Genomic DNA, 115343 nt, shown 5'->3' on the forward strand with positions numbered 1-115343 from the left:
TGGTGACGGTCACGGTTTCCAGCTGCGAGGTGTTGGCCGCCGGTTTGCCGGCGGGAGTTGGCGGCGAGGTTTCAGTGTCAGCGGCGTAGCTGTGAGTCCAGCTGGCACTCCCCGCCAGCAACAGGGCCAGAGGCAGGCGTTTGAGCCGTCGTGGCGTTAAGGGTGACGCAAGGTTCAACGGACTCATGGCGCGGCTCCTGGTCAAAAAACACACAGACATCTTCAGTGCTGCATATTCTTTTCAGTTATTTATTTATGGATTTACAAATATTTACTGCATAAGAGATTGCCTTTATAAGGAGTCGACCTAATGCATATCCAATGCATTTCCCGGATATTTTTTATGTGAAAAATGCATATCGACTTGCGCCAACTTCGACACTTCATCGCCCTCGCCGAACAACGCAGCTTCGTCGCCGGCGCGCAGGCGGTGAACCTGTCGCAGTCGGCGTTCAGCCGCAGCATTCAGGCGCTGGAGCACAGCGTCGGCTGTCAGTTGGTCGATCGCGGGCGCAAGGAATTACCGCCGACCAAGCAGGGTCAGGTGTTGCTCGAACATGCGCGGCGACTGGTCAGTGGCGCGCAGCAGATGGCCAACGAGATCAGTCAGTTCAATGGGCTGGAGGCGGGCGAATTGCGCTTCGGTTGCGGCCCGGCGCCGGCAGCCGGATTGATCCCGCGCGCGATCGGCGCGTTCATCGGGCGCTACCCGAAAGCGCGGGTGCAATTTCAGGTCGATGACTGGCAGAGCCTGAGCAAACGCCTGCTCAGCGAAGAGTTCGAATTCTTCGTCGCCGACACTCGCCACTTCGAAGCCGATCCGGATTACCTGACGTACCGTTTGCGGCCGCGCAAATGGCATTTCTGCTGCCGTGCCGGGCATCCGTTAGCGGCATTCGAACGGGTTTCGGCTGAGCAATTGATGAGTTATCCACTGGCGGTGAGTATTCGTCCGCCGAACCTGCGCAAGGTCATCGTCGACCTCAGCGGCCGCCCGGATTTCACCCCGAATGTCGAATGCGAAAACAGCTCAAGCCTGCTCGGCGTGGTGCTGCGCTCGGATGCCATCGGCATTGTTGGCGCGTATTCCGATGCGTTGCATCAGGCCAAGGGTGAGCTGGTGTGTTTGCGGATCGACGGCCTGGCGGATGATCTGGAGGAACTGTATACGCGCTACGGGATTGTCAGTCGTGCGGGGTATCGGTTGTCGCCGTTGGCCGAGGCGATGATTGAGCAGATCAAGGCGATTGATGCGGTGGATGAGGAGGTTTGTTCACTCGAAAATTTTGCCGTCTGACAGCACACCTTCGCGAGCAGGCTCGCTCCCACAGAGTTAGCGTCGATCACAAATTCTGCGCTCACCACAATCCACTGTGGGAGCGAGCCTGCTCGCGAAGAGGCCGTTACAGGCGCCAATGCAATCCCTGCATAAAACCCATTCCCCAAATGCACTTGCCGAACACCCCCGCCGAAAGCGAAAACCCTCGCCTGTCTCTCTGACCGGTGAACCCCATGTCCAACCCGCAAAACCCCGTGCGCAACGTGCTGTACATCATGTGCGATCAACTGCGCCGCGATTACCTGTCCTGCTACGGCCATCCGCATCTGCACACGCCGAACATCGATCGCCTGGCCGCCGCTGGCGTGCGCTTCAGCCGCGCCTACACCCAGGGCACCATTTGCGGGCCGTCGCGGATGTCGGCCTACACCGGGCGCTACGTCAGCAGCCATCAGGTCGCATGGAACGCCGTGCCGTTGCCACTGGAAGAACTGACCATCGGTGATTATCTGCGCCCGCATGGCATTCGCACTGCGCTGGTCGGCAAGACGCACGCCACGGCCAATATCGATGCCCTGCAGCGTCTGGCGATCAACCCGGACAGCGCGCAGGCCGAAGTGCTCAATGAGGTCGGTTTCGAGCCGTACTTTCGCCACGACGGGATCTTCCCCGATGACCCGCTGTTCGACGACAAACGCGAATCCGCGCCCTACACCCATTACCTGCGCGAGCACGGTTTCGACGGGCGCAACCCCTGGCACGAGTGGGCCAACGCTGCCGAAGGCGAGAACGGAGAAATCCTCAGCGGCTGGCACATGCGTCATGCGCATTTGCCAGCGCGAATTCCCGAGCAGTTCTCAGAGACTGTCTACACTACAAATCGAGCCATCGACTTCATCACCGAGCAAGGTGAGAAATCCTGGTGTTTACACCTCTCCTACATCAAACCGCACTGGCCCTATATCGTACCGGCGCCATACCACGCTTTGTACAGTACGAAATCGATTCTCGAAGCGGTCCGCGCGACGCCCTCCGAAGCCAGCGAACACCCCGTATACACGGCGTTTCGCCAGCATGAGGAAAGCCTCAACTTCTCCCGTGATTCAGTACGATTGAATGTAATCCCCACCTACATGGGTCTGATCAAGCAAGTGGATGACCAACTCGGGCGGCTATTCGATTTTCTGCAGAGCAACGGTCGTTGGGATGACACCTTGATCGTGTTCACCAGCGATCACGGCGACTTTCTCGGCGACCATTGGCTGGGTGAGAAGGAGTTTCTGCTGGAGCAAGCGGTGGGCGTGCCATTGATCGTGCGCGACCCGCGCGCGGCGGCGGACATCACCCGCGGTACGGTGGATGAGCGATTGGCGGAAACCATTGATGCCTTGCCGTCTTTTCTCCAGGCACTGGGCCTGCCGGGCGCCGAGCATCGGCTGGAAGGACGCTCGCTGATCCCGCTGTTGCACGGCGAAAATCCCGAGTGGCGCCGCTACGCCATCAGCGAATACGACTACGCCTTCCAGGCCCCGGCACGCGAGCGACTTGGCCAACCGATCGACCGTTGCCGCATGACCATGGTGCGCAGCGAGCGCTGGAAATACCTGGCGTACGACGGCTTCCGGCCGCAGTTGTTTGATCTGCTGAATGATCCGCAGGAGTTGCGCGATTTGGGTGACGACCCGGCGTACGCGCCGGTGCGCGAGGAGCACGCGGGGTACCTGTTTGAATGGGTGCGCGGGTTGAAGCGGCGGACCACGATCAGTCATCAGGAGATCGATTTGCGCGGGCAGCGGTTTCGCTATGGCGAGCCGGAGACCGAGAAGGTCGTTCAGATTGGCGTTTGGTGATCAAAAGCTTCGCGAGCAGGCTCGCTCCCACAGGGCCATATGTTGTTCACATCCACTGTGTTCAACACATTTCCACTGTGGGAGCGAGCCTGCTCGCGAAAGGGCCCGATCAAACGCCGCCGATATCAAGCCCTTTGATGGTCTGACTACGTTGCCCCGAAGCCCCAACCGGCACTTCACCCTTGAGCGTCACTCGCCGCACGATGCGATCCTGAGTGCCGTAATCATCAATCGCATAATGCTGAGTCGACCGGTTGTCCCAGATCGCCACATCACCGGCCTTCCAGCGCCAGCGCACGGTGTTTTCCTGACGAATCACATGGCTCTGCAACAAGCCGAACAGGTGCGCCGAATCGGCTTGCGAATAACCCTTGATGCGCTTGACGAAGTGCCCCAGCAGCAAGCTCTTCTCGCCGCTGATCGGATGCACACGCACCACTGGGTGCTCGGTCTCGTAGACGGTCGAGGTGAAGACCTTGCGATAGCGCTCCAACTTCTCCGCCGACACGTCCGGCTTGGCCCCGGCGTAGTCGTATTCATTGCTGTGCACGGCGACCAGTTTGTCCGCCAGCTCGCGCAGCTCGGTCGGCAGTTCGTTGTACGCGGTCGCGGTGTTGGCCCACAGCGTGTCGCCACCGAAGGCCGGGGCCACCACCGAGCGCAGGATCGAGGCTTTCGGGTAGGCGTCGACGAAGGTCACGTCGGTGTGCCAGGAGTTGGCGCGCTGGCCCTCGGCGCCGTCCAGTTCCAGCAGATAACGGGTGCCCTCACGCACCGGCACGGTCGGATGCGCCACGGGCTCGCCGAGCAGATGGGCGAAGGCTTCCTGGCGCTGATCGTCGAGCTGGGTCTGCTCACGGAAGAACACCACCTTGTACTGGATCAGCGCCTGCTGAATGGCTTCGACCGTGGCGGCGTCCAGCTCTCCGGACAGGTGCACGCCCCGAATCTCGGCGCCGATACGGCCGGCCACCGGATGGATTTCCAGCGCGTGGACAGCGGGTTTTACAGCGAGTGCGGCATTGCTCATGGGTAGACCCTCATCGACTGCTTGCGGTTGGGCGACAGCGAAACATGGCTCTATCTATATTCCATTTACATCTAATAGATATTCACATGCTTCGTTGACGGAATAAGAGCTTGCATTTAAAACCTCAAGCAACCCTCGTCGCAAATGCCTTCGAGCTATTTTTAGGATGCCGGGAAAGCATATGGATCTTCGCCAGTTGCGCTACTTCATCGCCCTCAACGAACACCGCAGTTTTGTCCGTGCTGCGGACGCGATGGGCATCACTCAACCGGCGTTCAGCCGCAGCATTCAAGGGCTGGAGCAAGAGTTCGGCTGCGTGCTGGTGGATCGCGGCAACAAGGATCTGCGCCCGACACCCGAAGGCCAGGTGGTGCTGCAACACGCCCTGACCCTGGTGCAGGGCGCGGCGTTGCTCAGCGCTGAAGTGACGCAAATGACCAAGCTTGATGCCGGGGAGCTGCACTTTGGTTGCGGCCCGGCGCCAGCGGTGAAACTGGTCCCGGATGCGGTGGCGCAATTCATCAACGCGCACCCGAAAGTACGCACCTGTTTTCAGGTGGATAACTGGGAAAAGCTCAGCCGCGCGCTGAGCCGCGAAGAGATCGAATTCTTCATCGCCGACATCCGCCATTTCGAGGCCGATCCAAACTTCCAGACCCAAGCCCTGACGCCCAAACGCGGGGTGTTTTTCTGCCGGCCCGGGCACCCGCTGCTGGCCAAGGAAAGCCTGTCGACCAACGACATGTTCGACTACCCGCTGGCGACCACGCTGATCCCGCCAGGGATTCGCAAACTGCTGGCGAACCTCAGCGGCCGGATCGATTTTTCGCCGACCATCGAGACCGAGCATTTCCCGGCGCTGGTGAAAGTGGTGCTGCAATCCAATGCGATTGGCGTCGGCACGGAGGAGGCGTTCGTTGAAGACATTGCCCAAGGTTCACTGGCGCTGCTGCACTGGCGCAACCTGCCGCAGAATCTGGAGAGCATGAATGCGCGCTGCGGGATTGTCAGTCGTACCGGGTTTCGCCTGTCGCCCGCAGCAAGAGCGATGATCGAGACGTTGGTGGCGGTGGATAAACAGGAAGTCAGCGTCGCGGTTTGAAGATCAAAGGATCGCAGCCTCTCTTACAGAGAACGCATGCCCCTGTAGGAGCTGCCGAAGGCTGCGATCTTGTGATTTTAAAGCTTGGCCGCCGCCAACTCAGGCACCACCCAATCACTGACTTTGAACGGCTTGCGAATCAGCTTCTGCTGCGCCGCCAGATCCACCGAGTCCTGCAATTTGCCGAGGAACACCGGGTCCAGCGTCGACGGGAACACTTCGCTGAGTTTCTGATCCTGCAGGTCCTGGGTCAGGATCAGCGGTGGATAACTCGCCAGCCCCGACACCAGTTGCACGTAGGCATCCTTGTTGTTGTCCTGGGTCAGCCAATCCACCGCCTGCTGCTGCGCCTTGAGCAGCTTCGCCACGACCTGCGGGTGCTCGTCGACAAACTTGCCGGTGCCCACCAGCACTGACTGCACACTGCCGGCGCCACCCAGATCCTTGGTGTTCAGCGGCAATTCCGCCAGCCCCTTGGCTTGCAGGGCCGTCAGCCCGGAACTGCCCCACGATGCGTCGATCTGTTTAGCCGCCAATGCCGCCACCGCCGCATTGAAGTCGAGGTTGATCACCTTCAGATCCTTTTCGCTCAGGCCCTGACTGGCCAGCGCCGCATCAAACGACAACTGCGTGGCGGTGCCACGGAAGATCGCCACGCGCTTGCCCTTGAGATCCTGCAAAGTCTTGATCCCCGAACCCGGGACTACGCCCAGATATTGCTTCACGCCACGCGCGCTGGCGCTGAGCAAACGTGTGTCGAGGCCATTGGACTTGCCGATGATCGCCGCCAGGTCGCCCAGATACGCCAGATCGACTTGACCGTTGGCAAACGCCTCGTTGATCACCGGCCCGGCGCCTTTGAAGAAGCTCCATTGAATCTTGATGCCCTGATCGGCGAAGGCTTTTTCGAAGATCTGCCGATCACGCAGCACATCCACCACACCGCCGCCGCTGTGCTGGGTGCCGGCGCTCAGGTCAGGCACGGCGATCCTGATTTCCTTGAGCTCATCGGCCTGTGCGGTAAACGCTAGCAGGCCCGCCAGTGCCGGGATGGCAAACAGACTGAAAACTCGTTTGAAGGGAAGGTTCATGGATGTAGCTCCTTGATCACGACGGGCGTTGAGGAGCCGAAAGTAGGCCGAAGCGTGACCTTCGCTTAAATACTATAAATGCACATTTTTATAGCCATTAACGCTAAGCAAGCAATAGCGCGGGCTGCAGCGGCGTATGCATTAACAGCATCGAAAATATTCTTCGAATGCATTGGATGCGCATCGGGCTGCAGGCCTTAAATGGCGCTGCTTATCTCCAAATTCAATATTTTTTATATCGCTTATAACAATTGGTTTATAGCTAATACCACGAGAGATCGCAGCCTTCGGCAGCTCCTACAGGGGCGAATTCACGGACGCGTCCCCCTGTAGGAGCTGCCGAAGGCTGCGATCTTTTGATCTTGCTCCCGATCCAACCCGACAACGGAGGTCACCCATGGCCCGTGATTCCCTGCTCAGCCTGCCGCTGCCGGCGCCGCCCCTGAAACGTCATCGGGCGTGGCCAAGCCTCAACCAACGCCTGTTGCCCTGGCTGCTGCCAGTCAGCCTGTTCGCTCTGTGGTGGCTGGCCGCGCGCAATCAATGGATGAGCGAGCAGATCTTGCCGGCGCCATCGCTGGTGTGGAACAGCGCCGTCGAGCTGTCCCAGGGCGAGCTGTGGAGTCATTTGTGGATCAGCCTGCAACGCCTGCTCTGGGGCTTGCTGGCCGGTATCTGCGCGGGTGCGGTGCTGGGTGCCGCACTGGGTTTCAGCCGGCGTCTCGAACGGTTGGTGTTTCCGACCTTCGCCGGTCTGGCACAGGTGCCGACGCTGGCATGGATTCCGTTGTTCATGGTGTTTTTCGGCATCGGCGAAGTGTTGAAACTGGTGGTGCTGATCAAGGCCATCGTGGTGCCGGTGACCCTGCACACCTTGGTCGGCGTTCGTGATGCACAACCGAAACTGCGCGAAGCCGCCGCCGTGTTGCGCCTGCCGTCGTACTTGCTGATCCGGCGTCTGGTGCTGCCCGCCGCACTGCCAGCGTTCATGGCCGGCGTACGCCTGGCCCTGGCCGCTGGCTGGACGTCCTTGCTGGCGGTGGAGCTGCTGGCGTCCAGCGAAGGCATCGGTTACCTGATGGTCTGGGCACGGCAACTGTTCATGCTCGACATCGTGTTCGTGTGCATCGTGGTCATCGGTGTGCTCGGTGTCGCGATGGATCGCGGCATCGGTTTTCTCGACCGCAAACTGGTGCACTGGCCGCACCCGGCGACTGCGGAAATCCGCCGTGGCCCGCGCTATGAAGGCTGGCAGCGGCTGCAACCGTGGCTGTTGCCGCTGAGCCTGATCGGTTTGTGGCAAGTGGCGAGCGATCAGCAGTGGGTCGATGCGAACATTCTGGTCAGCCCGTTCGCGGTGCTGGAAACAACAAAAAACGGCTTGCTCGACGGCACGCTGATCAGCGGCATGGCGTTGAGTCTCGGTCGTACCCTTGGCGGCTTGCTGCTGGGCGGCGGGCTCGGTTTCGCCCTCGGCTTGCTGCTGGGGCTTTCACGCACCAGCGAACGACTGCTCGGCCCGACCCTCGCCGCCATCCGCCAAATCGCGATTTTCGCCTGGGTGCCGCTGCTCACCGCGTGGTTCGGTTTGGGTGAATTGGCGAAGTGGGTGTTCGTTGCCCTCGCCGCGTTCTTTCCGTTGTTCATCGCCACTCAGCGCAGTGTCGCCAACCTCTCGCCACAACTCAACGAGGCCGCGCAGGTGCTGCGTCTGAGCCTCGGCCAGCGCCTGCGCTGCCTGGTACTGCCGGGCGCGGCGCCGGGGATTTTTGCCGGGCTCAGGCTGAGCCTGATCTACGCCTGGCTCGGCACCATCGGCGCCGAATACTTCATGCCGTCCAACGGCGGCATCGGCAGCCAGATGATCGGCGCCCAACAACTGCTGCGCATGGACCTGATCATGGCCGGGATGCTCCTGGTCGGCCTCACCGGCGCCCTGCTCAACCTCATCGGCCAACGCCTGGAAATTCGCGCCACTCGCTGGAGACACGCATGAACGCACCGATTGTCAGCTTCACCCACGTAGGCAAATCCTTCGACGTCGACGGTTTCGAACTGGAGGCGATTCGTGAATTCAACCTCGACATCGCCGAGGGCGAATTCGTCGCCATCGTCGGTTCCAGCGGTTGCGGCAAATCCACCTTGCTGCGTTTGCTGGTGGGTCTGGATACGCAGTTTCGCGGACAGATCACCGTCGATGGCAAAGCCGTCAGCGGCATCGGCGGCGAGCGTGGCATCGTGTTTCAGGAGCATCGGCTGTTCCCGTGGCTGACGGTGGCCGACAACATCGGTCTCGGTCTGGTCAACGAACCACTGAGCACCGCCGAAAAGCAGCAGCGCATCAACGATTTCATCGAGCTGGTCGGCCTGCGCGATTTTACCCGGGCCTATCCGCACCAGCTCTCCGGCGGCATGGCGCAGCGCGTGGCGATTGCTCGCGGACTGGTCGCCAGCCCACGGATTCTGCTGCTCGACGAACCCTTCGGCGCACTCGATGCGCTGACCCGCCAGCAGATGCAGGACGAACTGTTGGCGATCCGCGACCGGGCAAAAATCACCACAATCCTCGTCACCCACGACGTCGAAGAAGCGATCTTCCTCGCCGACCGTGTGGTGGTGATGGAGCCGCGTCCGGGACGGATCAAGCAGGTGGTCGACATCGCCCTGCCGCACCCGCGTCAGCGCAGCAGTTTCGACTTCCATCAGTTGCGTGAGGAGCTGCTGCACGAACTGACCAGTGACGACCATTACCAACCGAGCCTGCCGGTCCAGATCCGCGATCTGCCGCTGTCGTTCATTGCCTGCTGAGAGGAGCTGTATCGATGCCGCAACGCCCCAACTTTCTGGTGATTCTGGCCGACGATCTCGGCTTCTCCGATATCGGCGCTTTCGGCGGCGAAATCGCCACGCCGAACCTTGATGCGCTGGCCAATAACGGCCTGCGCCTGACCGATTTCCACACCGCGCCAACCTGCTCGCCAACCCGCTCGATGCTGCTGACCGGCACCGACCACCACATCGCCGGCATCGGCACCATGGCCGAAGCGCTGACCCCGGAGTTGATCGGAAAACCGGGTTACGAGGGCTATCTCAACGACCGCGTCGTCGCCCTGCCGGAGCTGCTGCGCGAGGCCGGTTATCAGACGTTGATGAGCGGCAAATGGCACCTCGGCCTGACCGCTGAACTGGCGCCGCAGGCCCGCGGTTTCGAGCGTTCGTTCTCGCTGCTGCCGGGTGCGGCCAACCACTATGGTTTCGAGCCGATCTACGATGAACACACCCCTGGCCTGCTGAAATCGACCCCGGCGCTGTACATCGAAGACGACACCTTTATCGATGAGCTGCCCAAGGATTTCTACTCGTCGGATGCCTTCGGCGACAAGCTGCTGCAGTACCTCAAGGAGCGCGACCAGAGCCGGCCATTCTTCGCTTACCTGCCCTTCTCCGCACCGCACTGGCCGTTGCAGGCACCGGCCGACATCGTCGAAAAATACCGTGGTCGCTACGACGCCGGTCCCGAAGTCTTGCGTCTGGAGCGCCTGGAAAAACTCAAGGCGCTGGGCCTGATCGAGCCGGATGTCGAGCCGCATCCACTGATTCAACTGAATGCGCAATGGGCTGCGCTGAGCGCTGAGCAACGGCAGATTTCCGCGCGGGCCATGGAGGTCTACGCGGCCATGGTCGAGCGCATGGACTGGAACATCGGCCGGGTGGTCGATTACCTGCGCCAGCAGGGCCAACTCGATAACACCTTCATCCTGTTCATGTCCGACAACGGTGCCGAGGGCGCACTGCTGGAGGCGTTTCCCAAGTTCGGCCCGGAACTGCTGACCTACCTCAATCAGCATTACGACAACAGCCTCGACAACATCGGCCGCGCCAATTCCTACGTCTGGTACGGGCCGAGCTGGGCGCAGGTGGCGACCGCACCGTCACGGCTGTTCAAAGCCTTCACCACCGAAGGCGGGATTCGCGTACCGGCGCTGCTGCACTATCCGCAACTGCCGATCAAAGGGCAGATCAGCCACGGCTTTGGCACGGTGATGGACATCACTCCGACGATTCTCGATCTGGCCGGCGTGCGCCATCCGGGCAAGCAATGGCACGGCAAACCGGTGGCGCCGCTGCGCGGTAAATCATGGCTGGGCTTTTTGTCTGGCGAGACGGCGCAGGTGCATGACGAGCACACCGTCACCGGCTGGGAATTGTTTGGCCGCCGGGCAATTCGCCAAGGGTCGTGGAAAGCGGTGTGGATCCCCGGGCCGGTGGGGCCGGCGACCTGGCAGCTGTATGACTTGAGCAGTGATCCGGGGGAGATTCATGATCTGGCGTCGAGTCAGCCGGACAAGCTCAACACCTTGATCGGGCATTGGCAGAAATATGTGGAGGAGACCGGGGTGATTCTCAGTGCTTCGCCGTTTCAGCCGGATTGAGGTTGCCTGATAGATCGCTTTCGCGAGCAGGCTCGCTCCCACAATCTGGATTTGCGAATACGATCCAATGTGGGAGCGAGCCTGCTCGCGAATAGGCCCTCAAACTCAGCCATCAAGCCCGGGCAGCACGCACCTCTTCCTGCACCACCTCATCCCTGCGAACAAACCGGTTAGCCCGCCCAAACGTGCCGAAATCATTGAACCGCACGCCCATCTCACGCATCACCCTATGCGCCACCGGTACGGTCATCTGCCGGATGTAAAACGGTTCCTTCACCACAAAATGGTGAATCCCGTGGCTGCTGCCGAAGTTGAAGCAGAACGCCTGCAACGGCCACAACCACCACGGGTTCAACACCTGGCATTGCTGCAGCACGTTGCCCGCCTCGATGTCGCCGTAGTAATGCATGTTCGAGCTGATGAAGTGCAGGCAAAAGGTGCGAAGCACGTTCGGACCGATGATCACCACTGCCGCGATATCGATCACCTGCATCACCGACAGCGTGGTCGCCGACCATTCAATCGGCGAACCCATGAGGTAGGCGATGCCATTCGCCGCATGGAAGCCGAGAAACACGTACCACGCGCCCCAATGCACCAGCGCCAGCGGCGCGTAAACCTTCAGTGTACGTTTGATGATGTTGATTTTGTGCGCCCAAGTCCTGGCCCGCAGCATGCGGATGAACGCCGACATGACGTTGTCGCCGACCATCAGCAGCCGCGCAAAACCCCACGGTTCGCCGTTGGTGATTGCGCGCTCTTCCATATCGGTTTCGGTACCGGAAACCTTGTGGTGATTGAGGTGCAGATGGCGACGGATCCACGGATTGATCGTACTCGGCCGCGCCAGCCACACCAGGCCCATCATCAGGTTGTGCGGCACGCGCTGCTTGCGGAAATACATGCTGTGGATCAGGTCGTGCTCCAGCTCGTGGGTCAGGGAGGCGAAAAACGCGTTGAGCAACAGGCATATCCACCACGCCATGTGGCCAGTGATGTACAGCGCCGCCGAGCCGATCATCCCGGCCAGGGCGAAGGCCAGAATGCCGGCACCGAGGGCGTCCTGATGCTGCAGGATCGGGTAACGCTCGCGCAGTTCGACGCCCTTGGCCAGCACCACTTCGCGAATATGCGCTGATCGCTGGGCAGCATTGTGTCGCTGGGGACTTGCAGAAGTACGGTCCATGCTTCCATCCTCTGTTTATTGATGCTCGCATCCTGCCTTGCGAACGTTTTATCGATGGTAGCCGTGAACGCCAACCTGTTGACCGGAAGCGCCAATCAGCATGAAGGAACCGACCTCGCTCGCCAGCTGGACCCGTGCCTTGCGCAAGCAACTCGATGCGCTGGGGCTGGACAGTCTCGGCCTGTGCCAACAGGCCGGACTCGATCCGCAGTTGATGGATGACCCGAACGCGCGTTATCCGTTGTCCGGCACCACGCGCCTGTGGCAACTGGCGGTGCAGTTCAGCGGGGATCCGGCGATCGGTCTGCGAGTGTCGCGGTTCGTCAGCCCGACCACGTTCCATGCGCTCGGTTATGCGCTGGTGGCCAGCGGCAGCCTGCGTGAGGTGTTCGAGCGCATCGTGCGTTATCACCCGGTGGTCAGCGATGCGCTGGAACTGGAGCTGAGCCGCAGCGACGACCGTTATCTGTTTCGTCTGAAAATTCCGTCAGGCAATCCGGCGCCGGCCTTCGAAGCCATCGACGCGTTTGCCGCGATCTACGTGCGCACCTGCCGCAATCGCCTCGGTCGCGATTACGCGCCGCTGGCGGTGTACCTGCGCCGACCGGAACCCTCCGATGCACATCAGTGGCACAAAGTGTTCCGCGCTCCGGTGCATTTCTCCTGCGCCGAAGATCGCCTGGAGTTCGCCCTCGCCGACTTCGACAGCCACCTCGACGACGCCAACCCGGAACTGGCCGAACACAACGAAGCGGTGCTCAAGCGCACCCTGGCCCAGCTCCAACCGCTGACCTGGGAGCGCAAGGTGCGCGACGCCATCGAAGAACAACTGCCCGAAGGCGAACCCAGCGCCGAACGCATCGCCCAGGCCTTGCACCTGAGCCTGCGCAGCCTGCAACGGCATCTGGCGGACGAGGGCTGTCGCTTCGACACGCTGCTCAACGAAAGCCGCGAAAACCTCGCGCTGCTGCACCTGCGCGATCCGCAGTGCTCGTTGAGTGAAGTCAGTTACCTGCTGGGGTTTGCCGACACCAGCAGCTTCAGCCGCGCGTTCAAGCGCTGGACGGGAATGACGCCGGGGCAGTTTCGCGACGGGTTGCGCTGACTGATCCCAGGGTTGGGTCGTCAGTTCCGACGTCTTCGCGAGCAGGCTCGCTCCCACATTTGGAATGCGTTTCACATGTGGGAGCGAGCCTGCTCGCGAAGGCGTCCTTCAATTCACCACAAAACCCAGCCCAAATACCGTGCCCTCCGCATCACTGCTCACCCGCACCCGCCCGCCATGCAACTGCATGATCGACTGCACAATCGCCAGCCCCAGCCCACCCGAATCTCCAGGCTGCGCCCGTGAAGGGTCGACGCGATAGAAGCGGTCGAACAGTTTGCCCAGATGTTCTGGCGCAATCACCGGGCCGTGGTTGTGTACCTGTAACCAACACACACCCGCCTCATCACGGCAGCGCAGGCTGATCAGCGTGCCTTCATCGGCGTGGCGCACCGCGTTGGCCAACAAATTACCCAGGGCGCGTTGCAGCAGTTGCTGGTCGGCCAACAGTTCGCCGTGCAGCTGGTTTTCCAGGCGCAACTGGCGATCATCGGCCAGGGCTTCGAAGTAATCGCACAGCTCGCTGCCGAGGCTGTGCAGATCCAGTGTTTGCAAGTCGAGTGCGCGCTCCGCCTGTTCGGCGCGGGCGAGGAACATCAGGTTTTCGGCCATGCGCTTGAGGCGTTCGAATTCTTCCATGTTCGAGGCCAGCAGCTCCTGATACTCCGCCGTGCTGCGCGGATGGTTCAGCGCCTGACCGTTGCTGGCGAGCAAGGTGTGCAACGGCGTGCGGATCTCATGGGCCAGATCGGCCGAAAACTGCGACAGCCGCTGCACACTGTCGTCCAGCCGCGCGAGCATGCCGTTGAGCGCCTGCACCGGTTCGAGCAGTTCGGCGGGGGTGCCGCTGGCGGGCAGACGCTGATCGAGGCTGCGCAGATCGATGCCGCGCACCGCAGCGCTTAACTGGCGCAACGGTTGCAGGCCACGGCGCAGCAGCACCAGCCCCAGCGCGAACGCCAGCAACGCACCGAGCCCGACGGCCAGGTACAGGCGCAAGCGATAACTGGCGAGCATCTGTTCCCGTTCAGTGAGCACCTTGCCGGCGATCACCGTCAGCGGCTCGCCGTTCGGGCCTTGGGCGTCACCGGACAACAGCGCCAGCTCGGCGCCGTCCGGCGCCTGCCAGGTCAGCACATCGCGACGCTGCGGTGTTTGCTCGCGCGCGATTGCGCTCAACGTCGGCAGCTCGCGCTGGCGCGGGTTGATCGCGATCACGTTCGAGCCATCGGCGCGCCGCACCAGCAACAGGCTGTCGAGGTTACCGAGCATGTTCTGATAGAGACGTGGGCGCGCCTGTAAAGCGCCGAGGCTGTCGCTGTCGGCGAGCAAGGCGCGCACTTGCTCCAGGCGGCCAAGCAACGCCAGATCATCCCGATAGGCGATCTCAGAGGCGAGCGAGCGGTAGAGAAACACGCCAATCGCACTCAACACCAACGCGCAGACCACGGCGAACGCCAGCGCCAGACGCCAGGCGATCGACCTAGACCGCATCGTCGGGCGCCTCCAGCTGATAGCCGACGCCACGCACGGTGTGGATCAGTTTCGGCATGTACGGGTCATCGACTTTCGCCCGCAGGCGGCGCACCGCGACTTCGACCATGTTGGTGTCGCTGTCGAAATTGAGGTTCCACACCTGCGAGGCGATCAGCGTGCGTGACAACACTTCGCCCTGACGGCTGGCGAGCAGTTGCAGCAGGGCGAATTCCTTGTTGGTCAGGGCAATGCGCTGGCCGCCGCGACTGACTCGACGCCGCAGCACGTCGATTTCCAGATCGGCGATGCTGTAGGACTCGGCCTCCCGCAATGGCCCACGCCGCAGCAGCGTACGCACCCGCGCGAGCAATTCGGCGAAGGCGAAAGGCTTGAGCAGATAGTCGTCGGCGCCGAGTTCGAGGCCGCGTACGCGGTCTTCGATGGCATCCTTGGCGGTCAGGAAGAGCACCGGGGTGGCGCCGCGCTGGCGGATCAGTTGCAGCAGTTGCCAGCCATTGAGGCCCGGCAGCATCACATCGAGGATGATCAGGTCGTAGGCCTGCTGCTCGATGAAATAGCGCCCATCGAGACCATTGAGCGCCACGTCCACGGCAAAACCCGACTCGCCCAGGCCCTTGGCCAGGAAATTCGCGGTTTTGGCTTCATCTTCTACGACCAGCAAACGCATGGCACACCTCGATTGATCAGGCACACAGGCTAGGCGCCTTCGGCCCGATTGCCCATTACAAACTTGTAATCCGACTGACGGGGTTCTGACGAAGACCGGCGATTAAGGTGACGACCTTAGCTTTTGGAGCCTGTCCATGACCGTCAAATACCTTGCAGCCAGCCTCGCCCTCGGCCTCAGCGCCAGCGTTTTCGCCGCCCCTGAACTGCCGCGTCACGCTGACCTCGACCTGAACACCGCACGCCTGCTGGCCGACACAGCACTGAGTCATTGCACCGCGACGGTATCGGTGCTCGACCGTGGCGGCAACGTGCTGGTGACCCTGCGCGGCGACGGCATCGGCCCGCACAACACCGCGGCCAGCCAGCGCAAGGCCTACACCGCGCTGTCGACGAAAACCCCGACCCGGCTGTTCGCCGAGCGCGCCCGCAGCAACCCGGAAACCGCCAATCTCAACACTCTCGATGAGCTGCTGTTGCTCGGCGGCGGGATCCCGTTGTTCGCCGGCAATGAGTTGGTCGGCGCCATGGGCGTGGCCGGCTCCGGCGGCGGCGAGCAGGACGAAAACTGTGCGATCAAGGCCGCCGAAAACGCCGGCCTGACCTTCACCCGTTCCCAATAAGGAGACTGACCATGACTACCCTGCGCATGACCTTCGCCGCACTCGGCCTGAGCACCCTATCCAGCCTTGCGTTGGCCACCGGCAATCCACTGAGCGTGCACGTGCTCAACCTGGAAAACGGCCTGCCCTCGCCGGGCGTCAATGTGACGCTGGAAAAACATGTTGGCCAGAACTGGCAACCGCTGGCTCAGGGCACCACCAACGAACAGGGACGCATCGCCGAACTGTTTCCGGCCAAACAGCCTTTCGAAGCGGGCGAATACCGGGTGGTGTTCAAGACCGGCGAGTATTTCGAAAAGAACAAGCGCGAGACGTTTTTCCCGGAGATCCCGGTGATATTCCAGGTGAAGCAGACTGACCAGCACTACCACATCCCGCTGCTGCTCAGCCCCTACGGTTTCTCGACCTATCGCGGCTCCTGAATCAACACAGATCAAAAAATGTGGGAGCGAGCCTGCTCGCGAAGGCGTAGGTTCAGTCAACATCACCGTTGAATGACCCACCGCTTTCGCGAGCAGGCTCGCTCCCACAGGGGATCTCAGGTGCCCGTCAAATTGTGGCCAGCGCGCGCAAACGCTCGGCATCGAGAATCTCGATCTCGCCATACCTCAGCCCGATTATCCCCTGCCCCTGCAGATCCTTGAGGATCTGGTTGGTGGTCTGGCGTGAGAGCGACAGCATCGACGCCAACTGCTCTTGCGGCAGTTGCAGGACCCGGCGTGGCGCATCGATTTCACCGTAGCCTTCAGCGATCATCAACAAGCGATGGGCCAGACGTGCCGGAGCCGGCAGCAGGCTCAATTGTTCGAGATTGATGAAGGTCAGACGCAGTTTGTGGCTCATCAGCAATGCCAGATGGCGCCAGTACACCGGTTGTTCATCGAGGATTTTCAGCAGTGTGGCCTGCGGGATATTCAGCAGCGTGCACGGCCCGACCGCATACGCATCGTGAGTGCGCGGCTGGCCATCGAACAGGCAGATTTCGCCGAACCAGTGCGGCGCCTCCACCAGGCTCAGCAACGCCTCCTTGCCCTGCTCGCTCACCGCGCCGATGCGGATCGCGCCATCGAGCACCGCGTACAAGCCGCAGGGCGGATCACCGCGCTGGAACAAGCGTTGCCCCGCCGCCAGCCGCCGCTCCCGGGCCGCCGTCAGCAGACTATCCTGAAAGGATGTCGGCAGATGACTGAACCATTGCCCGGTCAGCAGCCGTGAACGCTTATCCATGAACACTCCCAATTGTCGCCTGCCTGACAGAGCGAACACCGAACCCGAGGCATGCTGCACGCACCCTACAGGAGGAACAACAATGAAAAGCCTCGTCGACCATCTCAGTCAATACGCCGCCTACCACCGCGACCCGCGCAACATCGCCAGCCACTTTATCGGCATTCCGCTGATCGTGGTGGCGGTGGCGGTGTTGTTGTCGCGACCAGAATGGTCACTGGGCGGCTTGTGGATCTCTCCGGCGGTGCTCTTGGCGCTGGCCTCGGCATGGTTTTATCTGCGCCTGGAAGTGAAACTCGGCGTGTTGATGACGGTGCTGATGGGCCTGTCGGTCTGGGCCGGACATGCATTGGCGCAGCAGAGCACGATGGTCTGGCTCAGCAGCGGGCTGGCGATGTTTGTGATTGGCTGGGTGATCCAGTTTGTCGGGCACCACTACGAGGGGCGCAAACCGGCGTTTGTCGATGATGTCAGCGGGTTGATTGTCGGGCCGCTGTTTGTCGTGGCCGAAGTGGCGTTCCTGCTGGGAATGCGCCATGAGTTGAAAGCGCAGATCGAGGCGCGGGCGGGGGTGGTGCGGGTCAATCCGAATCGCGCAGCTGTGTAGACCGCTTTCGCGAGCAGGCTCGCTCCCACATCTGGAATGTATTTCCCTGTGGGAGCGAGCCTGCTCGCGAAGCATTTGATCTTAAAGATTGGCGACTTTCTGCCAGACCTTCGGCTTGAAGAACAGGGTTTCACCCTTGGCCAGTCCGATCAGGCTGTCGTGATCCTTCACCACTTCAGCCTCGATCAGGTCCGTCTGCCCTTCCACCTTCAGCGTCACCCGCGTGGTCGCGCCCAGCGGCCGGATATCGCGTACCTCGGCGGCGTGGTGATCTTCCAGCTCATGTTTGGACAACGACACTTCGTGCGGCCGGAACAGCACATGGTTGTCGTCGCTGAGCAGCAAGCGGTTGGAGTCGCCGAGGAAGTGATAAACGAAGTCGCTGGCCGGGTTTTCGTAGACGTCACCCGGTGAGCCGATCTGTTCGATCACGCCTTTGTTCATCACCACGATGCGATCGGCGACTTCCATCGCTTCTTCCTGGTCGTGGGTCACAAATACCGAAGTCAGGTTGATGTCTTCGTGCAGGCGCGCCAGCCAGCGACGCAGCTCTTTGCGCACCTTGGCGTCGAGGGCGCCGAACGGTTCGTCGAGCAGCAGCACTTTCGGTTCCACCGCCAACGCGCGCGCCAAAGCGATACGCTGACGCTGGCCGCCGGACAGTTGCTCCGGGTAGCGATCGGCCAACCAGTCCAGCTGTACCATGTTCAGCAGTTCGTGGACCTTGGTCGCGATCTGGCTTTCGCTCGGGCGCTGGTTTTTCGCTTTCATGCGCAGGCCGAACGCGACGTTGTCGAACACCGTCATGTGCCGGAACAGCGCGTAGTGCTGGAACACGAAACCGACGTTGCGATCACGCACGTCGTGGCCGGAGACGTCTTCGCCGTGAAAGACGATGTTGCCCTGATCCGGGGTTTCCAGACCGGCGATGATCCGCAGCAGCGTGGTCTTGCCGCAGCCGGACGGGCCGAGCAGCGCCACCAGTTCACCGCTCTGAATGTCCAGGCTGATGTTGTCCAGCGCCTTGAACGCATTGAAATTCTTGCTGACGTTACGCACTTCGATCGACATGAATTATTCCTCCGCGGCGCTGGCGCGCAGGCGGTTGATACGGTTTTCGCTCCACTGCTTGAGCAGCAGGATGAAGAGCGCCAGGATCAGCAACAGGCTCGCCACGGCGAACGCGGCTACGTGGTTGTATTCGTTGTAGAGGATCTCGACGTGCAGCGGCAAGGTGTTGGTCACCCCGCGAATGTGCCCGGAAACCACCGACACCGCACCGAACTCACCCATGGCGCGCGCAGTACACAGCACCACGCCATAGATCAGGCCCCATTTGATGTTGGGGACGGTGACGTGCCAGAACATCTGCCAACCATTGGCGCCAAGCAGCCGCGCGGCCTCCTCTTCCTGCGTGCCCTGCTCCTGCATCAGCGGAATCAGCTCACGGGCCACAAACGGCACGGTGACGAAGATCGTCGCCAGCACGATGCCCGGCAGGGCGAAGACGATCTGGATGTCGTGATCCTGCAGCCACGGCCCGAACAGGCCCTGAGCGCCGAACATCAGCACGTAGACCAGACCGGCGATCACCGGCGACACCGAGAACGGCAGGTCGATCAGCGTCACCAGCATGCTCTTGCCACGGAACGAATACTTGCTCACGCACCACGCGGCACTGACCCCGAACACCAGGTTCAGCGGCACCGAAATCAGCACGGCGATCACCGTGAGTTTCAGCGCCGACAAAGCGTCCGGTTCAAAGATCGCGGTGAAGAATGCGCCGAGGCCGTTCTTCAAACCCTGCGACACCACGATGAACAGCGGCAATACCAGAAACAGGAAAAAGATCAGCCAGCCAAGGCCGATCAGGATTCTGCGCGAAGTGGCACTGCCACGCCGCGCAGCGTTGGCCGAGGACGCGGCCGCAATAGACGATTGGGACATGGTTCGCGCCTCCTTATGGGGTTTCGATGCGCCGCTGCAACAGGTTGATCAGCAGCAACAGGACGAAGGAAACCACCAGCATCAGCACGCCGATGGACGTGGCGCCGGTGTAATCGTACTGGTCGAGTTTGACCATGATCAGCAGCGGCAGGATCTCGGTTTTCATCGGCATGTTGCCGGCGATGAAAATCACCGAACCGTATTCGCCGACACCCCGGGCGAAGGCCAGGGCAAAGCCGGTCAGCCAGGCGGGCAACAGCGCTGGCAGGAGGATATGGCGGAACACCTGCAACGGTTTCGCGCCAAGGCAAGCGGCGGCTTCTTCGACTTCACGGGGAATGTCAGCCAGCACCGGTTGCACCGTGCGCACCACGAACGGCAGCGTGACGAAAGTCAGCGCCAGGGTAATACCCAACGGGGTGTAGGCGATCTTGAACCCGAGGTCGGCGGCGAACTGTCCGACCAGACCGGTCGGGGTGTACAGCGCGGTCAGGGCGATACCGGCCACCGCCGTCGGCAGGGCGAACGGCAGGTCGATCATCGCGTCGATGACCTTGCGCCCCGGGAAGGTGTAGCGCACCAGCACCCAGGCCAGCAGCGTGCCGATGATGCCGTTGATGATCGCGGCACACAGCGCGGTGCCGAAGCTCAGCTTCAGAGCAGCCAGCACGCGCGGTGCGGAGATGATCGTCCAGAACTGATCCCAGGTGAGTTGGGCGGCGTGGACGAACATCGCCGCCAGCGGGATAAGCACAATCAGGCTGAGGTACACCAAGGTGTAACCCAGCGTCAGCCCGAAGCCGGGTATGACGGGGGAGATACGACGCGACATAAAAGTCCTTGGTTAAAAACGCATCAATGTGGGAGCGAGCCTGCTCGCGAAGAGGGAGTATCAGTCAACATCCTTGTCGCCTGAAATACCGCCTTCGCGAGCAGGCTCGCTCCCACATGTCATGTGCCCAAACATCAGGCTGGTTAAGGTTGAGATTACTGCGCCTGATAGATCTGGTCGAACACGCCACCGTCGTTGAAGAACTTCGGTTGTGCGGATTTCCAGCCGCCGAAGTCCTTGTCGATGGTCACCAGTTCCAGTTTCGGGAACTGCTGGGCGTACTTCGCCGCCACGTCCTTGTCGCGTGGACGGTAGAAGTTCTTCGCGGCGATCTCCTGACCGGCCGGGCTGTACAGGTGCTTCAAGTAAGCTTCGGCGATCTGCTCGTTGCCCTTTTTCTCGGCGTTCTTGTCGACCACCGCCACCGGTGGCTCAGCCAGAATCGACAGCGACGGCACGACGATGTCGAACTTGTCAGCGCCGCCGTCTTCTTTCAACGCCAGGAACGCTTCGTTTTCCCAGGCCAGCAACACGTCACCCTGACCGTTGTTGACGAAGGTGATGGTCGAGCCACGAGCGCCGGTGTCCAGCACAGGCACGTGCTTGAACAGAGTCTGCACGTACTCTTTGGCTTTTTCTTCGCTGCCGCCGTTGGCTTTCAGGCCATAGGCCCACGCGGCGAGGAAGTTCCAGCGCGCACCGCCGGAGGTTTTCGGGTTCGGGGTGATCACCGAAACGTCATTCTTGACCAAGTCGCCCCAGTCCTTGATGCCTTTCGGGTTGCCCTTGCGCACCAGGAACACGATGGTCGAGGTATACGGAGTGCTCGCCTCGGGCAGACGCTTCTGCCAGTCGGCCGGCAGGGTCTTGCCGAGCTTGGCGATTTCGTCGATGTCGCCGGCCAGTGCCAGGGTCACCACGTCGGCGCGCAAACCGTCGATCACCGCACGGCCCTGCTTGCCAGATCCGCCATGGGATTGCTGGATTTTCACGGTGTCGCCGGCGTGATCTTTCTGCCAGAACTTGATGAATTCGGCGTTGTAGTCCTGGTACAGCTCGCGCGTCGGGTCGTACGACACATTGAGCAATTCGTAATCCTTGGCAACTGCAGAACCGGCAAACACGGCGCTGGCCAGGGCGGCCAAAGCGTAACGGCGAATCGACGACATGGTGAAAGCTCCTGGAATTCTTGGTGGTGGCTTTTTCTTATGTATTTCGGAAATCGGGGTGCCGGTTCAAAGGTCGCAGCCTGCGGCAGCTCCTACACACTGCCCCCTGTAGGAGCTGCCGCAGGCTGCGATCTTTTGATCTTCAAATCAGCTCGGTTTGTTACCCGGCTGCTGCAGACGGAACTTCTCTTTGCGTTCGATCTGCACGACTTGGGCGTTGTGCACAGTGATCTCCACCGCGCCAAACCGCAGATCGCGCAGGGCGCTCTGGATTTCCCGCAAGATGGTGCTTTCGTCCTGACCGTCAACGCTGCGAAGGGATGCGCTCATGGTGCTGCTCCTTTGAATGGGATATGCCTGGCAGTGGGCGGCACTGCGTTCGGCGTGGGAGCAATATAAGAGAGGCGCAGATATTCTTAAAAAGACTATTTAAGAATGTTTATATAACTAGAAAACATTATCTGACGGACCAAGGGTTTGCGCGGTGTTCACTGAGTTTGAAGCCTGTATGAAACCCTGTGGCGAGGGGATTCATCCCCGATGGACTGCGTAGCAGTCCCTGTTTTTCAGGGCCGCTGCGCGACCCATCGGGGATAAATCCCCTCGCCACAGGTTTGGTGTCAGCCGAGCAGGACTGTTAACCGATAACAGGGGCTTTGGCCCAATCAATCTCCCCCGCCGGCACTGGCCGCCCAAACCAGTAGCCCTGTCCCAGGTCACAGGCCTGCTCCAGCAGAAACGCCGCCTGCTCGGCCTGCTCGATCCCCTCGGCGTGCACCTGCATGCCCATGCTCCGGGCCAGCGCGATGATCACCCGGACGATCGCGGCGTCGTCCTCGTCCCAGGGCAACCCGGCGACAAAACCCTGATCGATCTTGAGCTTCTGCACCGGCAGGCGCTTGAGCCGCAACAGTGATGAGTAGCCGGTACCGAAATCGTCAATGGCCAGGCGAATCCCCAGTTCACGCAAATGATGCATCTGCTCCAGCGCCACTTCCGGATCATCCATCACCGCGCTCTCGGTGACTTCCAGTTCCAGAAAGGCCGGATCCAGACCGGTCTCGTGCAGCACCTGCGCCACCTGCTGATACAGCTCACGCCGGGCGAACAACCGCGACGACACGTTCACCGCGACGAATGACAGCACGACCCCGGCCTGCTGCCATTGGCACATCTGCGAACACGCCTGGCGCATCACCCAGGCGTCGATTTCAGCAATCATCCCGGTGCGCTCGGCAATCGGAATGAATTCCGCCGGCGACACCAGCCCGCGCTGCGGATGCTGCCAACGCACCAGCGCTTCGACACCAATCAGGCGACTGCTGCGCAAATCGTGAACCGGCTGGTAGTAGACCCGCAGTTCCTGTTGTTCCAGCGCGCGGCGCAGCTCGAAAGCGATCTCGACCCGTTGCTGCGCATGGGCGGTCAGTTCTTCGGTGTACAACGCGTAACCATTGCGGCCGCTGCTCTTGGCCTTGAACAGCGCGGCGTCGGCATTGCGCAACAACTGATCGGCACTCAACGCGTCGCTGGGGAACAGGCTGATGCCGATGCTGGCGTTGATGAACAGCTCATGCCGGTCGATGCTAAACGGCTCCTTCAACGCATCGAGAATGCGCTGGGCCAGCGCCGCGGCTTGAACCAGTTGCGGACAACTCTCCGCCAGTACCGCGAATTCGTCACCACCTAGCCGCGCCAGGGTAATCCCGGGGCCGAACAGTTCCTGCAGGCGTGCCGCCACGGCTTTGAGCAGGCGATCACCGACATTATGGCCGAGGCTGTCGTTGATCATCTTGAAGTGGTCCAGATCGATCATCAGCAAGGCGCAGCCGCGCTTGTGGATCTGCGCCGACGCCAGCGCCTGCTCGGCGCGGTCGCTGAACAACAGGCGATTGGGCAAGTCGGTCAGCGGGTCGTGGTGGGCGAGGTGCTTGAGTTCGTGTTCAGAGTCCTTGATCGCACTGATGTCGGAAAACACCGCCACGTAGTGACTGAGGCGGCCCTGATCATCGTGAATCACGCGGATGGTCTGCCACTGCGGGTAAATCTCGCCGCTCTTGCGCCGGTTCCAGATCTCCCCGCTCCATTCGCCCTCGCTCTCCAGCGTGGCGAACATCGCCTGATAGAAGCCCGGCGGATGGTGACCGGACTTGAACAGGCTCGGCTGATGGCCGAGAACTTCCTCGTACTGATAGCCAGTGATTTCCATGAACGCACGGTTGACGTGCACGATCAGGCCCTCGCGGTTGGTCACCAGCACGCCCTCGCGGGTGCAGTCGAATACCGCAGCGGCCTGGCGCAGGCGTTCACGGTCGGCCTGCCGCTCGCGTAACCGCGCACCGATACCGAGAAATTCGCACAATCTGGCCCGTGCCAGGAAAATCAGGCCCGCGCTGATGGCAGCCCAGACGTAACCGTTGATCAGTTGCCATCGCTGCAGATCGACAGACTCATCAAAGAAACTGTTCAATAAGTAACCAGTGCCCTGCAGCCAGACAACAGCAAGCAACAGGTAAAGCAGCGCTGCACGCAGGGCATCGCGGTAAGTGGCAGGCATTCGGCTGTCCATGTCCCTACAAAAAAGGTTGGAATTATAGGTCAAGAAACATCCAGCGACTCTTATCTGAAAGGGCGACTGGTTTTATCTGTGTGCTTGGTGATAATGCAACGGCTGTTTTTATCTTTATCGAGGGCCCTATAGCCTATGTGGTACGAAGGTTTTCTTGGCTTGTCGGCCTGGTCACTGGTCGCGGTCACCCTGCTGATGACCCACGTGACAATTGTCGCCGTCACGGTCTATCTGCACCGTTACTCGGCCCATCGCTCGCTTGAGCTGAATGCCGGCCTGAAACACTTTTTCCGCTTCTGGCTGTGGCTGACCACGGCGCAGAACACCCGCGAGTGGACTGCCATCCACCGCAAACACCACGCCAAGTGCGAAACCGAAGATGACCCGCACAGCCCGGTGATCAAGGGTCTGTCCACCGTGCTGCGCAAAGGCGCCGAGCTGTATCGCGCCGAAGCCGAGAATCCGGAGACCCTGCGCATCTACGGCAAGAACTGCCCGGAAGACTGGATCGAGCGCAATCTCTACAGCCGCTATCCGCTGCTGGGTGTGGCGATCATGGGCGTCCTCGATCTGCTGCTGTTCGGCACCATCGGCATCACCATCTGGGCGATCCAGATGATGTGGATCCCGGTCTGGGCTGCCGGCGTGGTCAACGGTCTGGGCCATGCCATCGGCTACCGCAACTTCGAATGCCGCGACGCGGCGACCAATCTGGTGCCGTGGGGCATCCTGATCGGTGGTGAAGAACTGCACAACAACCATCACACCTACCCCAACTCGGCCAAGCTGTCGGTGAAGAAGTGGGAATTCGACCTCGGCTGGGCGTGGATCAAAGTCTTCAGCTTCTTCAGACTGGCCAAGGTCCAGCGTGTGGCGCCGATTGCCCACCGCGTCGAAGGCAAGGGCCATCTGGACATGGACACCGCCATGGCGATCCTCAACAACCGCTTCCAGATCATGGCCCAATACCGCAAATTGGTGATCGGCCCACTGGTCAAGCAGGAGCTGGACAAGGTCGATCATTCGGTACGCCATCAATTCCATCGGGCCAAACGCCTGCTGTCGCGGGAAACCAGCCTGCTGGAAGACCGTCATCACTTGCGCATCCAGAACATGCTCGAGCACAGCCAGGCGCTGAAGGTCATTTACGAAAAACGCCTGGCCCTGCAGCAGATCTGGGTCAAGACCAGCGCCAATGGCCACGACATGCTCGCCGCCATCAAGGAATGGGTGCACGAGGCCGAGGCCAGCGGCATCCAGTCCCTGCGTGAATTCGCCGACCAGCTGAAAACCTACTCGCTGCGCCCCGCCACAGCCTGACCGCCGAGAATGAATCCCCTGTGGTGAGGGGATTCATCCCCGATCGGTAGCGCAGCTACCGCAAATTTGTCGACGCGTTCTCATTGCTGAAACGCGTCATCTCTACCGCCCGGCGGGAGCAAGCTCCCTCGCCACAAAAGCGCGGAACTTAGCACCGAAAGCCCTATCTCAAAGACACTTCGCCATCCCGGCGGGCTGTACTGTGGCCGTTGTCGAAATCGCGGCACGCCCTTTGAGAAATGTGCCGATGGTCAACAACAATCAACAAGACTCATCCCTTGCGCAGTGGCCCGAAGCCGCGCAAACCCTGATGGCGCTGATGCACGCCCAAGGCGAAGTCGCCCGGCTGAGCGAGCGCGAACAACTGTTCAGTTCATTGCTGGTGAGCGTCAACGCGGTGCTCTGGGCGTTCAATTGGGAAACCCGTCAGGTGCTCTATGTCAGCCCTGCCTACGAGCGGATTTTCGGTCGTTCCGCAGGACTGTTGCTGGCTGACTACAACCAATGGCGCGACAGCATCTACCCCGACGACCTCGACTATGCCGAGCACAGCCTGGCCGAAGTGCTGCACAAAGGCGCGGTGGAAGACCGCGAATACCGGATAATCGCCGCCGACGGCCAGGTTCGCTGGCTCAGCGACAAGTGCTTCATCAACCGTCAGGACGAGCCCGGGCAACCGGTGATCATCGTCGGCATCGCCGAAGACATCACCGACAAAAAGCGCATGGAAACCGAACTGCATCGGCTGGCCACCACCGACGTACTGACCCAAAGCAGCAACCGTCGCCACTTCTTCGAATGCGCCAACCGCGAGTTCGACGACGCGCGCCTGCACGGTTCGCCACTGGCCTTCCTGCTGCTGGACATTGATGACTTCAAGCAGATCAACGACAGCCACGGCCACCCGGAAGGCGACAACGTGCTGCAACGCATCGCCGAATGCGGGCGCACCTCGTTACGTCGGGGCGATCTATTCGGGCGGATTGGCGGAGAAGAATTCGCGGCCGTGTTCCCCGGTTGTGCACCGGACATGGCGATGCAAGTGGCCGAGCGGCTGCAGCAGGAGATTCAGCGGATGGTCTTCAATATCGACGGCCAGACCTTCGGCATCACCGTCAGCCAGGGACTGACCAGCCTCAGGGACGATGACGAAAGCCTCGACAGCTTGTTCGCCCGGGCGGACGCGGCGATGTACGAGGCCAAACGGCAGGGCAAGAACCGGATCATTTCTGCCTGACCGCAAATTTCAGTCATCCGCAGATCCAGTGTGGGAGCATGCTTGCTCGCTCCCACAGGGTTTTGTGAAAAGTCAGGTTATTTACGCATCCGCATCAATTCCGGCAGCCCGATCTTCAGCAGCCGCGCCGTGCGACTCTTTGCCAGTTCCTCAACGCCCTCATGCTCGGTCAGGCGGGCCATTTGCGCCGCCATGTTCATCACCAGCGCCTCACGGGAATAAACCCCGCCTCCGAGCTGGTAGACCGACGCAATCAACTCGCGCAGCTCCAGCGGCAGGCGCCAGCGCGTGCGCAACGCCGAACCGTAAGCCGCGCCGAATTCCGCCAGCGCGTCACCGACTTCCTCCCATTCATCCAGCTCACCACCAGCCTGCTTCCACTCCTGTAAACAGCGCAACAACGCCAGATCGCCAAGGCGATGCAGCATGCCGGCGCAATAGCAGCGTTCCTGATCCAGGTCGAGCAGGCGCGCCAGGGTGCGGGCGTATTCGGCGGTGTGCAGCGACAGCCCCCAATAGCGCTCGGCGTAATCCGCCAGGCACGGGTCACTGAGTCTGGCGCTGCGCTTGAGCGCCAGGCCGAGAATCAGGTTCATGCTCTGCCCGGTGCCGAGGCGATGCAGCGCCTGCCCCAGAGTCTGTACCGCCGCGCCATGATGCTGCGCCGCGCTGTTGGCGGCGGCGATCAGCACGGCGGTAATCTGCGGATCGGTACGGATCTCTTCTTCCAGCAGTTTCAGGTCGAGGCCGTTGGGGTTGAGGCTGCGTTTGACCGCCACCTGCACATCGGTCATCAACGGCGCGCCATCGGCCTGCTCGCGGCGCCGCTCGAGGAACACCGACAAGGTCATGCCCGGCGCCAGCGTCGGCACCTCGCAGAACACCTCTTCACCCGCGTTCAGCAGCAAACCCTGCAGCCGCTCGGTCAGACTTTCCATGTTCAGCGGTTTGGTCAGATAGGCCGTCGGGGCCAACGGGATGGCTTCGCGCACGCTGGCGCTGTCGTTGCGACTGCTCATCAGAATGAACGGCAGCGGCGGATTGCGTTTGCGCTGGCGCACGCTGCGCAGCACGCTCAAGCCATCGATACCGGGCAACTCCCAATCGACAATGGCCAGGTCATAGGGCACGTCGGTGAGTAACGACAGCGCTTGCTGGCCGTCGGCACACAAGTCCAGCCGCGCATCGCAGCGCACGTTGAGCAACACTTGTTTAAGCAGGTCACGAGACCACGGATCGGCCTCGGCAATCAGCACTCGGGGTACGGCGGGTAAATCAACGGCGGTCATGCGCGCTCTCCCTTGCAATGCCTGAACCTTAGCCAATGCTGGCCCTTCGATACAGCGCAAAAGGGTTTCCGAGGCATAAAAAAACCCGCCGAAGCGGGTTTTTTCTCGATCCGATCACACAGTGCCCGGATTTACAGCTCCGAGAAGCACTCTTCGATGATCGCCAGGCCTTTGTCCAGTTGCTCGTCCGGCGAGGTCAGCGGTACGAGAACGCGCAGCACGTTGCCGTAGGTGCCGCAAGACAGCAGGATCAGACCCTTGTCACGTGCCTTGGCCACCACCGATGCCACTGCGGCAGCGTTCGGCTTGTGGCTGTCGCCGTTTTCGAACAGCTCGATCGCGATCATCGCGCCCAGCGCACGCACTTCGCCGATCACTGCCGGGTATTTGGCCTGGATGGCCTTCAGGCCGGTGACCAGACGCTCGCCGACAGCCTTGCAGCGGTCCAGCAGGTGTTCTTCTTCGAACACTTCCATCACGGCCAGGGCCGCAGCGCAAGCGATCGGGCTACCAGCGTAGGTGCCGCCCAGGCCGCCTGGAGCGATGGCGTCCATGTATTCGGCCTTGCCGCAGACACCGGCCAGCGGGAAGCCGCCAGCGATGGATTTGGCGAAAGTGGTCAGGTCGGCCGCAACGCCCATCTGTTCCATGGCGAAGAAGGTGCCGGTACGGCCAGCGCCGGTCTGCACTTCGTCAGCGATCAGCAGGATGCCGTGCTGATCGCACAGGGCACGCAGACGCTTCATGAACTCTTTCGGCGCGACGTAGAAACCACCTTCACCCTGCACCGGCTCGATGATGATCGCGGCGATGTCTTTCGGCTCGGCGTCGTTCTTGAAGATGCGTTCGATGGACGCGATCGAGTCGTCGATGCTCACACCGTGCAGTTCGTTCGGGTACAGCGCGCGGAAGATACCGCCTGGCATCAGGCCCATGCCGGCCGAGTACGGCACAACCTTACCGGTCAGGCCCAGGGTCATCATGGTGCGACCGTGGTAGGCGCCGGTGAAGGCGATCACGCCGGCACGGCCAGTGGCGGCACGGGCGATCTTCACGGCGTTTTCCACGGCTTCGGAACCGGTGGTCACCAGCAGGGTTTTCTTGGCGAAATCACCAGGCACCTTGGCGTTGATCTTTTCGCACAGCTCAACGTACGGCTCATAGGCCAGCACCTGGAAGCAGGTGTGGGTCAGCTTGTTCAGCTGTTCGGTCACGGCGGCGATGATTTTCGGGTGCACGTGGCCGGTGTTCAGTACCGCGATACCGCCGGCGAAGTCGATGAACTCACGACCTTCAACGTCAGTCACGGTAGCGTTCTTCGCCGATTCGGCGAAGATCGGGTGAATCTGGCCAACACCACGTGGAACAGCTGCGGTACGACGGGCCATCAGTTCAGCGTTAGTCTTGCTCATTACAGTCCTCATTCACCGCTCATCGGGCGGCGTGGTTCAAGGATTAAGCGGGAGGAATCGGCGGTGGCAGCATGCGATGATCGACTGCCACGGCGTTCCCGGCCGCAGAGAAAATTCCGGTTTGAAACGACGCAAAGGGACAGCGCTCTCGTGCCCTTTGCGTTTGCAGCGATCCCTTTCCCGGCTTAGATGCCCAGGCAGAGGTATTTGATTTCCAGGTAATCCTCGATGCCGTACTTGGAGCCTTCACGGCCCAGGCCCGACGCCTTGATGCCGCCGAACGGCGCGACTTCGTTGGAGATCAACCCGGTGTTGACGCCGACCATGCCGTATTCCAGAGCTTCCGCCACACGGAACACGCGGCCCAGGTCGCGGGCGTAGAAGTAGGAGGCCAGACCGAACTCGGTGTCGTTCGACATCGCGATCACTTCGGCTTCGTCTTTGAAGCGGAACAGCGGCGCCAGCGGGCCGAAGGTTTCTTCCTTGGCCACAGCCGCGTCTTTCGGCACGTTGGTCAGGATGGTCGGCTCGAAGAAGTTGCCTTCCATCGGCTTGCCACCGGCCAGCACGGTGGCGCCTTTGGCCACGGCGTCAGCAATGTGCTCTTGCACCTTGGCCACGGCTTTTTCGTCGATCAGTGGACCCGTGGTGGTGCCCTCTTCCAGACCGTTGCCGATCTTCAGCTTGGCCACCGCGACTTTCAACTTCTCGGCGAACGCGTCGTAGACCGAATCCTGAATGTACAGGCGGTTGGCGCAGACGCAGGTCTGGCCGTTGTTGCGGTATTTGGAGATGATCGCGCCTTCGACGGCCTTATCCAGGTCTGCGTCGTCGAACACGATGAACGGCGCGTTGCCGCCCAGTTCCAGCGAGACTTTCTTGATGTCCTTGGCGCATTCCGACATCAGCTGACGGCCGATTTCGGTCGAACCGGTAAAGGACAGCTTGCGCACGATCGGGTTGCTGGTCAGCTCGCTGCCGATGTCGCCGGCGCTGCCGGAGACCACGCTGAACACGCCTTTAGGGATGCCGGCGCGCTGCGCCAGTTCAGCCAGGGCGAACGCGGAGAATGGAGTTTGCGAAGCCGGCTTGAGCACCATGGTGCAACCGGCGGCCAGCGCTGGGCCGGCCTTACGGGTGATCATCGCCGCCGGGAAATTCCACGGGGTGATCGCGGCGGTCACGCCAATTGGTTGCTTGATCACGATCAGGCGCTTGTCCGGCTGGTGGCCCGGAATCACATCACCGTAAATGCGCTTGGCTTCTTCGGCGAACCACTCGATGAACGACGCGGCGTAAACGATTTCGCCCTTGGCTTCGGCCAGCGGCTTGCCCTGTTCGAGAGTCATCAGGCGCGCGAGGTCGTCCTGGTTCTCGATCATCAGTTCGAACCAGCGACGCAGCTTGCCGGCACGCTCTTTGGCGGTCAGTGCACGCCAGGCCGGCAGCGCCTTGTCAGCGGCTTCGATGGCACGGCGGGTTTCGGCGGCGCCCATCTTCGGCACGGTGCCGAGAATTTCGCCGGTGGCCGGGTTGTTGACCTTGATCGTCTGACCGTTGTCCGCATCGACCCAAGCGCCATCAATGAAGGCTTGCTGGCGGAACAACTGGGTGTCTTTAAGCTGCATGTCGGCTTTCCTTAACAGCACCGCGGCCTGCGCGGAGCAAAATTATGATTGTAGAAAGGCGCCTCGCAAGGCTGCCGTCAGGGAAATCATTCACCGGGTGAGGCGCAGTGATCGTGCGTTATTCACAGCACCTGCGCTTCCTCACCCCGTCAACGAGCGTTTGAAATCTCAAACGGATCGTAGGAGCAAAGGGGTTAAAGGACAATAGGTCGTTCGAAAAAAAGAACAAAAACCCTGCGTTTGCTGGATTTTTCAGATCAACGCGCAAAAAGCCTTCCATGACCGACATCGATCATGGAGGCTTTTGCGACCGTCATTTCAACCTTTCGGCGTTTTGCTGGCCGGGTCCTGCAGAATCTTCTCGCTGGCCGCCGCACTGGCCGTGGTATCGACGCTGTATATCTGCATCACGCCTTGGTTGGTCGCCGCCTGAGACAACGTATTTTGCTGTTGCTGAGCGCTGACGGCATTTTCGAACAGGATGCCGGTGGAGTGCGCCATTGTTTGATAAATGCTGCCCATTGCCATGGCCGGCGCTTCAGCTAAAACCTTTACGCTGGTTTGAGTGACTGCGTCGGTGATCTGGTCATTTACAGTTGCCATTGCCTGACTCCTTTCGCTGCACGATGAGTGTTGCAAATGTTGTTCATACAGCTGGCTTGCGCTCAGCCAGACTGCCACTGAACCGGGCGATACTCTGGTTGATTCGCTCAAGGGCCTGATCGACGTTTTCCGCATCCAATACCCCGCTCGCCGCCGCCACCGCAGCAGCGCCACCGACCAGCAAATGCGTGTGCAGGGCACCCAACGCGCTTTCGTTCGCGGCAGCGAGATCGTCTTTGACAATGTTCTCGGTCATCTGCCGCAGCAGCACACCCTGCGAGGCCAGCGCCAGTTTGGTCACCCCATCGAAATAACTCGCCGCTGACTGCGCCACCAGGCCGCTGGCCTGACGGACCAGGATTTCCGACCCCAGCGCTGCCAGCGCGGGGGCTTGAGCTGCCAACTGGCTATTCAGGAAATTCACCGACTCGACCAGTTGCGCATTCAATGCCTCGCTGCCGATGCCATCGGCGGCCTGTTTGAGCAAATGCTCGTTCAGCGCTTCCAGCAGCGACGCGGTGGTAGTCGCGGGATCTGCCGTCGGTGGCTCCTGCCCCGCCGTTTGTGCCTGTTCGTCTGCCATCATGACCGCCCTCCAACCGCCAGAATCTGCTGCACCGCAGCCGCCACAGTGGCATTACCGATAATGTTCAGCGCCTGCTGCTGACTGACCGCGTTCTGCAGTGCCAGACTGACTGCGTGGCTGGTGACCTGGGTGAGTGTGGCGATGGCCGTCGCTGGCGCAGAGCCAACAACCTGAACATTCGATTGCGTGACTGAATCGGTGATTTGTGGATTGACGGTAGCCATGCATTTCTCCTGAAGGGATAGCGATCAAAGTACCCGCCGCAGGAAAACGATAGATCAGCCCTGCCAAAGCGCCAAAAGATCGTTTTTCAGGACGTTACCGCCTTGAGGAATGCTGCTTTGCGTGGACACGGACGCTGACACAAGCGCCAAAACCCGGCATGGACGCCCCGAGCCGACCTAGGTATGATGTCGCCCGCTGCACCAGTAGCTCAGCTGGATAGAGTACTGCCCTCCGAAGGCAGGGGTCGTGGGTTCGAATCCCGCCTGGTGCGCCATGAATTGAAACGAGAAAGCCCCGGACCGTGATGGTCCGGGGCTTTTTTGTGGGCGCGGTGTTTGATGCAACGACGGTCACTCCGTCGTCCAGTCAAACTCATCGTAATCGTCGTCCTCCACTTCTTCCCCAACCTCCTCAAAAAACTCGTCCTCTTCCACGACGTCTTCTTCCGACTGGTTCAGCAGAAACTCCTTGCGTGCCTCGGTAATCGCGCGCCGCATCTCCTCGCCCTTCTGCGGGCAGTTGAGGAGTTGGGCGATGCGGTCGATTTTTGCTGCCACTTTGTTCTCCAGCGCTTCAGCCATGGCTCGATAGTGCGCGTTTTTGCCGGGCAATGCCAAATGGCTGGGTGAACAAGCGGTCAGTTCTGGCGGATGCGCTCAAGTCGCAGGTCGAGGTTCACCCCGGGGTAGCGTTTGTGCAGATTGTTGTACAGCGCATCCGCGGCTTGCGACTGGCCGGCCTCGCGCAGGCGCAGGACTTCGCGCAGTTGCTCATCCAGGCCGTTGGCCGGGGCGGCGGCGCGTTTGCTGAGTCTGGCTTCGTCGGCGCTGATCGCGTCGCTTTGCATCGGCTCGGCCATTTCCATCATCGGTGCGGGTGCGGGTATGGCCGCAGCGGGCGGAGAGGCCAGTGCCTGCGCTTCGGGCGCTTGCTTGCGCGCCAATGGCGCGGCCGGTTTGGTGGCCGGGGTGAAGTCGAATTGCGCTGGCGGCTCGGGCACACGTTGCACCAGCGACAGCATCAGTGCCACACCGACCAGGCTGGCGAAGGCGACCTGCCAGCGCGGTTTCTGGCAGACGTGCCACCAGCGTTGCCACAGGCTTGGCTTGGGCGCCGGAGCTGCGCGGCGCGAAGCGGCGAGAATCAGCGCATCGAGCTGTTCTGACGGCTCGCCGGTGTGTTGCTCGCGATAATGTTTGAGCAGTTGCTCTTCCGGCGTCTGGCGGGCGTCAGTCATGTCAGTACCTCCTCGGCCAGCAGCCGACGCAGTTTTTGCTGGGCGTAGCGCAAGCGGCTCTTGACGGTTTCCAGCGATGTTTCGGTGAGGCTGGCGATTTGCGCCAGGTCGAGGTCACCGTGGGCGCGCAGCAGAAACACTTCGCGCTGCTCGGCGGGCAGGGTTTGCAGGGCGCTTTCCAGGCGCTGGCTGTCGCGGCTGAGCTTCAGCAGTTGCTCGGGATCGTGGGTCTCGTCACCGACCGCGTGCAGCTGTTCGTCGTAACTGTCGTGCAGCGGCTGATATGCGCCGTGTTTACGCCAGTGATCAATCAGCCGATTGCGCGCAATCTGGAACAGCCACGTACGAAACGTCGCCCGTCCTTGTGGCTGACTGGTGCTGCGGATCAGGCTCAGCCAAGTGTCCTGAAACACCTCGTCAGCCAGTTCCGGTTTGCCGCTCAACCCGAGCAGAAAGCGATACAGACTTTGCCGATGACGGCCGTACAAAATCTCGAACGCCGCGCCGTCGCCTTCGCGATAACGCGCCAGCAGCGTTTCATCGCTGCTGGCGGCCGGGCTGTCTGGTGAAGCAAACAGCTGACTGATGAAGCCTTTCAGACGACTCACTATTCAATCCGTCGCTCAGTGGGCAGCGTATTCGATGCGGTTGAGCTGCGCAGGCTTTGCGCCAGTTCCACCAGTTGTACGAACTCGTTGCGCAGACCGAAACGGTCATCGCCACGAGCGCCACGGGCCAGTGCCTCGGTGTCTTTCAGGCTGAAGTCGCCGGTGTAGCGAGCGTCCTTGAGCTGCTGGGAGAACGCTGCCACTGCCGCCGCGAAACGCAGATCCTCACTGGCCGGTGCGAGCTGATTGGCAATCGGCCGCTCGATCAGCAGACTTTTCCCACCTTCGGGCTGTTGATAACGCACACGCAGCATCGCCAATTCTCCATCCTTCGCAGCAACCACCTTCTCCGATTTACCGTAGCGCAGCGGTTCCAGCCAGCCCTTCTCACCTGTCGGAACAATTTCATACAGCGCGGTGACCGTGTGTCCTGCGCCGACTTCACCGGCATCGACCTTGTCGTTGCTGAAATCCTCACGCTTAAGCGCACGGTTTTCGTAGCCGAGCAGGCGATATTCACTGACCTGTGCCGGATTGAATTCCACCTGCAATTTGACGTTTTTCGCCACCACCGCCAGGGTCGAACCGAGTTGATCCACCAACACCTTGCGCGCCTCGCGCAGGTTATCGATATAGGCGTAGTTGCCGTCGCCAGCGTCGGCCAACTGTTCCATCAAGTGTTCATTGTAGTTATCCACACCGAAACCCAGGGTGGTCAGGGAAATCCCGGTCTTGCGTTTATCCACAGCCTTTTGCTTGAGGCTGTCGAAGTCGCTGATGCCGACGTTGAAGTCACCGTCAGTGGCCAGCAGGATGCGGTTGATGCCTTTGGGGAGGAACGCCTGCTGCGCCATTTGATAGGCCAGTTCGATGCCCGACGCACCTGCAGTTGAGCCGCCAGCGGTCAATTGCTCGATGGCTGTGCGAATTTTGGCTTTTTCCCGGCCAGACGTTGGCTCCAGCACCACCCGGGATTCGCCGGCATACACCACCAGCGACACCCGATCCTGCTCGCGCAACTGATCAACCAACAGTTTCAGCGTGCTTTTGACCAGCGGCAGGCCTTCGCGGCGATCCATCGAACCGGACACGTCCACCAGAAACACCAGATTGGCCGGGGCCAGTTCCGCCACGGCCCGGTCGGAGGCCTTGATGCCGATCCGCAGCAGGCGCGTGTGCTGATTCCACGGGGTGGCGGCCAGTTCGGTGGTCACGCCGAAGGGCGAGCCATCGCTGGGCAGCGCATCGTTGTAGGGAAAGTAATTGACCATCTCTTCCAGCCGCACGGCGCCTTCCGGAGGCAGGCGTCCCTGATTGAGCAGACGCCGGACGTTAGCGTAGGCGCCGGTATCGACGTCGGCGCTGAAGGTCGAGACCGGAGATTCGGCCACGCTATGGATCGGATTATCGGCCAGCGCCTGATATTGCTCGCGCTGCTCGTCGCGATAGCCTTGTGGATAACTTTCCGGGGCCGGCATCGCCGCGAAACTCGCCATTGGCGCCGGTCGCGCACTGCGCTTGGCCATGGCGCCATCGACGCTGAGCGCTTCATGCTGAATCGACGCCTGTGGCTGGGCCGGCGCCGGGACAACAGCCGATTCGGGATTGGAAGACACGCCGCAACCGGCGACGGTCAACAACACACCGACAGCAACGGGTCGCAGAAAAGGCAGGGAGCGGGACATGGGGGCTGACCTCGGGATGAAAGTGATCCATTCATCCACTGAGACGGGCAGCCCCTTCAGATCGGGTTAAACCCCGCCAAAAAATTTTTTTTAGCGGTGATAACGCCGCACCACGCTGCTGTTACGCAGTACGTGGCCTTTGATCTTGTCCATCAGCTCGGCGCGGGTCAGGCCGGCGGGCAAGGCGTCCGGGGCCAGGTCCAGGGCGTAGATCTGAATGATGTAGTGGTGGGCGCTGTCGCCAACCGGTGGGCATGGCCCGATGTAATGGGTCGTGCCTTTGCTGTTGGTGCCGCCTACGCCTTCGAGACTGGATTTGGCGCCGACGCCAGCAGGGATCTGCCGGGTAGTGGCCTTGATGCCGTAGTGAATCCAATGATCGACGCCAGCCCCTTTCTGGCCGTCCGGGTCGTGCATGACGATCGCATAGCTCTGGGTGCCGGCAGGCCCGGCGTTCCAGGCCAGTGCCGGGGACTGGTTCTTGCCACCGCAACCGGCCGCATCGCTCGCAGCGGCCGAGGTGAACAGGCGATTGTCCGAGACACCGGGGATGTCGAGGGTAAAGCGCTCGGCCGCCTGCGCCGGAAACTGCACGCAAAGGGCGACGGCAACGGCCGCCAGCCAAGGGTTGAGAGAGGTCAATCGGGTCATTCCGGGAGCACCTTGTGCAGTTGGGCCTTCGTCGGCCTGCAAACTATAGCTGTACCGTTCGTACCTTGGCAGTGGCAATTGGCTGAACCTCGCACGGCGGCGCAAACTCGTAAGAGAAATGCCTGCCAGGAGCACGAACATGAGCCTGCACCGTGTCGCCCGTTTCGCCGATGTCCCCGAAGACCGTGGCCTGCAAGTCGAAATCGGCGAGCGCAAGATTGTCCTGCTCCACGCCAATGGCCAACTGCGCGCGTTTCAGGGCGAATGCCCACACGCCGGCGCGCCATTGGCTGACGGCGCGTTGTGCAACGGACGCCTGATCTGCCCGTGGCACAAAGCCGCGTTTCGTGTCGAAGACGGTGCGCTGTGCGAGCCGCCGGCCCTCGACAGCCTCAAGCGTTATCCGCTGGAGCTACGCGGCGATGAGGTCTGGGTCGATGACCAACCGCTGCCGGATGGGCACACGCCGCCGGCCGACGATCCGCGCACCTTCGTGATAGTCGGCGCAGGTGCAGCGGGCACGGCGTGTGCGGCGGCACTGCGGGAGAAAGGTTTCGGTGGCCGGATCATCATGCTCGACCGCGAAGCGGAGGCCGGTTACGACCGCACGGTGCTGAGCAAATTCGTCCTCGCCGGCGAGATGTCGGCGCAGGAAACCCCGCCGCTGCGCGATGAAGGCTTTTATAAAGAGCAACGCATCGAACGCCGACAAGGCGAAATCACTGCCCTCGACGCCTCAGCGAAAACCCTGCATTTGCACGATGGCCAATCCCTGCGCTACGACGCCGCGGTGCTCGCCACCGGCGGCGAGCCCAATCCGCTGCAACTGCCCGGCGCTGATCTGCCGCAAGTGTTCGTCCTGCGTTCGAAAGCCCAGGCCGAACAGATCATGCGCACCGCCAAACCCGAACAGCGGGCGCTGATCATCGGCGACAGCTTTATCGCCCTGGAATGCGCCTCGGCCCTGCGCCAGCTCGGGCTCGACGTGACGGTCAGCGCCCGCCACGCCATTCCGTTTGCCGCACAATTCGGCACAGCCGTGGGTGAAGCGATCCGTGCGCTGCATGAACAACACGGGGTGAAATTCATCACCGATCACGAAGTCCGGGAAATCATTGGCGACGGCAAAGTCGAAGCGGTGCTGTTGGACAACGGTTTGCGCGTCTCGGCGGATCTGGTGCTGGCCGGGGTCGGCGTGCATCCGGCCACCGAGGCTTTTGCGTCGCTGCCGAGGGAGAAAGACCAGTCACTGCGAGTCGACGCCGGCCTGCGTGTTTGCGACGGGCTGTGGGCGATTGGCGATATCGCCACGTTCCCCCTGAGCGGCCAGCCGCAACGCATCGAGCACTGGCGCCTGGCCCAGCAGCATGCGCGCATTGCTGCCGCCAACATGTTGGGCGCCGATGAGCATTATCTGGATGTGCCGTTTTTCTGGACCTGGCACTTCGGCAGGAACTACGACTACCTTGGCCACGCCAGCCAGTGGGATGAAATCGAGTTCAGGGGCGAACCCGAGCATCCGCCGTTCATCGGCCTGTTCGGCCACAACGGCGTGGTGGTCGCCGCGGTGGCCTGCGAGGAAGAACGGGCCATGGCGATGCTCGCGGAGCGGATGAAACAACCACTGGCGATGGAAGAAGCTTGGGAGCTGATTCGCTGCTGAATGCTGAACGCTGAACGCTGAACAATGTAGGAGCTGCCGAAGGCTGCGATCTTTTGATCTTGATTTTAAAGATCAAAAGATCGCAGCCTTCGGCAGCTCCTACAGGGGGGGCATCTTTCAGGTGGGGCGATTTACCGGGTCGCGATTATCGTCATCCTCGGCGTGCAGAAAGATCACCCGCGGATGCTCCAGCGGCGCCAGCGGTGGCGGCAGCTCCGCAGGCTCCAGCGGCCGAAAGTTCAGCACCACATGGCTGATGTCACCTTCCTGATCGTTGTGGATGGTCATCACTCCCGGTGTGCGCAGTTTCTGCAAGCGCTCATCGCACAGCCGGAAGCTCTTGCTCAGCCCTTCATCATCGACCACCGGCGCCGGCAATCGACGCTGGGCGAAGCTTCGGCTTTTGCGCTGTTGATAACGCGCCCAACCAATCAGGATCACCGCGTTGACCAGCGCCACCCACAGGTAGATCTGCAACGTACCCAGGGCCTCGAATGCAGAGTTGTCGATGCGTGGCCCACCGGCGTGGGTTTCGATCAGCGGCCACAGCCCGCGTATCAGCAGGAACAGCAGGCCGACCCAGGCCAGCACGGTGAGAATCACGTCGATCACGACCAGGAACGGTCGCTGGCGGGTCCGGATGATTTTCATTTGATGACCTCCTCTTCGTCGTCGCCGACCGGTTTGATGCCCCGATCAGGACTGACCCAGCGCGCACGCTTCTGATGTTGGCCAAACAAGACCTTGGGGAAGCTGACCAAGGTGGTGAGCAGACTGACCAGCCAGAAAGCGATCGGGTACCAGACCACCCAGAACATGGTGCGGCCCAGACCCGGCTCATAGCGCCGGTCGATAATGATGCTGACGGCAAACTGCACCAGACAGACGAAAGCCAGCAGCAATCCAGTGAACGCCGGGGGCATCAGGTGATGCACGGCAATCGACTCCGGCATGACGACGAACTTGCCAACGGCCCAGAAAATTACCGACAGCAGAAAGGTGAAGGCCCAACCGGTCGAGAGGCAATACTCGAACAGCAGCGGCCACAGATAACGATGGCGGTACTGCCAGATGCCGCGGATGTTCTTGAACAACACCTCGGCACCGCCCTGAGCCCAGCGCAGGCGCTGCTTCCACAGACCACGCAGGGTTTCCGGCATCAGGATCCAGCACAGCGCGCGCGGCTCGTAAAAGATGCTCCAGTGATCGAGTTGCAGCTTCCAGCTGATATCGATGTCTTCGGTGATCATGTCCGGGCTCCAGTAGCCGACCCGATTCAACGCGGTACGGCGGAACGCGACGATCACCCCGGACACGGTAAAGATCCGCCCGAACACCCGCTGCGTGCGCTTGATCAAGCCGATGATCGACGAGAACTCACCGACCTGTACCCGCCCGACCAGGGTCGAACGTGTGCGAATCCGTGGGTTGCCGGTCACCGCGCCAAGCCGCGCATTGTCGAGCATCGGCGCCACCAGATAGGCCGCAGTGTTCGGCGCCAGCAGCGCGTCGCCGTCGATGCACACCAGATACTCGCTGCGCGCAGCAATGGCGCCCATGCGCAGGGCCACGGCCTTGCCCTGGTTTTCCGCCAGATGCAGCACGCGCAGGCGTGGGTCTTCCTGAGCGAGCCGGTCGAGCACTTCGGCGGTATTGTCCTTGGAGCCGTCGTTGATCGCGATGACTTCGATGTTCGGATAGTGCTGGGCCAGCGCCGCGTGAATCGTGTCGGCAGCGTTTTCGCCTTCGTTGTAGCAAGGGATCAGGATCGAGATCAGCGGCTCGCCTTCCAGTGGCGGCGGCAGGGTGTCGTCCTTCCACGGCCAGTGGCGTTCCCAGTGCAGCCAGAAATACAGGCCGCCAGCGATCCACAGGCCGGACATGAACAACGGGTAGAAGAACACGAAGTCCATCAGGAACTGCCCGGTGACCAGGAAGATCAACCCCAGCGGCACGCCGAGGACGAGCGCCAGAACAAGCAGGGCTAACAGTCTATCCAGCATGTCATGGGTTCCATTTGTTGGAGAGCGCAGGCCTTACGGTTTTCAGGTCCGGCAGGTTGTCGAGGAAGTTGTCCGGGTAGTAACCGAAACTGGTCGCCCCCTGACGCTTGAGCCGGCCCATCCAGTCCGCCAGTTGCGCACCGTCGATGTCGGCCTGATCCTTTTTCGTCCAGTCGCGGGCCTGCAGTTCGAAGACTGTGCGATCCAGTGCACCAGGGCGCTGTTTGATCTTCGCCACCAGCTCTTCAAGCCACGGGCCGGATTGCGCCTGGGTCTGTTTTTCCATCAGCGGCATGGCCATCGGCGCCGTCCAGTCGTAGGTCACGAGGAAGTCGTCGAGGTTCTGCGCAAACCAGGCTTCGCTCTCAGGATTGAGTACCGGCTCGGCGAAGATGTTGCGTGCGGTCAGCACTTGCGGGCCACGGATCGCACGCACCTTGGCGGTCAGCTCATTGGTGAAATCGATCAGGTATTTACTCTTGAAGCGCGTCCAGCGCTGCATCGCCGCCGGATCATCTCGAAGCGCAGCAATTGACCCGGGCAAGCCGTGCGCGGCATAAGCTTTCAGAGCCTCGGGGCTGGCGTCTTCGAAGTCCGAAAGCACCGCGTCGTCGTGGTACAGAATGCCGTCGACCGAGGTCAGGCGCGCCACGTCTTCGTAGATTTCACCGATGATCCGCCGTACTTGCGGATCGAACGGCGACAGGCGCTGATATTGGCCCGGATCGACCGAGGTGGTGCCGGTCTTCGGATCCCAGCGCGTGACACGCGCCAGCTTCGAGTCGAGGCCAAAACTCAGCACTGGCATCCAGGCGAAGACTTTCACGTGCGCCCGAGTGCGCAGTTGCCAGGCAACGCGGTCGAAGATGTCGGCGCGCACCGGCAGGTGACGGTTGGGGAAGTACAGCGAGTGCACCAGTCCGTCGCCCTTCGGATCGGCGAAAGCCTGCAGGAACACGGTGTTGGCACCCATGTCGGCCATGCGCTGGATCAGCTTGCCGAGGTTGATTTCCTGCTGCGCCGGGTCCGGGTCGTAAACGTTGTCCAGATCGACGTGCACCACACGCATGGCGAAATCCGATTGCACGCCGACGATGCTGTTGGCGAAATGCTCGCCGTCAGGATCCGAGGCCACCAGAAAGCGCGGGCTGCTCATCAGGTTGTCGAGGGCATCGAGACCGTCGTCCAGGGTCAGGGCCATTTCGTAGCCCTGCTCGCCGACCACGGCCAGCGAAGTGCCGTCCGCCGTGCCGTACGGCCAGACCCAGATGCGCGGTTTCTTGCCGGTGACCTTGCGGATTTTTTCCGAGATGGTCGCCACGTCATTGCTGATTCGAGCACGGAACTGCTCTTCGGACTCATAGCGCTTGGTGAGCGGATCGTAGCGTCGTGTGGCCGCCGCCGGCTGCATGTTGCCTTGCGGGTTGGCGAGGATGCCTTTGTGGCTGGCGTCGGTGTGCGCGGCGATTTCCACCAGCCCTGACTGCGAGATTTCCCGCACCTGATCCCAGGTCAGAAAGTCCGAACGTGCGCGGGGTGCACCGGCAAAATCCACTGGTTGATTGAGCGGCGTGTCGATCCACACGCCGACCGGCGCCAGCAGAGCGTGCCAGTTGTAGGCGCGCAGCACCGGCAGCACGCGGGTGTAGAAGCTTGAATAACCATCGTCGAAGCTGAGCAGGATCGCTTTGGCCGGCAGTTCCGGGCCGCCCTTGCGCGCCGCCATGATCTGATCGACGGTGACCGGTTGGTAGCCGTTCTCCCGCAGCCACGCGAGCTGCTCGATCATGCGCTCGGTGCGCACCGCCACCACCGCCTGATCGGGGTCGCGGTCTTCGACATCGTGATAGGCAATGCCCAGCACATGGTTTTTCGGCCAGGGTTTTTCATTGGCCGCTACGGGACGTTGCGACGGCGGCGCGAAGGCCGGGGCTTGCTGGGCGCAGGCGCTGATCAGCAGCACTCCCAGCAGAAGGATGAAACGCGTCATCAAAGGCATCTTCAAACTCTTCTAGAAGCGGAAAGTGAGGTCGACGAGCAGACGCAGATCGGTCTCCCGATCACCGTCGTAGGGCCGGTTGATCACACTGAACAAGCCGCCCACCTCGAACACGTCGTTCCAGGCATAACGCTGGCCGTAGCCGAGCATCGCCATGCCGCCAGTGCCGTGATCACGCTGGCTGTACGTACCCGCCCCGGCCTGAAACTGCTGGCTCCACGAGGTTTCGTAACGGTGGTAGAGCACATGGTTGACGTTGACCGTGGGCATCACGCTGAAGTCCGACTTCGGGTTGAAGTACGGCACATCCTCGGACTTGGAGTTGTGGCTGGTGCCGACTTCCAGACCGGCATCGACCTGCACGTTCGGCGCGCTGTAGACGCCCTCGCGCCCGGTGAGCAAGGCTTCGACGCGGTTGTTGCCGTCGCTGAAGTGCGACGGGCTGACCGACAGCCGCCACTCGCGACTTTCGTTGGCGCGCCAGCGAATGAACGCGTTGCCGCCGTTGGCCTTGATGTCGCTGTTGAGCGCCCGTAACGGCGTCTCGGCCGACAGATAGGCAAAGCTGCCGCCGTACTGCCAGTGATCGTTGATGTCGCGGGCAATCGCGATGCGCGCGCCCTGTTTGGCGCCGTAACCGTAATCGTGGTTGGAGACCTCGGCCTCCAGACTCATGTCGCGGGTGCGACGTTCCAGGCCCACGCGCTGGAAGCGGTCGGTGCCCGTGCCTTCGGCGAAATCGCCGGTGGCATAACCGGCGCCGACGAACACCCGCCAGTCTTCATCGATCGGCGGGCTGTACAGCGTGCTCTGGATGCCGAAATCGCGGCTGCCACTGACCGCGCCCGCACCACTGCCGCCGCCTCCGTTGGCCTTGCCGCCATAGGCTTCGACGCGCAGTTCGGACATGTCGTGCACTTCGCGCTCGCGGGCTGCACGCTGCACCTGACGGTTGTCGGGGAAACGCTCGACCACGTCATCGGTCAGCGCATCCATTTGCCGCCATTCCTGCAGGGTCATCGCGGTACGCGCCTGAGCCAGCTCCAGGCCCATGTCGCGGGGGGCCATGCTCTCGGTTTCCTTGAGCTGATTTTCCGCGCGGCGTGGCCATTGCCGGGCCAGGTACAGATCGGCCTGCGCCAGGCGCAGGCCGATGTTGCCCGGAGCCTGATCGACCAGTGTCTGCAGACGTTCCTCGCCGTGCGGCAGGTCGGAGCCGTAGGTGCCGGCCTGCGCCGCGAGTTGCTGGGCGTCCATCCACTCATCATTGGGGTTGCCGATCGGCAAGCCCTTGAGTTCGACGCGCGGTTTCTGGGTCTTGGCCAGATCCTCGGCGAGTTTGCGCGCTTCATCGGCGCGGTCGCTTTCCAGCAACGAGTAGTACAACGCGGTGGTGTCTTCGAGGCGATCACCGACATCGGCGTCCGGGGCCGACAGCACCTGGCGATACAGGTCGGTAGAGACTTCCGGCTGGCGCTGATCCAGATACGACGCGGCAACCCAGCGCAGGGCGTAAGTCGGAATCTTCACGCCTTCGGCTTGCAGCTTTTGATATTCGCTGATCACTTCGGCGGTGCGCGCCCGGGCCTTGAGTGCGCCCATGCGATCGATACGCCAGCGAATCACGTCATCATGGGCGCTGGCATCCGGGGTCCAGGTGGCGAGCAGTTTGTCGTAATCGGCCAGCGCGCGGTCGGCGATCACGTAGCGTTCTTTTTCACTGCGGGTGGCGAGTTCGGCCAGACGCACGCGTTCGGCGGCCAGATCACCTTCGAGTCGACGCAAAGTGACCGGGTCGATCACCCCCGGACGTTGATTGGCCAGACGCAGCGCCGGTTCCGGCAGCCGCGCCTTTTGCAGGGCGACCACGTATTCGCGGGCGACTTCCGGCTTGCTGCCGGCACGGATAAACGCTTGATCGTATTCAAACAACGCGTCGTACTGCTTGCCGGCGCGGGTCAGGGCATAGCCCAGGGCGAGGCGACGCGAGGGGTCGTCGGGTTTGGCGGCGACCAGCGCCTTGGCGCGGGTCACGGCTTCGTCGGGTTTGCCCGCGTCAGCCTGAGTCAGGGCCAGCCCCAATTGCAGGTCAGCGTTGTCCGGCTCCAGCGCCAGCGCCTTGTTGTAGACCTGAGTCGCCTGATCCCAACGCTTGAGGTTGCGATAGGCCCGAGCGGTGGCGGTCAGTGCCTGCACCGGCAGCATCCGGTCACGGCCCTGGGTTTCATAGACCTGCACCACTTCGGCATCGAGGCCGGCCCAACTGGCGATCTGCAGGTGATCGCTGATCTGGCCAGTGGTCGACTGCCCCGGCGGCACCTGGCGCAGCACATTCAGCGCGGGCGTGGTCTGGCCGGCACGGGCATCACGCACCATCTGATCATAGGGCGTATCGGCAAACGCCAGTGCCGGCCAGAGCAACTGGCTGCACAGCGCAACGCGAAACAACGGGCGTAAACCACGATGTAAAACAGGCACATCAATACGCGGCATTCGTCAGCATCCTTACATGGCCAGCCGGGTCGCAATGCCCCCCTTGCCCATTCGTAACGGAGGCTGAGCCAATAAAGACCCAGCCAAGCTTAGTCAGGCAGTCTTGCATGCAAGCGTAGTCGAATATTCAGAACACAATAATTGTTCAGAATCGTGCCGCCGGTTCAGTTCAAAACCCGAACGCCAGACAGCAAAACGCCCGGCGTCCGCGAATCCGGAGGCCGGGCGTTGCTATTTAGAGCGCAGGATTACTGCACTTGCGTGACGCCAGCGAACTTGCTCATCAGGAAGCCGACGAACTGCTCGACGGTCATTTTCTGGCCGTTGAATTCCACCTGGTTGGCGGCGTAATGCAGCTTGGTCACGACATTGGTGCCGTCGACGGTCGCCAATTGCGAACCCACCGCCATGCCGGAGAACATGTCGGCACCGGCGCTGGCCTGGTCGACGATGGCTTTGGCGTCAGTCTGACCGTCGAGCTGCGCCTGCACGCTGAGCAGATCAATCAGCATCGGCTTGGACACCTGAATATTCAGGTCCAGCAGCGCGATCAATTGCTTGCCCAGTTGATCCGGCGGCAGGTCCATCGACTGCGGCTTGGTCAGGTCGATCACCAGACTGGCGCGACTTTCACCGTTGGCGGTTTTCAGCGACAGGTTTTCCAGCGCGATCTGTGGGCTGGCGGCCAGCAGTTTTTGCAGGTCAGCCTTGACCTGTGCCGACTCGGCTTCGGTCAGGTTCAGTTCCGGTGCCGGCAGACCGGCCTCGGCAGCGGCCGCCGCTTCCTTCTCGTACGGCTGCAATTTGGTCTGGTAGATCTGCATCAGCGACATCGTCGACGGGATGTCGAGGTTCTTCAGGCTCATGGCCATGTTGGCCGAACCGATTTTCTTGTCGTTGAGGGTGACTTCACCGACCTTGTAGTCAGCGCGGCCCGAGGCATTGCTGCCGCTCTCTTCGGTGAGGTTCTTCATTTCGAAGTTCTTCACGCCGAGTACCGACTGCTTGGGACCGAAGGTGGTTTTGCTGTTGGTCAGCTCCAGGGTGTTTTCCCCGGTGTAGTAGCCGTAGCTGCTCTTGGTAAGGTTGCTGGCCAGGGTCAGACCGTTGAGTTCGACCTGCACCGGTGCCTGATCCTGCGCCACGGTGACCAGTTTCAGGCTGTCCATGTAGCCGTCAGCCTTGACTTTCTGCGCCTGGGCACTGGCGGAGATGTTCATGGTCAGGCCGGAGAATTTCAGGCTCGACTGCTCGTCCAGCGCGGTTTCCAGCGGCAGCAATTCAAGGCTGCTGGTGGTGGATTCGTCGTAGCCGATGTTGGTCACGCCTTTGAGCGGCGCGGCGCCCTTGGTGGCGGCGAACCATTTTTCGGTGGCCGGGCTCTTTTCCAGCTCGTAATTGCTGGTCGCCATGACCGGCAGCCACTTCAGCGACACCAGGCGCGAGAACGGCAGCGGGCCGTGCTCGATGTGGTCGACAAACAGCAGCTCGACCGGCTGGTCGCCGAACATCTCGCCTTCGCCCTTGAGGCGGTAGTGCGCGGTGCTGGTGAAGGTGTGGCGCTCCAGCGACACCAGCTCCAGCGACGCGCTGCCATTGGAGCCGGCCATCGCGGTCTGCAGCTCTTTGTTGGCGTTGCTGACGGCGTTGTTCAACACGCCTTCAATCTTGGTCCCGGTGTACCAGGCCCCGCCGGCGCTGATCGCACCGATGGCAACAACAATCCCGAGAAGCACGCCTGCTGATTTATTCATGAATGACCTGATCAATGTCCGTGGCTGAAAGTGTGGTCGTCTTCCCTGAACCCGTGACCGGGTCGCGGCTCGACTCCGCTGAAATTAGCGGTGGAGATTAGCACTGGCAGCGCAAGGCGGCCCAATGTTTAAAGGTTAAAGAGTGTCTATGGGGAGTGTGGACAGCTGACAGGCGGGGAGAGTTTCGGCGTTTTTCCGGTCGTCTTCGCGAGCAGGCTCGCTCCCACAAGGGTAACGCTGCACCTGTGGGAGCGAGCCTGCTCGCGAAGAGGCCAGTGAAATGAATGCAGATCAGGAATACTGAACCTCGATCTCATCGAGCTGATGATCAAAGCTTTTGAGCCGCGCCGTCCAGGTATACACCAGCACTTCAAAGTCGCGATCAATCACCGCCCCGCCCGGCCCGTCGGCCCGGGGATCGCAGAAATCCAGCTGATAGCGCTCACGGGCCATGGCCGTGGCGACATCCGACAGCTCACGGGCGTTGTTGAGCCAGTGCCAGCCTTCATCGGCAATCTGTTTGTCGAGCTCCAGACACTGCTTTTTCAGGGCTTCGAGGCTTTTTTCCAGCGGGGTGCCGGTGAGTTCGCCCATGACTTCGGCGAAGGTGCGTCCCGGTTGCCAGTAGCTGCCCCAGAAGTAGCGATCGAACACGGTTTCGACCCGGCGCAGGGCGACTTTGGTGTCCCAGATCAGCACCAGGGTCTTGCCCTGTTCCAACTGGCGTTTCTTGACCCGCTGCACCTGGACCGAGGCCCACGCCACGACGACGATGGCCATCACCGCGATCAACGCCGTGGCACTGTCGAGGAACACCATGGCCTTGTCGATCTGATGGGCCAGCATGATGCCGTAGAAATAGGTGGCCGACAGCAGCACCAGCGCTACCAGGGCGCACCAGAAGCCGAGAGCGTAAGGGTTTTTCATTATTGGTTTCCCCTAGACCAGCGCTAGCAATGTGCGCTGAAAGGGTGCGTTGCACGGGGCACCCTTTCAACACTTCAAAGCATAGCAACGGCTTCAGGGTTTGCTGGTGCTTGAGGCTTGCGTTCGTCCGCTTTCCCAACCACCACCGAGGGCGAGGAACAAATCGATCTGGCTCATGGCAACCTGGGTGTTGGCGGCGGCCAGTTGTGCGGTGACATCGGTGTAGGTGCGGGTCGCCTGCAGGTCGGCGAGGAACGACTCGCGCCCGGCCTGGAAAAAGCGATGGGTCTGGTCCGCTGCCAGTTTCGCCGACTGCTCGGCATCGGCCAGGGCGTCGCGGCGTTGCAGCAGTGCGCTGTACTGGGCCAGACCGGTCTGGGTTTCGCGGATGGCGTTGAGCACCACGCCGTCGAAATGCGCCAGTGCGGCCTGGGTGTTGGCCTCGGCTTCACGGATCCGCGCACGGGCACCGTTGGTCGGCACCTTCCAGCTCAACGACGGGCCGAAGCCCCAGCGGTTGGTCGACGGATCGCCCAAGTCGTCAATAAGACCGACGGTGCCGATGGTCGCGCCGATGCTGATGTCCGGATACAGCTCGCCCGTGGCGACGCCGATGCCCGCTGTCGAGGCCGCCAAGCGACGTTCCGCCTGACGGATATCGGGACGACGCTTGAGCAGCGCCGCACCGTCGCCCACCGGCACCAGTTGGGCAATTTTCGGCAGTTCGGCACAAGTGGCGGTACCGGCCGGCAATTGCTCGACCGGTTTGGCCAGCAGCATCGACAGGCGGAACAACCCGGCCTGACGCGCTGCCTCATAGCGCGGCAGGTCGGCGCGCAACGACTTGAATTGGGTTTGCGATCGGGTGACCTGGGTTTCATCACCACGCCCGGCATCGCGCAGGCGCTGGATCAGCGTGGTGCTCTGCGATTGCAGGTCGAGGGAATGCTGGGCAATTTCCCGCTCTTCGTTGGCCGCGCACACCTGGGTGTAGGCGCGAACCACGTCGGCCACCAAAGTGATGCGTGCGGTGTCAGCCGCTGCTTGCGTCGCATCGGCGTTAGCCTTCGCGCCTTCGATACCGCGTTGCAGGGTGCCCCACAGATCGAACTGATAAGACGCGCTGATGCCAATATCGCCGACGTTGTCGACCGGGACTTTTTCCGGCAGCAAGAACGCCTGCCCGGATTCCTGCAAACGCTGCGCGCCCATCTTCACGCCTGCACTCCAGCCACCCGCCGCTTCGGCTTCATCGACTTGCGCGCGAGCCCGTTGAAGATTCGCCGCCGCTACGCGCAAATCAGTGTTTGACGCCATGGCTTGCTGCACCAGTTGATCCAGTCGCGGATCCTTATACAGCCGCCACCAGTCCGCCGGCACCGGCGCCGACACCACTGGTTTGCCGTCCACCGCCAGTTCGCCCTGAAAATCCTTGCGCTGCACCGCCGCGTCAGCGGGCAGCTGATAGTCCGGCCCGACCATCTGACAGGCCGAGAGCATCAGGCCCAACCCGGCGATCATCAGGGCCCTGTTCATTGCGCGGGCTCCTGCGTTTTGTCGTCGATGATCGACACGGTCGCGGTCCGCCCGGCGATCATGCGGAAGTCTTCCGGCACCTCGTCAAAGGCGATGCGCACCGGAATCCGCTGCGCCAGCCGCACCCAGCTGAACGCCGGGTTGACGTTGGGCAGCAGGTTGTTGCCGCTGGTGCGGTCGCGGTCTTCGATACCGGCGACAATGCTTTCAACATGCCCGCGCAGCCTGGCCTTGTCGCCGATCACACGGATATCCACCGACTGGCCGACATGAATGCCATCGAGTTTGGTTTCTTCGAAGTAGCCGTCGATATGGAAAGAGTTGCTGTCGACCACCGACAACACCGGACGCCCGGCGGTGACGAATTCCTGCACACGCGGCGCACGGTCGTTGACGTAACCGTCCACCGGGCTGCGGATCACCGAGCGATCCAGATTGAGCTGCGCGCTGTCCACCGTCACCAGCGCTTCGGCCAGCGCCGATTGTGCGCGGGCAACTTTCGACTGGCTTTCTTCCAGTTGTTCGGCCGGCACCAGATTGCCCAGACCACGGTTACGCTTGGCTTCACGCTGCGCCTGGGCCAGGGTTTCTTCGCGATCGGCGACCGCCGCTTTAGCCTGACGCAGGGCCAGTTTGAAGCGGTCCTGGTCGATGCTGAACAGCACCTGGCCGCGTTTGATCAACTGGTTGTCCTTGACCTCGACCTGCTGGATCAGCCCGGACACGTCCGGGGCGATCTGAATAATGTCAGCGCGAATGTGGCCGTCACGGGTCCACGGCGCAAACATGTAATACATCACCATGCGCCAGACGAGGACGACGGCGAAAGTCACGATCAGCAGGGTCAGGACCACGCGACCGATAGTCAGAAACGGTTTTTTCATGTCATCAGGTATCGACTGAGTGAGTCCACGCCGTACAGCATCACGGCGTAGAGGGCCACGTTGAACAATGCCCGGTGCCAGACCAGACGGTAAAAGTGCAGGCGCGTGAGCACGCCATGCACCAGCACAAACAACACATAGGTGATGCCCATCAACACCAGCAGGGTCGGCAGGAAAATGCCGCTGATATCCAGATCACCAATCATAGGGGCGCTCCATCGGGCAGCGGTTCTTCGGCATCGCCCGTGCTGACAAATTCCACGCCGGGCAACAGCGCCAGACGCAAACCGCTCAGGGCATGCAACAGGTTTAGCCGTGTTTCTTCGTCGCCGTGGCCTTTGAGGGCGCGGCGGGCGCGATCCATGGTCATCAATAAAGGACTCGGTGCCGGCAAGCGTTCGCCGGCCTTGAGGCAAGCGCGGAAATACTCACCGACCTCAGCCACCACTTGCTGCAGCAGGGCATTCGGCGCCCCTTCCACCCGCGGGGTATAGGCCAGCAGATCGAGCAGGTTCAGGCCGACACGCACTTCACGCATGGCAATCCCGGTGTCCTGGCCGGTCATGGCCAGACGCGGCAAGTGCTGCATCAGACGATCGAGCAACTGCACGCCCAGATGCCGATGTTCGGCCAGATTGGCCGGTTCGGTCATGCGCACGATGTCTTTCCAGCTGAAGCGGGTCAGACGTTTGGCGGCCAGCTCGACGCCGAACGGGCGGGCGATCAGGGTCCAGATAAACGCGAACAACAGGCCCAGAGGGCCGGCCAGGTTGGAGTTCACAAAGGCGAAGAAGTCCGCGTCGTACGCGCCCTGAATGCTGATGAACGACGAGGTGTTGACCAGCGTCAGGAGCATGCCGAGGAAGAAGCGTGGCTGCACCGTCAGGGTGCCGACACAGATGAACGGAACCGCAAACGCCAGTACCAGCATCGGGAAATCGTGCAGGTTCGGCAGAATCAGAAACAGGTAAAGGCTGGCGAACAGCACCGACATCCCGGTCCAGAAAAAGAACCGATATATCTGTGGCGCCGGGTCGTCCATCGAGGCGAAGAAACTGCACGCTACCGCCGCCAGAATCACCGCGCTGCCACCGTCCGGCCAGCCGAGCAGAATCCACAGCACCGAAGCGACGATGATCGCCAGAACGGTCGAGGCCACCGAATACAGCATCATCCCGCGGTCGAGAAATGGCGTCAGCCGCCCGAGGCGCCAGTGCCGGTAAACCGCGCGCCAGCTGTCCTGGCGCTCGCAGAGAATCGCGTCCTGCAAACTGCGGCAGTCTTGCCACAGATCGATGAATTCACCGAGGCGATAAATCGCGTTGGAGAACAGCAATTGCTTGCGATCTTCCAGCGCCTCGCAGCTTGGCTGCAGGGCCTGGAGTTGATCCTTGAGCGCCTGCCAACGCGCCAGATCAGCGTCGTTATGGCCGAGCCATTCGCGGGTTGCGGTCAGCAGTGGGGCAAACTTTTCCACCAGTTCCGGTGTGCGCCGTTCAAGCGCGTAGAGCGAATCTTCCAGAGCGTCGATCACTGGCAGCAGGTGGATCATCCGCCCGCGCAGTTCCTTGGTGTTGCGCACGGTTTGCGGCCGGGCGCCTTCGTGGGGCAACTGGCCGATCATCAATTCGAGGCTGTTGAAATTGGCGACCATGGCCATGCGCAGCGTGGCGATCTGTTCAGGCTGTACGTCGCGGCTGAGAAACTTCAGGCTGTAGGTGGTGGCGTCGGCGAACCACTTGCCCACTGCGTCGTTGAACACCGGCGCCAGACGCCGCGGCCAGAACATCGCGCCGACCACCGCCGCCACGGCGATGCCGAGAAAAATCTCTTCGGTCCGCGCTTCCGCCACGTCCCACACCGCCAGCGGATTATCCACGGTCGGCAAGGCAATCAGCGGCAATGTGTAACCGGCCAGCATCAGCGCGTAGTTATTGGCGGTACGCAGGTGCAGCGACAGGAACAGCAAAATCCCCGTCCACAAGGCAATCACCACCACCAACACGTACGGACTCTGCACGAACATCGGCACGAACAGCACCGCCGCCGCCGCCCCGAGAAAGGTGCCGATGGCGCGGTACAGCGCCTTGGAACTGGTCGGGCCGAGAAACGGACTGGAGACGATGTACACCGTGGCCATCGCCCAATACGGACGCGGCATTTGCATGAGCAAGGCGATGTACAGCGCGATCATCGACGCTGCAAAGGTGCGGACCCCGTAAAACCAGTCACGGGCAGGCGGGATGCCAGAGAAAAAACCGTTCAAGAATTGATCACCACAGGCGGATTGGCCGCCTCAAAAGCTCGCAGTACTCGAAGCGTAGCCTCCAGATCACTCTGGTCGATGCCTTCGAGCACTTCATGACGCAGACGCACCAGTTCGATTTCCACCGCTTGCACCAGTTCACGGCCGGTGTCGGTCAGGCTCAGGCATTTGGCCCGGCGATCCTGCGCATCTTCGGTGCGGCAGACGTAGCCGGCGTGGCACAACTGATCGAGCAGACGCACCAGCGATGGACTCTCCATCCCGGCCGCCTGCGCCACCTGCACCTGACGCACGCCCTCGCCCAACCGCCCGATCATCAACAACGGCACGGCGCAGGCTTCGGAGATTCCATAGTTGACCAGCGTGGTCTGGCAGATCTTCCGCCAATGCCTGGCGGCCACCACCATGGCACTGCTGATGTTCATCTGGAGAGCGTCGAGGGAATTCGGCACGGGAAAATGCACACTGTTAGTTTGCTAACTATCAATATCGCATTGGCGGGGAATTTCAGTCAAGTTTTGAAACAAATAGGTTGTCAGGGAAGAAAAAAACGCCGAGGTCTGGACGACTCAGCGTTTTTTGGCTTTCTCATAGACACTGCTGCGCTCGCGTTTTCCCACAGCGACTACCGAAACGACGATTCGCTCATCTATCACTTGATAGACCAGACGGTAACCAGAAGCCTTCAGTTTGATTTTGTAGCAGTCAGGCATTCCATGAAGCGCATCAGCCGATACCCTTGGTAGCGATAACCTTGCAGCGAGCTTTTTCTTGAATTGATCTCGCAACGTATGACCCAGCTTGTTCCACTCCTTATGAGCAGATGGCAGAAATTCGAGCTTATAGGTCATCCAGGCTTACCGAAATGGGTGTTTCATGACTGCGGGAACGGACGATCTCGGCCAGTTCCAAATCATCAAGCCGCTCCATCATGGCTTCGTAAACATCGGCTGGCACCATGTAACCCATGACGCGATTATGGTTCAGCACAGCCACAGCACCACCATGTGCGCCACTCAACACTGCTGACGGATTTTTCTTCAATTCGGAAACACTGACCGCCATATCGGCAAGAACACTTTGCATAATAAAAGACCTCAATTGAGGTCGTAATATTGGTCTATTTAGAACTTTCAGACAACCGCAAAAAAACGATCAGCCGCTAAATGGTTGCCAAATAGTCATCCCTCCCGCCCCTTGCGCAACAACACATCCAACTGATCCACCACCTCCGCCCAATCCGCATCATCAAGAATCTCGCCGCGCAAGAAATCCGCCTGACTTTTACTCCAGAAAAACGCGTCCGCCAGGTGCAGCTCGGGTTTGAGCGGTGAATGGGTGGCGATGAATTGGTCAATGCTGGTCGGGTCGCTGTCCAGGCCCAGTTGCTTGAACAGGGACGGCAGGCTGTGGGTGGGCTGCTCCATGGGGGGCTCCTTCAAGAATGCGGTGGGTGGGAGATTATTCGCGAGCAGGCTCGCTCCCACAGGGGGAACTCGATCAACCTGGAGGAGCGAGCCTGCTCGCGAAGGCGTCGGCAAAAACGCTACAAGTCCTAATGACTCAACTCCCGCACCTCGGCATGCGGCACCATTTTCAGAAACTCGGGCATGCTCATGTGCAGCAGGTAGTTGTGGTTGCCGGCTTCCAGGTAGATGTCTTTCTGCCGGGTCAGCAGCGGGTCGATGACCATGTCCAGGCCGTAGGAATCACCCAGCGGCGGCACCGCACCGCGTTCGCAGTCATCGAAGATGTGCGCCAGGTTGCTTTCCCGGGTGATCTGCCATTCGCCGCGGCTGCGCACTTTGCTCAAATCCAGGTGCCGGCTGGCTGGCAGCACGGCCATCAGGTAATGCCCGTGGTGGTCGTCGAGAATCACCGACTTAGCCACGCGCTCGGCGGGCACCCCGGAAACCCGTGCGGTTTCCAGACTGCTGGCGGAGTGGCGGTGGGCCACGATGTCATATTCGCAATGCGCCCGGTTCAGGCTGCTTTGCACTTTTTTTGCCATACGCATGCTGCACCTCGGTGTCACGCGGAACGTTGTGCCTGTTCTGCTGAGTCTAGTTCGGCAAGGCTCAGGCGAAGGGAAATCGGCTCACTGGACACATCTGCTCATTGAGCAGAATTCATTCAGCGCCAAGCTCAACTAGACTTAAGGAAACACCCCCATGACTCTCCCGGAGGGTCACGTGAACAGCCGATGTTGTCTGTTTTTTCTGATACTGCTGACCAGCGGCCCGGCCCTCGCGGCTGACGTCCCGCTGACGGCGGTCAATCCGGTCGGCCTGTGGCTGATCACCCTTGGCATTGCCTTTCTGATCGCCGAAGCCGCGCTGCCCAACTACGGGGTGATCGGCTTGGGCGGGATCATCATGTTCGTCATCGGCGCGCTGATCCTGAGCAACGCCGAGGTGCCGGTACCGATGATCATCGGCCTCGGCCTGCTCAGCGCTCTGCTGCTGATCGCGTTGATCGTCCGCGCCCTGAAAACCCGCCCGCGCCACGCCGTCAGCGGCGACGCCGGGCTGGTCGGCAGCGTGACGGCGGTGACCACCGTGCAAGCGGAAAACGCCCACAACGGCTGGGTGCATTTGCAGGGTGAACACTGGCAAGTGCACAGCTCAACACCCTTGCACACCGGGCAATCGGTGCGCGTGATCGGGCGCAAGGGCTTATTGCTGAAAGTCGCCGCGACTGACGCGGTGCGACACGGAGAGTGATCATGGGTTTGCAAATCGGTTTTGTTGCACTGCTGCTTTTGGTCATTGCGCTCGCCGGGTCGACCTTCCGCATCCTGCGTGAGTACGAGCGCGGCGTGGTGTTCCAGCTCGGGCGCTTCTGGCAGGTCAAGGGCCCAGGGCTGATCCTGCTGATTCCGGTGGTGCAGCAAATGGTCCGGGTCGACCTGCGCACCGTGGTCCTCGACGTACCGCCGCAGGATGTGATCACCCGCGACAACGTCTCGGTGAAGGTCAACGCGGTGCTGTACTTCCGCGTGCTCGACCCGCAGAAGGCGATCATTCAGGTCGAAGACTTTCTCTCGGCCACCAGCCAATTGGCGCAGACCACCCTGCGCGCGGTGCTCGGCAAACATGAACTGGATGAACTGCTGGCCGAACGCGAGCAGCTGAATATCGATATCCAGCAGGTGCTCGACGCCCAGACCGACGCCTGGGGCATCAAGGTCGCCAATGTCGAGATCAAGCACGTCGACCTCAACGAATCGATGGTCCGTGCCATCGCCAAACAGGCCGAAGCCGAACGTGAACGCCGGGCCAAGGTGATCCACGCCGAAGGCGAACTGCAAGCCTCGGAAAAACTCATGCAGGCCGCCGAAATGCTCGGCCGCCAACCCGGCGCCATGCAGTTACGCTACATGCAGACCTTGAGTTCGATTGCCGGTGACAAGAGTTCGACGATTGTCTTTCCGTTGCCGATCGAGTTGTTTAAAGGGATGGCGGACTTGTCGGGCAAGGCTTGAGCAGGCGCAAACGTTCCAGCGCCGCGTAGGGCGCAGCCGCGCAACGTTGTACTTGTGCCTGCAACTGCGACGACGCCTCACGGCGTTTGTCTTCTCCATCGGCGAAAAAGCGCTGTGACGGCTGCTTGGCGTGCTGCGAGGTCGCCGCCAACATCCGCTGACACTGCTCGGCGTTCAAGCGAAAAAACCCTGCCAACCGGCCCGCCATGGCCTCGGGCAATTCGCTGTAGTTCACCACCAGACCGCTGCCATCGCGACAATGGATGTACCCCGCCTCGAACAAACGCCCCAGCCGCCGCGCGATGAAGTCCTCACGGCCGGCAAACGGCAATCCGTCGTCCAGGACACAGTCTCCAAGCATCCCCGGCACCATGTGCATGCCCGGGCGACGCAGGTGGGAAACGGCAATCTCCAGCGGGTCGCGATACAGGAACAGCCACGGTGTGTCGGGAAAGCACGCTTGCAGCGGCGGCCATTCGCCGATGTTCCAGGCATCGAGTTTGACCACCAGACGCTGCTCGACACCACGTCGGCGTTGCCCATAGGCCGAGAGCAGGCCGACGATGGCCGCCCGGCGTTCAGCCGCCGGCAAATCACTGCGCAACAACGCATCCAGCGCGGGAGGCTCCGAAATCACGATGTGATCGGGCAGCCGCGCGAGCATCTGGCTGATCAATGTCGAACCGCAACGCGAGGCGTGCAGGATAAAGGCACTCGGGGCCAGTCCCGGGCTTTGCCTGTGCCACTGCGTCAGCGCCGACAGCGGCGTCTGGCGCCGAAAGGCCTGATTGAACGGCAAACGCAGCGCGTCCTCGACCGCATCGCGAAAAAACGGCTGCTGCAAAGGCGTATCACCGAACCAGCACCAATCGACCTGCCAAAGCCCCGCAACCGGCCATACCCGGATCGGCAGCCAGCCGTCGAAACTCAGCCGCTCCATTGCTCGTTCCATTGCCGACGTCCTTGGCGCATCGCCGCACGCAACTCTTCCCGGGAGAAGGGCAAGCCGTGTTCGGCGGCCAGCTCAAGCGTACGCTCGATGAATAATTCGGGGTCCGTCATGTCCTGCAACGTCGCCGCCAACGTGGCATCGCCCGCCACCCATCGCTGGAATTGCTGCAACGCCGAGTCTGGCCGTTGCGTTGCGGGGGTGTCGGTTACACCTTCGACGATTTTCTGCGCAAGCCACGCGCCGGGTCGGCAATCGAGCACCAGATGAATCCGTGCCGACGTGTCGAAGTTATCCACACGATGCGCACGAGCGAGATCGAGAAACCAGCACTCCCCCGCCGTCATCGGCACACGCTGACCCTCGAGCCAGAAGTCTGCGGCGGGCGGGCTGAGCAACGGAATGTGCAGGCGCAGATCGGCGTCCGGGCCCTCCAGATCGTAATCACGGTGCTCATGAATTCGCCCGCCCGGCCCTAGTCGCAGCAGGCGTGCGCTGACGATATCCAGCGCCAGCTCGCGCAGCCCCCTCTGCCAGCGTTCATCACGCAACCACGGTGTGCGACGCAACGGTAAACCGCGTCCGGGGGCTAACTCGCTCAGAGCATCGGCAGCCGAAATCAGCGCCACGCCGCTCCAGTCGCCCGTGAAGTAGTCCGTATTGAAGTGGCCGCGCCATGCCTCTTCGGCAATCGCCTGCAGCGCCTGCAACAGCAGCGGCAGGTCCACCGCCACTGGCAGACGAGAACATATCGGGCGGCTCATGCCTTGGGTAAAGCACCGCGATGGCCGTTGCGGGCCTCGCGCTGCCTGCGGCTGATGCTGGCGAGGGGCGCCTGCAGATTATTTGGCGCCGGCATGCGCCACCACTGGCACCGAGATATCCCCCGACGCCCAGGCCGATTCGCGATTGGCCAGGGCCGTGGCGATCGACTGCACCGCCGTGGATTGCACTTGATCCGGTAGCGGATCGAGGCCGGCGCTGGCGAAGATCTGCCCATAGGCATTGCGCAGATCGGCGTACGACAGGTCACGGCGCAGATCCGCTTGCAGGTTGTTCAGTTCACCCTGAATCAACTCCAGCTCGCCGATGCCGGCGGCCTGGTGCCGATTGCGCAACTGACCGACGATCTGCCCGTCGATGTCCGACAGTTGCTGGTTGGTCTTGAACTGACGCAGCGCCTCCTGATAGTTGGCATTGGCCACATACAGCTGCGCCAGCACCGCGATCGACATCGCCTGACGGCGTGCGGTGGCGACTTCTTCGCCGGCCTTGGCCACGTCGATGGCCGCCGGGGCGGAGATCACGTTGAACAGGTTCCAGGTGACTTTGACGCCGTAATCGGCCCAGCCCTGTTCGACCAGGAACGAGTTGCTGTCGTAATGTCCGCCAGCAGAGAACTCCAGACCTGGCAGCAGACGCAGCATGGCCTTGCGAGTTTCGGCGGCGCTGATCCGCGTCTGGTAATCCTGCTCGCGCAGTTCCGGACGGCTGGTCAGGGCTTCCTGTTCGAGTTTGCTCAGATCGACCTTCAGTTCCGGAATCTGATAACCGTCATCGGTGGCCAGGGTCAGGTTGGTGCCCAGTGGCAGGTTGATCAGGGTCGCCAGTTCGGTTTTCGCCAGCGACAGCGCCCGGCGTTGCTCTTCCAGTTGCCGGGTCGCTTCGATCAGCGAACGCTGGTAACCGAGGGACTGCACCGGATCACCGATGCGCTGCTCGCTCATGCTTTCGCTGTTGCGCCGGGCGGTGTCGACCCGGGCCATCAGGCTGTCGATCTGTTTGAGCAGACGTTCGGCCGCCATCGCCCGCCAATAGGCCGAGCGCACGTCCTGCACGATGGTGTTGATCACTTTGCGCCGGCGTTCCTGAACGATCAGGCGCTGGTCGCCCTGTTGCTTGGCGTTGATGTAGCTGACGCCGAAGTCGAGGACGTTCCAGACCATGGTCAGGTCGGCGACGTTGCGGTCGCGGTCTTGCGAGGTCGACGGTTCCAGGGACTGGGTGCCGGTGCGTACGCTCTGGCTGCTGGAGGCGCTGACATTGTTGCGTCCGACGTAACCGGCATCCAGCGCCATGCGCGGCAGCATGTCGAAGCTGGCGAGGTCGAGCTGCCGCTTGGCCAGCGCTTCCTCCATGATTTTCAAGCGCCCTTCGAGGTTGTATTTCACCGCGCGGGCCATCGCCTGGTGCAGGGTCAGCGGACCGCTCAGCGGTTCCTGGCCCTTGTACATGCTTTGCAGATCGGCTTTGGCCCGTTGTTCGCTGACACTGCGTTCGATCGGTTCACTGGTCACTGCACATCCGCTGATTGCCAGCGCCAGCAGGCTGGCGCCGAACAATTTTTGACTTTTCTTCATCCCTGCATCGCCCCTGGGTGCTGCGCATATTGAGTTGTTGTGTGTGTTATCAGGCCTGCATTTCGCTGATACCGACCTGTTGCAGAGCCGCCGCCAGGTTGTCGACCCGGTGCTGCTCACTGTCCTTGATCTGTTGCAGTTGCTGGCCCAGGGTCGGCGCGCCGAACACTCCGCGCAAACCTTGGGAAATATCGCCGCCCGTGATCGAATGACGGTCGAAGGCATTCAGCGAATCGCGCTCTGCGGCGCTGTCCTGATGGAACAGACTCGACAACGTACTGCTGCCGAACACGCCGCCATCGCCACCGCCAAACCCGAGGAAACCATGGCCGGAACCATCACCGCCGCTGTCGCTGCTGGTGAAAACCTGGGCGATGAAACTCGGGCTCAGGGCGCCGCGGTTGATGAAAATGTCACCCAGCGGACGGATGCCGTTGCCGATCACCCGTTGTTCGAACAACGGCGCAAAGGTCAGCGGTGAGCCGAGGTCACCGGTGGGCGGTGTGAAGATGAGCGGTTGCAGCGGAACATTCGGCGGTGGTGGCGGCGCGACCGGATCGCTGCTGCGGAATTCCGGATCGGGCGTTACCACGATCAGCGGAGAAGTCGGTGTCACAGGAGGCACAGGCACCACCGGCACCGTGTTGATCACGTAATTGCCGGAACTGCTGACACTGCTGCCGCTGTTGCCCGACAGGTCACTGACCCCGACCGTGTTGATGCTGATCGCATTGCTGGCGCTGTTGACGTTGGCGGTCGGCGTCAAGGTCGCCGTCCAGGTCTTGCCACCGTCGCTGCTGCTCAGGTTGGACAAGATGCCGTTGGCCACGCTGAGGTCCGACAGGTCGAAACCGCTGACCGCTTCGTTGAAGGTGATGATCACCTGCGAGGTCTGGCCGACACCCAGATTCGGGTTGGCAACCACGACCGTGGCGGTCGGGCGCTCACTGTCGAGGGCGTAGTTGTTCGACACCGCCACGGTGCTGCCGGCGTTGCCCGCCAGGTCGGTGACGTTGCTGGTGTCCAGCGCGATGAAGTTGCTCGGGTCGGTCACGTTCGCGGTCGGGGTGAAAGTCGCGGTCCAGGTCTTGCCGCCATCGCTGCTGCTCAGGCTGCTCAGGTCGCCATTGGTCACGCTCAGATCGGACAGGTCGAAATTATTCACCGCTTCGCTGAAGGTGAAGGTCACCGTGGTGCTCTGGCCGATGCCCAGATTTGGATTGGCGACCACAATGTTCAGCTTCGGACGGGTTGCATCGAGGATGTAGTTGTTGGAGATGGCGATGCTCGCACCGAGGTTGCCGGCCAGATCCTGGACGCCGGCAGTGTCGATCAGGATCAGGTTGGTCGGGTCGTTGACGTTAGCCGTTGGCGTGAAGGTCGCGGTCCAGGTCACACCGCCGTCGCTGCTGGCCAGGCTCGACAGCGCACCATTGGCGACGCTGATGTCCGACAGATCGAAACCGCTCACCGCCTCGCTAAAGGTGATGGTCACGGTGGTGGTTTCGCCGATGCCCAGGCGGTTGTCGGCGACCACGATGGTGGCGGTCGGCAGCGCGGTGTCGATGGCGAAGTTGTTGGAATCGGTGATGCCGGTACCGCTGTTGCCTGAGACGTTGGTCACTCCGGCATTGTTCAGGCTGATCAGGTTGGTCGCGTCGGTGACATTGGCAGTCGGGGTGAAGGTCGCCGTCCAGGTGACACCACCGTCGCTGCTGCTGACATTGCTCAACGTGCCATTGGCGATGGTCAGGTCGCTGTTGTCGAAACCGCTCACCGCTTCGCTGAAGGTGATGGTCACCAGCGAGGTTTCCCCGGCCTTGAGTGAAGTGTCGGCAACCACGATGGTGGCGGTCGGCACCTGAGTCTGCACCTGATAGTTGGCCGAACTGGTGGTGCCGGTGCCGGTGTTGCCGGCCAGGTCGGTAATACCGGTGTTGTTCAGGACAATCAGGTTGGTGAGATCGGTGACGCCAATGTTCGGCGTGAACGTGGCCGTCCAGGTGATGCCACCGTCGCTCGACGAAACGTTGCTCAGGGTGCCGTTGGCGACGCTCAGATCGGCATTGTCGAATCCGGTCACGGCTTCGCTGAAGGTGATGGTCACCAACGCGGTTTCACCGGGACGCAGATCGCTGTCGGCCATGACAATGGTCGCCGTCGGACGCTGATTGTCGACCGCATAGTTGTTGGAATCGGTGGTGCCGCTGCCGGCATTGCCGGCCAGATCGGCGATGCCGGTGTTGTCCAGAGTGATCAAGTTGGTGGTGTCGGTGATGCCTGCCGCCGGAGTAAAAGTAGCCGTCCAGGTAATGCCGCCGTCGCTGCTGCTCACCGCACTCAGCGTGCCATTGGCGATGGTCAGATCGGCGTTGGTGAAACCGTTCACCGCTTCGCTGAAGGTGATGGTCACCAGGCTGGTCTGGCCGACGCCGAGCGCGGTGTCGGCGACCACGATGGTGGCGGTCGGACGCACGGTATCGATCGAATAATTGTTCGAATCGGTAGTGCCGCCGCCGACATTGCCCGACAGGTTCTGCACGCCGGAGTTGTCCAGCGTGATCAGGTTGGTGGCGTCGGTGATGTTGGTGGTCGGCGTGAACGTGGCCGTCCAGGTAATGCCGCCGTCGCTGCTGCTCACCGCGCTGAGCGTGCCGTTGGCAATCGTCAGGTCAGCATTGGTGAAACCCGTCACCGCTTCACTGAAGGTGATGGTCACCAGCGAGGTTTCGCCGATTTTCAGCGCGTTGTCGGCAATGATGATGGTCGCGGTCGGCACCACGGTGTCGATGGTGTAGTTGTTGGAGTTGGTCGTGCCGCTGCCGACATTGCCCGCCAGGTCGGCGATGCCGGTGTTGGCCAGCGTGATCAGGTTGGTGGCGTCGTTGACGCCCACGTTCGGGGTGAAGGTCGCCGTCCAGGTGATGCCGCCGTCGCTGCTGCTCACCGCCGTCAAACTACCGTTGGCGATGGTCAGGTCGGCGTTGGTGAAACCGCTCACCGCTTCGCTGAACGTGATGGTCACCAGCGAGGTTTCACCGGCCGTGAGATTGCTGTCGGCGACCACAATCGTTGCAGTCGGACGCTGGGTGTCGATCGCATAGTTGTTGGAATCGGTGGTACCGCTGCCGGCATTGCCCGCCAGGTCGGCGATGCCGGTGTTGTCCAGGGTGATCAGGTTGGTGGTGTCGGTGACGCTGGCACTCGGCGTGAACGTCGCGGTCCAGGTGATGCCGCCGTCGCTGCTGCTCACCGCACTCATCGTGCCGTTGGCGATGGTCAGGTCGGCATTGGTGAAGCCGGTCACCGCTTCGCTGAAGGTGATGGTCACCAGCGAGGTTTCGCCGATCCGCAGGTTGTTGTCGGCCACCACGATGGTCGCGGTCGGGCGCACAGTATCGATGGCGTAATTGTTGGAGTCGGTGGTCCCGGTGCCGGCGTTGCCGTTCTGATCCGCGATGCCGGCGTTGTTCAGGCTGATCAGGTTGGTCGCGTCGGTGATGCTGGCGGTCGGCGTGAAGGTCGCCGTCCACGTAATGCCGCCGTCGCTGCTGCTGACCGCCGTCAAGGTGCCGTTGGCAATCGTCAGGTCGGCGTTGGTGAAACCGGTGACCGCTTCGCTGAAGGTAATGGTCACCAGCGAGGTTTCACCGGTCCGCAGGTTGTTGTCGGCCACCACAATGGTCGCGGTCGGCCGCGCAGTGTCGATGGCGTAGTTGTTGGAGTTGGTGGTGCCGCTGCCGGCATTGCCGGCCAGATCAACGACCCCGGTGTTGTCCAGGGTGATCAGGTTAGTGGTGTCCGTGATGTTGCTGGTCGGGGTGAGCGTGGCGGTCCAGGTGATGCCGCCGTCACTGCTGCTCAGACCGCTCAGGCTGCCGTTGGCTACGGTGAGGTCGGCGGTGGTGAAGCCGCTGACCGCTTCGCTGAAGGTGATGGTCACCAGCGAGGTTTCACCGGCCGCCAAATTGGTGTCGGCGACCACAATGGTCGCGGTCGGGCGCAGGGTATCGATCACGTAGTTGGCCGAATCCGTCGTGCCGCTGCCGGCGTTGCCAGCGAGGTCGGCGATACCGGTGTTGTCCAGGGTGATCAGGTTGGTGGTGTCGTTGATGCTGGCGGTCGGAGTGAAGGTCCCGGTCCAGGTGATGCCGCCGTCACTGCTGCTCACCGCGCTCAGCGTGCCGTTGGCGATGGTCAGGTCGGCGTTGGTGAAACCGGTCACGGCTTCACTGAAGGTGAAAGTCACCAGCGAGGTATCGCCGATCTTCAACGCCGTATCGGACATCACGATGGTCACGGTCGGGCGCGCGGTATCAATTGCGTAGTTGACCGAGCTGGTGGTGCCGACGCCCGCCACGCCGTCGCTGATCGCCGTCACCCCGGTGTTGTCGAGGGTGATCAGGTTGGTCGCGTCGGTGAGGTTGTTGGTCGGAGTGAACGTCGCGGTCCAGGTCAGACCGCCGTCGCTGCTGCTGACCGCTGTCAGCGTGCCGTTGGCAATGGTCAGGTCGGCGTTGGTGAAACCGCTCACCGCCCGGCTGAAGGTAATGGTCACCAGCGAGGTTTCGCCGATTTTCAGGGCCGTGTCGGCCATCACGATGGTCGCGGTCGGTGGCTCAACATAAGCCGTGTTGAGCGTACCGCCGTTGTTGAAGATCGCCGCGACTGCGGTCGGCGAAGTACCGTTTGTGCCGCCGCCCGATGCCGTACCACCGGCACCGCTGCCGGCGGCGTTACCGCTGATGGCGGCAAAGTTGGCGGCGGTGATCAGCACCGTGCCGCCCTGGTTCCAGATGGCGCCGACACCACGCCCGGCAATGCCACCGTTGGAAGCGTTGCTGCCGAGCCCACCACCACCGCCGCCACCGCCCCCGGCACCGATGTTGTTGCTGATGACCGACGTCCCGACGATTTTAAGAGTCCCGGTCGAGGCGTTGTAAATACCGCCAGCAGCATTGCCGCCTGCGCCGCCGACCTTGTCCCAACCGGCCCCGCCACCGCCACCGCCGATGGAAATCGTGCCGTTGTTGGCCGTGCCGCCATTGCCACCGTTGCTGTAGTAGGAAACGCCCAACCCGCCGGCACCACCGGTGCTGCTGCCACCGCGACCGCCCATGTGCGTCGCGTCGTAGCCACCGCCGTAACCGCCGACGCCGCCGCTGCCGGCCTGCCCGCCGAGGGTGCCGGTGCCCGGCCCGGCCGTGCCGCCATGGCCTCCGCCTTGACCGCCAAGCCCGCCGCCACCGCCGCCGCCACCGCCGTAGTACGCACCGGTGACCCCACCGCCACCGCCACCACCGGCCGCCGCGTTGCTGGTCACCGTGACATTGTTCAACGTGAGGATGCCGGCGTTGAAAATGCCGCCGCCCATGGCGCCGGTCGCCCCGTAGCCGCCATTGCCGCCGTTACCCGAAACCAGTCCGCGAGTGATTACCAGACCATCAAGTGTCACCGTACTGCCGGAGGTGATTTCCACCACCCGCGTCCGGTACTGGCCATCGAGGGTGACGTCCGCCACCCCGTCGTTGTTCAGGTCGCCATCGACGGTGATGTTCTTGTTGATCAGCAGTTCAGAGGTGAGCTGTACCGTCATGCCACTGCTGAAGGTCACGATGTCGCCGTTCTGCGCCGACGCCAGCGCTGCGCGCAGCGAGCCGACCCCGGTGTTGGCATTGTTGGTGGCGGTCCAGGTGGCGAGGCCCCACTGGTACTCGCTCATCGACAGGGTCGACAACACGTTGGCGCTCTCGATCTTGCCGGTGGCGATTTCCAGATCCCAGTCGCCGCCCACGCCGGTGCGGTTGTTCGAGGCGGCCACATCGCGGCCGGTCAATTGTGCCAGCGAGTCGACGAAGCTCAGGCCTCGGTCGCCCTCGGCGGTGTAGCAGCCGTAAATGAGGATGTCGCCGCCAACGTTCATGTCCTTGCCGATGTCCGCCAGCAGCGCACTGCGCTGCGCGACGTTGTCCGCCGAGAGGTAACTGTTGCCGAGCCACAGGTCACCGGCGTTGCCGTGAGCGATGATCTGCACCGAGCTGACGCCCGAATGCTGGTCGAGATAATCGGCGATCTGCTGCAAGCCGTCCTTGCTGGCATCAAGCTTGACCACTTGCGCGCCGGGAGCAACGCCTTTGAGCAGGCTGTCGGCCTCCTTGACCCGGGCATCGACGAACACCACGCTCTGGCCCGGTACCGCCACAGGACTGGCAGCCGGCGTGGCATCGGCCTGGCCGTGGGTGTCTTTGCTGGCCACCGGATGATCGGCCGTCGGTGCCTTGGCCGCGTCGGCTGCGGGATGACTGTCGGCCTGGGCGGCGGTATCAGCGACCGTGGCCGCGACGGCACCGTCAAACAGCATGCGCGGTTCCAGCGACATGATCAGCGGCGCAGCCAGCGTCCGTTGGCCTTCGGTTACCCGCGACTTTTGCTTGCTCCACCACATGTTGCTCACCCGGACTCGAACAGTTGTAAACGCATCAATGAAAACGCCGCGATCAACTGATCGCGGCGTCGGACTTCATACGAATCACATTGGCAGCGCTGGCTGAGCCATCGAGCCAAAAGGACAGATCGGCGTATTGCTTGAACAGGTCTGGCGGCAGAATCGTGCGCCGGGACTGCAGGGCAACCTTGGGTTTGACCTTGTGCAGCCCGGCCACACCCAGCGCCTGGTCGAACGCCGGCGCGTCATAGGCCAGGTGTTCGAAGTCGTGCTCGAACCAGGGTTCGCCAATGAAGTCGTAGACCAGCCGCAGCACCCGCTCCGGGGCCTGGGTCAACAAGTCGTAATCGACGATCAGCAGCGAATCGGCGTGCTCGCCGTAATAGGCTTCCTTGAGCGCCGCCCAGGCAAAACCGACCAGACGATTGCGCTGGGCCAGGGTTTCGCAGCGGCTGTAGACGGTGTTGCGCTCGACAGCATCGCCGAACAGCTTGGTGTTTTCATAAGGATTGGCGCGGTACAACCGTTCCAGGCTGTCCATCACCCAGGCGACGTTGCGCACGCAGGCAATGACTTTGGCTTTGGGGAACAGATCGCTGATGGCCGGCAGGCGCGAACTCCACTGCCGGTTGGTGTCGAACACCACCGGTTTGTCAGCCTTGTCGGCGTAGTAGGCATCGAACAGTCCGCGCAGCAGGCGGCGGCGCATGTCGGTGTCGATCACCGCGCCGAATTCGCTGCCGGCGCTGCATTGTTCAAGGACACCGGAGAACAGCGCGCCGACCGGGCTGGTCATGCCGGCATGAAAGCGCGGGTTCTGCAGAAGAATCGCAGAAAGCAGGGTGGAACCTGAGCGCGGCAAGCCGGAGATAAAGTGGAACTGCTGCAATCCCTTCACCCTACTTTGTAAGTCCTTTTGTCCGACGAGCGTAGTCCAACAATACCCTTTCGACTAGTAGTGTTTTGATATCAAAATAGAGCAAAGCGGACTATTAAAGCCCGTTTTAATCGCGAAAAAAATGGTGAAGCGTTTAAGTCATTTCTCCGTCGTCCCGTTATCAGTGGTCAACGAAAAAAGTCGCGCATTTGCGCCACCGGCATGGGTCTGATCACGCAGCTGCCAGGTCGTCGGCAAGGGGCGGAATGGATCAGGCACGTCCCCGTCCAGATCGCCGATCAACCAGACCCGGGCACCGCCCTTGGGCAGGTCATCGAGTCGGTCCAGGTAGACCTCCCCGGACACCAGGGTGCCGAAACCGTAGTGATTCGGACGCGTCGAACGACCATCGGCGGCGGGTGGGGTATACAGACGCACCTGAGCGTCAGTGCGGTTGTAGTAGACGTAACTGAGGTACCAGAGCATGTCGCTGGTGACGATCCGGTCACCGCTGACGAAATGCCGGTTGATGTAATCGACCATGACGTTGAACTGATCGTGCGGGTCGACCGTGGCGTTGGTGTTCCCCCCCACCAGCTCAACCCCGACCCATGACACCAGGATCGCCACCGCCAGCACACGAGCGCGGCGATACAACCGATCAATGGCCAGCGCCGCCAGCATCGGCAACCCCAGCGCATAGGCTGTCAGGTAACGCTCGATGAACACCGGGCTGATGAAGGACACCGCGAACACCAGCAACAACGGCATACCGGTGTAAAGCGCCAGCAAGACGCTGCCATGGTTCACGCTGCGGTCGCGGGCCACCGCCACGCCCGCCAGCGCCAGCAAGGCCAGCGGTACACCACAGAACAGCAGCAACGGCAGATGCTCGCCGTCGTCCTGGATCAACCAGAGCCAGATCATCGACGGCAGTGAGGACAGGGTCACCGGATCTTCCCAGCCCACATCGCCACCGACCTTGAGTTCTTCCATGTGTTGCGTCAGATCAAGCAGGTTCGGCAACCACGGCAGGTAGAGCACGACAATGCCCAGATTGGCCAGCCACCAGTCCTTGCGCTGGATATGCCGCAGGCGATAACCCGGCAGCAGGCGAATCAGCCCCAGATACACCCAATGGCTCAGCGCCGCCAGCACTGCGAAGTAGTGGGTGTACAACGCGGCGCTCATCAACAATGCATAGATCAGCAGATACCGCCGGCGCTGCGGGCGCCTGACCCAGCAGATCAGCGCCAGTGTAGAACCGATCAGGAGCAGGCCGAGCAGCGAGTACATGCGCACTTCCTGGCTGTAGCGCACCGCCGTCGGCAGCAACGCCAGCAGCACCCCGGCGATGATCGCGGCGCGGCGGGTGGCCAGGCGATCGACCAGGCAGACACCCAGCCCGACCGTGGCGATGCCGGCCAGAGCGCTGAGGCTGCGAATCGACAGGATGCCTTCACCGAACAACCCGATCCAGCCGTGCAGCAGCATGAAATACAGCGGCGGATGCACGTCAAACGCCGCGTGCTGCCAAATGCCGGTCAGCGAATAGCGCGCCAGCAGCAGGCTTGAGCCTTCGTCGCCCCAGATCGCGGCAGCGGTCAGGTCATAAAAACGCACCACCGTCGCCAACAACAGAATCGGTATCAGCCACTGCTGGCGAGCCCAGCGCCATAGACGCCGGACACCGGCATTCGGTGCGGCAAACGGGTCCTGGGTATCCCCCAGCGGAGTCTCGCGACGCGCTTCCATCAACCTTCCCTTACAGATTTACCGAGTCACAACCAGCATCACTCATTGCGCACACTGTAGGCCAGAGGCGAAGTCGACGCGCGGCCATGACGACGTCCGGCAAGTCCGCTGATCCGGGTCTACGCTACGGCGTGGCGTGACCTGCCCGCGCAAATGCAAGGCATCAGCACCGCCTGTGTGCCTGCCCTGCAAGCAAGGCTGACGCGCGGCGCGCCGACCACATAACAGAAGGATGAGGAACCATGGAAGTCTTTATGGGTACGATTCAACCGTTCGCCTTCAACTTCGCCCCCAGTGGCTGGGCCTTGTGCAACGGACAAATCCTGAGCATCTCGCAATACCAGGCATTGTTCGCCTTGCTGGGCACCTTCTACGGCGGCAACGGCACGACCAATTTTCAGTTGCCCAACCTGCAAGGTCGCGTACCCGTGGCACAGGGTAACGGACAGGGGCTGACGCCGCGTGTCATCGGTCAGGTGTATGGCACGGAAAACGTAACGGCTACGATCGCCAACATGCCCAACCACACCCACGCGATGACCGGCCTTTCCGCCAACACCGCCCTGCAACTGGCGGTGCCTGCAAGCAATCCGGCGACCGTGCCCACCGCGACCAATTCGTACATCGGCGCGTCCGGCGGCGGCCCTGGCTCGGCGAACATCTATTCCGATGCCCAAGGTGCCACACCGGTTCCCATCAAAGGCCTGACCACCACGGTCACCGGGGACATTTCCTCCACGGGCGGCAGTCAGCCGTTATCCATCGTCAACCCCTCTCTGGTCGTCAACTTCAGCGTTGCCCTGAACGGGCTGTTCCCTTCGCGCAACTGAACAAACGTCGGGGGCCTCACGGCCCCCGGTCGGTCTTTTTTCAACGGAGTCAGATCATGCTGCAAGCGGTTCAGATCCAACACGTCCAGCCGTTGCTCGGACAGCAAAGCACGCTGCACCTGCCTGATGGCACGGCATTGCCGATCCACATCGAATACCTCAACGAAGTCCCCGCCGCGAAAACCCGCTTCAGCAAGCGCATGCCCTTCTGCCTCGAATTCAACAGCCTGGTGCCGACCGGGTTCGTCGACGGCCTGTGCGCACTGGAGCTGCCGGAACTCGGGCGAGTGGAAGACATTTTCGTGTCACGAGTGCCAGCGATGGGGCGGGATCCGCAACTGGGTTACTTCTGCATGTCCTTCAACTGACCCGCCGGAATCCGCATCGACCAGTGTTTTTGTAACCGCAGTTTGGGAAGCGTCTGACATCATTTCTTCGGCGGCCTTGTTAGCGTTGCACGAAACCGGCTCCGAGACGTTTGTTGCGCGCCAGACCAGGGAAGATCGGCGTGCAAGCGTTGCATCGACGTCCAAGAGCCTGTGCCCCGTCACAGGACAAGGAATAAAGGATGTCGACCACCCGTGCCCGCTTCAACCTTTTGCTCAACGACGTTAAACACGACCTGCAGGTCCTCTCCTTCACCGGCCACGAATCGATCAGCCAGCCCTATGCGTTCGAAGTTGAACTGGTCAGCGAACGAGCGGCCCTGCGTCTTGAAAGCTTCATGCACCAACAGGCATTCCTCGCGTTCGACCTCGAAGGCCAGGGTATCCACGGCGTGGTCAATCGCATCGCCCGCGGCGATCGAGGCAAACGGCTGACGCGCTATAGCCTGACCCTGGTACCCCGTCTGGCGTATCTGCAACATCGCTGCAATCAGCGAATTTTCCAGCAGATGAGCGTGCCGCAAATCATCACTCGGATTCTTGCGGACAACGGCATTCACCGTGACCTGCACCGGTTTCATCTGGGGGCCGACTATCCGCCACGCGACTATTGCGTGCAGGCGGAGTCGGATCTGCACTTCATCCAGCGGCTGTGTCAGGAAGAAGGCATTCACTACCACTTCCAGCACAGTCGCGAAAAACACCTGCTGGTGCTGGGTGACGACCAGACAGTCTTTCCCAGGCTGGAGCGCTCCACACCCTATCGCCAGGACAACGGCATGGTTGCCCAGACACCAGCGATCAACGCCTTTGAGGTACGCATGGAAACCCGCCCCACGGCAACCGTGCGGCGTGATCACGACTTTCGCAAGACCCGCTTTCTGCTAGAGGCCACTCACCGCGCCGACAGTGACGCGGCCCGGCCGGCGCTTGAGGATTATCGCTACCCCGGGCGCTTCACCGACGGCGCGCGGGGCAAGCAATTGACCCGCCGCGCCCTGGAAAGTCATCGCGCCGACTACTTGCAGGCCCAGGGCCAAAGCGATCAGCCAGGCCTGGTGACGGGTCATTTCCTGGCGATCAGTGAGCATCCCTGCGAGGACACCAACGGGTTGTGGCTCCTGACCGAAGTCAATCATCGCGGCAAACAGCCCGCAGTGCTGGAGGAAACGCTGAGTGCGGTGAACACCGCGGCAGACGACGGTTTCGTTGAAGGCTACCGGAACGATTTCGTCGCCACGCCATGGGAGGTGATCTACCGCCCACTGCCATCGTTCGTGAAGCCGCGAATCTTCGGCAGCCAGACCGCCGTGGTGACCGGCCCCGTGGACGAAGAGATCCATTGCGATGCGTTCGGGCGGGTCAAGGTGCAGTTCTACTGGGACCGCGAAGGCAACCACGACGACCACAGCAGTTGCTGGCTGCGGCTGGCCTCCAACTGGGCCGGCAGCGCCCACGGCAGCTTGACGCTGCCCCGGGTCGGCATGGAGGTGCTGGTCAGTTTTCTCGACGGTGATCCCGATCACCCGGTGGTCAGCGGCTGCCTGATCAACAGCGCCAACCCGGCGCCCTATGAACTGCCGGAACACAAGACCCGCAGCGTGTTTCGCTCACGCAGTTCACCGGACAACGGCGGTTTCAACGAATTGCACGTGGAGGACCGCGCCGGTCGCGAACTGATTTACCTGCGCGCCCAGCGCGACCTCGAACACAAGGTGGAAAACGACAGCCGCCTGGACGTCGGCAACCAGCGCCACGAAACCATAAAGGGCCACAGCATCAGCATGTTGCAGGCCGAAGAACAGCGCACCGTGCACGGCGACCGCAAAACCCGGCTGTATGCCAGCGACCACTTGCACGTCAGCGGTGACAGCCATAGCCGGGTCGATCAACTGCAGGCGATCGAGGCCGGTCGGCAAATCCACCTCAACGCCGGCGATCATCTGGTGCTCAACGCCGGCAACAGCATCAGCCTCACGGTCGGTGGCGAACATCTGGTGATCGGTCACGGTGGCATTTTCAGCAGCAGTGCCATTCAGCTCGGCGGCAATCCCAAGGCGGTTGCGTCGGCGCGGGCCGCGATGCCCGACGGCGTCGACGACTTGGCGGCCCCATCTCCATTGCCCCCCGTGCTGGCGTCCACGCAACTCGCACTGCTGGCGCACAACAACGCCATGGGAGCGACTTTCTGCGCGCTTTGCGAAGCCTGCCGCGATGGCATCTGTCTGCCACGGGAGAACGTCGCATGAACGACGCATTTGCGCGCCGCTGGCTGAGCGGTCAATTCGCTTCAGGGCATGGCCTGTACCTGCTGCTGGACTCACAGCCGCCACAACGGGAAACCCGGCAGACGCTGCTGCAAACCAGCGACTTCGAGCACTACCGCATCCTCTACAAAGACACACCCGCCGCCGAACTGGCGGACTATGGGCCGTTTGTCTTCGCCCTGGAGCGGTACGACGACAAGCGCATCGCGCCGTTGCTCGCCAGTCCGGAGAGCAACTGGGGATGGCTGTTCAGCCTGCCGCAAACCTCCCTGTCCGCGTGGGTCGAACACTGGCAGCAACGGCTGATTATCGGCGCCCGTCCACATCAGGCGCTGTACCGTTTTCACGACAACCGCGTGCTGGCCCGGACACTGGCGCATCTGCCAACCGAAGACATTGCGGCCTACCTCGGCCCCGCCCTCAGCGTGTGTTACTGGCAGGACACGCAATGGGAAAGCTGCGACAACCCGGCGCCCGGGCGCTATCCACTGCCAGCGTCTCCACCGTGGCTGCAAACACCCGTGCCTGCGGAGCAAACCCGCGAGATTCGCCAGCTTAACGCTCATCGCTACCTGCTGGCCGAACACGAACAGGCCTACGCCGACCTCGCCCGCACACAGCCACCGCAAACCTGGCTGCGCGAACGTCTGGCGCAGGCAGATGAGTGGGGTTGGCAGACCCCGCAGCAGCTGGAGTTTCTGCTGATTCACAGCTTGCGAGCGCCGGCCGACGGCTTTGACGCGCAGTGGCAAGTGCGCCCGGGGGAAACGCCGCTGGAACACTTTGAACGGGTGAGCCATTGGGTGAAAACGATGGCTGGAGAGGCAACGCAGTGAAACGTTTTTTTCGACATGCCGGGTGGGTGGGCTGCATGGGATTGTTGACGGGTTGTGTGGCGAGTCCGCCCGACAGCTTCACCTTCACGGCTGATCTGCCGCCGGGGTTTGTTTATCAGGCTATCGCCACATACGAACCCGACACAGGTGAAACCTGCAGTGTTCCGGACGGCCGCAATACCGCCGTGGGGTACAACCTGCAGTGGCGTGAGAACTACGCGGCCGTTTCTGAAATAGCTATTCGCAGAACCGTGCGCGGTTGCCCGTTGGTGATCCGCAAAATCGATCTGGAGCTCTACTTTGCGTATGGCAAAGACCGCGGGGATTTCGCTTCAGACTATGCCGCCGTGGCCATACGCGGAGAACTTGAAGAAAAGTACAAAGGCACATTCGACAAAACCGGTGAAAGCCGCTTTTACGGCCAGTGTCAGTGGATGTTCCGCACCTCGGGCAAGCCACGCATCCTGCGAAAACTCCTCGACTGCAAAAAAACCGATGAGCTTGGCGTACTCAGTCGAGGTCGCCCTTTTGCCGCTTACACCCTCGACCAACTGCCGGGAAAAACGGTGCGGATGAAGATCGATTTGGACGCGGAAGAAAGGCCCGGTTGGGGGGACACCTGGGTCAAGGTACCCAACGGCTGGAAGCGCTGCATGGGCAAAGGCTTTGAAGACCAGCATGCTTACTGCAACGGTAATTACACCGATTTCAGCACCTTCCAGATGGTCGATGGGCGTATTTGCACCATCTATCCCGGCTGCAAGGAATAAGGAGTGTTCCACATGACGTCATTGGAAAAGGCATTGCACAGTTGCCTCACCGGGCCTCGCTGGCGATGCATCACGGCGCTGGGCGGCTGCTTTGCCCTGATGGCTGGCTGCAAGAGCAGTCCGCCCGACAGCTTCACCTTCACGGCTGATCTGCCGCCGGGATTTGTCTATCAGGCTATCGCCAAATACGAACCCGATGCAGGTGAAACCTGCAGCGTTCCAGACGGCCGCAATACCGCCGTGGGGTACAACCTGCAGTGGCGTGAGAACTATGTCGCCGTTTCTGAAATAGCCATTCGCAGAACCGTGCGCGGCTGCCCGCTGGTGATCCGCAAAATCGATCTGGAGCTCTACTTTGCGTATGGCAAAGACCGCGGGGATTTCGCTTCAGACTATGCCGCCGTCGCCATACGCGGGGAGCTGGAAGAGAAGTACAAGGGCACTTTCAACGAAACCGGTGAAAGCAACTTTTACGGCCAGTGTCAGTGGCTGTTCCGCACATCGGGCAAGCCACGCATCCTGCGAAAACTCCTCGACTGCAAAAAAACCGATGAGCTTGGCGCGCTCGCACAAGGTCGCCCTTTTGCCGCCTACACCCTTGACCAACTGCCGGGCAAAACCGTGCGGATGAAGATCGGGTTGGCGGAGGAGGAAAGGCCCGCCATCGGCAAGACCTGGGTCAAGGTCCCTAACGGCTGGAAGCGCTGCATGGGCGACAACTTCGAAGATCAGGATGCCTTCTGCTTCGGCAACTACACCGATTTCAGCACCTTCCAGATGGTCGATGGCCGCATCTGCACCATCTATCCCGGCTGCACGGAATAAGGAGTGTTCCACATGACGTCATTTGAAAAGGAACTGCAATCACCACTCAACAGCCGCATGCTGACCTGCCCGACGCAAGGCAACTGGAGCAGTTTTCAACTGGTCGATGAGTTTGGCTCGGGGCAAGCCTATGAGGGATTGGCCTATGTTGCGGTCGATTCGGAGGGACAAGCATTCAATGGATATCTGGATGCAAAAGGAATTGGCAGAGTCGACAGTTATTGCGCAGGTCCGATTGCCTTACGTTTCGAACAGGCTTATGAGGGGCAGGAGAAGGTCTACTTACGTGTAATGGAGCGGCCCCATTACCCCCTGAAAATCACCGAACTCCAGGTTCGCGCCGAGCAAACCCGTTACCGCAATCCCGGCGCCACCCGTAACCGCGAACAACCCATACCGGATGGAGACGTATACATACAGGTCGAGGTGCGCCACCTGGTCCGGCATGTCGCTCATCTGCCACCCGAGGTCTATCGCCACTACCCCGCCGACAGCGGCCTGGCCGCGATCATGGGCAAGCACGCAGAGGTCGGCGTCGCCCTGGCCTCGCGCAAGCACACGGTGCTGGAAGTTCGTGCGTTGCGGGCCTTGCGCCCGATGCTGTCGACAGCGCCGGAGTTCTGCGCACTCAACCTATATCAACTGGCATTGATGGCCACCCTGAGTTACTGCCCTTTTGGCCAGAAACCCGCCACCGCGCCGATCAAAGAGCCCCGGGTGGCCTTCCCGGAGCAACCCAGTGTGGGCAACTGGTTCGCCGATGCCCTGGCCAAGTCCGATGAGCTGTGGCGCGTCGATCCCGCGCAAAAGAATGCCTTTTACCCCTTGTACGAGGACGTGGCGTATTCGAGAAGGCTGGAAATCGTACCGTTCGATCCGGCGTTGTATGAGGTCAATGATCCAGCCCTGGGTGAGGATCAGGAGCATCCCGCGAAGATTCACTTTCTCGACGACAGGCACCTGGGGAAAGAAGCGACCGACACCCAGGCCTTTATCACCCACAACGACGAACTGATCCTGATTGCGGTGCGTGGCACTTTTGAGATCATCCCCGATGGGTTGCGCGATGCCGATGCACAGCAGGTTCCATTCGTTGAGGGCGTCGGCCAGGTACACCGAGGTTTTTATACGGCAGCACAGACCGCGTACGACTTTACGGTCAAATATCTTGAAAAATTCTACGCCGGCCAAAAACTGATCATCTGCGGCCACAGCCTCGGCGGTGCAATCACCCTGCTGCTCGCGGAAATGCTGCGCCGCAGGTCCGAAGCCTACAACATCCAGCTCTACACCTACGGCGCCCCCCGCGCCGGCGACACGGTCTTCACCCAGGCAGCCGCCTCGCTGGTGCATCACCGCATGGTCAACCACAACGACCCGGTGCCCAGCGTGCCGGGCAGCTGGATGAACACCAAGGCCGAGGTGTACGGGACTGGCGCGGCATTGATGTTTACCAACGTGCCGGTCGGGCTGTCGGTGTTCGTCGCGGGCATTACAAACTGGACGGGGGAAGCCTACGATCACCATGGCAGCCTGCATCACGCCATGCCGGTGGAGTTCGGGCGCCAGCAGACCTCTTCGATCCTGTGGCAGCCGGGCTGCGACACCATCACCCAGCACGCGGCGTGCACCCTCGCGTTGCAACAGAAAAACGGCCTGCCGGATCGTCCGGGATTGTTGCGGCAGATCTTCAATGCCGGGCATCACTCGATGGTCGGCGGCTATATCCCGGCGTGCTGGGCCGCCTTGCGCCGTTGGCAACAGGCGCATGAGGCGAATCGCACGCGGGTCACTGACAGCGAGTTTGAATGGGTGGAGCAAGCGCTGGTGCGCATTACCCGGCAATTGCGCGCCGCCCGCCAGGACCTGCTGGCCCGGCCAGCGGCCTACGTGCGCACCCAGGAGCGCACGATCGAGGCGATCAGCCACGAAGTCAGCCGCATCGAGACCAGCCATGCGCGCCTGAGCGCCCTGCGGCATAAACGGGTCAGCGCAACGGACGTTTATGGCCTGCTCGCCGAACAGCCGGAGCTGCTCGCCGAGTGCGTGCAACGCTGGCGTGCGCACCCGGAAAACCTCAAGCAAGAACAACTCGCGCAGGCCCCGGGCAACGCCAGCAACGATGCACTGCTGACGTCACTTTACGGGCATACGATCGGCGCGCCGCATACGCTCGATATCGACTCGATCATCTAGACGGCACATCACCCTTGTGCGAGCGAGCCTGCTCGCGAAAGCGCCGTATCAGCCAACAACGATGCTGGATGAACCACCGCCTTCGCGAACAGGCTCGCTCCCACAGGGTTTTGTGCAGGTCTAGCCGTGGGGATACCAGACGAGCCGCTGCGCCGCAGGATTGCTTTCCTCCACAGTAAAGCCCAACGCCAGATAGTGTTGCCGCGCGTGAGGGTTGTTGGCCCAGACCACCGTTGCCACCGGGCAGCGGACCTGCTGCGCGGCCTTTTGCACGCCTTGCAACACCGCGCGGCCGTAACCCTTGCCCCGCGCCTGAGGGATGAAGGCGATGTACAACACGCGGATTTCATTGGGGCCGAAGTCGGTGCTCAGCGCCCCGATGGCCGTGCCGAGTTTTTCCACGACGTAGTGCATGGCGTTGGGATGGTTTTCACCCACGCCCTGTTCCTGCACCTGAAATTGCTGGGCGACCACTTGCTGCACCACTTCCTGCTCGCCGTCGATCCATTGCAGATCCGGGCGCGCCGACTGATAGAGGCGGTGCAAAAATGGCTCGTCGGTGGCCCGCGAAGGTCGCACCACCAATCCGTCTGCCGCCACATCTGCGTTGCTCGCCATGTTCACGCTCCCTAAAAACCGCTTTCCCTGACCCCCAGCGCCGCCAGCCGACGCCAGGCCACGCCGAGTACCGACTCGCCGCTGCCCTGCAGCACCACCACACCGCGCAACGGCTGAACCGGTGTGGGCGGCTGATCCAGCGTAGTCAATCGCGCGCCATATTGCGCCTGTACAGGCTCGGCTCGTTGCTGTTGATCGCGGCGCACGGCAATCAGCCCGTGATGATCGGAGGTCAGCGCCTCCTGATCGACATAGGCCACGCCATTGGTATCGATTTCATCCAGCTTTACGGCGAGCGCCGGATGCATCGGATCATCGGCGATGAACCGCCCGGTCGCACTCGGTTTGACTCGCCACAACTCGGCTTCGGCGATATAGCCACGCAGGCGCGAACCGTCCTCGACCACCCGCGCCAGCGCATCCTTGCTCGACAGCCAGCGCCCCGGCGTCAGATTGGGCAGCAAATCACGCACAGTGCCGGCATGGGGCGCGCGCAGCAGCAGGCGTTCGCGCCGAGCGCTCAGGCCACGGTATTGCGCCACGGCTTCGGCGAGGCGTTGCTCGATGATACTGGCGTCGGCCGCGGTTTCACTGCGACCGGCCTGTCGGCGCATCAGCAATTGCTGGATCTGGATTTCCCGACGGACGATGGCCTGCTGCGAATCGAGGTCCGGCGATTCCAGTTCGATCAGTACATCGCCCTGAGCGACTGTCTGCCCGTCCGCGACCTTGACTGTTTTGACCCGTGCCGCCACCGGCGCATGCAACGCACTGGCCCGACCGCCCTCAAGCATCGTTGGCAGTTCGACCGCGCTGCGCCACGGCACGATCAGCACCAGCAACAGGCCGAGTACCGCCAGGCTGCTGACCAGCACACGCGGGCCATGCGCCTGTTCGCGGCGGCTCCACCACTGGCGCCACTCATTCATGATTGGCAGAAAGATGAACCACACCAGTTCCACCAGCATCAGGAAGATCCCCAACACTTTGAAAAACAGGTGATAGACCGCCAGCGCGATCCCGAAAAACAATGCCGCACGCCATAACCACGAGCCATACCCCCAGATCAGCAAACGCCGTTGCATCTTCGGCGACCAAGGCTCCGGCGCCGGAGCGCCATAGCCGAACAAACACTCACGCAGGCGCCAGCGACAGAAGGCAAAGGCCCGGCCCTGCAGGTTGTCGACCTCCCACAGATCGCTGAGCAAAAAGTAGCCATCGAAACGCATGAACGGGTTGAGATTGACCACCAGCGTGGTGATCCAGGTCGCACTGGCGAGCATGAACGCCGCCGTCCGGGCCGGGCCGTCGGGCAATAGCGACCAGACCAGCAACGCGATGCACGCCAGCAACAACTCCGCCAGCACCCCGCCGGCGCCGATCAGCAGCCGCGCACGCCGGTCGTTGACCCGCCAGGCGTCGCTGACGTCGGTGTAAAACATCGGCAGCAAGACCATGAACGCCACGCCCATGCTCTGCACCCGACAGCCGGCGCGCTTGGCCATGAATGCGTGGCCAAACTCGTGACAGAGCTTGGCGAAGAACAGCGCCACACCAAACGAGAGCGCCCCACCGAGGCTGAACAGGTGCGGAAAGGTGCCGACAAAGCGCTGCCAGTCCCGCGAAACCAGAAACACCCCGAGCGCCAGCGTTACCGGCAGACCGACGCGCAACAGTCGTGGTCCGAAGCGCTCCAGCCACGGCCACGCGCGATTGAGAAAAGCGTCCGGGCGCCACAATGGAATGCGAAAAAACAGATATTGGTGAAGCAGGATTTTCCACAGGCTCTGCCGTTGCGCGAGGGCCTTGAGCGAGTAACTGGCACGCTGCTGATCGTCGAGGGCGCTGATCAGGTCATGCCCGCGCAGAAATGTCAGCAGTTGCTCCAACTCGACACCGTCCAGCGGCAGGCCCGGTTCGCGGTTGGCGGCGCGCAGCACTTGCTCGGGATCGCCCAGCGACCAGTGGCGCAACAGACGCATCGCCGCCGCGCCGAGTTTGAAATACCGACCGCGCACCGGATCGGCCAGGGTCCAGCGCGGTGAACCGTCCAGTGCCGGCGCCGCGGGCGACAGTTGCAGGTCGGCACGCAGGCTCGGCAGATTCATTTACAGGCCCACGCTCTGGCGCAGACCGGCGAGCGGGCGACGCAGCAGGTACAAGGCCAGCGGCGCGCGGTCGCCGAATATCTTGGCCGTACCGCGCAGGCCGATGCGCGGCGGTGCCTCGGTAAAATTCGCATCCAGTCGATACGCCAGTTGGCCACCGGCGGTGGGCTGCGCTTCATAGGCCGAACGTTCAAGTCTGGCGGTGTGGCGTTGCAACGGATCGCTGTCGAGGAACAACGCAATATCGGCGCCCGGTTCCAGCGCAATCGCGTCGCCCACCGCCAGTTCGATGCGCAGTTCGGCCTGATTCGGGTCGGCGATTTCCATCAAGCGCTCGCCGGTCTGCACCGGTCTGCCGGTCAGGCGCTCGGCATCGGCGAACACTGCAATGCCGTCACGCTCGGCGCGCACTTCGCTACGCGCCAGCAACTCGCGGGCGTAATCGCGCTCGGCGCGTTTTTGCTCGGCACGGGCGGCGAGCAAATCGACCCTGGCACTGGATTCGGCATCGGCAAACGAACGTTGCGAGTTGGATTTCAGCTCTGCTTCCGCCACGCCCAAGGCACGCTCGGCCACATCAGCCTGGGCCTTGAGGGTGGTGCTTTCAAACCGCAGCAGCAGGTCGCCGGCTTTCACCGGTTGATTGGGCTTGACCAGAAACTCGGCGATCACCCCGTCCAGCGGCGCCGCCACCACGCGCCCGCCCTGCGGCACGACTTCCGCCGGCGCCAATACCGACTGGCGCACCGGTATCAACAACCCGAGCAACAGCACCGCCACCAGCGCCACCTGACGCTTGCGCGTCCAGCGCAACCGCCACGGTTTGCGCGGTTGCAGCGCCAGCCAGGCGTGACTGTAGGTATCGCCCAATTGCGACAGCAGCACTTGTTCGGAAGGGTTCCACGGCACGTCGCGGGCCAGCCACAAACCGCCGAACACCTCGCCCTCGCGGTCGATCAGTGGCAGCCAGAACACCTGAGCGGCAGACAGACTGCGCCAGTCAGCCTGAATCGCTTCGCCCACCTGCTCAGGCGTGATGACCCGCGCAATCTTCAATCCATCCTGCTTGAACAACTGCGCCACCGCCTGCTCGACGAATGCCACAAACGGTGCATTCGGCTCGACCGTACTGACGCCAGTCACCGCCTGTACCTTGCCAGCGATCAGTAATGCCGCATGGCGATACCCGAACAGCGCCTGGCCATCGTTGACCAGGCTATAGGCCAGTTGCGAGGCATCGCGAGCAGCGCGTGTCTGTCGTTCGAGATCCAGAAACCGCGCAAACACCTGTTCGGCGCCGCCGGCCACCGGGGCGTTCATTTAAGCTCCGCAAAATGCGCCGTGCCGCTCATGCCGGCGAGCAAGCCCTTGGCTTCGGGAAGTGTGGCCACCAGCAACAGGGTCTGACTGCCTTCGTCAATCCGCGCACCGAGTCGTTTGACCGTGGCGTCGATGGGCTGACCGGTCTCATCGGGAACGAAACTGAAGGTCTGGCCTGGCTTGAGTCTGGCCATCCAGCGTGAGGGCACCAGCAGGTGAATTTCCAAGGTACGGTTGTCGACCACATCGAGCAGTGGCGCGCCGGCCGGCACACTTTCGTAGCGTTGCACCTTGCGCTCGACCACTTGCCCGTCGAACGGCGCAACCACGCTGCAGCGTTTGACCTGAACCTGATAAACCTGAGATTGCGCCTGGGTCTCGCTGACCTTGGCCTCGGCCCGCGCCACTTCGAAACGCCCGACGGAATTGAGCGCCGCCAGTTGCCGGTTGTGCGCCAGCTCCTCACCGGCACCGCGGCTGGCGGCCTGGGCGGCATTGAGCTGCGCCTGATACGCCGAACAATCGAACTTCGCCAGCACATCGCCCTTCTTGAACGACTCGCCCTCGCTGAACGGCAACTCGACAATCCGCCCGGACAACTCACTGGCCAGCGTCGCCTGATCCCGAGCGCGCAACACACCCCGCGCCTCACTGCTCGCCGTGGCTGTCGCAGGCGCTGCGTTATCCAGCAGCGGATCGTCTGGCCCGGGCGTTTGCGCCTGAACTGCACACGTAATAAAGGTCAATCCGATAACCCAACCGCGCAAACGCTGCATAACCGCTACTCCCTGACGGATGAGCGGAGTCTACGACAGCGGGGAATAGCGTCAAGCGAAAGGCCATCACTGTGCCGTTACGCTTGCTGTAATCCGACCGAAGCGCTATGGTCAACCCATCGAAAATATGACTTTGATGGAATATTCCATAACACTCATATTAATGCCCATGAATTGGGATATCGAATACGCCGACGAGTTCGGCAACTGGTGGGAAGAACTGACTGAGAGCGAGCAGAGTTCTGTGGCGGCAAGCGTCAAACTGCTTGGGCAATTCGGGCCAGGCCTGCGTTTTCCGCATAGCAGTGCAATCAATGGCGCGCGGCATGGTCATTTACGGGAATTGCGCGTCCAGCATGGCGGGCGACCGTATCGCGTGCTCTATGCGTTTGATCCAAGACGCTGCGCGTTGCTTTTGATCGGTGGAGATAAAACCGGTCAGGACCGCTGGTATGAACTCAACGTCCCGCTCGCCGATCGACTGTACGATGAGCATCTCGAAACATTGCGCAAAGAGGGTTGCAACAATGGCTAAGAAATTCGCCGACCTCGAAGCACGCATGACACCCGAAGCACGGGCGCTTGCCGATTCGATCTACGAACAACACATCAAGGAAATGCCGCTTAACGAACTGCGACAAGCCAAGGCCTTGAGCCAGGCCACGCTGGCTGAAATGCTGCACGTCAACCAAGCGGCCATCTCGAAAATGGAGCGCCGTACCGATATGTACATCAGCACGCTGCGCAACTATATCCGGGCAATGGGTGGCGAACTTGAAATCATCGCGACCTTTCCCGACGGGCAAATCAAAATCGAAAATTTCGCAGGCTGAACAGCCATAACCCGCTTCAACCTGTGAATCTTCCACTGTGCAATAGCCGTATAGTGGCCAATCGAATTCGCCGATTTGCTCCCTCAGGCGCAATCTCAGCGCTGCGCCATCTCCCCCACCGGATACACCGACTCCCATCCCCCACCCAACGCCTTGTATAACCCGACCATCGCCAACGACACACCCGTCGAACTCTCCACCCACTGCTCCTGAGTGGCCAGCAACGCGCCTTGCACGGTAAGGACGTTGACGAAATCGACCACGCCTTCGACGTATTGCTGTTGCGCGGTGCGCAGGGCGATCTGGTTCTGCCGCACGGCTTCGGCGAGGCTGTCGCGGCGGCGCTGGCTGGCGTTGTAGGCCGTCAACTGGTCGTCGATTTCATGCCAGGCGCGCAGCACGGTCTGCTGATAGGCGATGGCCGCTTCCTGTTGCTGGGCTTCGCGCAGTTGCAGCATGCCGCGCAGGCGGCCGCCGTCGAACAGCGGCAGGCTGAATTGCGGGCCGATACCGAAAGCTCGCGAGCCCCAGGAACCGAAATCGCTCAGTTGCATTGCCTGCGAGCCGAGGTTGCCGGACAGGGTGATGCGCGGATAGAAGTCGCCTTTGGCCACGCCGATGTTGGCAGTGGCGGCGTGCAGGCGCGCCTCGGCCTGGCGGATGTCCGGTCGGCGTTCGGCCAGTTGCGACGGCAGGCCGATGGCGACTTGCAGCGGTGACTGCGGCACGGCAGCGTCTGTGGATAACTCTTTGACCAGCGCTTGCGGTGGCTCGCCCATCAACAGACTGATCGCGTTGATCAGTTGCGACTGGCGTTGTTCAAGCGCTGGCAGACGCGATTCGATGGCCGCGACCTGAGCGGCGGCTTCGGCGACATCCAGATCGGTTGCCACACCGTCGTTGAGGCGCAGTTGCGACAGCTTGAGGCTGTGCCGGGCGACGTCGAGGTTCTGCTCGGTGACCGCGCGGGTGTTTTGCACGCCGCGCAGCTGGATGTAGTTCTGTGCGGTGTCAGCGAGGACCGCAAGCAGCACGCCGCGACGGTCGTTTTCGGCGACTTCGAGGGTGGCATCGGCAGCCTCGGTCTCGCGGCGCACGCGGCCCCAGACATCCAGTTCCCACGAGGCGGAGAAACCGGCGTCCCACAGGTTGAAGGCGGAATCGCCGTTGTGCCCGGACGGGTCATTCAGGCCTTCGCCGCTGTTGCGTTTGCGCGCGTAGCTGCCGGTAGCGGCGGTGGTCGGGTAGCGATCCGCGGTGATCACCTGGCGCGCGGCACGGCTTTGTTGCAGGCGGCTGCTGGCCAGTTGCAGGTCGAGGTTGCTGTGCATCGCTCGCTGGGTGAGGGCCGAGAGTTGCGCATCATGGAAAACCTCCCACCAGCGTTCGTTCAGCGGTTCGCTGACGGCCTGGCTGGGGGCGGACTTGGCGGGTTTGGCCCAGTCGGTGATCTGGCGGGCTTCAGGCTTGTGGAAGTCCGGGCCGACGGTGCAGGCGCTGAGGCCAAACAAGCTCACCACGACAAGTGACTGAAACAGACTTTTGTGGCGAGGGAGCTTGCTCCCGCTCGAGTGCGTAGCACTCGCGATTTTTGCGGTCGCTTCGCAACCCAGCGGGAGCAAGCTCCCTCGCCACAGGTTTTTACCCAGAATCATCGCTGAGTCACCTCGCGCTCCGCCGACGCCGAACGACGAGTGTCGATACTCGCCTCTACCGACATGCCCACCCGCAAACGCTCGGCCATTGGCTGACCCGGCTCAAGCACGATCTTCACCGGAATCCGCTGCACGACTTTGGTGAAGTTGCCCGTGGCGTTGTCCGGTTTTACTGCGGCAAAGGTCACTCCGGTCGCCGGGGCGATGCTTTCGACGCGACCGTTCAAGGCCTCCCCACCAAGGCTGTCGACGTGCACCTGCACTTGCTGGCCCGGTTGCACGTCGGTGAGCTGAGTTTCCTGAAAGTTGGCAACCACATACGCCTGCTGCAACGGCACCACCGCCAGCAACTTGCTGCCCGGCGTGACATAGGCGCCGACGCGCACCGCACGCTCGCCGACCATGCCATCCTGCGGCGCAGTGATGCGCGTATACGACAGCTCGAAACTGGCAATTTCCAGTGCCGCTTGCGCATGCTTCAGATTCCCTTCGGCGGCATCGCGTTGCGCCGTGAGAATCTCCACCTGCTTGCGTTCAGCCGCGAGCTTCGCGCTGGCGGTATCGAGCCGAGCGGTTGCCTGATCGATGCGCGTACGCGCCTGTTGCGCGTTCTGCACCGTGCCGGCGCCGACGCCAGCGAGGTGGTTGTAGCGGTTGAGCTCTTGCTGGGCGAAGGCCATTTCTGCCTTGGCCGAGACCACCGAGGCCTGCGCCTGAGCGATCACCGAGGTCTGCCGCTCCAGCGTGGCCCTGGCGTTTTGCAACTGGGCGCGGGCGACCAGGGTTTGCGCATCGGCCGCTTCAGCGGCGGCGCGCAAATCGCGATCATCGATCAACGCCAGCAGTTGCCCGGCCTTGACCTGCTGGTTGTCTTCCACCAGCACTTCCTTGATGAACCCGGCCACGCGCGGCACCACCAAGGTGAAGTCGGCGGAAACGAACGCGTCGTTGGTATTTTGCTGGGTGCGCTTGCCGAACAGTCCCGGCACCGCCAGGTACAGCAACACGCCGACCGCCAGTGCGGCGGCCACGGCCACCGCGAGTTTTTGCTTTGCTTGAGTCGTCATAAAAACCTTCTGTTTCAGTACAGCCATCAGGTCGGCGCGCGCGGCGGAAAAATCCGCGTCGGCAGCCAGAAAATCAGTAGGATCAGCGCCACCGCGACGCCGGCCATGCACACATAGAGATCAGAGGACGTCAGCACCACGGCCTGTTCGTGCAGGCGATGGGCAAGGCCCGGATCGCTGCGATCGGCCAACGGTGAATTACCGAGGTTGTCGATCAACATGGTCGAGTGAAAATGCAGGCGCGCGGTGGTCAGCGCCTCGATGACGCCGGTGGCGATCACCGCCGCGAGGCCTTTCACCGTGTTGAACCACGCCGAAGCGAACGGGCCGTCCTGCGGCTGGATGCTGCCGGTCGAGAGCATCAACAGCGGCAGCACCGACATCGGCTGACCGAAAATCTGCAACCATTGCAGGACGTAGAAATTGTCGCGGATCCACTCCGAAGTCAGCAGCGAGCCGCCCAGGCAGGACAGCGTGAGCATGCTCAAACCGATGCCCAGCACCCAGCGACAATCGACCCAGCGCAGGTTGCACAAAGCCGCCACCAGCGGCAGCGCGATCAGCTGCGGCAACGCGGCGATCAGCATGATCGGCGCGGTCTGCACCGGGCGATAACCCTGGATCTGCGCCAGATAGCTCGACGGGATCAGCACCACCGCCTGCAACACCACCAGTACCCCGGCCAGGGTCATCAGTGCAAACGACAGGTTGCGGATGCCGAGCATCTGCAACTTGAAAAACGGAATCGGCTGCGACCATTCATGGATCAGAAACGCCAGCAGCAACAGCGAGCCGGCGCCGAGCAATGCGCAGATCAGGTTCGATTCGAACCAGTCCAGCCGATTGCCCTGGAGCAAGCCAATCACCAGCATGCAGATCGCCGGAAAACCCAGCAGCAGGCCTTTCCAGTTGAACGTCTTGAGGCGTTCCAGGCGCAGCGGATCCTGCGGAATGCCCCAGGCCACCATCGCCATGGCAATCAGACACGGCACGATGATTTGCCAGAACGTCCATTGCCAGCCGACGTATTCGCTCCATAACCCGGCCAGTGGCGTGCCAAGACCCGGGCCGAACGTCGCCGTCAGCGCATAACCGGCCAGACCATAGAGTTTGAAATTGGCCGGGAGAAAGCGCAGGGCGACGGTCATCAGCATCGGCGGCAACGCGCCGCCGGCCAGCCCTTGCAAGGTGCGCATCAGCAACAGGCTTTCGTAGTTCGGGGCGAACGGGCACAGCACGCCGAGCAGCGTGAACAGGCTGATCGCGCAGAGGGTGAAGCGGCGCAGGGAAAACGTCACCGAGCACCACGGCGCAAACGCCATCGCCGCCACCGAAGTCGCGGCGTAGCAGGACACCAGCCAAGTGCCTTCGTCGTAACCGATGTTCAGCGCACCACGGATGTCGGCCAAAGCGACTTTGGTCACCATCTCGTTGAGACCCGAGACCAGCACCGCCAGCAGCACGCCGACCAGACCAGTGATGATCCGCGCGCCGAACACCGGTGGCGTGGCCGCCGTCGCCGGACTGGCCGCAGCGACGGGCGCCGGGACGGTCAGGGATGTCATGAATACACACTCCGGAGGGAAAATACCGGAGCATTTTAGTAAGGCTTACTGCTGACGAAAATTGACTTATCGGCAGGTTATAAGTGCGTCAGACACAATTGTTCAAAGCAAAAGATCACAGCCTTCGGCAGCTCCTGCAGACTGCGTTCCCCTGCAGGAGCTGCCGAAGGCTGCGATCTTTTAGCCCTTCAGGGCTGCGCGGCCAGCCAGGTTTCGTCGCAACAGGCCTTCAGCGTTTCGCGCAGCCAGCGGTGTGCCGGGTCCTTGTCGAAGCGCGGGTGCCAGGCCTGGGTCAGCATCAGCGTCGGCAACGGGATCGGCAGATTGAACGAGCGCAGCTTCAGGCCCAGTCGGCGCACGCTGAGCAACGCTTCCTTGGGCACCGGCAGGATCAGGTCAGAATCGGGCAAGGCAAACATCGCCGCGTGGAAACTTGGCGCAATCACCGCCACCCGCCGCTCCAGGCCCAAGGCATTCAGCGCAGTGTCGATGGGTCCGCGAGCAATGCCACGGCGCGACATGCTGATATGCGAATAACCGGCATAGCGCTCGGCGGTGATTTCGCCGTCGAGCAACGGATGATCTTCGCGAACCAGACCGACAAAATGCGTGGAGAACAGGTTCTGCACTTTGACTTCCGGGGTCACCGGACGGGTGTTGCTGACACTCAGATCAATCCGTCCTTCGCGCAGCGCTTCGTCGTCGCCATCGCCCTCGGGAACGAAGCGCAATTCGCAGTGCGGCGCCTGCTGGTCGAGGGTGTCGAACAGCTTGCCGCCATACACGCCGATGAAAAAGTCGTTGGCGCGTATGCTGAAGCGCCGCCGCAAGGTACCCAATTCCACGCTGTCGGCGGAGCGAAACAGCAGCGCCGCCTGCTCGACCACATCGCGCACCTGCTCGCGCAATTCGAGGGCTTTGGGGGTGGGTACCAGGCCACGGCCGGCGCGCACCAGGATCGGATCGCCAATGGCTTCGCGAATACGCGTCAGGGTGCGGCTCATGGCGGCGGGGCTGAGGTTCATCCGCCGTGCGGCGCCGACCACACTGCCTTCGTCGAGCAGGGCGTCGAGAGCGACCAGGAGGTTCATGTCCGGGAGTTGCATACAGAGCACTCTTGGCTGATCTGGATTGATCCGGGTGCAATGCTAGCAAACATCCCTCAAGTCTGGTGGTGGCTGCAAGGACGCCATCGCTGGCAAGCCAGCTCCCACAAGGATTGTGAGCTTCCACAAAGTCTATGGCCGGCGAAACTCCTGTGGGAGCTGGCTTGCCAGCGATGGGGCCAGCTCAGTCAATACACATCAGCGCTGCATGCCCCAGCGCTTTACGGTGACCCGCTCCAGCGTATCGAACACCAGATTCTCCACCAGCAACCCGATCAGGATCACCACCGCCAATCCGGCAAACACCTTGTCGGTGTACAGCTCATTACGGTTCTGGAAGATGTACCAGCCCAACCCACCCTTTCCACTGGTCGCACCAAACACCAGCTCGGCGGCGATCAGCGTGCGCCAGGCAAACGCCCAGCCGATTTTCAGCCCGGCGAGGATCGACGGCAGCGCTGCCGGGATCAGGATGAACAGCACAAAACGCATGCCCTTCAGCCCGTAGTTACGCCCGGCCATGCGCAGGGTTTCCGAGACGCCGAGAAAGCCTGCGTAGGTGTTCAACGCCAGCGCCCACAGCACCGAATGCACCAGCACGAAAATCAGGCTGTTCTGCCCCAGTCCAAACCAAAGTAGTGCCAGCGGCAGCAAGGCAATCGCCGGCAGCGGGTTGAACATCGAGGTCAGGGTGCTCAGCAGATCCCGACCAAACTGGGTCGACACCGCCAGTGTGGTCAGGGCGAATGCCAGGACGATGCCGATCAGATAGCCCTTGATCAGCATCACCAGCGATATCCACACCTTGCCCAGCAGCTCGCCGCTGAGCAGGCCGTCGTACAGCGCATGGCCGGTCTGCAGAAAGCTCGGCAGCAACAGGTCGTTGTTCTGCACCCGGGCGATCAATTCCCAGAGGAGCGCCAGCAGAATCAGGATCACACTCTTACGCAGCCAGCCCTGTTGCCACAGGCGCTGCGCCAACGGCAATTCGCGCTCAAGCGGCACGCTGGTCAATGGTTCAAGGACGGTTTCAAACTCTTGTCGTACAGACGATGGTTGGCTCATCGGGCAATCCTCCAGAACGCTCAATAAGCGATACGAATGTCGTTGAAGTCATGGTCACGCTCGGTCTCCGGCGACTGGCCTTCATCGAACAGCAAGCGGTGAATGCGCCGTGCCGATTCCTGAAACGCCACGCCGCCGAGGCTTTGCAGATCGTATTGATGGCTGTGCACCTCAGCGCGTACCCGCCCCGGATGTGGCGACAGCAGCAGGATGCGATTGCCGACCACCAGCGCCTCTTCAATCGAGTGGGTGACGAACAGCAAGGTGAAGCGCACTTCTTCCCAGAGCAGCAGCAATTCTTCCTGCATCTTGCGCCGGGTCAGCGCATCCAGCGCGGCGAATGGCTCGTCCATCAGAAGGATTTTCGGCTGCATCGCCAACGCCCGGGCAATCGCCACCCGCGCCTTCATGCCGCCGGACAAGGTGTGAGGATAGGCGTCGGCAAACGCCGCCAGTCCGACTTTTTCCAGATAGTGCAGCGCGCGTTCCTCGGCGTCCTTTTTGTTCAAGGTTCGCGAGGCCAGCAGCGGAAACATCACGTTCTGTTTCACGGTTTTCCACGGCGGCAGTTGATCGAATTCCTGGAACACCACGATCCGGTCCGGACCCGGTCCATCGACCCGCTGACCTTGCAGGCGAATCTCGCCTTCGCTCGGCGCAATGAAACCGGCGGCCGCTTTCAACAAAGTGGACTTGCCGCAGCCGGACGGGCCGAGCAGCACAAAGCGGTCCGCCGGATCGATTTCGAAACTGACCTGATGGGTGGCCCGCACCACCCGTTGCGGAGTGCGGTATTCGAGGCTGACGTTATCCACCGCCAGCAGCGCTTGCGTACTGGCGACCGGGTTGCTGGCCGCGTGGCCTTGCAAAGGGGCGTTCATTTCGATCAGCTCCCTTGCAGCGGTTTGGCGTCCTGGAAGAAATAGTCCTTCCACGACTCGGGTTTGTTCTTGATCGCACCGACGCGGTAAAGAAATTCGGCCAGTGGATAGGTGTTTTTCGGCGTGACGCTGAATTCGAACTGCGGGTTGTCGATGATTTTCAGCAGCTCGGCGCGGTCGATCCTGGCCTTGGTCACGCGGATGTAGGTGTCCGCCGCCGCACCCTTATCATTCTGCGCAAATTGCGCGGCTTCGCTCAGCGCTTCGACGAAGGCTTTGTAGGTTTTCGGGTTGTCGTTGCGGAATTTCTCGGTGGCAAACAGCACGGTCGGTGAGTTCGGACCGAGGATGTCGTAGGAGTTGAGCACCACATGCACGTTCGGGTTCTGCAGCGCCTGATCCTGGAACGGCGGGTTGGAGAAATGCCCGGTCAGTTCGGTGCCGCCGGCAATCAGCGCAGCGGTCGCATCCGGGTGCGGCACGGCGATGGTGTACTTGTCGAGGCGATTGAATTCCTTGTCTCCCCATTGTTTGGCTGCGGCGAATTGCAGGAAGCGCGACTGCACCGACACGCCCACCGCCGGCACCGCAATGCGGTCCTTCTCGGTGAAATCGGCAATGGTTTTGACCTTGGGATTGTTGCTCACCAGGTAGTACGGGAAGTTGCCGAGCGAGGCGACGGCCTTGACGTTCTGCTTGCCGTGGGTGCGATCCCAGATGGTCAGCAACGGGCCGACCCCGGCGCCGGCAATGTCGATGGAACCGGACAACAGCGCATCGTTGACCGCCGCGCCGCCAGAGAGCTGCGTCCAGTCGACCTTGATGTCGAGGCCTTGCTGCTTGCCGTACTTCTCGATCAGGCCCTGATCGCGCACCACGTTGAGCAATAAATAGACAATCCCGAACTGTTCGGCGATGCGGATTTCACCTTCGGCGTGGGCCACGGTTGGCGCCACCAGGCTACCGGCAAGCAGGCTGAAACCCAGGCCGATGGCCGCCGCCAGCGGTGCAAAGGGAAGACGTTTGGACATGATTGAATCTCCGGCAAATCAGAAAGGCGCGTCGCCCTGGATGGTCGTGCGATACAGCTTGCGGCGCAGGTGCGCGGGGCAGCCCGCAGCGAGGTGGATCAGCGAACGGTTGTCCCAGAACACCATGTCGTGGGGCTGCCACTGATGGCGGTAGATGTTTTGCGGCAGCACGCTGTGGGCGTAGAGCTCGGCCAGCAGTTGTTTGCTCTCGTCCTCCGGCAGACCAACGATACGGGTGGTGAAGCCTTCGCTGACGAACAATGCCTTGCGGCCGCTTTCCGGGTGGGTGCGGACGATCGGATGCACCACTTCGGCGACCTGCGCCAGTTGCTCCGGGGTCAGGGTCGGACGCCAGTTGCCTTCGAATTTGGTTTCGCTGTAGCGCGCGGTGTAGGAATGCGCGGCAGAGCGGCCTTCCACGGCTTTGCGCAACGCCTCGGGCAGGTTGTCCCAGGCTTTGTGCATGTCGGCGAATAAGGTGTCGCCGCCCTCGGACGGTAATTCCTGCGCATGCAGCATCGAGCCGAGACTCGGCAGCTCTTTATAGGAAAGGTCGGAGTGCCAGAACTTGCCAGCGTCACCGAGACCGATGTTCTGGCCGTTCTCGACGATGTTGGAAACGATGAGGATTTCCGGGTAATTGGCCAGCAGGAACTGCTTGAGCACGTGAATCTGCAACACGCCGAAGCGGCGACTGAAATCGATCTGCTGTTGCGGGGTGATGCGCTGGTCGCGGAACACCACGACGTGGTGATCCAGGTGCGCACGATGAATGCGCGCAAAGTCCTGATCGTTGACCGGCCGGGTCAGGTCCAGGCCGATGATCTCGGCACCGACGGCACCGCTGAACGGACGGATTTCAAAGGCTTGCGGCGCGGCAGTCGCGGCGCTTGGGGTGGCAGTAGCTGCGGACATCTTTCAATCTCCCACGCACGGCGCGCTCACAGGCGCGCACGTCGATCAGACACTCACGCTGGATTGCGTGTCGGTTCAGGTCGTGCGGCGCGCCGATTGGTCGGCAGGTACGCAGGTGGGTGACTTTAAAGCTATAAGAACCGGAAATTAAATACCGTTAATGAATAACGATATGGCGGATGGTGAGGAATGGACGGGATGGTGAGTGACGATTTGTGTCACTTACTGACAGGAGTGTGTTATTCCCGCTGACGCCTTCGCGAGCAGGCTCGCTCCCACAGGGGTTCGTTGGTGAACACAAAATGAGTGCTTAACAAAGATCCAATGTGGGAGCGAGCCTGCTCGCGAAGAGGCCATCAGCCGCGCTGCAAATCTAACGCTCGTGCAACGCCTCGGCCCGCGCCCGAATGATCGGCTTGAGCAGATAGCTCAGCACCGACTTCTTGCCGGTGATGATATCCACCGACGCCACCATCCCCGGGATGATCAGCAGCGGCTTTTCATCGGTGCCCAGGTGGCTGCGCTCGGTGCGCACCTTGATGATGTAGTAGGTGGTTTTCTTGTCTTCGTCGGTGATGGTGTCGGCACCGATCTGCTCCAGTTTGGCTTTCAGCCCGCCATAAATGGTGTAGTCGTACGCGGTGAATTTGACGATCGCTTCCTGCCCCGGATGCAGGAACGCGATGTCCTGCGGGCGGATCTTGGCTTCGACCAGCAAGGTGTCGTCCAGCGGCACGATTTCCACCATGTCGCTGCCCGGCTGGATCACGCCGCCGATGGTGTTGACCAGCAACTTGTTGACGATGCCGCGCACCGGCGAGGTGACCAGCGTCCGGCTGACCCGGTCTTCCAGCGCTTTGCCGGTGGCCTGGGCCTTGTTCAGGTCGGTGCGGGCTTCGTTGAGCTGAGTCAGCGCTTCGCTGCGGAATTTGCCGCGAGTCTCGTCGATCTTGCGCTGGACTTCCTTGATGGCCGATTCGGCGCGCGGGATCGCCAACGTGGTGGCGTCGAGCTGACCACGGGTTTCAACTTCGGCACGCTTGAGTCGCAGCACCTCAACCGGCGACACCGCGCCCTGCGCCACCAGCGGCTCGGACATGTTGATTTCCTGGCGCTGCAGGCCCAGTTGCTGGCGGTATTGCGCCTGCTTGGAGCTGAACTCGCGCAGCTCTTGCTGACGCTGGATCAACTGCTCCTGCAAACCGCCGATTTCGTCATGCAATTGCTGACGACGGCTGATGTACAAGGACTCTTCGCTTTTCGCCTGACCCGGCACGGCTTTGAGCACATCTTCCGGGAAGTTCAGCGGACGGTCTTCGACCTCGGCGCTCAGACGTTCGACGCGCAACAGCATCGACAGGCGATCAGCTTCGGTTTCGCCGACGTTGGAAGCAAATCGCGTGTCGTCCAGGCGAATCAGCGGTGCGCCGGCCTCGACGATCTGGCCTTCCTTGACGAACATTTCCGAAACGATCCCGCCCTCCAGGTTCTGGATTTTCTGGATCTTCGACGACGGAATCGCCTTGCCGTCGCCCTTGGTCACTTCGTCGATCACGGCGAAGTTGGCCCACAGCAGCAAGAACAGGAAGAAGCCGATGATTGCCCAGATGGTCAGGCGCACGACGCGCGGGGCGTCCTCGATCAGCGCTTTGTTGACCTCCGGCAGCGGCTGGCCCTGCAGCGAGGCAGAACCCTTGAAGTAGCGACGGATCGACTCTTTGACACCCGACTTAAGCAACACTGATCTGCCCCTTCTTCAACGCTTCCATCACGGCGGCTTTCGGGCCATCGGCGAGAATCTGTCCACGGTCGACCACCAGCAGCCGGTCGACCAGCGACAGCAGCGAGGCCCGGTGCGTCACCAGCACCACGGTCTTGTTTTCAACGACGGCGGCCAGGCGTTGCTTGAGGCGTTCTTCGCCGGTGTTGTCCATGGCGCTGGTCGGTTCGTCGAGCAGCAGGATCGGTGGGTTGAGCAGCAGCGCCCGCGCCAGTGCGACGTTCTGCCGTTGGCCGCCGGACAGGTTCTGCCCGCGTTCACCGACTTGTAGCTCATACCCTTGCGGATGCAGGCGGGCGAATTCGTGCACGCCCGCGAGCTCTGCGGCTTGCAGCACCAGTTCGTCTTCGACATAACGCGCGCCGGAAACCAGATTGTCGCGCAGGGTGCCGGCCAGCAGTTGGATGTCCTGTGGCACGTAGCCGATGTTGTAGCGCAGCTCGCTGACGTCGATCTGACGGATGTCCACGCCGTCCACCAGCAATGCGCCGTCGTCCGGTTGGTACAGGCCGACCAGCAGTTTCGCCAACGAGCTCTTGCCCGAGCCGCTGCGGCCGATGATGCCGATCTTCTCGCCGGGACGGATCACCAGGTTGATGTTCTTCAGCGCCGGGTTCTGCTGTTCCGGGTAGGTGAAGTTCAGCTGACGGCACTCGATCGCGCCTTGCAGCACCTTGCGGCTCAGCGGACGCTCTTCGAAATTGCGCTCCTGCGGCAGCTCCATCATCTGGTCAACCGAGGTCATGGTCACCCGCGCCTGCTGGTAGCGGGTCAACAGACCGGACAACGACGCCAGTGGGCTGAGCGCACGGCCGCTGAGCATGTAGCAAGCAATCAGACCGCCCATGCTCAGGTTGCCGGCGATGATCTGGTACACGCCGAAGACGATCATGATCACCCCGGCCAGTTGCTGGATCAGCAGGGTGATGTTCATCGCCAGACCGGAGAGCATTTTCACTCGCAGCTCGAGGCGGCTGAGGGTACCGATGGTCTGTTCCCACTGATACTGGCGTTCGCTTTCGGCGTTGTTGACCTTGACCGCGTCGAGACCGGCGAGGGTTTCGATCAGGCTCGACTGCCGCTCGGCGCCGAGGGCCATGGTGCGTTCCATGGTCGCGACCAGCGGTTTCTGCAGCGCGTAGCCGATCAACAGCGCAATCGGGAACGCCAGCACCGGAATCCACACCAGATGCCCGCCAAGAATCGCGATGACGATGAAGATCAGGAGAGTGAACGGCAGGTCGATCAGGCTGGTCAGGGTCAGCGAGGCGAGAAAGTCGCGCAGGCTCTGAAACTCATGGATGTTCTGCGCGAAACTGCCGACCCGCGCCGGGCGGTACTTCATGGCCATGCCGACGATGCGTTCGAACAGCGTCGCGGAGATGATCAGGTCGGTTTTCTTGCCCGCCAGATCCAGGCACAGACTGCGCAGGCTCTTGAGAATCAGATCGAAAATGTAGGCACCGGTGATGCCCAGCGCCAGCACCCACAGGGTCGCTTCGGCCTGGTTCGGCACCACGCGGTCGTAGACGTTCATCACGAACAGCGGCGCGGCCATGGCGATGATGTTGATCAGGAAACTCGCGGCGATCGCATCGGCATACAGCCAGCGCGAGCGCTTGAGGGTGTCGCGAAACCAGGAGCGCGCACGCGGGATCAGCGTGCCGTGGTTGACGTCGAATTTGTGCTGCGGCTGGGCGAAGAACACTTTGCCGGTGTAGTCGTCAGCCAGCAGTTCGCGGCTGACCACCGATTCGCCGCCGTCGCTTTCGCTGAGCAGCACCCGGGCTTCGTTGTCACCTTGCCAGCCGAGCAGGACGGCGCTGCGGCCATCCTTGAGCAGCAACAGCGCCGGCATGGCAATCGCCGGAATCTCTTCCAGCTTGCGTTGCAGCACCCGGCCCTGCAGCCCGGCGCGAGCCGCTGCGCGGGGCAGCAACTCGACGCTCAGGCGCTGCTTGGGCAGCGGCAGACCGGTGGTGAGCATCGCCGCACTGGCGGGTTTCTGGTGCAGCATGCACAGAGCGAGCAGACCATCCAGCAACGGATCGTCGTGCATCGCGCGCGGATCATGAATGAGTTGAACTCGACTGACTTCTGATTCCACGCTCGGCACTCTTGGCTAACAATTGAACAATGAAGGTTCTGCTCAATTCATACCGGGCAGTTGGACCTTCGGCTTCACATCGTTCTGCACGACGGATGCCAACGGTGCGACCACTCCCTGGCTCTTGAGCAACTCGCCCATGGTCGCCTTGATTCGATACTGAGTAAATAACTGAATGTTCTTGATCTCGGCCAGACGGCGCGAAGCGGTGAACAACTCGTTTTCGCTGTCGAGCAAATCGAGCAGGGTGCGCTCGCCGAGGCTGAACTGACGCTGGTAGGCGGTACGCACGGCGGTGCTGTGATCAACGTACTGCTGAGCGATCGGCACCTGCGCATTGGCGTTGTTCAGGGCGTTCCAGGCCAGACCCAGTTCTTCATTCAATTGACGCAGAGCGTTGTTGCGGATGTCCAGCGCCTGGTTGGACAGGTACGACTTGGATTCCAGATCGGCCTTGTTGCTGCCGCCGGAGTACAGGTTGAAGCGCATGCGCAGCATGGCCTGCCACTCGTTGTTGTGGCCGTTCTGACCGTCGAGATCGTTGTCGGCGGTGCGACCCAGCTCGGCGTCGAAACGTGGGTAGAACGTCGACTTGGCGGTTTCGTACTGCTTCTCGGCAGCAGCGATATCGGACTCGGCCGAGCGCAGGATCGGGCTGTTTTCCAGCATCTGCTGCCGCGCTTCATTGAGGTTGGCCGGCATCATCGCCATGAACGGCGCCGGACGCTCCAACTGGTCAGGCATCTGGCCGACGGCGCTGAGGAAGTTGGTCTCGGAGTCAGCGAGGTTGGTCTGTTCGGTGATCAGGTTGTTGCGGGCCTGGGCCATCCGCGCTTCGGCCTGATCGAGGTCGGCACCACTGCCGACGCCGCGCTGGGTGCGCAGCTGAATCTGGTCGTAGATGCGCTGATGGCTCTTGAGGTTTTCTTCGGCCAGACGCACGAATTCGCGGCGGGTCAACACGTCCAGGTACACCTGGGCGACGGTCAGCGCGGTGCGCTCGGAAGTCCCCAGCAGGGAGTAGGCGCGCGAGTTGACGGTGGCTTGTTGACGCCCGACTTCGCTCGATGTCGCAAAACCGTCAAAGACCATTTGCGAGAGACGTAAACTTGACTCACTGCGGTTCAGTGTCTCCCAGTGGTTGCCGCCACCGTTGGCGCGCGTGGTCACGCTGTCGGTGCCCTCACGGCCATAACCACCCAGCAGGTCGACCTTGGGCAGGTATCCACCTTTCGCAGCCTTTAACTGATAATCCGCGGCCAAACGACTGTTGACCCCTGCCTGGATTTCCGGATGGACATCCAGTGCCTGTTGCATGGCTTCCGGTAAGGATTGTGCATGGGCGAAAGAGGCGGCCAGAGCGAAGGGTAGAGCCTTGAACAAGTGCAAACGCATGGTAAAGATTTCCCAGGACTTCTTGTCTTGAATCACAGCAAAACGTGCTGCTGCGTCGGATGATTGGCAACCGGAATGACCGTATGTCGGAAAGTTCAAAATAGGAACTGGATCACACGCTGAGGGACAGGTCGCCGCGGAAATATCAATGTGACATTAGTGGGGCGATTGTTTAGGATGGCACCCAGAAGGTCAATAGTTTGGCATAAAGTTAATAGCGAAAGAATCTAGCCAAAATATTGACGAAAAGAAGCGTCAAACTTGATTCGCAAATTTTAAAAGTACGTCCAGACTGAATCGGCGCCGAAGCCATCAGGCAATGGAAGTCAACTGAACGTAACACCCGGAGAGTCTTCAATGAGCAGTGTTGTTGCCATCGTCAAAAGCATTGTCGGTCAGGTATTCGTGGTATCCCCCGAGGGTGTACGCCGCGTGCTCGTTGAAGGCGATCGCCTGTTCGTCGGCGACCAGATCGATACTGGCCTCTCCGGCGCTGTATCGCTGGAACTGGCGGATGGCCGCACCCTGGACCTGGGTCGCGAAACGCAGTGGAGCGCCAACGCGCCCGACTCCAGCACGGACCTGGCCGAAGCTACCGCGCAGGCCGCGCCGTCTGTAGCCGAGTTGCAGCAGGCCATCGCCGCCGGCGCCGACCCGACCACTGCTCTTGAAGCCACCGCTGCCGGCGCGACCGCCGCGGGGACTGGCGGCGCGGCAGGCGGCGGCCACAGCTTCGTGATGCTCGACGCCACTGCTGGCCGCGTCGACCCGACCATCGGCTTCCCGACCGCGGGTATCAACGCCGGTGCGCAAGCGGCACAGAACATCACCGGTGGCCAGACCACCGACACCACCGCCAACGCCCTGCGTGAGTCGACCCTGAGCCTCAGCGCCACGCCGACTATCACCGAAGCCGGCGGCGTGCTGGTCTACACCGCGACCCTGACCCAGGCGCCGCTGACCGACCTGACCATCACCCTGTCCAACGGCTCGGTGATCGTGATTCCGGCCGGCTCCACCACCGGCACCGTCAACGTGCCGCTGGCGCCGAACGACACCGTTTATAACGACCCGACCCAGATCGACGTGACCGTCACCGGCACCACTGGCGGCAACGGCATCACCGTGACCCCGCCGACCACTCCGGCCACGACCCAGGTCACCGACACCATCGACACCACCACCGTCACCCTGACCGCTGGCAGCAGCGTCACCGAAGGCGGCCAGATCACCTACACCGCGACCCTGACCAACCCGGCGCAGACGCCGGTCACCGTCACCCTGTCCAACGGTTCGACCATCACCATCGAAGCCGGCCAGACCACTGGCACCGTCAACGTGCCGACCCCGCCGAACGACGTCTATAACAACGGCAGCACCGTCACTACCACCATTACCGGCACCAGTGGCGGCAACTTCGAGAACCTGGTGCCGAACACGACGCCAGCCGTGACGAACATCGTTGATTCGCGCGATACCACCGGCCTGACCCTGACCGCTACCGGCAGCGTGGTTGAAGGTGGCCAGATCACCTACACCGCGACCCTGACCAACCCGGCGCAGACGCCGGTCACCGTCACCCTGTCCAATGGCTCGACCATCACCATCGAAGCCGGCCAGACCACGGGCACCATCAACGTGCCGACTGCGCCAAACGACGTCTATAACAACGGCGGCACCGTCAGCACCACGATTACCGGTGCTACCGGCGGCAACTTCGAGAACCTGGTGCCAAACACGACGCCAGCGACCACCACCGTCACAGACTCCATCGACACCACCAACCTGTCGCTGAGTGCCACTGGCACCGTGGCCGAAGGCGGTTCGATCGTTTACACCGCGACCCTGACCAATCCGGCCGGCACCCCGGTGACCGTGACGTTGAGCAACGGCTCCGTCATCACCATCGAGGCTGGCAAAACCACCGGCACTGTGACCGTTCCGGCTCCAGCCGATGACGTCTACAAAGACGCCGGCAAAGTCGAAGTCAGCATTACCGGCACCAGCGGTGGCAATTTCGAGAACCTGGTGCCGAGCACCGTTCCGGCTGTCACCGAAGTCACCGACACCATCGACACTTCGACGGTCAAACTGACCGCCGATACCTCGGTCGCTGAGGGCGGCACCGTCACTTACACCGCCACCGTAGGCGCGCCTGTCACCGGTTCGCCAGTGACCGTGACCCTGACCAACGGTCAGACCATCACCATCGAAGTCGGCAAAACCACCGGCACCGTGACTACCACCGCACCGAACGATGCGCTGACCGGCAACCCGCCGCTGACCAATGCCATCACCAACGTCAGTGGCGGTAACTACGAAAACCTCGTCGCCGACAAAACCCCGGTTTCGACCGCCGTTACCGACACCGTCGACACCACCAATCTGTCGCTGACTGCGACCGGCACCGTGGCTGAAGGCGGTTCGATCGTCTACACCGCGACCCTGACCAACGCTGCCGGTTCGCCGGTTACCGTGACGTTGAGCAACGGAGCCGTGATCACCATCGAGGCCGGTAAAACCACCGGCACCGTGACCGTTCCGGCGCCTGCCGATGACGTCTACAAAGACGCCGGTAAGGTCGAAGTCAGCATCAACGGTGCAACCGGCGGCAACTTCGAAAATCTGGTGCCAAGCACTGTCCCTGCGGTCACCGAAGTGACCGACACCATCGATACTTCGACGGTCAAACTGTCCGCTGACACCTCGGTCGCCGAGGGTGGCACCGTCACTTACACCGCGACCGTTGGTGCGCCTGTGACTGGCTCGCCGGTTGTCGTGACTCTGGCCAACGGCCAGACCATCACCATCGAAGTGGGTAAAACCACCGGCACTGTGACTACCACTGCGCCGAACGATGCATTGAACGGTCACGAGCCACTGACCAACGCGATCACTGACGTGAGCGGTGGCAATTACGAAAATCTGGTCGCTGACAAAACTCCGGTTTCGACCAACGTCACCGACACCGTCGACACCACCAACCTGTCGCTCACCGCCACCGGTACCGTGGCTGAAGGTGGCTCGATCGTCTACACCGCGACCCTGACCAATCCGGCCGGCACTCCGGTAACCGTGACCCTGAGCAACGGCTCGGTGATCACCATCGAAGCAGGTAAAACCACTGGCACCGTGACCGTTCCGGCGCCAGCCGATGACGTCTACAAAGACGCCGGCAAGGTCGAAGTCACGATCAAGGATGCGTCCGGCGGCAACTTCGAAAATCTGGTACCGAGCACCGTCCCGGCCGTTACCGAAGTCACCGACACCATCGACACCTCGACCGTGAAACTCACGGCCGATACTTCGGTGGCTGAAGGTGGCACCGTCACTTACACCGCGACCGTGGGCGCACCAGTCACCGGCTCGCCAGTGACTGTCACGTTGGCCAACGGCCAGACCATCACCATCGAAGTGGGTAAAACCACCGGCACTGTGACCACTGTCGCGCCAAATGACGCATTGACCGGCCACGCGCCATTGACCAACGCGATCACTAACGTGAGCGGCGGCAATTACGAAAACCTCGTCGCCGACAAGACGCCGGTCAGCACCACCGTCACTGACACCGTGGACACGACGAATCTGTCGCTCAGCGCCACCAACTCGGTCGCCGAGGGCGGTTCGATCACTTACACCGCGACCCTCACCAATGCCGCTGGCTCGCCAGTCACCGTGACGCTGTCCAACGGTTCGGTGATTACCATCGAAGCGGGCAAGACCACCGGCACCGTGACGGTTCCAGCGCCAGCCGATGACGTCTACAAAGACGCCGGCAAGGTTGAAGTCACCATCAACGGTGCAACCGGCGGCAACTTCGAGAACCTCGTTCCGAGCACTGTTCCGGCAGTGACTGAAGTCACTGACACCATCGACACCACGTCGGTGAAACTGACCGCAACCGAGTCCGCTGCTGAAGGTGGCACCGTCACCTACACCGCGACTGTCGGTGCTCCGGTAACCGGCTCGCCTGTGGTCGTGACCCTGGCCAATGGTCAGAACATCACCATCGAAGTCGGCAAGACCACCGGCACCGTGACCACCACCGCACCGAACGATGCGTTGAACGGCCATGCGCCGCTGACCAACGCCATCACCGACGTGAGCGGCGGCAATTACGAGAATCTGGTTGCCGACAAGACTCCAGTCAGCACCACCGTGACTGACACTGTCGACACCACCAACCTGTCGCTGAGCGCCACTGGCACTGTGGCCGAGGGCGGTTCGATCACCTACACCGCGACACTCACCAACGCTGCTGGCTCGCCAGTCACCGTGACTTTGTCCAACGGTTCGGTGATCACCATCGAAGCGGGCAAGACCACTGGCACGGTGACCGTTCCGGCCCCTGCCGATGACGTCTACAAAGACGCCGGCAAAGTCGAAGTCACGATCAAGGACACAGCGGGCGGCAACTTCGAGAACCTGGTGCCGAGCACCGTTCCGGCCGTAACCGAAGTCACCGACACCATCGATACCTCGACCGTGAAGCTGAGCGCCGATACTTCGGTGGCTGAAGGCGGCACTGTCACTTACACCGCCACCGTTGGCGCTCCGGTAACCGGTTCGCCTGTGGTCGTGACTCTGGCCAACGGTCAGACCATCACCATCGACATCGGCAAGACCACCGGCACCGTGACGACCACCGCACCGAACGATGCGCTGAACGGTCACGAACCGCTGAACAACTCGATCACCAATGTCAGCGGCGGCAACTACGAAAACCTCGTTGCCGACAAAACACCGGTCAGCACCACCGTGACCGACACCGTCGACACCACCAACCTGTCGCTGAGCGCGACTCCGGCGGTGAACGAAGGCGGCCAGATCACCTACACCGCCACCCTGACCAACGCCGCCGGCACTCCGGTGACCGTGACGTTGAGCAATGGCGCGGTGATCACCATCGACGCCGGCAAAACTTCCGGCACCGTGACCGTCGATGCACCGAAGGATGACGTCTACAAGGACGCCGGCACCGTTGAGGCGACCATCAAGGGCGCGACCGGTGGCGACTTCGAAAACCTGGTGACCAGCAACACGCCGGCGGTGACCACCGTCAACGACACCATCGACACCTCCACCGTGTCGCTGACCGCCACCGCCAATGTCGCCGAAGGCGAAACCGTGGTCTACACCGCGAGCGTGACCGCACCAGTTACTGGCTCGCCAGTTGTGGTCACCCTGTCCAACGGCCAGACCATCACCATCGCCGTCGGTGAAACCACCGGCAGCGTGAATTTCGTTGCGCCGAACAGCCCATTAGCGGGCGGTAGCTCGCTGAGCGTCGCCATCGACAAGGTTGCCGGCGGCAACTATGAAAACCTGGTGGCCGACAAGACACCGGCGAACACCTCGGTGTCGGACACTGTCGACACTACCAACCTGAACCTGACCGCCAGCGACTCCGTTGCAGAAGGTGGCTCGATCGTCTACACCGCGACCCTGACCAACCCGGCCGGGACTCCGGTGACCGTGACCCTGTCCAACGGCGCGGTGATCACCATCGAAGCCGGTAAAACCTCGGGCACCGTGACCGTTCCAGCTCCGGCTGACGACGTTTACAAAGACGCGGGTAAAGTCGAAGCAACCATTTCCAGCGCTACCGGTGGCAACTTCGAGAACCTGGTGCCTAGCACCGTTCCGGCCGTCACCAACGTGACCGACACCATCGATACCACCACGGTCAAACTGACCGCGACCGAATCGGCTGCGGAAGGTGGCACCGTCACTTACACCGCGACTGTCGGTGCGCCAGTGACTGGCTCGCCGGTCGTGGTGACTTTGGCCAACGGTCAGAACATCACCATCGAAGTGGGTAAAACCACTGGCACCGTGACTACCACTGCGCCGAACGATGCGTTGACCGGCCACGCGCCGCTGACCAACGCCATCACCGACGTCACCGGTGGCAATTACGAAAACCTCGTGGCGGATAAAACGCCGGTGTCGACCAATGTCACCGACACCGTCGACACCACCAATCTGTCGCTCAGTGCGACCGGCACCGTGGCCGAGGGTGGCTCGATCGTCTACACCGCAACCCTGACCAACGCCGCTGGTTCGCCAGTCACCGTGACCCTGTCCAACGGCGCGGTGATCACCATCGAGGCCGGTAAAACCTCTGGCACCGTGACCGTTCCGGCGCCAGCCGATGACGTGTACAAAGATGCCGGCAAAGTCGAAGCGACCATCTCCAGCGCTACCGGTGGCAACTTTGAAAATCTGGTACCGAGCACTGTGCCGGCCGTCACCAATGTCACCGATACCATCGACACCACCACGGTCAAACTGACGGCGACTGAATCCGCTGCGGAAGGTGGCACCGTCACCTACACCGCCACCGTCGGTGCTCCGGTAACCGGCTCGCCTGTGGTCGTGACCCTGGCCAACGGTCAGAACATCACCATCGAAGTCGGCAAGACCACCGGTACGGTCACCACCACCGCACCGAACGATGCGTTAACCGGTCATGCTCCGCTGACCAACGCGATCACCGACGTGAGCGGCGGTAACTACGAAAACCTCGTGGCGGATAAAACGCCGGTTTCGACCAATGTCACCGACACCGTCGACACCACCAACCTGTCGCTCAGTGCCACTGGCACCGTCGCTGAAGGCGGCTCGATCGTTTACACCGCAACCCTGACCAACGCTGCAGGCTCACCTGTCACCGTGACATTGAGCAACGGCGCCGTGATCACCATCGAAGCGGGCAAAACCACGGGCACCGTGACTGTTCCAGCTCCGGCGGACGACGTTTACAAAGATGCCGGTAAAGTCGAAGCAACCATTTCCACCGCCACCGGTGGCAACTTCGAAAACCTGGTGCCAAGTACCGTGCCGGCTGTCACCGAAGTCACCGACACGATCGACACCTCGACCGTCAAACTGACTGCCGATACCTCAGTGGCCGAAGGCGGCACCGTCACCTATACCGCAACCGTCGGCGCGCCAGTGACCGGTTCGCCTGTGGTCGTGACCTTGGCAAACGGTCAAAACATCACCATTGAGGTGGGTAAAACCACTGGCACCGTGACTACCACTGCGCCTAATGATGCATTGACCGGTCATGCTCCTCTGACCAACGCGATCACCGACGTCACCGGTGGCAATTACGAAAACCTCGTGGCCGATAAGACTCCGGTCAGCACCTCCGTGACCGACACCGTCGACACCACCAACCTGTCGCTGTCCGCGACCGGTACCGTGGCCGAAGGTGGCTCGATCGTTTACACCGCGACCCTGACCAACGCTGCAGGCTCACCAGTCACCGTGACGTTGAGCAACGGCGCCGTGATCACCATCGAGGCTGGCAAAACCACCGGCACTGTGACCGTTCCGGCACCGGCCGACGATGTCTACAAAGACGCGGGTAAAGTCGAAGCGACCATCTCTACCGCTACCGGTGGCAACTTCGAAAACCTGGTACCGAGCACCGTGCCGGCTGTGACTCAGGTCACCGACACCATCGATACCACCACAGTGAAACTGACCGCGACCGAGTCTGCTGCGGAAGGTGGCACCGTCACTTACACCGCCACTGTCGGTGCGCCTGTGACCGGTTCGCCTGTCGTTGTGACACTGGCCAACGGTCAGAACATCACTATCGAAGTGGGTAAAACCACCGGCACCGTAACCACCATCGCACCGAACGATGCGCTGACCGGTCATGCGCCTTTGACCAACTCGATCACCAATGTGAGCGGCGGTAACTACGAAAACCTGGTCGCCGACAAAACGCCGGTCAGCACAACCGTTACCGACACTGTCGACACCACCAACCTGTCGCTGAGCGCAACCAACTCGGTCGCCGAGGGTGGTTCGATCATCTACACCGCGACCTTGACCAACGCGGCTGGCTCGCCAGTCACCGTGACCCTGTCGAACGGCGCTGTGATCACCATCGAAGCCGGTAAAACCACTGGCACCGTGACCGTGCCGGCTCCGGCGGATGACGTCTATAAAGACGCGGGCAAAGTCGAGGCAACCATCTCCACCGCTACCGGTGGCAACTTCGAAAACCTGGTGCCAAGCACCGTTCCGGCCGTGACTCAGGTCACTGACACCATCGACACCACCACAGTGAAACTGACCGCGACCGAGTCTGCTGCGGAAGGTGGCACTGTCACCTACACCGCGACTGTCGGCGCGCCGGTCACCGGTTCGCCAGTGACAGTCACTCTGGCCAACGGCCAGAACATCACCATCGAAGTGGGCAAAACCACCGGCACCGTAACTACCACCGCACCGAACGATGCGCTGACCGGCCACGCGCCGCTGACCAACGCGATCACCAACGTCAGCGGTGGCAACTACGAAAACCTCGTTGCCGACAAGACCCCGGTCAATACCACGGTCACCGATACCGTCGACACCACCAACCTGTCGCTGTCCGCGACCGGCACCGTGGCCGAAGGTGGCTCGATCGTTTACACCGCGACCCTGACCAACGCCGCTGGCTCCCCAGTCACCGTGACCCTGTCGAACGGCGCCGTGATCACCATCGACGCCGGCAAAACCACCGGCACCGTGACCGTTCCGGCTCCGGCTGATGACGTCTACAAAGACGCCGGCACCGTTGAGGCCACGATCAAGACCGCGACTGGCGGCAATTTCGAAAATCTGGTGACCAGCAACACCCCGGCCGTGACCAGCGTCACCGACACCATCGACACCACCACGGTCAAACTGACCGCGACCGAGTCGGCTGCTGAAGGTGGCACTGTCACCTACACCGCCACTGTCGGCGCGCCGGTCACCGGTTCGCCGGTTGTGGTGACCTTGGCCAACGGCCAGAACATCACCATCGAAGTCGGCAAAACCACCGGCACCGTAACTACCACCGCACCGAACGATGCGCTGACCGGCCACGCGCCGCTGACCAACGCGATCACCAACGTCAGCGGTGGCAACTACGAAAACCTCGTTGCCGACAAGACCCCGGTCAATACCACGGTCACCGATACCGTCGACACCACCAACCTGTCGCTGTCCGCGACCGGTACCGTGGCCGAAGGCGGCTCGATCGTTTACACCGCGACGCTGACTAACGCCGCTGGCTCGCCAGTCACCGTGACCCTGTCCAACGGCGCCGTGATCACCATCGACGCCGGCAAAACCACCGGCACCGTCACCGTTCCTGCGCCGGCTGACGACGTCTACAAAGACGCCGGTACCGTGCAGGCGACCATCAAATCGGCGACAGGTGGCAGCTTCGAAAGCCTGGTGCCGAGCACCACGCCAGCCGTGACCAATGTCACCGACACCATCGACACCACTGGCGTGAAACTCACCGCCACGGGCACCGTGGCCGAAGGTGGCACCGTCACCTACACCGCCACTGTCGGCGCCCCGGTCACCGGTTCGCCAGTCGTCGTGACCCTGGCCAACGGCCAGACCATTACCATCGACATCGGCAAAACCACCGGCACCGTGACCAGCATCGCGCCGAATGACGCGCTGACCGGCCACGCGCCGTTGACCAACGCGATCAATAACGTGAGCGGTGGCAACTACGAAAACCTGGTGGCCGACAAAACCCCGGTCAGCACCACCGTGACCGACACCGTCGACACCACCAACCTGTCGCTGTCCGCGACCGGCACCGTGGCCGAAGGCGGCTTGATCGTTTACACCGCAACCCTGACCAACGCAGCTGGCTCGCCAGTGACCGTGACCCTGAGCAACGGCGCCGTGATCACCATCGATGCCGGCAAAACCACGGGCACCGTGACCGTGCCGGCTCCGGCTGATGATGTCTACAAAGACGCCGGCACCGTCCAGGCCACCATCACCAACGCCAGCGGTGGCAATTTCGAAAATCTGGTGCCAAGCACCACGCCAGCCGTGACCAGTGTCACCGACACCATCGACACCACCACCGTGAAGCTGAGCGCCACCGGCACCGCAGCGGAAGGGGGCAACGTTGTCTACACCGCCACCGTCGGTGCGCCAGTCACTGGCTCGCCAGTCGTGGTAACCCTGGCCAACGGCCAGACGATCACCATCGACATCGGCAAGACCACCGGCACCGTGACCACTACTGCGCCAAACGACGCGCTGACCGGCCACGCTCCACTGACCAACGCCATCACCAACGTCAGCGGCGGCAACTACGAAAATCTGGTGGCCGACAAGACGCCGGTCAGCACCACCGTGACCGATACCGTCGACACCACCAACCTGTCGCTGTCCGCGACCGGCACCGTGGCCGAAGGCGGCTCAATCGTTTACACCGCAACCCTGACTAACGCCGCTGGTTCGCCAGTGACCGTGACCTTGAGCAACGGTGCAGTCATCACCATCGACGCCGGCAAAACCACCGGCACCGTGACCGTTCCTGCCCCAGCCGACGATGTCTACAAAGACGCCGGCACCGTGCAGGCCACAATCAAAACCGCGACCGGTGGCAGCTTCGAAAACCTGGTGCCAAGCACCACGCCGGCCGTGACCAGCGTCACCGACACCATCGACACCACTGGGGTGAAACTCACCGCCACGGGCACCGTGGCCGAAGGTGGCACCGTCACCTACACCGCCACCGTCGGTGCGCCTGTGACTGGTTCGCCAGTCGTGGTGACTCTGTCCAACGGCCAGACCATCACCATCGACATCGGTAAAACCACCGGCACCGTGACCAGCATCGCGCCGAACGACGTGTTGACCGGCCACGCACCGTTGACCAATGCGATCACCAACGTCAGCGGCGGCAACTACGAAAACCTCGTGGCCGACAAAACCCCGGTCAGCACCACCGTAACCGACACCGTCGACACCACCAGCCTGTCGCTGAGCGCGACCCCGGCGGTGAGCGAGGGCGGCCAGATCACCTACACCGCCACCCTGAGCAACGCCGCCGGCTCGCCGGTGACCGTGACCCTGAGCAACGGCTCGGTGATCACCATCGACGCCGGCAAAACCACCGGCACCGTGACCGTTCCGGCTCCGGCTGACGATGTCTACAAAGACGCCGGCAGCGTGCAGGCGACCATCACCAACGCCAGCGGTGGCAACTTCGAGAACCTGGTACCGAGCACGGCACCGGCCGTCACCAGCGTCGCCGATACCATCGACACCACCACCGTCAGCATCACCGGCAGCACCTCGGTGACCGAAGGCCAGACCGCCAGCTACACCGTCAGCCTGACCCACCCGGCGCAAACCGACGTGACCCTGAAAATCGTCTACAGCGGCACCGCTGCCGACGGTTCGGACTTCACTGGCGTGTACACCGTGAAGATCCCGGCAGGCGCCAGCAGCGCGCAGTTCAACGTCGCGACCATCGATGACAAGATCACCGAAGGCACCGAGAACTTCGTGGTCAAGATCGACTCGGCCACTGGCGGCAACTTCGAGAACCTCGCCGTCAGCAGCACCAACGGCAGCGTCAGCACCTCGATCATCGACAACGATGCGCCACCGGTCATCGACCTGGATGCCAACAACTCCAGCGGCGCCACCGGTGCCGACTACAAGGTGACGTTCACCGAAAACACGCCGGGCGCCGGCGTGTCGATTGCCGATACCGACCTGACGATCACCGACCCGGACAGCACGATGCTGACCGGTGCAACCATCGTCCTGACCAACCGTCAGGACGGCGATGCGCTGAACCTCGGCAACAGCGTCAACGGCATCACCATCAATGCCAACAGCACCAACGGCACCGTGACCCTGACCCTGTCGGGCAACGCGACGCTCGCCGACTACATGCAGGCGATCAAGAACATCACCTTCACCAACAGCAGTGAAGACCCGAGCACCGTGCCACGGATCATCACCGTGACCGTGACCGATGGCGGCAACTACTCCAACACTGCGACCACCACGGTCAACGTGGTGGCGGTCAACGATGCGCCGGTTGCAGCGCCAGTCAACGTCACCGGCACCGAAGACACCCCGCTGATCCTCGGCTGGTCGACCTTCGGTGTGACCGACGTGGACAACCCGGCCAGCAGCCTGGGGATCAAAATCACCCAGCTGCCGGGCGAAGGCAAACTGCAGTACCTGGACGGTTCGACCTGGAAAGACGTCGCCAACAACCAGACCTTCAGCAAGGCTGACATCGACGCGGGCAAGCTGCGCTTCCTGCCGGATGCCAACGAGTCGGGCGTCAACGGTTACGGCGGCACCGGCATGGGCAACAACCAGGCCGACTACGCGCAGATCAAGTTCCAGCCCACCGACGGCCAACTGCTGGGCAACACCGGCACCGTGAAGATCGACATCACGCCAGTGGCGGATGCACCGACCGTGAGCGTGGCCGACAACAGCGTGAAATCCACCGGACTGGTCAAGGAAGTCTGGACCGGTCTGGCGGGCCTGGGTACCAGCGGCAATGGCGCTGACTCGACCACGCTGAAAAACGTGATCGATGGCGCCGGCACCCCGAACTCCAGCACCAACGTGACCAACGTGCAGTCGGACGGCAGCGTGACCGCCGGCACCGCGTCGAAAACCTCGGGCCTGATCTATCTGGAAGCCGGCAAGACCTACAGCTTCAGCGGCGTAGCTGACGACAGCCTGCTGATCACCATCGGCGGCAAGAGCGTGGCGTCGGGCACCTGGGGCGCGGGCGGTACGATCAGCGGTTCGTTCACCCCAACCACCAGCGGCTATTACACCCTGGACATCTACCACCACAACCAGAGCGGCCCGGGCAGCTATGACGTGAACCTGTCGGTCAACGGCAGCACGCCGATCGACCTGAGCAGCGCCGGCGTGCCGATCTACACCGGCGTGCAGGATCTGGTGAACGCCGGTGTGACCGTCTCCGACCTGCACGGTACCAACGGCGAAGGTTATTACGACGGCTACAAACTCAACACCGGCGCCGAAGGCACCACGGTGAAACTGTCGGCGATCAACACCGCGCTGACCGACACCGACGGCTCGGAAACCCTGAGCGTGAAGATCAGCGGTGCGCCGGTCGGTTCGGTACTCTCCGACGGCCATGGCCACAGTTTCACCGTCACCGCGAGCAATGGCGAAGCCAACGTCACCGGCTGGAGCCTCGGCAGCCTGACCGTGACCCCGCCGACCTACTACAACGGCCAGTTCAACCTGACCGTGACGTCGACTTCCACCGAGATGGTCGGCGGCTCGGCCAGCAGCACCGCGACGATTCCGGTCACCGTGGTGCCAGCGGTATACAACGCCGTGGTCGGTACTTCGGGCGATGACACCTTCAACGGCACCGACGGCAACGACATCATGGTCGCCGACATCGGCGGTCTGACCGTGGTGCCGGGCACCAACTACAACATTGCGTTCATGGTCGACAGCTCGGGCAGTATGAGCACCTCGTCGATCAACGCGGCCAAAGACTCGCTGACCTCGGTGTTCAACACCCTCAAGCAGAGCCTGGGCGGCAGCAATTCGGGCACGGTGAACATCTTCCTGGTGGACTTCGATACCCAGGTCAACAAGTCGGTCTCGGTCAACCTCAACGACCCGAACGCGCTGACTCAGCTCAAAGCCGTACTCGACTCGATGACCTCCGGTGGCGGCACCAACTACGAAGACGTGTTCAAGACCACGGCCAACTTCTTCCAGAGCACGGAAGCGCTGGCCAACACCGGGGCGAAGAACCTTACCTACTTCATCACCGACGGCCAGCCGACCTACTACCAGAGCGGCGAGCAGACCAACCCGACGCTGTATGGCAGCGTGAAGTTCGACAGTGTGGTCACGACCAGCAACTACAAGCTGGGCGATACCTTCAGCACGTACATCGACAACACGCATTACCTGAGCATCAACTCCAGCGGTTATGCCCAGTTGCAGACCTACAACGGCCGCGGCTGGACCACCACCAACCTGGGCACGGTTCACGCTCAGGGTGATGGCACCTACGAGCTGTCGAGCCTGGCCGGTACTGGTAACAGCACCACGACTGCCACCACCGACAACTCCAGCAGCAGCTTCGCCTTGCTCAGCGGTCTGTCGAACGTCGAAGCCATCGGTATCAACAGCGGTGTCAGCCTCAACGACCTGAAACCGTATGACTCGGATCACTTGCCGCAAACCAACATCGATCCGAAGGATCTGGCCAACTCGATCATCGGCCATACCGAAGCGACGATGCCGGGCAACGACACCGTCAGCGGTGGCGACGGCAACGACATCCTGTTCGGCGACCTGGTGAGCTTCAACGGCATTGCCGGCGAGGGTTATCAGGCGATGCAGGCGTTCGTGGCGCAGCAGACCGGCGTGGATGTCAGCAAAGTCACTACCAGCAACGTGCACCAGTACATCACCGAGCACTATCAGGCGTTCGATGTCTCCGGTTCGCACGATGGCAACGACACGCTGCTGGGTGGCGCAGGCAATGACATCCTGTTCGGCTCGGGCGGTAACGACCTGCTCGACGGCGGCAAGGGCAATGACATCCTGCTCGGCGGCACCGGCAACGACACGCTGATCGGTGGCCAGGGCAACGACATCCTGATCGGTGGTTCCGGTGCCGACACCTTCGTCTGGAAAGCAGGCGACACCGGCAACGACGTGATCAAGGACTTCAACGCCAGCGAAGGCGACCGCATCGACCTGCGTGACCTGTTGCAGGGCGAAACCGGCAGCACCATCGATAACTTCCTGAAGATCACCACGGTTGATGGCACGTCGTCGCTGCAAGTCAGCTCGGCGGGCAAGTTCAACTCCGGCGACGCGGCAGCCGCCACGCCGGACGTGACGATCAAACTGGAAGGCAACAACTGGTCGAGCGCCAACATTCACAACCTGATCGCCGGCAGCGATCCGACCATCAAGGTCGACCACAACAACAGCTGATGCATGAACAAAACGGCCGCCCCTTGGGGCGGCCGTCACGTTTGCGGCTAACTCGGCGGTGACGATTTCGTCGCCAGCCCGCATACTCGCGCGCAGTTAGCCTATGCTGCTGACAGCATGACGCTGGTTCTTTCTGAGGGATGCTCAATGTTTTACGTGCAACGCGATGCGCAGGGTCAGTTGATTCGCGTGGAAGCGGCGGCCTACGCCGAGGCCACGGAAACGCTGCCGGCCGACCACCATGACATCCAGGCCTGGTTCGCCAACGCAGCCGTGGAAAACAGCCTCAAACAGCTCAAGCAGAGCGACTTTGAAATGATTCGGGTACTCGACGACCTGATTCAGGTGCTGACCCAGAAGGGCGTGATCCGCGTCACCGACCTGCCCCCGGCGGCGCAGGCCAAACTGATGGACCGGACCCAGGCACGGGAAGCGTTGGGCGGGTTGAGCCAGTTGATCGATGAAGATGAAGGCGGGCTGATCTGATCCGCGATCTTCAGTGACCTGGCAGTCCCCTTCGCGAGCAGGCTCGCTCCCACATTGGAATGCATATCAAATGTGGGAGCGAGCCTGCTCGCGAAGACGGCATCAATGACGCCGCCGCACTAAAAGTTTAATTCCAGGGCTTGGGCTCACCAAACAACTGCCCCTGCACCCCATACAAGCCCATCTCGCGAATCACCGACAATTCCCCTTCGGTCTCGACGCGCTCGGCAATCAGCGGCAGATCAATGCTGTGCGCCGCCCGCTGGATGGCTTCGATGAACAGACGCTTGTCACTTTCCTGATCGATCGCACGAATATAGCTGCCATCGATCTTCAGATACGCCAGCCCCAGTCGCGCCAGGTTGCCGATCATGCTGAAGCGTCCACCAAAGCGCTGCAGGCTCAGGGAGAAACCGAGCTCACGCAGACGCCGGGTCAACTGCTCCAGCACCGCCTGCTCCGGCAGTTGCTCCTCACCGATCTCCAGCGTCAGACGCTCGCCGAGGTCGGAGTGCGCGCGCAGAATCTCGAACACTTTGTTCAATGCCTGTGGATCGGCCAGGGTTGCCGAGGACAGGTTCAGCGCCAGCGAATCTTCATGCGCCTTCATTTGCTCCAGCACGCGCTCGAGCATCAGACGGTCCAGTCGCGCGGTCCAGCCAAAACGCTCGAGCCACGGCAGGAAACGCCCGGCCGGGATGGTCTGGCCCTGTTCATCCAGCAAGCGCGAAAGCACTTTGTAATGCAGCACCAGTTGCGTGTCCTGCGCAGCCACCACCGGTTGGAAGTACAACTCGAAGCGCTGCTGATTCAGCGCCTGATCAAGCAATCGATGCCAGGCATGGTGATCGTCACCGACTTCGGCCACCAGGCTCTGATCGATGCACGCCCAGTTCTGCTCGCCCTGCCCCTCGGCCTGCGCCAGCGCCTGATCACCCAGTGTCAGTACCGCTTGCGGTGAATCGCCGTGGGCAAACGGGGCGAGGCCGATGGAGGCCACGGCCGGCACATCGGTGGCGCCAGTGGCATGCAGGCTGCTCAATGCGCTGTCGAGATTCTGCGCCAGTTGCAGCGCCTCTTCACGCACCAGCCCTGGCGCCAGCACGGCGAACTCACCGCCGCGGATGCGCGTCACGAGGTTCTGGGTTTCCGGGTATTTGGCGCATTCGCGGGACAATTGCTCACCGACGGCTTTCAACAATTCATCCGTGCGCTGACCGCCCAGGCGCTGGTTGAGCCCGGCCAGATCCTTGACCCGCAACAGCAGCAGATAACCGGAACTGGCCTGCTCCGGGTTGCTCACCCGATTGTGCAGTTGCATCTCGAAATAGCGCCGGTTGGCCAGCCCCGTGAGGTTGTCCTGATAAGACTCGGCGCGCAGTTTTTCACTGCGCTCGGCCTGTTCCTGGAACAACGCCTTGAGCTTCTCGACCATCTGGTTCATCGCCTGCACCACGCGCCGCAGTTCCGGGGTGCGCGGCAGCTCCGGCAGGCTGAGGAACTCGCGACGGGCGATGGCGTGGGATTGTTTGACCATGTAATCCAGTGGGCGCAATTGCCGGCGCAGCAGCAACGCACCGAGCACCGCACTGACCGCGCCGCACAGCAACAGCCAGCCGAGGCTGCCCAACGCGCTCTGCCACAGCTTGGCCACGGCAAACATCGGGTGGCTGACCACCTCGACCCGCGCCGCCTGCTCCCAGCCACGGCTGACCAGCGCGTCGCCACCGGCCGGCTCCAGGCCGATCAGTTTGACGAACCAGTCAGGCACATTGCTCACCGCCGGAATCCCGCTGCGCTCGACGATGGTCTGGTCGGTCTTGAGGTCGACCACACGGATGCTCGCGTAATAACCGCTGTCGAAAATCGAGCTGACCAACAACTCGACCATCGCCGGGTCGTCGATATTCGGCGTCAGCGACAACGCCAGCGCCGTGGCAGCGTCCTGGGCATGGGAGCGCAGCTGGTTGACGTACTGGGTGCGCGAGCTCTCCAGACTGACCATGAAGCTGCCGGTGAAGGCGACCACCAGGAACAGACAGATAGCGATCAACAGCTGTTTGAACAAAGACATCTGAGCGCGTGCTCCTAGTTAGTCGTTTCGACCGGAAAACCTTCGGCCTGCATTTTCTTCAGCACATCCTGCCAGCGCGACAGGCGTTTGGTGTCACCGACCTTTTTGTTGCCCTTGGCTCCCGGCAGGTACAGACCTTCGGCATTGAAAGAGTAGACCGGCAACAAATCGGTTCGCTGGGACGCAGGCTGAATCGGATCGATCAGGCTGTCGAGTACCAGCGGCATGGCATCGGGGGTGGCGTAGTAAGTCAGCACCATGTGCGCGCGATTCTGGCGCAGTGCCTTGACGTAGGTGATGCGCAGCTTGTCACTGGAAACCCCGAGATGGCGCAGGCTGAAATACTTGGCGATCGCGTAGTCTTCGCAATCGCCGGCGCCTTTCCACAGCGCTTCGATCGGTGTCTCCCAATAATCGACCTGGCCCCACAGATCGATGTCCTCTACATAGCGCACCTGTTTGTTGAAAAACAGGTTCACCACTTTGAGCTTGTCCATCTCGCTGACCTGTTTCTGCGTGGCCAGCAGGTTCTGCCAGGCATCGATCCGCTGCTGCCCGGCGCCCAGCGGCCCGTACAGCGCCGTGGCTTTGCGGCTGATCGCGGAAAAATCCCAATCGGCATGCAGACCGCCCAGCATGACGCCGGCCAGCAGCAGTGCGCAGCCTAGCCAGCGCAAAGTCCGAGGGATCGCGAAACGTACCGCCACAGCAGGTTTCCAAGGGGACAGGAAGGAAAGCGTTTGATGGTGAAGCTTAGCCCGGCAAAAAACAATGGCACCATGAGATCATCGCCAGCGCGCTAAACTTTACTCAGGACAGCAATCCTTTACGTGGTTTGACAACCTGTAGAGCAATCACTAGTGTCTTTGGATCCAAATTCCGTCTTCATTCAGGGTGAGTAGTTGTGACACAGAAGCCCAAACCGCTGCACAGCATCAAAGTCGATGGGCCGATTCCTGCACATCTTGCCCGTTCGATCATCGAGGAGACCTTGCGCTCGGCGATCCTTGACGGTCGTTTACCGTGCGGCACCGCCCTGCGTCAGCAGGATCTGGCTGACCTGTTCGGGGTCAGCCGCATGCCGGTGCGCGAGGCTCTGCGTCAGCTGGAGGCCCAGGAGCTGCTGAGCGTCACGACCCACAAAGGCGCTGTGGTTGCCCCGCTGATTCAGGGCGACGCTACCGAAACCTACGAGTTGCGAATCCTGCTCGAATCCGAAGCCATGCGCCAGTCGGTTCCGCTGCTGACCAGCACCGATCACGCGCTTGCCGCCAGTTTTATCGAAGCACTTGAGACCCAGCACGACTACAGCGAAATCGGTCGGCTCAATCGCCTGTTCCACATGGCTTTGTACAGCAAGGCGCCGAATCAGCGGTTGCTGCGACTGGTCGAAGGCGGCCTGAATGAAGAAGAGCGCTTTCTGCGTTTCAACCTTGAAGCCATGGGCCTGGGCAAACTGTCCCAGGAAGATCACCGCGCGATGCTCCAGGCCGTAATCGAACGCGATGTCGAACTGTCGGTGAAGCTGCTCACACAACACCTCAACCGTGGCGTCGAGGTGATCACCCG

The 115343-nt window shown here is 61.7% G+C and carries 89 protein-coding genes, 1 tRNA gene and 1 pseudogene (2 of these 91 running past the window's edge); 28 read left to right on the top strand and 63 right to left on the bottom strand.

Annotation, left to right across the window (positions count from 1 at the left end; genetic code table 11):
• Window positions 1-187, bottom strand: partial view of a TonB-dependent receptor gene (locus ACM6HV_RS13445; protein ID WP_414904411.1) — the beginning only. It extends 2174 nt beyond the left edge of the window; 187 of the gene's 2361 nt are visible here — the first part of the coding sequence; it begins with the start codon at window positions 185-187; its stop codon lies off the left edge, out of view.
• Between the two features lie 165 nt (window positions 188-352).
• Here ACM6HV_RS13445 and ACM6HV_RS13450 point away from each other — a divergent pair, with 165 nt between their 5' ends.
• Together ACM6HV_RS13450 and ACM6HV_RS13455 are read left to right on the top strand one after the other, a co-directional pair.
• Entirely contained in the window at window positions 353-1297 is a 945-nt protein-coding gene (locus ACM6HV_RS13450; RefSeq protein ID WP_414904412.1) for a LysR family transcriptional regulator, read from the top strand.
• A 215-nt stretch (window positions 1298-1512) separates the two neighbouring features.
• On the top strand, window positions 1513-3129 hold the full coding sequence (locus ACM6HV_RS13455; protein ID WP_414904413.1) for an alkaline phosphatase family protein: 1617 nt from the start codon (window positions 1513-1515) through the stop codon (window positions 3127-3129).
• Window positions 3130-3238: 109 nt separating this feature from the next.
• On the opposite strand, the gene ACM6HV_RS13460 is transcribed toward ACM6HV_RS13455, so the two are convergent.
• A complete protein-coding gene (locus ACM6HV_RS13460; RefSeq protein ID WP_414904414.1) occupies window positions 3239-4159 on the bottom strand; it encodes a TauD/TfdA dioxygenase family protein in 921 nt (306 codons plus the stop codon).
• Between the two features lie 181 nt (window positions 4160-4340).
• On the opposite strand from ACM6HV_RS13460, the gene ACM6HV_RS13465 reads away from it, so the two are divergent.
• Window positions 4341-5261: a LysR family transcriptional regulator gene (locus tag ACM6HV_RS13465; RefSeq protein ID WP_041071095.1), complete on the top strand. Its 921-nt coding sequence runs from the start codon at window positions 4341-4343 to the stop codon at window positions 5259-5261.
• Window positions 5262-5338: 77 nt separating this feature from the next.
• On the opposite strand, the gene ACM6HV_RS13470 is transcribed toward ACM6HV_RS13465, so the two are convergent.
• Window positions 5339-6352, bottom strand: a complete 1014-nt coding sequence (locus ACM6HV_RS13470) for an ABC transporter substrate-binding protein (protein WP_414904415.1) — start codon at window positions 6350-6352, stop codon at window positions 5339-5341.
• 397 nt (window positions 6353-6749) lie between these two features.
• Between ACM6HV_RS13470 and ACM6HV_RS13475 the strand changes: the two genes are divergently transcribed.
• The 3 genes from ACM6HV_RS13475 to ACM6HV_RS13485 are packed head-to-tail and all read left to right on the top strand — an operon-like array spanning window position 6750 to window position 10785.
• A complete protein-coding gene (locus ACM6HV_RS13475; RefSeq protein ID WP_414904416.1) occupies window positions 6750-8348 on the top strand; it encodes an ABC transporter permease in 1599 nt (532 codons plus the stop codon).
• Window positions 8345-9160 carry an ABC transporter ATP-binding protein gene (locus ACM6HV_RS13480; RefSeq protein WP_414904417.1) on the top strand — a complete coding sequence of 272 codons (816 nt, stop codon included), beginning with the start codon at window positions 8345-8347 and terminating at the stop codon, window positions 9158-9160. The genes ACM6HV_RS13475 and ACM6HV_RS13480 overlap by 4 nt, the downstream gene beginning before the upstream one ends.
• Window positions 9161-9174: 14 nt before the next feature.
• Window positions 9175-10785 carry an arylsulfatase gene (locus ACM6HV_RS13485; RefSeq protein WP_414904418.1) on the top strand — a complete coding sequence of 537 codons (1611 nt, stop codon included), beginning with the start codon at window positions 9175-9177 and terminating at the stop codon, window positions 10783-10785.
• A gap of 112 nt (window positions 10786-10897) precedes the next feature.
• Here ACM6HV_RS13485 and ACM6HV_RS13490 read toward each other — a convergent pair whose 3' ends face one another.
• Window positions 10898-11971, bottom strand: a complete 1074-nt coding sequence (locus tag ACM6HV_RS13490) for a fatty acid desaturase (protein WP_414904419.1) — start codon at window positions 11969-11971, stop codon at window positions 10898-10900.
• Between the two features lie 100 nt (window positions 11972-12071).
• Here ACM6HV_RS13490 and ACM6HV_RS13495 point away from each other — a divergent pair, with 100 nt between their 5' ends.
• The gene (locus ACM6HV_RS13495; protein WP_027611155.1) at window positions 12072-13076 is read left to right on the top strand and encodes an AraC family transcriptional regulator; all 1005 of its coding nucleotides are present in this window, start codon (window positions 12072-12074) and stop codon (window positions 13074-13076) included.
• 108 nt (window positions 13077-13184) lie between these two features.
• Here the strand turns inward: ACM6HV_RS13495 and ACM6HV_RS13500 are convergent, their stop codons facing one another.
• Complete coding sequence (locus ACM6HV_RS13500) at window positions 13185-14570, bottom strand: heavy metal sensor histidine kinase (protein ID WP_414904420.1); 1386 nt, start codon at window positions 14568-14570, stop codon at window positions 13185-13187.
• Complete coding sequence (locus ACM6HV_RS13505; protein WP_047290769.1) at window positions 14560-15240, bottom strand: heavy metal response regulator transcription factor; 681 nt, start codon at window positions 15238-15240, stop codon at window positions 14560-14562. The genes ACM6HV_RS13500 and ACM6HV_RS13505 overlap by 11 nt, the downstream gene beginning before the upstream one ends.
• Window positions 15241-15376: 136 nt before the next feature.
• Between ACM6HV_RS13505 and ACM6HV_RS13510 the strand changes: the two genes are divergently transcribed.
• Together ACM6HV_RS13510 and uraH are read left to right on the top strand one after the other, a co-directional pair.
• Window positions 15377-15862 carry a GlcG/HbpS family heme-binding protein gene (locus ACM6HV_RS13510; RefSeq protein WP_414904421.1) on the top strand — a complete coding sequence of 162 codons (486 nt, stop codon included), beginning with the start codon at window positions 15377-15379 and terminating at the stop codon, window positions 15860-15862.
• Between the two features lie 11 nt (window positions 15863-15873).
• On the top strand, window positions 15874-16284 hold the full coding sequence (gene uraH, locus ACM6HV_RS13515; protein WP_414904422.1) for a hydroxyisourate hydrolase: 411 nt from the start codon (window positions 15874-15876) through the stop codon (window positions 16282-16284).
• A 127-nt stretch (window positions 16285-16411) separates the two neighbouring features.
• On the opposite strand, the gene ACM6HV_RS13520 is transcribed toward uraH, so the two are convergent.
• Window positions 16412-17089: a Crp/Fnr family transcriptional regulator gene (locus ACM6HV_RS13520; protein WP_414904423.1), complete on the bottom strand. Its 678-nt coding sequence runs from the start codon at window positions 17087-17089 to the stop codon at window positions 16412-16414.
• An 82-nt stretch (window positions 17090-17171) separates the two neighbouring features.
• Between ACM6HV_RS13520 and ACM6HV_RS13525 the strand changes: the two genes are divergently transcribed.
• Window positions 17172-17696, top strand: a complete 525-nt coding sequence (locus ACM6HV_RS13525; protein ID WP_414904424.1) for a DUF962 domain-containing protein — start codon at window positions 17172-17174, stop codon at window positions 17694-17696.
• 81 nt (window positions 17697-17777) lie between these two features.
• Here ACM6HV_RS13525 and ACM6HV_RS13530 read toward each other — a convergent pair whose 3' ends face one another.
• The 6 genes from ACM6HV_RS13530 to dibA all read right to left on the bottom strand — a co-directional run bounded on the left by ACM6HV_RS13530 (window position 17778) and on the right by dibA (window position 24201).
• Window positions 17778-18767: a sulfate/molybdate ABC transporter ATP-binding protein gene (locus ACM6HV_RS13530; RefSeq protein WP_414904425.1), complete on the bottom strand. Its 990-nt coding sequence runs from the start codon at window positions 18765-18767 to the stop codon at window positions 17778-17780.
• A 3-nt stretch (window positions 18768-18770) separates the two neighbouring features.
• Entirely contained in the window at window positions 18771-19643 is an 873-nt protein-coding gene (gene cysW / locus ACM6HV_RS13535) for a sulfate ABC transporter permease subunit CysW (RefSeq protein WP_007952817.1), read from the bottom strand.
• A 13-nt stretch (window positions 19644-19656) separates the two neighbouring features.
• The gene (gene cysT, locus ACM6HV_RS13540; protein ID WP_007952818.1) at window positions 19657-20475 is read right to left on the bottom strand and encodes a sulfate ABC transporter permease subunit CysT; all 819 of its coding nucleotides are present in this window, start codon (window positions 20473-20475) and stop codon (window positions 19657-19659) included.
• Between the two features lie 155 nt (window positions 20476-20630).
• On the bottom strand, window positions 20631-21644 hold the full coding sequence (locus tag ACM6HV_RS13545) for a sulfate ABC transporter substrate-binding protein (RefSeq protein ID WP_108181331.1): 1014 nt from the start codon (window positions 21642-21644) through the stop codon (window positions 20631-20633).
• A 147-nt stretch (window positions 21645-21791) separates the two neighbouring features.
• The gene (gene oscA / locus ACM6HV_RS13550) at window positions 21792-21974 is read right to left on the bottom strand and encodes a sulfur starvation response protein OscA (protein ID WP_039772974.1); all 183 of its coding nucleotides are present in this window, start codon (window positions 21972-21974) and stop codon (window positions 21792-21794) included.
• 307 nt (window positions 21975-22281) lie between these two features.
• Window positions 22282-24201: a phosphodiesterase DibA gene (dibA, locus tag ACM6HV_RS13555; RefSeq protein ID WP_414904426.1), complete on the bottom strand. Its 1920-nt coding sequence runs from the start codon at window positions 24199-24201 to the stop codon at window positions 22282-22284.
• Between the two features lie 147 nt (window positions 24202-24348).
• Between dibA and desA the strand changes: the two genes are divergently transcribed.
• The gene (gene desA, locus ACM6HV_RS13560; protein WP_108181329.1) at window positions 24349-25533 is read left to right on the top strand and encodes a delta-9 fatty acid desaturase DesA; all 1185 of its coding nucleotides are present in this window, start codon (window positions 24349-24351) and stop codon (window positions 25531-25533) included.
• 247 nt (window positions 25534-25780) lie between these two features.
• Entirely contained in the window at window positions 25781-26770 is a 990-nt protein-coding gene (locus ACM6HV_RS13565; protein ID WP_414904427.1) for a GGDEF domain-containing protein, read from the top strand.
• A 77-nt stretch (window positions 26771-26847) separates the two neighbouring features.
• Here the strand turns inward: ACM6HV_RS13565 and ACM6HV_RS13570 are convergent, their stop codons facing one another.
• From ACM6HV_RS13570 to ACM6HV_RS13595, 6 genes are all read right to left on the bottom strand, one after another.
• Window positions 26848-28059: an HDOD domain-containing protein gene (locus ACM6HV_RS13570; protein ID WP_414904428.1), complete on the bottom strand. Its 1212-nt coding sequence runs from the start codon at window positions 28057-28059 to the stop codon at window positions 26848-26850.
• 131 nt (window positions 28060-28190) lie between these two features.
• A complete protein-coding gene (gabT, locus tag ACM6HV_RS13575) occupies window positions 28191-29471 on the bottom strand; it encodes a 4-aminobutyrate--2-oxoglutarate transaminase (RefSeq protein WP_108181327.1) in 1281 nt (426 codons plus the stop codon).
• A gap of 185 nt (window positions 29472-29656) precedes the next feature.
• The gene (gene gabD, locus ACM6HV_RS13580; protein WP_007963502.1) at window positions 29657-31099 is read right to left on the bottom strand and encodes an NADP-dependent succinate-semialdehyde dehydrogenase; all 1443 of its coding nucleotides are present in this window, start codon (window positions 31097-31099) and stop codon (window positions 29657-29659) included.
• 318 nt (window positions 31100-31417) lie between these two features.
• Window positions 31418-31702 (bottom strand): RebB family R body protein, encoded by a 285-nt coding sequence (locus ACM6HV_RS13585; protein WP_414904429.1) that lies wholly within the window; start codon window positions 31700-31702, stop codon window positions 31418-31420.
• A gap of 43 nt (window positions 31703-31745) precedes the next feature.
• The gene (locus ACM6HV_RS13590; RefSeq protein WP_414904430.1) at window positions 31746-32288 is read right to left on the bottom strand and encodes a hypothetical protein; all 543 of its coding nucleotides are present in this window, start codon (window positions 32286-32288) and stop codon (window positions 31746-31748) included.
• Window positions 32285-32512 (bottom strand): RebB family R body protein, encoded by a 228-nt coding sequence (locus tag ACM6HV_RS13595; RefSeq protein WP_145595719.1) that lies wholly within the window; start codon window positions 32510-32512, stop codon window positions 32285-32287. Before ACM6HV_RS13595 ends, ACM6HV_RS13590 begins: the two co-directional genes overlap by 4 nt.
• Before the next feature lie 198 nt (window positions 32513-32710).
• Here ACM6HV_RS13595 and ACM6HV_RS13600 point away from each other — a divergent pair.
• Window positions 32711-32787, top strand: a tRNA-Arg gene (locus ACM6HV_RS13600).
• Between the two features lie 76 nt (window positions 32788-32863).
• Here the strand turns inward: ACM6HV_RS13600 and ACM6HV_RS13605 are convergent.
• From ACM6HV_RS13605 to ACM6HV_RS13625, 5 genes are all read right to left on the bottom strand, one after another.
• Window positions 32864-33094, bottom strand: a complete 231-nt coding sequence (locus tag ACM6HV_RS13605) for a hypothetical protein (RefSeq protein WP_414904431.1) — start codon at window positions 33092-33094, stop codon at window positions 32864-32866.
• Window positions 33095-33150: 56 nt separating this feature from the next.
• Complete coding sequence (locus ACM6HV_RS13610) at window positions 33151-33750, bottom strand: hypothetical protein (RefSeq protein WP_414904432.1); 600 nt, start codon at window positions 33748-33750, stop codon at window positions 33151-33153.
• A complete protein-coding gene (locus ACM6HV_RS13615; protein WP_262947783.1) occupies window positions 33747-34328 on the bottom strand; it encodes an RNA polymerase sigma factor in 582 nt (193 codons plus the stop codon). Before ACM6HV_RS13615 ends, ACM6HV_RS13610 begins: the two co-directional genes overlap by 4 nt.
• A 29-nt stretch (window positions 34329-34357) precedes the next feature.
• Complete coding sequence (locus tag ACM6HV_RS13620) at window positions 34358-36043, bottom strand: vWA domain-containing protein (protein ID WP_414904433.1); 1686 nt, start codon at window positions 36041-36043, stop codon at window positions 34358-34360.
• Window positions 36044-36133: 90 nt separating this feature from the next.
• Entirely contained in the window at window positions 36134-36694 is a 561-nt protein-coding gene (locus tag ACM6HV_RS13625; protein WP_041071019.1) for a YbhB/YbcL family Raf kinase inhibitor-like protein, read from the bottom strand.
• Window positions 36695-36833: 139 nt separating this feature from the next.
• Here ACM6HV_RS13625 and ACM6HV_RS13630 point away from each other — a divergent pair, with 139 nt between their 5' ends.
• Window positions 36834-38357, top strand: a complete 1524-nt coding sequence (locus tag ACM6HV_RS13630) for an FAD-dependent oxidoreductase (RefSeq protein WP_414904434.1) — start codon at window positions 36834-36836, stop codon at window positions 38355-38357.
• A gap of 117 nt (window positions 38358-38474) precedes the next feature.
• Here ACM6HV_RS13630 and pgaD read toward each other — a convergent pair whose 3' ends face one another.
• The 15 genes from pgaD to ACM6HV_RS13705 all read right to left on the bottom strand — a co-directional run bounded on the left by pgaD (window position 38475) and on the right by ACM6HV_RS13705 (window position 54236).
• Window positions 38475-39008: a poly-beta-1,6-N-acetyl-D-glucosamine biosynthesis protein PgaD gene (pgaD, locus tag ACM6HV_RS13635; RefSeq protein WP_047290751.1), complete on the bottom strand. Its 534-nt coding sequence runs from the start codon at window positions 39006-39008 to the stop codon at window positions 38475-38477.
• The gene (gene pgaC / locus ACM6HV_RS13640) at window positions 39005-40360 is read right to left on the bottom strand and encodes a poly-beta-1,6-N-acetyl-D-glucosamine synthase (protein ID WP_131670845.1); all 1356 of its coding nucleotides are present in this window, start codon (window positions 40358-40360) and stop codon (window positions 39005-39007) included. The genes pgaD and pgaC overlap by 4 nt, the downstream gene beginning before the upstream one ends.
• Window position 40361: 1 nt before the next feature.
• Window positions 40362-42359 (bottom strand): poly-beta-1,6-N-acetyl-D-glucosamine N-deacetylase PgaB, encoded by a 1998-nt coding sequence (pgaB, locus tag ACM6HV_RS13645; protein WP_414904435.1) that lies wholly within the window; start codon window positions 42357-42359, stop codon window positions 40362-40364.
• A gap of 12 nt (window positions 42360-42371) precedes the next feature.
• Window positions 42372-44852, bottom strand: coding sequence for a poly-beta-1,6 N-acetyl-D-glucosamine export porin PgaA (gene pgaA, locus ACM6HV_RS13650; protein ID WP_414904436.1), 2481 nt, complete (start codon window positions 44850-44852; stop codon window positions 42372-42374).
• Between the two features lie 248 nt (window positions 44853-45100).
• On the bottom strand, window positions 45101-46606 hold the full coding sequence (locus ACM6HV_RS13655; RefSeq protein WP_047290747.1) for a YdgA family protein: 1506 nt from the start codon (window positions 46604-46606) through the stop codon (window positions 45101-45103).
• 291 nt (window positions 46607-46897) lie between these two features.
• A complete protein-coding gene (locus ACM6HV_RS13660) occupies window positions 46898-47533 on the bottom strand; it encodes a hypothetical protein (RefSeq protein WP_047290746.1) in 636 nt (211 codons plus the stop codon).
• Between the two features lie 93 nt (window positions 47534-47626).
• On the bottom strand, window positions 47627-49069 hold the full coding sequence (locus tag ACM6HV_RS13665) for an efflux transporter outer membrane subunit (protein WP_414904437.1): 1443 nt from the start codon (window positions 49067-49069) through the stop codon (window positions 47627-47629).
• A complete protein-coding gene (locus ACM6HV_RS13670; protein ID WP_041070994.1) occupies window positions 49066-49953 on the bottom strand; it encodes an HlyD family secretion protein in 888 nt (295 codons plus the stop codon). Before ACM6HV_RS13670 ends, ACM6HV_RS13665 begins: the two co-directional genes overlap by 4 nt.
• A complete protein-coding gene (locus ACM6HV_RS13675) occupies window positions 49950-50159 on the bottom strand; it encodes a DUF1656 domain-containing protein (protein ID WP_007957657.1) in 210 nt (69 codons plus the stop codon). The genes ACM6HV_RS13670 and ACM6HV_RS13675 overlap by 4 nt, the downstream gene beginning before the upstream one ends.
• Window positions 50156-52219, bottom strand: a complete 2064-nt coding sequence (locus ACM6HV_RS13680; protein WP_414904438.1) for an FUSC family protein — start codon at window positions 52217-52219, stop codon at window positions 50156-50158. The genes ACM6HV_RS13675 and ACM6HV_RS13680 overlap by 4 nt, the downstream gene beginning before the upstream one ends.
• Entirely contained in the window at window positions 52216-52644 is a 429-nt protein-coding gene (locus tag ACM6HV_RS13685; protein WP_007961473.1) for a MarR family winged helix-turn-helix transcriptional regulator, read from the bottom strand. The genes ACM6HV_RS13680 and ACM6HV_RS13685 overlap by 4 nt, the downstream gene beginning before the upstream one ends.
• A gap of 144 nt (window positions 52645-52788) precedes the next feature.
• Window positions 52789-53070, bottom strand: a complete 282-nt coding sequence (locus ACM6HV_RS13690; protein ID WP_414904439.1) for a type II toxin-antitoxin system RelE family toxin — start codon at window positions 53068-53070, stop codon at window positions 52789-52791.
• Window positions 53060-53305 carry a type II toxin-antitoxin system Phd/YefM family antitoxin gene (locus tag ACM6HV_RS13695; RefSeq protein WP_414904440.1) on the bottom strand — a complete coding sequence of 82 codons (246 nt, stop codon included), beginning with the start codon at window positions 53303-53305 and terminating at the stop codon, window positions 53060-53062. The genes ACM6HV_RS13690 and ACM6HV_RS13695 overlap by 11 nt, the downstream gene beginning before the upstream one ends.
• A gap of 95 nt (window positions 53306-53400) precedes the next feature.
• Complete coding sequence (locus ACM6HV_RS13700) at window positions 53401-53646, bottom strand: DUF2789 domain-containing protein (protein ID WP_414904441.1); 246 nt, start codon at window positions 53644-53646, stop codon at window positions 53401-53403.
• Between the two features lie 128 nt (window positions 53647-53774).
• The gene (locus ACM6HV_RS13705; RefSeq protein WP_047290739.1) at window positions 53775-54236 is read right to left on the bottom strand and encodes an aminoacyl-tRNA deacylase; all 462 of its coding nucleotides are present in this window, start codon (window positions 54234-54236) and stop codon (window positions 53775-53777) included.
• 154 nt (window positions 54237-54390) lie between these two features.
• Here ACM6HV_RS13705 and ACM6HV_RS13710 point away from each other — a divergent pair, with 154 nt between their 5' ends.
• Entirely contained in the window at window positions 54391-54942 is a 552-nt protein-coding gene (locus tag ACM6HV_RS13710) for an NfeD family protein (RefSeq protein ID WP_145595695.1), read from the top strand.
• A gap of 2 nt (window positions 54943-54944) precedes the next feature.
• Window positions 54945-55703 (top strand): slipin family protein, encoded by a 759-nt coding sequence (locus ACM6HV_RS13715; RefSeq protein ID WP_414904442.1) that lies wholly within the window; start codon window positions 54945-54947, stop codon window positions 55701-55703.
• Here ACM6HV_RS13715 and ACM6HV_RS13720 read toward each other — a convergent pair.
• The 7 genes and pseudogenes from ACM6HV_RS13720 to ACM6HV_RS13750 all read right to left on the bottom strand — a co-directional run bounded on the left by ACM6HV_RS13720 (window position 55669) and on the right by ACM6HV_RS13750 (window position 68089).
• Window positions 55669-56643 carry a sulfotransferase family protein gene (locus ACM6HV_RS13720; protein WP_414904475.1) on the bottom strand — a complete coding sequence of 325 codons (975 nt, stop codon included), beginning with the start codon at window positions 56641-56643 and terminating at the stop codon, window positions 55669-55671. The two genes, ACM6HV_RS13715 and ACM6HV_RS13720, sit on opposite strands and share 35 nt — an antisense overlap.
• On the bottom strand, window positions 56631-57416 hold the full coding sequence (locus ACM6HV_RS13725; protein ID WP_414904443.1) for an aspartyl/asparaginyl beta-hydroxylase domain-containing protein: 786 nt from the start codon (window positions 57414-57416) through the stop codon (window positions 56631-56633). Before ACM6HV_RS13725 ends, ACM6HV_RS13720 begins: the two co-directional genes overlap by 13 nt.
• A 14-nt stretch (window positions 57417-57430) precedes the next feature.
• Window positions 57431-57511, bottom strand: a pseudogene (locus tag ACM6HV_RS13730) (adenylyl-sulfate kinase); the annotation flags it as partial.
• Window positions 57495-59012 (bottom strand): TolC family protein, encoded by a 1518-nt coding sequence (locus ACM6HV_RS13735; RefSeq protein ID WP_414904444.1) that lies wholly within the window; start codon window positions 59010-59012, stop codon window positions 57495-57497. The pseudogene ACM6HV_RS13730 and the gene ACM6HV_RS13735, both read right to left, overlap by 17 nt.
• Window positions 59013-59061: 49 nt before the next feature.
• The gene (locus tag ACM6HV_RS13740; RefSeq protein WP_414904445.1) at window positions 59062-65457 is read right to left on the bottom strand and encodes an Ig-like domain-containing protein; all 6396 of its coding nucleotides are present in this window, start codon (window positions 65455-65457) and stop codon (window positions 59062-59064) included.
• 52 nt (window positions 65458-65509) lie between these two features.
• Window positions 65510-66355, bottom strand: a complete 846-nt coding sequence (locus ACM6HV_RS13745) for a sulfotransferase family protein (protein ID WP_047290731.1) — start codon at window positions 66353-66355, stop codon at window positions 65510-65512.
• Window positions 66356-66493: 138 nt separating this feature from the next.
• Complete coding sequence (locus ACM6HV_RS13750; protein WP_414904446.1) at window positions 66494-68089, bottom strand: glycosyltransferase family 39 protein; 1596 nt, start codon at window positions 68087-68089, stop codon at window positions 66494-66496.
• Window positions 68090-68331: 242 nt separating this feature from the next.
• Here ACM6HV_RS13750 and ACM6HV_RS13755 point away from each other — a divergent pair, with 242 nt between their 5' ends.
• From ACM6HV_RS13755 to ACM6HV_RS13785, 7 genes are all read left to right on the top strand, one after another.
• Window positions 68332-68919, top strand: a complete 588-nt coding sequence (locus ACM6HV_RS13755; RefSeq protein WP_145595690.1) for a tail fiber protein — start codon at window positions 68332-68334, stop codon at window positions 68917-68919.
• Window positions 68920-68975: 56 nt separating this feature from the next.
• Window positions 68976-69287, top strand: coding sequence for a DUF6916 family protein (locus tag ACM6HV_RS13760; RefSeq protein ID WP_145595689.1), 312 nt, complete (start codon window positions 68976-68978; stop codon window positions 69285-69287).
• A gap of 200 nt (window positions 69288-69487) precedes the next feature.
• The gene (locus ACM6HV_RS13765) at window positions 69488-71554 is read left to right on the top strand and encodes a type VI secretion system tip protein VgrG (protein WP_145595688.1); all 2067 of its coding nucleotides are present in this window, start codon (window positions 69488-69490) and stop codon (window positions 71552-71554) included.
• Entirely contained in the window at window positions 71551-72408 is an 858-nt protein-coding gene (locus ACM6HV_RS13770) for a DUF4123 domain-containing protein (RefSeq protein WP_414904447.1), read from the top strand. The genes ACM6HV_RS13765 and ACM6HV_RS13770 overlap by 4 nt, the downstream gene beginning before the upstream one ends.
• Window positions 72405-73178, top strand: a complete 774-nt coding sequence (locus ACM6HV_RS13775; RefSeq protein WP_414904448.1) for a hypothetical protein — start codon at window positions 72405-72407, stop codon at window positions 73176-73178. Before ACM6HV_RS13770 ends, ACM6HV_RS13775 begins: the two co-directional genes overlap by 4 nt.
• 99 nt (window positions 73179-73277) lie before the next feature.
• Entirely contained in the window at window positions 73278-74003 is a 726-nt protein-coding gene (locus ACM6HV_RS13780; protein WP_414904476.1) for a hypothetical protein, read from the top strand.
• 12 nt (window positions 74004-74015) lie between these two features.
• On the top strand, window positions 74016-76199 hold the full coding sequence (locus ACM6HV_RS13785) for a lipase family protein (protein ID WP_414904449.1): 2184 nt from the start codon (window positions 74016-74018) through the stop codon (window positions 76197-76199).
• Window positions 76200-76319: 120 nt separating this feature from the next.
• Here ACM6HV_RS13785 and ACM6HV_RS13790 read toward each other — a convergent pair whose 3' ends face one another.
• From ACM6HV_RS13790 to ACM6HV_RS13805, 4 genes are read right to left on the bottom strand one after another with little or no spacing between them, the layout of a single operon-like run.
• Complete coding sequence (locus ACM6HV_RS13790) at window positions 76320-76817, bottom strand: GNAT family N-acetyltransferase (RefSeq protein ID WP_414904450.1); 498 nt, start codon at window positions 76815-76817, stop codon at window positions 76320-76322.
• An 11-nt stretch (window positions 76818-76828) separates the two neighbouring features.
• A complete protein-coding gene (locus ACM6HV_RS13795; RefSeq protein WP_414904451.1) occupies window positions 76829-78925 on the bottom strand; it encodes a biotin/lipoyl-binding protein in 2097 nt (698 codons plus the stop codon).
• Window positions 78926-80245, bottom strand: coding sequence for an efflux RND transporter periplasmic adaptor subunit (locus ACM6HV_RS13800; protein WP_414904452.1), 1320 nt, complete (start codon window positions 80243-80245; stop codon window positions 78926-78928).
• Window positions 80242-81021 carry an efflux RND transporter periplasmic adaptor subunit gene (locus ACM6HV_RS13805; protein ID WP_414904453.1) on the bottom strand — a complete coding sequence of 260 codons (780 nt, stop codon included), beginning with the start codon at window positions 81019-81021 and terminating at the stop codon, window positions 80242-80244. Before ACM6HV_RS13805 ends, ACM6HV_RS13800 begins: the two co-directional genes overlap by 4 nt.
• 169 nt (window positions 81022-81190) lie before the next feature.
• On the opposite strand from ACM6HV_RS13805, the gene ACM6HV_RS13810 reads away from it, so the two are divergent.
• Window positions 81191-81556, top strand: coding sequence for a type II toxin-antitoxin system RelE/ParE family toxin (locus ACM6HV_RS13810; RefSeq protein WP_414904454.1), 366 nt, complete (start codon window positions 81191-81193; stop codon window positions 81554-81556).
• Window positions 81549-81854 carry an XRE family transcriptional regulator gene (locus tag ACM6HV_RS13815; RefSeq protein WP_098966556.1) on the top strand — a complete coding sequence of 102 codons (306 nt, stop codon included), beginning with the start codon at window positions 81549-81551 and terminating at the stop codon, window positions 81852-81854. The genes ACM6HV_RS13810 and ACM6HV_RS13815 overlap by 8 nt, the downstream gene beginning before the upstream one ends.
• Before the next feature lie 95 nt (window positions 81855-81949).
• Here the strand turns inward: ACM6HV_RS13815 and ACM6HV_RS13820 are convergent, their stop codons facing one another.
• From ACM6HV_RS13820 to ACM6HV_RS13870, 11 genes are all read right to left on the bottom strand, one after another.
• Window positions 81950-83509, bottom strand: a complete 1560-nt coding sequence (locus ACM6HV_RS13820) for an efflux transporter outer membrane subunit (RefSeq protein WP_414904455.1) — start codon at window positions 83507-83509, stop codon at window positions 81950-81952.
• Entirely contained in the window at window positions 83506-84576 is a 1071-nt protein-coding gene (locus tag ACM6HV_RS13825) for an HlyD family secretion protein (RefSeq protein WP_414904456.1), read from the bottom strand. The genes ACM6HV_RS13820 and ACM6HV_RS13825 overlap by 4 nt, the downstream gene beginning before the upstream one ends.
• Before the next feature lie 26 nt (window positions 84577-84602).
• Complete coding sequence (locus ACM6HV_RS13830) at window positions 84603-86141, bottom strand: MFS transporter (RefSeq protein ID WP_414904457.1); 1539 nt, start codon at window positions 86139-86141, stop codon at window positions 84603-84605.
• Window positions 86142-86329: 188 nt separating this feature from the next.
• Complete coding sequence (locus tag ACM6HV_RS13835) at window positions 86330-87247, bottom strand: LysR family transcriptional regulator (protein WP_007961495.1); 918 nt, start codon at window positions 87245-87247, stop codon at window positions 86330-86332.
• A 198-nt stretch (window positions 87248-87445) separates the two neighbouring features.
• Window positions 87446-88312 carry an ABC transporter permease gene (locus tag ACM6HV_RS13840; protein ID WP_414904458.1) on the bottom strand — a complete coding sequence of 289 codons (867 nt, stop codon included), beginning with the start codon at window positions 88310-88312 and terminating at the stop codon, window positions 87446-87448.
• Window positions 88313-88332: 20 nt separating this feature from the next.
• Window positions 88333-89193, bottom strand: a complete 861-nt coding sequence (locus tag ACM6HV_RS13845) for an ABC transporter ATP-binding protein (RefSeq protein ID WP_027611118.1) — start codon at window positions 89191-89193, stop codon at window positions 88333-88335.
• Window positions 89194-89198: 5 nt separating this feature from the next.
• Complete coding sequence (locus ACM6HV_RS13850; protein ID WP_414904459.1) at window positions 89199-90224, bottom strand: ABC transporter substrate-binding protein; 1026 nt, start codon at window positions 90222-90224, stop codon at window positions 89199-89201.
• Window positions 90225-90242: 18 nt separating this feature from the next.
• On the bottom strand, window positions 90243-91139 hold the full coding sequence (locus tag ACM6HV_RS13855; protein WP_414904460.1) for a TauD/TfdA dioxygenase family protein: 897 nt from the start codon (window positions 91137-91139) through the stop codon (window positions 90243-90245).
• Between the two features lie 373 nt (window positions 91140-91512).
• Entirely contained in the window at window positions 91513-92880 is a 1368-nt protein-coding gene (locus tag ACM6HV_RS13860; protein WP_414904461.1) for an HlyD family type I secretion periplasmic adaptor subunit, read from the bottom strand.
• A complete protein-coding gene (locus ACM6HV_RS13865; protein ID WP_145595674.1) occupies window positions 92870-95026 on the bottom strand; it encodes a type I secretion system permease/ATPase in 2157 nt (718 codons plus the stop codon). Before ACM6HV_RS13865 ends, ACM6HV_RS13860 begins: the two co-directional genes overlap by 11 nt.
• Window positions 95027-95068: 42 nt before the next feature.
• Entirely contained in the window at window positions 95069-96421 is a 1353-nt protein-coding gene (locus ACM6HV_RS13870; RefSeq protein WP_041070916.1) for a TolC family outer membrane protein, read from the bottom strand.
• Window positions 96422-96778: 357 nt separating this feature from the next.
• Between ACM6HV_RS13870 and ACM6HV_RS13875 the strand changes: the two genes are divergently transcribed.
• Both ACM6HV_RS13875 and ACM6HV_RS13880 read left to right on the top strand, forming a co-directional pair.
• Window positions 96779-111214 (top strand): retention module-containing protein, encoded by a 14436-nt coding sequence (locus ACM6HV_RS13875; protein WP_414904462.1) that lies wholly within the window; start codon window positions 96779-96781, stop codon window positions 111212-111214.
• Between the two features lie 147 nt (window positions 111215-111361).
• The gene (locus ACM6HV_RS13880; RefSeq protein WP_041070910.1) at window positions 111362-111700 is read left to right on the top strand and encodes a hypothetical protein; all 339 of its coding nucleotides are present in this window, start codon (window positions 111362-111364) and stop codon (window positions 111698-111700) included.
• A 127-nt stretch (window positions 111701-111827) separates the two neighbouring features.
• Here the strand turns inward: ACM6HV_RS13880 and lapD are convergent, their stop codons facing one another.
• Both lapD and lapG read right to left on the bottom strand, forming a co-directional pair.
• Complete coding sequence (gene lapD / locus ACM6HV_RS13885; protein ID WP_239778488.1) at window positions 111828-113774, bottom strand: cyclic di-GMP receptor LapD; 1947 nt, start codon at window positions 113772-113774, stop codon at window positions 111828-111830.
• A 14-nt stretch (window positions 113775-113788) separates the two neighbouring features.
• The gene (lapG, locus tag ACM6HV_RS13890; protein WP_145595671.1) at window positions 113789-114481 is read right to left on the bottom strand and encodes a cysteine protease LapG; all 693 of its coding nucleotides are present in this window, start codon (window positions 114479-114481) and stop codon (window positions 113789-113791) included.
• 197 nt (window positions 114482-114678) lie between these two features.
• Between lapG and ACM6HV_RS13895 the strand changes: the two genes are divergently transcribed.
• Window positions 114679-115343, top strand: the 5' portion of a protein-coding gene (locus ACM6HV_RS13895; protein WP_108181296.1) for a GntR family transcriptional regulator. The gene runs 46 nt beyond the window's last position; the window shows 665 of its 711 coding nt (coding positions 1-665); the start codon lies at window positions 114679-114681; the stop codon falls past the right edge of the window.

The organism is Pseudomonas sp. IT-P260, assembly GCF_949768395.1.
Taxonomy (GTDB): domain Bacteria; phylum Pseudomonadota; class Gammaproteobacteria; order Pseudomonadales; family Pseudomonadaceae; genus Aquipseudomonas; species Aquipseudomonas parakoreensis.

What these genes read in the sequence shown, in the direction of transcription:
- ACM6HV_RS13450 (WP_414904412.1), top strand. Translation starts at nt 353, where the DNA reads ATGCATATCGACTTGCGCCAACTTCGACACTTCATCGCCCTCGCCGAA.
- ACM6HV_RS13455 (WP_414904413.1), top strand. Translation starts at nt 1,513, where the DNA reads ATGTCCAACCCGCAAAACCCCGTGCGCAACGTGCTGTACATCATGTGC.
- ACM6HV_RS13460 (WP_414904414.1), bottom strand. Translation starts at nt 4,159, where the DNA reads ATGAGCAATGCCGCACTCGCTGTAAAACCCGCTGTCCACGCGCTGGAA.
- ACM6HV_RS13465 (WP_041071095.1), top strand. Translation starts at nt 4,341, where the DNA reads ATGGATCTTCGCCAGTTGCGCTACTTCATCGCCCTCAACGAACACCGC.
- ACM6HV_RS13470 (WP_414904415.1), bottom strand. Translation starts at nt 6,352, where the DNA reads ATGAACCTTCCCTTCAAACGAGTTTTCAGTCTGTTTGCCATCCCGGCA.
- ACM6HV_RS13475 (WP_414904416.1), top strand. Translation starts at nt 6,750, where the DNA reads ATGGCCCGTGATTCCCTGCTCAGCCTGCCGCTGCCGGCGCCGCCCCTG.
- ACM6HV_RS13480 (WP_414904417.1), top strand. Translation starts at nt 8,345, where the DNA reads ATGAACGCACCGATTGTCAGCTTCACCCACGTAGGCAAATCCTTCGAC.
- ACM6HV_RS13485 (WP_414904418.1), top strand. Translation starts at nt 9,175, where the DNA reads ATGCCGCAACGCCCCAACTTTCTGGTGATTCTGGCCGACGATCTCGGC.
- ACM6HV_RS13490 (WP_414904419.1), bottom strand. Translation starts at nt 11,971, where the DNA reads ATGGACCGTACTTCTGCAAGTCCCCAGCGACACAATGCTGCCCAGCGA.
- ACM6HV_RS13495 (WP_027611155.1), top strand. Translation starts at nt 12,072, where the DNA reads ATGAAGGAACCGACCTCGCTCGCCAGCTGGACCCGTGCCTTGCGCAAG.
- ACM6HV_RS13500 (WP_414904420.1), bottom strand. Translation starts at nt 14,570, where the DNA reads ATGCGGTCTAGGTCGATCGCCTGGCGTCTGGCGCTGGCGTTCGCCGTG.
- ACM6HV_RS13505 (WP_047290769.1), bottom strand. Translation starts at nt 15,240, where the DNA reads ATGCGTTTGCTGGTCGTAGAAGATGAAGCCAAAACCGCGAATTTCCTG.
- ACM6HV_RS13510 (WP_414904421.1), top strand. Translation starts at nt 15,377, where the DNA reads ATGACCGTCAAATACCTTGCAGCCAGCCTCGCCCTCGGCCTCAGCGCC.
- uraH (WP_414904422.1), top strand. Translation starts at nt 15,874, where the DNA reads ATGACTACCCTGCGCATGACCTTCGCCGCACTCGGCCTGAGCACCCTA.
- ACM6HV_RS13520 (WP_414904423.1), bottom strand. Translation starts at nt 17,089, where the DNA reads ATGGATAAGCGTTCACGGCTGCTGACCGGGCAATGGTTCAGTCATCTG.
- ACM6HV_RS13525 (WP_414904424.1), top strand. Translation starts at nt 17,172, where the DNA reads ATGAAAAGCCTCGTCGACCATCTCAGTCAATACGCCGCCTACCACCGC.
- ACM6HV_RS13530 (WP_414904425.1), bottom strand. Translation starts at nt 18,767, where the DNA reads ATGTCGATCGAAGTGCGTAACGTCAGCAAGAATTTCAATGCGTTCAAG.
- cysW (WP_007952817.1), bottom strand. Translation starts at nt 19,643, where the DNA reads ATGTCCCAATCGTCTATTGCGGCCGCGTCCTCGGCCAACGCTGCGCGG.
- cysT (WP_007952818.1), bottom strand. Translation starts at nt 20,475, where the DNA reads ATGTCGCGTCGTATCTCCCCCGTCATACCCGGCTTCGGGCTGACGCTG.
- ACM6HV_RS13545 (WP_108181331.1), bottom strand. Translation starts at nt 21,644, where the DNA reads ATGTCGTCGATTCGCCGTTACGCTTTGGCCGCCCTGGCCAGCGCCGTG.
- oscA (WP_039772974.1), bottom strand. Translation starts at nt 21,974, where the DNA reads ATGAGCGCATCCCTTCGCAGCGTTGACGGTCAGGACGAAAGCACCATC.
- dibA (WP_414904426.1), bottom strand. Translation starts at nt 24,201, where the DNA reads ATGCCTGCCACTTACCGCGATGCCCTGCGTGCAGCGCTGCTTTACCTG.
- desA (WP_108181329.1), top strand. Translation starts at nt 24,349, where the DNA reads ATGTGGTACGAAGGTTTTCTTGGCTTGTCGGCCTGGTCACTGGTCGCG.
- ACM6HV_RS13565 (WP_414904427.1), top strand. Translation starts at nt 25,781, where the DNA reads ATGGTCAACAACAATCAACAAGACTCATCCCTTGCGCAGTGGCCCGAA.
- ACM6HV_RS13570 (WP_414904428.1), bottom strand. Translation starts at nt 28,059, where the DNA reads ATGACCGCCGTTGATTTACCCGCCGTACCCCGAGTGCTGATTGCCGAG.
- gabT (WP_108181327.1), bottom strand. Translation starts at nt 29,471, where the DNA reads ATGAGCAAGACTAACGCTGAACTGATGGCCCGTCGTACCGCAGCTGTT.
- gabD (WP_007963502.1), bottom strand. Translation starts at nt 31,099, where the DNA reads ATGCAGCTTAAAGACACCCAGTTGTTCCGCCAGCAAGCCTTCATTGAT.
- ACM6HV_RS13585 (WP_414904429.1), bottom strand. Translation starts at nt 31,702, where the DNA reads ATGGCAACTGTAAATGACCAGATCACCGACGCAGTCACTCAAACCAGC.
- ACM6HV_RS13590 (WP_414904430.1), bottom strand. Translation starts at nt 32,288, where the DNA reads ATGATGGCAGACGAACAGGCACAAACGGCGGGGCAGGAGCCACCGACG.
- ACM6HV_RS13595 (WP_145595719.1), bottom strand. Translation starts at nt 32,512, where the DNA reads ATGGCTACCGTCAATCCACAAATCACCGATTCAGTCACGCAATCGAAT.
- ACM6HV_RS13605 (WP_414904431.1), bottom strand. Translation starts at nt 33,094, where the DNA reads ATGGCTGAAGCGCTGGAGAACAAAGTGGCAGCAAAAATCGACCGCATC.
- ACM6HV_RS13610 (WP_414904432.1), bottom strand. Translation starts at nt 33,750, where the DNA reads ATGACTGACGCCCGCCAGACGCCGGAAGAGCAACTGCTCAAACATTAT.
- ACM6HV_RS13620 (WP_414904433.1), bottom strand. Translation starts at nt 36,043, where the DNA reads ATGTCCCGCTCCCTGCCTTTTCTGCGACCCGTTGCTGTCGGTGTGTTG.
- ACM6HV_RS13625 (WP_041071019.1), bottom strand. Translation starts at nt 36,694, where the DNA reads ATGACCCGATTGACCTCTCTCAACCCTTGGCTGGCGGCCGTTGCCGTC.
- ACM6HV_RS13630 (WP_414904434.1), top strand. Translation starts at nt 36,834, where the DNA reads ATGAGCCTGCACCGTGTCGCCCGTTTCGCCGATGTCCCCGAAGACCGT.
- pgaD (WP_047290751.1), bottom strand. Translation starts at nt 39,008, where the DNA reads ATGAAAATCATCCGGACCCGCCAGCGACCGTTCCTGGTCGTGATCGAC.
- pgaC (WP_131670845.1), bottom strand. Translation starts at nt 40,360, where the DNA reads ATGCTGGATAGACTGTTAGCCCTGCTTGTTCTGGCGCTCGTCCTCGGC.
- pgaB (WP_414904435.1), bottom strand. Translation starts at nt 42,359, where the DNA reads ATGCCTTTGATGACGCGTTTCATCCTTCTGCTGGGAGTGCTGCTGATC.
- pgaA (WP_414904436.1), bottom strand. Translation starts at nt 44,852, where the DNA reads ATGCCGCGTATTGATGTGCCTGTTTTACATCGTGGTTTACGCCCGTTG.
- ACM6HV_RS13655 (WP_047290747.1), bottom strand. Translation starts at nt 46,606, where the DNA reads ATGAATAAATCAGCAGGCGTGCTTCTCGGGATTGTTGTTGCCATCGGT.
- ACM6HV_RS13660 (WP_047290746.1), bottom strand. Translation starts at nt 47,533, where the DNA reads ATGAAAAACCCTTACGCTCTCGGCTTCTGGTGCGCCCTGGTAGCGCTG.
- ACM6HV_RS13665 (WP_414904437.1), bottom strand. Translation starts at nt 49,069, where the DNA reads ATGAACAGGGCCCTGATGATCGCCGGGTTGGGCCTGATGCTCTCGGCC.
- ACM6HV_RS13670 (WP_041070994.1), bottom strand. Translation starts at nt 49,953, where the DNA reads ATGAAAAAACCGTTTCTGACTATCGGTCGCGTGGTCCTGACCCTGCTG.
- ACM6HV_RS13675 (WP_007957657.1), bottom strand. Translation starts at nt 50,159, where the DNA reads ATGATTGGTGATCTGGATATCAGCGGCATTTTCCTGCCGACCCTGCTG.
- ACM6HV_RS13685 (WP_007961473.1), bottom strand. Translation starts at nt 52,644, where the DNA reads ATGAACATCAGCAGTGCCATGGTGGTGGCCGCCAGGCATTGGCGGAAG.
- ACM6HV_RS13690 (WP_414904439.1), bottom strand. Translation starts at nt 53,070, where the DNA reads ATGACCTATAAGCTCGAATTTCTGCCATCTGCTCATAAGGAGTGGAAC.
- ACM6HV_RS13695 (WP_414904440.1), bottom strand. Translation starts at nt 53,305, where the DNA reads ATGCAAAGTGTTCTTGCCGATATGGCGGTCAGTGTTTCCGAATTGAAG.
- ACM6HV_RS13700 (WP_414904441.1), bottom strand. Translation starts at nt 53,646, where the DNA reads ATGGAGCAGCCCACCCACAGCCTGCCGTCCCTGTTCAAGCAACTGGGC.
- ACM6HV_RS13705 (WP_047290739.1), bottom strand. Translation starts at nt 54,236, where the DNA reads ATGCGTATGGCAAAAAAAGTGCAAAGCAGCCTGAACCGGGCGCATTGC.
- ACM6HV_RS13710 (WP_145595695.1), top strand. Translation starts at nt 54,391, where the DNA reads ATGACTCTCCCGGAGGGTCACGTGAACAGCCGATGTTGTCTGTTTTTT.
- ACM6HV_RS13715 (WP_414904442.1), top strand. Translation starts at nt 54,945, where the DNA reads ATGGGTTTGCAAATCGGTTTTGTTGCACTGCTGCTTTTGGTCATTGCG.
- ACM6HV_RS13720 (WP_414904475.1), bottom strand. Translation starts at nt 56,643, where the DNA reads ATGGAGCGGCTGAGTTTCGACGGCTGGCTGCCGATCCGGGTATGGCCG.
- ACM6HV_RS13725 (WP_414904443.1), bottom strand. Translation starts at nt 57,416, where the DNA reads ATGAGCCGCCCGATATGTTCTCGTCTGCCAGTGGCGGTGGACCTGCCG.
- ACM6HV_RS13735 (WP_414904444.1), bottom strand. Translation starts at nt 59,012, where the DNA reads ATGAAGAAAAGTCAAAAATTGTTCGGCGCCAGCCTGCTGGCGCTGGCA.
- ACM6HV_RS13740 (WP_414904445.1), bottom strand. Translation starts at nt 65,457, where the DNA reads ATGTGGTGGAGCAAGCAAAAGTCGCGGGTAACCGAAGGCCAACGGACG.
- ACM6HV_RS13750 (WP_414904446.1), bottom strand. Translation starts at nt 68,089, where the DNA reads ATGGAAGCGCGTCGCGAGACTCCGCTGGGGGATACCCAGGACCCGTTT.
- ACM6HV_RS13755 (WP_145595690.1), top strand. Translation starts at nt 68,332, where the DNA reads ATGGAAGTCTTTATGGGTACGATTCAACCGTTCGCCTTCAACTTCGCC.
- ACM6HV_RS13760 (WP_145595689.1), top strand. Translation starts at nt 68,976, where the DNA reads ATGCTGCAAGCGGTTCAGATCCAACACGTCCAGCCGTTGCTCGGACAG.
- ACM6HV_RS13765 (WP_145595688.1), top strand. Translation starts at nt 69,488, where the DNA reads ATGTCGACCACCCGTGCCCGCTTCAACCTTTTGCTCAACGACGTTAAA.
- ACM6HV_RS13770 (WP_414904447.1), top strand. Translation starts at nt 71,551, where the DNA reads ATGAACGACGCATTTGCGCGCCGCTGGCTGAGCGGTCAATTCGCTTCA.
- ACM6HV_RS13780 (WP_414904476.1), top strand. Translation starts at nt 73,278, where the DNA reads ATGGCTGGCTGCAAGAGCAGTCCGCCCGACAGCTTCACCTTCACGGCT.
- ACM6HV_RS13785 (WP_414904449.1), top strand. Translation starts at nt 74,016, where the DNA reads ATGACGTCATTTGAAAAGGAACTGCAATCACCACTCAACAGCCGCATG.
- ACM6HV_RS13790 (WP_414904450.1), bottom strand. Translation starts at nt 76,817, where the DNA reads ATGGCGAGCAACGCAGATGTGGCGGCAGACGGATTGGTGGTGCGACCT.
- ACM6HV_RS13795 (WP_414904451.1), bottom strand. Translation starts at nt 78,925, where the DNA reads ATGAATCTGCCGAGCCTGCGTGCCGACCTGCAACTGTCGCCCGCGGCG.
- ACM6HV_RS13800 (WP_414904452.1), bottom strand. Translation starts at nt 80,245, where the DNA reads ATGAACGCCCCGGTGGCCGGCGGCGCCGAACAGGTGTTTGCGCGGTTT.
- ACM6HV_RS13805 (WP_414904453.1), bottom strand. Translation starts at nt 81,021, where the DNA reads ATGCAGCGTTTGCGCGGTTGGGTTATCGGATTGACCTTTATTACGTGT.
- ACM6HV_RS13810 (WP_414904454.1), top strand. Translation starts at nt 81,191, where the DNA reads ATGAATTGGGATATCGAATACGCCGACGAGTTCGGCAACTGGTGGGAA.
- ACM6HV_RS13815 (WP_098966556.1), top strand. Translation starts at nt 81,549, where the DNA reads ATGGCTAAGAAATTCGCCGACCTCGAAGCACGCATGACACCCGAAGCA.
- ACM6HV_RS13820 (WP_414904455.1), bottom strand. Translation starts at nt 83,509, where the DNA reads ATGATTCTGGGTAAAAACCTGTGGCGAGGGAGCTTGCTCCCGCTGGGT.
- ACM6HV_RS13825 (WP_414904456.1), bottom strand. Translation starts at nt 84,576, where the DNA reads ATGACGACTCAAGCAAAGCAAAAACTCGCGGTGGCCGTGGCCGCCGCA.
- ACM6HV_RS13830 (WP_414904457.1), bottom strand. Translation starts at nt 86,141, where the DNA reads ATGACATCCCTGACCGTCCCGGCGCCCGTCGCTGCGGCCAGTCCGGCG.
- ACM6HV_RS13835 (WP_007961495.1), bottom strand. Translation starts at nt 87,247, where the DNA reads ATGCAACTCCCGGACATGAACCTCCTGGTCGCTCTCGACGCCCTGCTC.
- ACM6HV_RS13840 (WP_414904458.1), bottom strand. Translation starts at nt 88,312, where the DNA reads ATGAGCCAACCATCGTCTGTACGACAAGAGTTTGAAACCGTCCTTGAA.
- ACM6HV_RS13845 (WP_027611118.1), bottom strand. Translation starts at nt 89,193, where the DNA reads ATGAACGCCCCTTTGCAAGGCCACGCGGCCAGCAACCCGGTCGCCAGT.
- ACM6HV_RS13850 (WP_414904459.1), bottom strand. Translation starts at nt 90,224, where the DNA reads ATGTCCAAACGTCTTCCCTTTGCACCGCTGGCGGCGGCCATCGGCCTG.
- ACM6HV_RS13855 (WP_414904460.1), bottom strand. Translation starts at nt 91,139, where the DNA reads ATGTCCGCAGCTACTGCCACCCCAAGCGCCGCGACTGCCGCGCCGCAA.
- ACM6HV_RS13870 (WP_041070916.1), bottom strand. Translation starts at nt 96,421, where the DNA reads ATGCGTTTGCACTTGTTCAAGGCTCTACCCTTCGCTCTGGCCGCCTCT.
- ACM6HV_RS13875 (WP_414904462.1), top strand. Translation starts at nt 96,779, where the DNA reads ATGAGCAGTGTTGTTGCCATCGTCAAAAGCATTGTCGGTCAGGTATTC.
- ACM6HV_RS13880 (WP_041070910.1), top strand. Translation starts at nt 111,362, where the DNA reads ATGTTTTACGTGCAACGCGATGCGCAGGGTCAGTTGATTCGCGTGGAA.
- lapD (WP_239778488.1), bottom strand. Translation starts at nt 113,774, where the DNA reads ATGTCTTTGTTCAAACAGCTGTTGATCGCTATCTGTCTGTTCCTGGTG.